This is a genomic window from Candidatus Nitrosotalea sinensis (assembly GCF_900143675.1).
Classification (GTDB): Archaea; Thermoproteota; Nitrososphaeria; order Nitrososphaerales; family Nitrosopumilaceae; genus Nitrosotalea; species Nitrosotalea sinensis.
The window spans coordinates 113,409-224,797 of sequence record NZ_FRFC01000004.1 but is presented as its reverse complement, the minus strand read 5'-3'; the positions used below and the strand labels follow the sequence as shown (position 1 = coordinate 224,797).

Annotated in this window: 139 protein-coding genes, 3 tRNA genes and 1 pseudogene (2 of these 143 cut by a window edge); 70 read left to right on the top strand and 73 right to left on the bottom strand. The window is 36.8% G+C overall.

From position 1 onward, the window contains the following. From NSIN_RS07190 to NSIN_RS07155, 8 genes are all read left to right on the top strand, one after another. Positions 1 to 696, top strand: partial view of a 30S ribosomal protein S4e gene (locus NSIN_RS07190; RefSeq protein ID WP_101010515.1) — the 3' portion only. Its footprint begins 21 nt before the window's first position; 696 of the gene's 717 nt are visible here — the last part of the coding sequence; its start codon lies beyond the left edge, outside the window; its stop codon occupies positions 694 to 696. A 5-nt stretch (positions 697 to 701) separates the two neighbouring features. Next, the gene (locus NSIN_RS07185; RefSeq protein ID WP_101010611.1) at positions 702 to 1,226 is read left to right on the top strand and encodes a 50S ribosomal protein L5; all 525 of its coding nucleotides are present in this window, start codon (positions 702 to 704) and stop codon (positions 1,224 to 1,226) included. Position 1,227: 1 nt separating this feature from the next. Continuing rightward, positions 1,228 to 1,404, top strand: coding sequence for a 30S ribosomal protein S14 (locus tag NSIN_RS07180; protein WP_101010514.1), 177 nt, complete (start codon positions 1,228 to 1,230; stop codon positions 1,402 to 1,404). Between the two features lie 5 nt (positions 1,405 to 1,409). Beyond that, complete coding sequence (locus tag NSIN_RS07175; protein WP_101010513.1) at positions 1,410 to 1,802, top strand: 30S ribosomal protein S8; 393 nt, start codon at positions 1,410 to 1,412, stop codon at positions 1,800 to 1,802. Beyond that, positions 1,792 to 2,349: a 50S ribosomal protein L6 gene (locus tag NSIN_RS07170; protein WP_101010512.1), complete on the top strand. Its 558-nt coding sequence runs from the start codon at positions 1,792 to 1,794 to the stop codon at positions 2,347 to 2,349. The genes NSIN_RS07175 and NSIN_RS07170 overlap by 11 nt, the downstream gene beginning before the upstream one ends. A gap of 44 nt (positions 2,350 to 2,393) precedes the next feature. Further along, positions 2,394 to 2,467: transfer RNA gene (locus NSIN_RS07165), tRNA-Asn, on the top strand. Positions 2,468 to 2,659: 192 nt separating this feature from the next. Further along, positions 2,660 to 2,920, top strand: coding sequence for a hypothetical protein (locus NSIN_RS07160; protein WP_101010511.1), 261 nt, complete (start codon positions 2,660 to 2,662; stop codon positions 2,918 to 2,920). Positions 2,921 to 2,957: 37 nt separating this feature from the next. Next, positions 2,958 to 3,281 (top strand): hypothetical protein, encoded by a 324-nt coding sequence (locus tag NSIN_RS07155; RefSeq protein ID WP_245871939.1) that lies wholly within the window; start codon positions 2,958 to 2,960, stop codon positions 3,279 to 3,281. Between the two features lie 702 nt (positions 3,282 to 3,983). On the opposite strand, the gene NSIN_RS07150 is transcribed toward NSIN_RS07155, so the two are convergent. After that, on the bottom strand, positions 3,984 to 4,280 hold the full coding sequence (locus tag NSIN_RS07150) for a hypothetical protein (RefSeq protein WP_101010509.1): 297 nt from the start codon (positions 4,278 to 4,280) through the stop codon (positions 3,984 to 3,986). A gap of 209 nt (positions 4,281 to 4,489) precedes the next feature. Between NSIN_RS07150 and NSIN_RS07145 the strand changes: the two genes are divergently transcribed. Next, the gene (locus NSIN_RS07145) at positions 4,490 to 5,083 is read left to right on the top strand and encodes a hypothetical protein (protein ID WP_133124111.1); all 594 of its coding nucleotides are present in this window, start codon (positions 4,490 to 4,492) and stop codon (positions 5,081 to 5,083) included. Between the two features lie 22 nt (positions 5,084 to 5,105). Here NSIN_RS07145 and NSIN_RS07140 read toward each other — a convergent pair whose 3' ends face one another. Continuing rightward, positions 5,106 to 5,345: a hypothetical protein gene (locus NSIN_RS07140; RefSeq protein WP_133124110.1), complete on the bottom strand. Its 240-nt coding sequence runs from the start codon at positions 5,343 to 5,345 to the stop codon at positions 5,106 to 5,108. A gap of 176 nt (positions 5,346 to 5,521) precedes the next feature. On the opposite strand from NSIN_RS07140, the gene NSIN_RS07135 reads away from it, so the two are divergent. Continuing rightward, positions 5,522 to 5,863: a hypothetical protein gene (locus NSIN_RS07135; protein ID WP_101010506.1), complete on the top strand. Its 342-nt coding sequence runs from the start codon at positions 5,522 to 5,524 to the stop codon at positions 5,861 to 5,863. On the opposite strand, the gene NSIN_RS07130 is transcribed toward NSIN_RS07135, so the two are convergent. From NSIN_RS07130 to bioA, 6 genes are all read right to left on the bottom strand, one after another. Next, positions 5,856 to 6,494: a Snf7 family protein gene (locus NSIN_RS07130; protein ID WP_101010505.1), complete on the bottom strand. Its 639-nt coding sequence runs from the start codon at positions 6,492 to 6,494 to the stop codon at positions 5,856 to 5,858. The genes NSIN_RS07135 and NSIN_RS07130 overlap by 8 nt on opposite strands. A 142-nt stretch (positions 6,495 to 6,636) precedes the next feature. Then, entirely contained in the window at positions 6,637 to 7,776 is a 1,140-nt protein-coding gene (locus NSIN_RS07125) for a redoxin domain-containing protein (RefSeq protein ID WP_101010504.1), read from the bottom strand. A gap of 4 nt (positions 7,777 to 7,780) precedes the next feature. Then, positions 7,781 to 8,512, bottom strand: coding sequence for a cytochrome c biogenesis CcdA family protein (locus NSIN_RS07120; RefSeq protein WP_101010503.1), 732 nt, complete (start codon positions 8,510 to 8,512; stop codon positions 7,781 to 7,783). Between the two features lie 60 nt (positions 8,513 to 8,572). Beyond that, entirely contained in the window at positions 8,573 to 9,700 is a 1,128-nt protein-coding gene (locus NSIN_RS07115; protein WP_101010502.1) for an aminotransferase class I/II-fold pyridoxal phosphate-dependent enzyme, read from the bottom strand. After that, positions 9,690 to 10,670, bottom strand: coding sequence for a biotin synthase BioB (gene bioB, locus NSIN_RS07110; RefSeq protein WP_101010501.1), 981 nt, complete (start codon positions 10,668 to 10,670; stop codon positions 9,690 to 9,692). Before bioB ends, NSIN_RS07115 begins: the two co-directional genes overlap by 11 nt. Positions 10,671 to 10,818: 148 nt before the next feature. After that, on the bottom strand, positions 10,819 to 12,129 hold the full coding sequence (bioA, locus tag NSIN_RS07105; RefSeq protein ID WP_101010500.1) for an adenosylmethionine--8-amino-7-oxononanoate transaminase: 1,311 nt from the start codon (positions 12,127 to 12,129) through the stop codon (positions 10,819 to 10,821). 68 nt (positions 12,130 to 12,197) lie between these two features. On the opposite strand from bioA, the gene bioD reads away from it, so the two are divergent. Further along, positions 12,198 to 12,890, top strand: coding sequence for a dethiobiotin synthase (bioD, locus tag NSIN_RS07100; RefSeq protein WP_101010499.1), 693 nt, complete (start codon positions 12,198 to 12,200; stop codon positions 12,888 to 12,890). On the opposite strand, the gene NSIN_RS07095 is transcribed toward bioD, so the two are convergent. Next, a complete protein-coding gene (locus NSIN_RS07095; protein ID WP_133124109.1) occupies positions 12,880 to 13,437 on the bottom strand; it encodes a hypothetical protein in 558 nt (185 codons plus the stop codon). The genes bioD and NSIN_RS07095 overlap by 11 nt on opposite strands. A gap of 93 nt (positions 13,438 to 13,530) precedes the next feature. Between NSIN_RS07095 and NSIN_RS07090 the strand changes: the two genes are divergently transcribed. Then, complete coding sequence (locus tag NSIN_RS07090; protein WP_101010497.1) at positions 13,531 to 14,808, top strand: adenylate/guanylate cyclase domain-containing protein; 1,278 nt, start codon at positions 13,531 to 13,533, stop codon at positions 14,806 to 14,808. A 3-nt stretch (positions 14,809 to 14,811) separates the two neighbouring features. On the opposite strand, the gene purE is transcribed toward NSIN_RS07090, so the two are convergent. Further along, positions 14,812 to 15,342, bottom strand: coding sequence for a 5-(carboxyamino)imidazole ribonucleotide mutase (gene purE / locus NSIN_RS07085; protein WP_101010610.1), 531 nt, complete (start codon positions 15,340 to 15,342; stop codon positions 14,812 to 14,814). A 141-nt stretch (positions 15,343 to 15,483) separates the two neighbouring features. Between purE and NSIN_RS07080 the strand changes: the two genes are divergently transcribed. After that, positions 15,484 to 16,044: a hypothetical protein gene (locus tag NSIN_RS07080; protein WP_101010496.1), complete on the top strand. Its 561-nt coding sequence runs from the start codon at positions 15,484 to 15,486 to the stop codon at positions 16,042 to 16,044. 176 nt (positions 16,045 to 16,220) lie between these two features. Then, positions 16,221 to 16,955: an RAD55 family ATPase gene (locus NSIN_RS07075; protein WP_101010495.1), complete on the top strand. Its 735-nt coding sequence runs from the start codon at positions 16,221 to 16,223 to the stop codon at positions 16,953 to 16,955. 2 nt (positions 16,956 to 16,957) lie between these two features. Here the strand turns inward: NSIN_RS07075 and NSIN_RS07070 are convergent, their stop codons facing one another. The 6 genes from NSIN_RS07070 to NSIN_RS07045 form a co-directional block, all read right to left on the bottom strand. Next, positions 16,958 to 17,812 carry a TrmB family transcriptional regulator gene (locus NSIN_RS07070; RefSeq protein ID WP_101010494.1) on the bottom strand — a complete coding sequence of 285 codons (855 nt, stop codon included), beginning with the start codon at positions 17,810 to 17,812 and terminating at the stop codon, positions 16,958 to 16,960. Positions 17,813 to 17,984: 172 nt separating this feature from the next. Beyond that, on the bottom strand, positions 17,985 to 18,506 hold the full coding sequence (locus tag NSIN_RS07065) for a hypothetical protein (RefSeq protein WP_101010493.1): 522 nt from the start codon (positions 18,504 to 18,506) through the stop codon (positions 17,985 to 17,987). A 2-nt stretch (positions 18,507 to 18,508) separates the two neighbouring features. Next, positions 18,509 to 18,997, bottom strand: coding sequence for a hypothetical protein (locus tag NSIN_RS07060; protein ID WP_101010492.1), 489 nt, complete (start codon positions 18,995 to 18,997; stop codon positions 18,509 to 18,511). Between the two features lie 170 nt (positions 18,998 to 19,167). Then, positions 19,168 to 20,499 carry a hypothetical protein gene (locus NSIN_RS07055; RefSeq protein WP_133124108.1) on the bottom strand — a complete coding sequence of 444 codons (1,332 nt, stop codon included), beginning with the start codon at positions 20,497 to 20,499 and terminating at the stop codon, positions 19,168 to 19,170. Continuing rightward, positions 20,496 to 20,978 carry a hypothetical protein gene (locus NSIN_RS07050; protein WP_101010490.1) on the bottom strand — a complete coding sequence of 161 codons (483 nt, stop codon included), beginning with the start codon at positions 20,976 to 20,978 and terminating at the stop codon, positions 20,496 to 20,498. Before NSIN_RS07050 ends, NSIN_RS07055 begins: the two co-directional genes overlap by 4 nt. Positions 20,979 to 21,038: 60 nt before the next feature. Next, positions 21,039 to 21,569 (bottom strand): hypothetical protein, encoded by a 531-nt coding sequence (locus NSIN_RS07045; protein ID WP_133124107.1) that lies wholly within the window; start codon positions 21,567 to 21,569, stop codon positions 21,039 to 21,041. A 76-nt stretch (positions 21,570 to 21,645) separates the two neighbouring features. Here NSIN_RS07045 and NSIN_RS07040 point away from each other — a divergent pair, with 76 nt between their 5' ends. From NSIN_RS07040 to NSIN_RS07015, 6 genes are all read left to right on the top strand, one after another. Continuing rightward, entirely contained in the window at positions 21,646 to 22,650 is a 1,005-nt protein-coding gene (locus NSIN_RS07040; protein ID WP_101010488.1) for an AAA family ATPase, read from the top strand. After that, entirely contained in the window at positions 22,647 to 24,203 is a 1,557-nt protein-coding gene (locus tag NSIN_RS07035) for a vWA domain-containing protein (protein ID WP_101010487.1), read from the top strand. Before NSIN_RS07040 ends, NSIN_RS07035 begins: the two co-directional genes overlap by 4 nt. 57 nt (positions 24,204 to 24,260) lie before the next feature. Continuing rightward, positions 24,261 to 24,908, top strand: a complete 648-nt coding sequence (locus tag NSIN_RS07030) for a hypothetical protein (protein WP_245871938.1) — start codon at positions 24,261 to 24,263, stop codon at positions 24,906 to 24,908. Positions 24,909 to 24,958: 50 nt separating this feature from the next. Next, entirely contained in the window at positions 24,959 to 26,503 is a 1,545-nt protein-coding gene (locus NSIN_RS07025; protein ID WP_101010485.1) for a type II/IV secretion system ATPase subunit, read from the top strand. Between the two features lie 4 nt (positions 26,504 to 26,507). Then, positions 26,508 to 27,980, top strand: a complete 1,473-nt coding sequence (locus NSIN_RS07020) for a type II secretion system F family protein (RefSeq protein WP_101010484.1) — start codon at positions 26,508 to 26,510, stop codon at positions 27,978 to 27,980. 62 nt (positions 27,981 to 28,042) lie between these two features. Further along, on the top strand, positions 28,043 to 30,439 hold the full coding sequence (locus NSIN_RS07015) for a hypothetical protein (RefSeq protein ID WP_101010483.1): 2,397 nt from the start codon (positions 28,043 to 28,045) through the stop codon (positions 30,437 to 30,439). Here the strand turns inward: NSIN_RS07015 and NSIN_RS07010 are convergent. After that, positions 30,436 to 30,684 carry a hypothetical protein gene (locus NSIN_RS07010; protein WP_101010482.1) on the bottom strand — a complete coding sequence of 83 codons (249 nt, stop codon included), beginning with the start codon at positions 30,682 to 30,684 and terminating at the stop codon, positions 30,436 to 30,438. The two genes, NSIN_RS07015 and NSIN_RS07010, sit on opposite strands and share 4 nt — an antisense overlap. Positions 30,685 to 30,772: 88 nt before the next feature. Between NSIN_RS07010 and NSIN_RS07005 the strand changes: the two genes are divergently transcribed. Continuing rightward, complete coding sequence (locus tag NSIN_RS07005) at positions 30,773 to 31,468, top strand: A24 family peptidase C-terminal domain-containing protein (RefSeq protein WP_101010481.1); 696 nt, start codon at positions 30,773 to 30,775, stop codon at positions 31,466 to 31,468. An 18-nt stretch (positions 31,469 to 31,486) separates the two neighbouring features. Here NSIN_RS07005 and NSIN_RS07000 read toward each other — a convergent pair whose 3' ends face one another. Beyond that, positions 31,487 to 31,711, bottom strand: a complete 225-nt coding sequence (locus NSIN_RS07000; RefSeq protein WP_133124106.1) for a hypothetical protein — start codon at positions 31,709 to 31,711, stop codon at positions 31,487 to 31,489. Between the two features lie 108 nt (positions 31,712 to 31,819). Beyond that, positions 31,820 to 32,680, bottom strand: coding sequence for a TrmB family transcriptional regulator (locus NSIN_RS06995; protein WP_165775280.1), 861 nt, complete (start codon positions 32,678 to 32,680; stop codon positions 31,820 to 31,822). Positions 32,681 to 32,978: 298 nt separating this feature from the next. On the opposite strand from NSIN_RS06995, the gene NSIN_RS06990 reads away from it, so the two are divergent. Then, complete coding sequence (locus NSIN_RS06990; protein ID WP_101010478.1) at positions 32,979 to 33,590, top strand: transcriptional regulator; 612 nt, start codon at positions 32,979 to 32,981, stop codon at positions 33,588 to 33,590. A 71-nt stretch (positions 33,591 to 33,661) separates the two neighbouring features. Here NSIN_RS06990 and NSIN_RS06985 read toward each other — a convergent pair whose 3' ends face one another. Then, positions 33,662 to 34,804 carry a 5-(carboxyamino)imidazole ribonucleotide synthase gene (locus tag NSIN_RS06985; RefSeq protein ID WP_177346298.1) on the bottom strand — a complete coding sequence of 381 codons (1,143 nt, stop codon included), beginning with the start codon at positions 34,802 to 34,804 and terminating at the stop codon, positions 33,662 to 33,664. 152 nt (positions 34,805 to 34,956) lie between these two features. Here NSIN_RS06985 and NSIN_RS06980 point away from each other — a divergent pair, with 152 nt between their 5' ends. From NSIN_RS06980 to NSIN_RS06960, 5 genes are all read left to right on the top strand, one after another. Then, positions 34,957 to 35,334 carry a hypothetical protein gene (locus tag NSIN_RS06980; RefSeq protein ID WP_133124105.1) on the top strand — a complete coding sequence of 126 codons (378 nt, stop codon included), beginning with the start codon at positions 34,957 to 34,959 and terminating at the stop codon, positions 35,332 to 35,334. A gap of 248 nt (positions 35,335 to 35,582) precedes the next feature. Further along, positions 35,583 to 36,272, top strand: coding sequence for a nucleotidyltransferase family protein (locus NSIN_RS06975; RefSeq protein WP_101010475.1), 690 nt, complete (start codon positions 35,583 to 35,585; stop codon positions 36,270 to 36,272). Between the two features lie 5 nt (positions 36,273 to 36,277). Beyond that, positions 36,278 to 37,249, top strand: a complete 972-nt coding sequence (locus NSIN_RS06970; RefSeq protein WP_101010474.1) for an LLM class flavin-dependent oxidoreductase — start codon at positions 36,278 to 36,280, stop codon at positions 37,247 to 37,249. After that, a complete protein-coding gene (locus tag NSIN_RS06965) occupies positions 37,246 to 38,355 on the top strand; it encodes a thiolase family protein (RefSeq protein ID WP_101010473.1) in 1,110 nt (369 codons plus the stop codon). Before NSIN_RS06970 ends, NSIN_RS06965 begins: the two co-directional genes overlap by 4 nt. Then, positions 38,352 to 38,675, top strand: coding sequence for a hypothetical protein (locus tag NSIN_RS06960; protein WP_101010472.1), 324 nt, complete (start codon positions 38,352 to 38,354; stop codon positions 38,673 to 38,675). The genes NSIN_RS06965 and NSIN_RS06960 overlap by 4 nt, the downstream gene beginning before the upstream one ends. Positions 38,676 to 38,682: 7 nt before the next feature. Here NSIN_RS06960 and NSIN_RS06955 read toward each other — a convergent pair whose 3' ends face one another. Then, complete coding sequence (locus NSIN_RS06955) at positions 38,683 to 39,018, bottom strand: hypothetical protein (RefSeq protein ID WP_101010470.1); 336 nt, start codon at positions 39,016 to 39,018, stop codon at positions 38,683 to 38,685. Positions 39,019 to 39,166: 148 nt separating this feature from the next. Between NSIN_RS06955 and NSIN_RS06950 the strand changes: the two genes are divergently transcribed. Both NSIN_RS06950 and NSIN_RS06945 read left to right on the top strand, forming a co-directional pair. Continuing rightward, complete coding sequence (locus tag NSIN_RS06950; RefSeq protein ID WP_133124104.1) at positions 39,167 to 39,718, top strand: resolvase; 552 nt, start codon at positions 39,167 to 39,169, stop codon at positions 39,716 to 39,718. A gap of 51 nt (positions 39,719 to 39,769) precedes the next feature. Continuing rightward, on the top strand, positions 39,770 to 40,129 hold the full coding sequence (locus NSIN_RS06945) for a hypothetical protein (RefSeq protein WP_101010468.1): 360 nt from the start codon (positions 39,770 to 39,772) through the stop codon (positions 40,127 to 40,129). On the opposite strand, the gene NSIN_RS06940 is transcribed toward NSIN_RS06945, so the two are convergent. Beyond that, positions 40,126 to 41,013: a flavin reductase family protein gene (locus NSIN_RS06940; protein ID WP_165775279.1), complete on the bottom strand. Its 888-nt coding sequence runs from the start codon at positions 41,011 to 41,013 to the stop codon at positions 40,126 to 40,128. The two genes, NSIN_RS06945 and NSIN_RS06940, sit on opposite strands and share 4 nt — an antisense overlap. A 75-nt stretch (positions 41,014 to 41,088) precedes the next feature. On the opposite strand from NSIN_RS06940, the gene NSIN_RS06935 reads away from it, so the two are divergent. Both NSIN_RS06935 and NSIN_RS06930 read left to right on the top strand, forming a co-directional pair. Continuing rightward, positions 41,089 to 41,433, top strand: a complete 345-nt coding sequence (locus NSIN_RS06935; RefSeq protein WP_101010608.1) for a hypothetical protein — start codon at positions 41,089 to 41,091, stop codon at positions 41,431 to 41,433. A gap of 258 nt (positions 41,434 to 41,691) precedes the next feature. Then, positions 41,692 to 43,023, top strand: coding sequence for a threonine synthase (locus tag NSIN_RS06930; RefSeq protein WP_101010464.1), 1,332 nt, complete (start codon positions 41,692 to 41,694; stop codon positions 43,021 to 43,023). On the opposite strand, the gene NSIN_RS06925 is transcribed toward NSIN_RS06930, so the two are convergent. Beyond that, positions 43,020 to 44,279 (bottom strand): hemolysin family protein, encoded by a 1,260-nt coding sequence (locus NSIN_RS06925; RefSeq protein WP_101010462.1) that lies wholly within the window; start codon positions 44,277 to 44,279, stop codon positions 43,020 to 43,022. The genes NSIN_RS06930 and NSIN_RS06925 overlap by 4 nt on opposite strands. Before the next feature lie 171 nt (positions 44,280 to 44,450). Beyond that, complete coding sequence (locus NSIN_RS06920) at positions 44,451 to 45,500, bottom strand: type II glyceraldehyde-3-phosphate dehydrogenase (protein WP_101010460.1); 1,050 nt, start codon at positions 45,498 to 45,500, stop codon at positions 44,451 to 44,453. An 81-nt stretch (positions 45,501 to 45,581) separates the two neighbouring features. On the opposite strand from NSIN_RS06920, the gene NSIN_RS06915 reads away from it, so the two are divergent. The 5 genes from NSIN_RS06915 (at position 45,582) to NSIN_RS06900 (ending at position 48,674) form a co-directional block, all read left to right on the top strand. Beyond that, positions 45,582 to 46,295 (top strand): DsbA family protein, encoded by a 714-nt coding sequence (locus NSIN_RS06915; protein WP_177346295.1) that lies wholly within the window; start codon positions 45,582 to 45,584, stop codon positions 46,293 to 46,295. Positions 46,296 to 46,398: 103 nt separating this feature from the next. Further along, a complete protein-coding gene (locus NSIN_RS06910) occupies positions 46,399 to 47,793 on the top strand; it encodes a hydroxymethylglutaryl-CoA synthase family protein (protein WP_101010606.1) in 1,395 nt (464 codons plus the stop codon). A gap of 70 nt (positions 47,794 to 47,863) precedes the next feature. Then, the gene (locus NSIN_RS09695) at positions 47,864 to 47,986 is read left to right on the top strand and encodes a hypothetical protein (protein ID WP_281259598.1); all 123 of its coding nucleotides are present in this window, start codon (positions 47,864 to 47,866) and stop codon (positions 47,984 to 47,986) included. A gap of 75 nt (positions 47,987 to 48,061) precedes the next feature. Next, positions 48,062 to 48,472, top strand: coding sequence for a hypothetical protein (locus NSIN_RS06905; RefSeq protein WP_101010458.1), 411 nt, complete (start codon positions 48,062 to 48,064; stop codon positions 48,470 to 48,472). Position 48,473: 1 nt separating this feature from the next. Next, positions 48,474 to 48,674 (top strand): C2H2-type zinc finger protein, encoded by a 201-nt coding sequence (locus NSIN_RS06900; protein WP_101010456.1) that lies wholly within the window; start codon positions 48,474 to 48,476, stop codon positions 48,672 to 48,674. Here the strand turns inward: NSIN_RS06900 and NSIN_RS06895 are convergent. Genes NSIN_RS06895 through tuf form a run of 3 tightly spaced genes read right to left on the bottom strand, consistent with a single transcriptional unit; the run spans position 48,671 to position 50,506 of the window. After that, positions 48,671 to 48,865 carry an RNA polymerase Rbp10 gene (locus NSIN_RS06895; RefSeq protein ID WP_101010453.1) on the bottom strand — a complete coding sequence of 65 codons (195 nt, stop codon included), beginning with the start codon at positions 48,863 to 48,865 and terminating at the stop codon, positions 48,671 to 48,673. The two genes, NSIN_RS06900 and NSIN_RS06895, sit on opposite strands and share 4 nt — an antisense overlap. Before the next feature lie 13 nt (positions 48,866 to 48,878). After that, positions 48,879 to 49,187 carry a 30S ribosomal protein S10 gene (rpsJ, locus tag NSIN_RS06890; protein WP_101010450.1) on the bottom strand — a complete coding sequence of 103 codons (309 nt, stop codon included), beginning with the start codon at positions 49,185 to 49,187 and terminating at the stop codon, positions 48,879 to 48,881. An 8-nt stretch (positions 49,188 to 49,195) separates the two neighbouring features. Next, positions 49,196 to 50,506, bottom strand: a complete 1,311-nt coding sequence (tuf, locus tag NSIN_RS06885) for a translation elongation factor EF-1 subunit alpha (protein WP_101010448.1) — start codon at positions 50,504 to 50,506, stop codon at positions 49,196 to 49,198. A 144-nt stretch (positions 50,507 to 50,650) separates the two neighbouring features. Here tuf and fbp point away from each other — a divergent pair. Further along, positions 50,651 to 51,778: pseudogene (gene fbp / locus NSIN_RS06880) on the top strand (fructose-1,6-bisphosphate aldolase/phosphatase); the annotation flags it as partial. 630 nt (positions 51,779 to 52,408) lie between these two features. Then, positions 52,409 to 52,927 carry a TIGR00725 family protein gene (locus NSIN_RS06875; RefSeq protein ID WP_101010444.1) on the top strand — a complete coding sequence of 173 codons (519 nt, stop codon included), beginning with the start codon at positions 52,409 to 52,411 and terminating at the stop codon, positions 52,925 to 52,927. Here the strand turns inward: NSIN_RS06875 and NSIN_RS06870 are convergent. Then, entirely contained in the window at positions 52,920 to 54,056 is a 1,137-nt protein-coding gene (locus NSIN_RS06870) for a 3-hydroxyacyl-CoA dehydrogenase family protein (protein WP_101010442.1), read from the bottom strand. The two genes, NSIN_RS06875 and NSIN_RS06870, sit on opposite strands and share 8 nt — an antisense overlap. A 269-nt stretch (positions 54,057 to 54,325) precedes the next feature. Next, positions 54,326 to 54,580: a hypothetical protein gene (locus tag NSIN_RS06865; RefSeq protein ID WP_101010440.1), complete on the bottom strand. Its 255-nt coding sequence runs from the start codon at positions 54,578 to 54,580 to the stop codon at positions 54,326 to 54,328. A gap of 71 nt (positions 54,581 to 54,651) precedes the next feature. Between NSIN_RS06865 and NSIN_RS09520 the strand changes: the two genes are divergently transcribed. Further along, positions 54,652 to 54,819: a hypothetical protein gene (locus tag NSIN_RS09520; RefSeq protein WP_165775278.1), complete on the top strand. Its 168-nt coding sequence runs from the start codon at positions 54,652 to 54,654 to the stop codon at positions 54,817 to 54,819. 9 nt (positions 54,820 to 54,828) lie between these two features. On the opposite strand, the gene NSIN_RS06860 is transcribed toward NSIN_RS09520, so the two are convergent. After that, entirely contained in the window at positions 54,829 to 55,236 is a 408-nt protein-coding gene (locus NSIN_RS06860) for an EVE domain-containing protein (RefSeq protein WP_101010438.1), read from the bottom strand. A 213-nt stretch (positions 55,237 to 55,449) separates the two neighbouring features. Then, positions 55,450 to 55,605, bottom strand: coding sequence for a hypothetical protein (locus tag NSIN_RS09515; protein ID WP_165775277.1), 156 nt, complete (start codon positions 55,603 to 55,605; stop codon positions 55,450 to 55,452). A 165-nt stretch (positions 55,606 to 55,770) separates the two neighbouring features. On the opposite strand from NSIN_RS09515, the gene NSIN_RS06855 reads away from it, so the two are divergent. Beyond that, complete coding sequence (locus NSIN_RS06855; protein WP_101010437.1) at positions 55,771 to 56,430, top strand: hypothetical protein; 660 nt, start codon at positions 55,771 to 55,773, stop codon at positions 56,428 to 56,430. A 200-nt stretch (positions 56,431 to 56,630) separates the two neighbouring features. Here NSIN_RS06855 and NSIN_RS06850 read toward each other — a convergent pair whose 3' ends face one another. From NSIN_RS06850 to NSIN_RS06840, 4 genes are all read right to left on the bottom strand, one after another. Further along, positions 56,631 to 56,891 carry a hypothetical protein gene (locus tag NSIN_RS06850; RefSeq protein ID WP_101010435.1) on the bottom strand — a complete coding sequence of 87 codons (261 nt, stop codon included), beginning with the start codon at positions 56,889 to 56,891 and terminating at the stop codon, positions 56,631 to 56,633. A gap of 22 nt (positions 56,892 to 56,913) precedes the next feature. Further along, positions 56,914 to 57,042 (bottom strand): hypothetical protein, encoded by a 129-nt coding sequence (locus NSIN_RS09690; protein ID WP_281259597.1) that lies wholly within the window; start codon positions 57,040 to 57,042, stop codon positions 56,914 to 56,916. Then, on the bottom strand, positions 57,032 to 57,427 hold the full coding sequence (locus tag NSIN_RS06845) for a hypothetical protein (protein ID WP_101010433.1): 396 nt from the start codon (positions 57,425 to 57,427) through the stop codon (positions 57,032 to 57,034). Before NSIN_RS06845 ends, NSIN_RS09690 begins: the two co-directional genes overlap by 11 nt. Before the next feature lie 70 nt (positions 57,428 to 57,497). Then, the gene (locus tag NSIN_RS06840; protein WP_101010431.1) at positions 57,498 to 57,749 is read right to left on the bottom strand and encodes an Lrp/AsnC ligand binding domain-containing protein; all 252 of its coding nucleotides are present in this window, start codon (positions 57,747 to 57,749) and stop codon (positions 57,498 to 57,500) included. Between the two features lie 116 nt (positions 57,750 to 57,865). On the opposite strand from NSIN_RS06840, the gene NSIN_RS06835 reads away from it, so the two are divergent. After that, the gene (locus NSIN_RS06835) at positions 57,866 to 58,105 is read left to right on the top strand and encodes a hypothetical protein (RefSeq protein ID WP_101010429.1); all 240 of its coding nucleotides are present in this window, start codon (positions 57,866 to 57,868) and stop codon (positions 58,103 to 58,105) included. Further along, positions 58,102 to 58,323, top strand: coding sequence for a hypothetical protein (locus tag NSIN_RS06830; RefSeq protein ID WP_101010427.1), 222 nt, complete (start codon positions 58,102 to 58,104; stop codon positions 58,321 to 58,323). The genes NSIN_RS06835 and NSIN_RS06830 overlap by 4 nt, the downstream gene beginning before the upstream one ends. A 6-nt stretch (positions 58,324 to 58,329) precedes the next feature. Here NSIN_RS06830 and NSIN_RS06825 read toward each other — a convergent pair whose 3' ends face one another. Together NSIN_RS06825 and NSIN_RS06820 are read right to left on the bottom strand one after the other, a co-directional pair. Further along, positions 58,330 to 59,103, bottom strand: a complete 774-nt coding sequence (locus NSIN_RS06825) for a hypothetical protein (protein ID WP_101010425.1) — start codon at positions 59,101 to 59,103, stop codon at positions 58,330 to 58,332. 54 nt (positions 59,104 to 59,157) lie between these two features. Continuing rightward, complete coding sequence (locus NSIN_RS06820; RefSeq protein ID WP_101010423.1) at positions 59,158 to 60,672, bottom strand: DEAD/DEAH box helicase; 1,515 nt, start codon at positions 60,670 to 60,672, stop codon at positions 59,158 to 59,160. Positions 60,673 to 60,792: 120 nt separating this feature from the next. On the opposite strand from NSIN_RS06820, the gene NSIN_RS06815 reads away from it, so the two are divergent. Next, on the top strand, positions 60,793 to 61,329 hold the full coding sequence (locus NSIN_RS06815; protein WP_101010421.1) for a deoxycytidylate deaminase: 537 nt from the start codon (positions 60,793 to 60,795) through the stop codon (positions 61,327 to 61,329). A gap of 5 nt (positions 61,330 to 61,334) precedes the next feature. Beyond that, on the top strand, positions 61,335 to 63,887 hold the full coding sequence (locus NSIN_RS06810; protein WP_101010420.1) for a DNA-directed DNA polymerase I: 2,553 nt from the start codon (positions 61,335 to 61,337) through the stop codon (positions 63,885 to 63,887). 382 nt (positions 63,888 to 64,269) lie between these two features. Here NSIN_RS06810 and NSIN_RS06805 read toward each other — a convergent pair whose 3' ends face one another. Continuing rightward, entirely contained in the window at positions 64,270 to 64,647 is a 378-nt protein-coding gene (locus NSIN_RS06805; RefSeq protein ID WP_101010605.1) for a winged helix-turn-helix transcriptional regulator, read from the bottom strand. Between the two features lie 64 nt (positions 64,648 to 64,711). On the opposite strand from NSIN_RS06805, the gene arsM reads away from it, so the two are divergent. From arsM to NSIN_RS06775, 6 genes are read left to right on the top strand one after another with little or no spacing between them, the layout of a single operon-like run. Next, a complete protein-coding gene (gene arsM / locus NSIN_RS06800) occupies positions 64,712 to 65,467 on the top strand; it encodes an arsenite methyltransferase (protein WP_245871937.1) in 756 nt (251 codons plus the stop codon). A 4-nt stretch (positions 65,468 to 65,471) separates the two neighbouring features. Then, a complete protein-coding gene (locus NSIN_RS06795) occupies positions 65,472 to 65,900 on the top strand; it encodes an arsenate reductase ArsC (protein WP_245871936.1) in 429 nt (142 codons plus the stop codon). Then, positions 65,875 to 66,579, top strand: coding sequence for an MIP/aquaporin family protein (locus tag NSIN_RS06790; protein ID WP_320410676.1), 705 nt, complete (start codon positions 65,875 to 65,877; stop codon positions 66,577 to 66,579). The genes NSIN_RS06795 and NSIN_RS06790 overlap by 26 nt, the downstream gene beginning before the upstream one ends. A gap of 52 nt (positions 66,580 to 66,631) precedes the next feature. Then, positions 66,632 to 69,307: a S8 family serine peptidase gene (locus NSIN_RS06785; RefSeq protein WP_133124103.1), complete on the top strand. Its 2,676-nt coding sequence runs from the start codon at positions 66,632 to 66,634 to the stop codon at positions 69,305 to 69,307. Positions 69,308 to 69,365: 58 nt separating this feature from the next. Continuing rightward, positions 69,366 to 70,238, top strand: a complete 873-nt coding sequence (gene speB / locus NSIN_RS06780) for an agmatinase (protein ID WP_101010602.1) — start codon at positions 69,366 to 69,368, stop codon at positions 70,236 to 70,238. A 29-nt stretch (positions 70,239 to 70,267) separates the two neighbouring features. Continuing rightward, the gene (locus tag NSIN_RS06775) at positions 70,268 to 70,498 is read left to right on the top strand and encodes a tetratricopeptide repeat protein (protein ID WP_101010415.1); all 231 of its coding nucleotides are present in this window, start codon (positions 70,268 to 70,270) and stop codon (positions 70,496 to 70,498) included. 6 nt (positions 70,499 to 70,504) lie between these two features. On the opposite strand, the gene NSIN_RS06770 is transcribed toward NSIN_RS06775, so the two are convergent. The 12 genes from NSIN_RS06770 to NSIN_RS06720 form a co-directional block, all read right to left on the bottom strand. Continuing rightward, entirely contained in the window at positions 70,505 to 72,355 is a 1,851-nt protein-coding gene (locus NSIN_RS06770) for a threonine--tRNA ligase (protein ID WP_101010413.1), read from the bottom strand. A gap of 93 nt (positions 72,356 to 72,448) precedes the next feature. Further along, entirely contained in the window at positions 72,449 to 72,580 is a 132-nt protein-coding gene (locus NSIN_RS09685) for a hypothetical protein (RefSeq protein WP_281259596.1), read from the bottom strand. 48 nt (positions 72,581 to 72,628) lie between these two features. After that, entirely contained in the window at positions 72,629 to 72,874 is a 246-nt protein-coding gene (locus NSIN_RS06765) for a hypothetical protein (RefSeq protein ID WP_101010411.1), read from the bottom strand. Between the two features lie 77 nt (positions 72,875 to 72,951). Then, positions 72,952 to 73,152, bottom strand: coding sequence for a hypothetical protein (locus NSIN_RS06760; RefSeq protein ID WP_101010409.1), 201 nt, complete (start codon positions 73,150 to 73,152; stop codon positions 72,952 to 72,954). A gap of 115 nt (positions 73,153 to 73,267) precedes the next feature. Further along, a complete protein-coding gene (locus tag NSIN_RS06755; protein WP_101010407.1) occupies positions 73,268 to 73,687 on the bottom strand; it encodes a universal stress protein in 420 nt (139 codons plus the stop codon). 149 nt (positions 73,688 to 73,836) lie between these two features. After that, a complete protein-coding gene (locus tag NSIN_RS06750; protein ID WP_133124102.1) occupies positions 73,837 to 74,583 on the bottom strand; it encodes a hypothetical protein in 747 nt (248 codons plus the stop codon). A 248-nt stretch (positions 74,584 to 74,831) separates the two neighbouring features. Then, positions 74,832 to 75,290 (bottom strand): hypothetical protein, encoded by a 459-nt coding sequence (locus NSIN_RS06745; protein WP_101010403.1) that lies wholly within the window; start codon positions 75,288 to 75,290, stop codon positions 74,832 to 74,834. 86 nt (positions 75,291 to 75,376) lie between these two features. After that, a complete protein-coding gene (locus NSIN_RS06740) occupies positions 75,377 to 76,120 on the bottom strand; it encodes a hypothetical protein (protein WP_101010401.1) in 744 nt (247 codons plus the stop codon). A 251-nt stretch (positions 76,121 to 76,371) separates the two neighbouring features. Next, the gene (locus NSIN_RS06735) at positions 76,372 to 76,899 is read right to left on the bottom strand and encodes a hypothetical protein (protein WP_101010399.1); all 528 of its coding nucleotides are present in this window, start codon (positions 76,897 to 76,899) and stop codon (positions 76,372 to 76,374) included. Between the two features lie 298 nt (positions 76,900 to 77,197). Beyond that, a tRNA-Val gene (locus tag NSIN_RS06730) sits at positions 77,198 to 77,272 on the bottom strand. Between the two features lie 55 nt (positions 77,273 to 77,327). Further along, complete coding sequence (locus NSIN_RS06725; protein WP_101010397.1) at positions 77,328 to 77,807, bottom strand: zinc ribbon domain-containing protein; 480 nt, start codon at positions 77,805 to 77,807, stop codon at positions 77,328 to 77,330. Between the two features lie 176 nt (positions 77,808 to 77,983). Beyond that, positions 77,984 to 78,421: a phosphoribosyltransferase gene (locus NSIN_RS06720; RefSeq protein ID WP_101010395.1), complete on the bottom strand. Its 438-nt coding sequence runs from the start codon at positions 78,419 to 78,421 to the stop codon at positions 77,984 to 77,986. 132 nt (positions 78,422 to 78,553) lie between these two features. Here NSIN_RS06720 and NSIN_RS06715 point away from each other — a divergent pair, with 132 nt between their 5' ends. Beyond that, a complete protein-coding gene (locus NSIN_RS06715; protein ID WP_165775276.1) occupies positions 78,554 to 79,801 on the top strand; it encodes an Nramp family divalent metal transporter in 1,248 nt (415 codons plus the stop codon). A gap of 8 nt (positions 79,802 to 79,809) precedes the next feature. Here the strand turns inward: NSIN_RS06715 and ilvA are convergent, their stop codons facing one another. Both ilvA and NSIN_RS06705 read right to left on the bottom strand, forming a co-directional pair. Continuing rightward, positions 79,810 to 81,018 carry a threonine ammonia-lyase gene (gene ilvA / locus NSIN_RS06710; RefSeq protein WP_101010601.1) on the bottom strand — a complete coding sequence of 403 codons (1,209 nt, stop codon included), beginning with the start codon at positions 81,016 to 81,018 and terminating at the stop codon, positions 79,810 to 79,812. Positions 81,019 to 81,324: 306 nt separating this feature from the next. Further along, the gene (locus tag NSIN_RS06705) at positions 81,325 to 82,161 is read right to left on the bottom strand and encodes a hypothetical protein (protein WP_101010391.1); all 837 of its coding nucleotides are present in this window, start codon (positions 82,159 to 82,161) and stop codon (positions 81,325 to 81,327) included. A 222-nt stretch (positions 82,162 to 82,383) separates the two neighbouring features. Here NSIN_RS06705 and NSIN_RS06700 point away from each other — a divergent pair, with 222 nt between their 5' ends. From NSIN_RS06700 to NSIN_RS06690, 3 genes are all read left to right on the top strand, one after another. Further along, the gene (locus NSIN_RS06700) at positions 82,384 to 83,175 is read left to right on the top strand and encodes an adenylate/guanylate cyclase domain-containing protein (RefSeq protein ID WP_101010389.1); all 792 of its coding nucleotides are present in this window, start codon (positions 82,384 to 82,386) and stop codon (positions 83,173 to 83,175) included. Positions 83,176 to 83,488: 313 nt separating this feature from the next. Then, positions 83,489 to 83,833 carry a hypothetical protein gene (locus NSIN_RS06695; protein WP_133124101.1) on the top strand — a complete coding sequence of 115 codons (345 nt, stop codon included), beginning with the start codon at positions 83,489 to 83,491 and terminating at the stop codon, positions 83,831 to 83,833. Positions 83,834 to 83,872: 39 nt separating this feature from the next. Continuing rightward, on the top strand, positions 83,873 to 84,265 hold the full coding sequence (locus NSIN_RS06690; protein ID WP_394340813.1) for a hypothetical protein: 393 nt from the start codon (positions 83,873 to 83,875) through the stop codon (positions 84,263 to 84,265). On the opposite strand, the gene NSIN_RS06685 is transcribed toward NSIN_RS06690, so the two are convergent. From NSIN_RS06685 to NSIN_RS06665, 5 genes are all read right to left on the bottom strand, one after another. After that, entirely contained in the window at positions 84,262 to 84,672 is a 411-nt protein-coding gene (locus NSIN_RS06685; RefSeq protein ID WP_101010383.1) for a VOC family protein, read from the bottom strand. The two genes, NSIN_RS06690 and NSIN_RS06685, sit on opposite strands and share 4 nt — an antisense overlap. Positions 84,673 to 84,713: 41 nt before the next feature. After that, entirely contained in the window at positions 84,714 to 84,932 is a 219-nt protein-coding gene (locus NSIN_RS06680; protein ID WP_101010381.1) for an Lrp/AsnC ligand binding domain-containing protein, read from the bottom strand. After that, positions 84,917 to 85,165 carry a hypothetical protein gene (locus tag NSIN_RS06675; protein WP_101010379.1) on the bottom strand — a complete coding sequence of 83 codons (249 nt, stop codon included), beginning with the start codon at positions 85,163 to 85,165 and terminating at the stop codon, positions 84,917 to 84,919. The genes NSIN_RS06680 and NSIN_RS06675 overlap by 16 nt, the downstream gene beginning before the upstream one ends. A gap of 48 nt (positions 85,166 to 85,213) precedes the next feature. After that, entirely contained in the window at positions 85,214 to 85,444 is a 231-nt protein-coding gene (locus NSIN_RS06670) for a hypothetical protein (RefSeq protein WP_101010377.1), read from the bottom strand. 124 nt (positions 85,445 to 85,568) lie between these two features. Continuing rightward, positions 85,569 to 85,916: a hypothetical protein gene (locus tag NSIN_RS06665; protein WP_101010375.1), complete on the bottom strand. Its 348-nt coding sequence runs from the start codon at positions 85,914 to 85,916 to the stop codon at positions 85,569 to 85,571. Between the two features lie 104 nt (positions 85,917 to 86,020). Between NSIN_RS06665 and NSIN_RS06660 the strand changes: the two genes are divergently transcribed. Beyond that, positions 86,021 to 86,386, top strand: a complete 366-nt coding sequence (locus NSIN_RS06660; RefSeq protein ID WP_101010373.1) for a hypothetical protein — start codon at positions 86,021 to 86,023, stop codon at positions 86,384 to 86,386. Between the two features lie 69 nt (positions 86,387 to 86,455). Here the strand turns inward: NSIN_RS06660 and NSIN_RS06655 are convergent. Both NSIN_RS06655 and NSIN_RS06650 read right to left on the bottom strand, forming a co-directional pair. Beyond that, a tRNA-Phe gene (locus tag NSIN_RS06655) sits at positions 86,456 to 86,529 on the bottom strand. 43 nt (positions 86,530 to 86,572) lie between these two features. After that, positions 86,573 to 87,109: a cob(I)yrinic acid a,c-diamide adenosyltransferase gene (locus tag NSIN_RS06650; RefSeq protein WP_101010372.1), complete on the bottom strand. Its 537-nt coding sequence runs from the start codon at positions 87,107 to 87,109 to the stop codon at positions 86,573 to 86,575. Positions 87,110 to 87,203: 94 nt separating this feature from the next. On the opposite strand from NSIN_RS06650, the gene NSIN_RS06645 reads away from it, so the two are divergent. The 4 genes from NSIN_RS06645 (at position 87,204) to NSIN_RS06630 (ending at position 91,345) form a co-directional block, all read left to right on the top strand. Next, the gene (locus tag NSIN_RS06645; protein ID WP_101010370.1) at positions 87,204 to 87,734 is read left to right on the top strand and encodes an HD domain-containing protein; all 531 of its coding nucleotides are present in this window, start codon (positions 87,204 to 87,206) and stop codon (positions 87,732 to 87,734) included. Positions 87,735 to 87,755: 21 nt separating this feature from the next. Beyond that, positions 87,756 to 88,103 (top strand): hypothetical protein, encoded by a 348-nt coding sequence (locus NSIN_RS06640; RefSeq protein ID WP_245871934.1) that lies wholly within the window; start codon positions 87,756 to 87,758, stop codon positions 88,101 to 88,103. Between the two features lie 74 nt (positions 88,104 to 88,177). After that, positions 88,178 to 89,407: an ornithine cyclodeaminase gene (locus tag NSIN_RS06635; RefSeq protein ID WP_101010368.1), complete on the top strand. Its 1,230-nt coding sequence runs from the start codon at positions 88,178 to 88,180 to the stop codon at positions 89,405 to 89,407. Positions 89,408 to 89,491: 84 nt separating this feature from the next. Then, the gene (locus tag NSIN_RS06630) at positions 89,492 to 91,345 is read left to right on the top strand and encodes a heavy metal translocating P-type ATPase (RefSeq protein WP_101010367.1); all 1,854 of its coding nucleotides are present in this window, start codon (positions 89,492 to 89,494) and stop codon (positions 91,343 to 91,345) included. Positions 91,346 to 91,349: 4 nt separating this feature from the next. On the opposite strand, the gene NSIN_RS06625 is transcribed toward NSIN_RS06630, so the two are convergent. After that, positions 91,350 to 91,994: a phosphoribosyltransferase gene (locus tag NSIN_RS06625; RefSeq protein ID WP_101010365.1), complete on the bottom strand. Its 645-nt coding sequence runs from the start codon at positions 91,992 to 91,994 to the stop codon at positions 91,350 to 91,352. Between the two features lie 149 nt (positions 91,995 to 92,143). Between NSIN_RS06625 and NSIN_RS06620 the strand changes: the two genes are divergently transcribed. Next, positions 92,144 to 92,530, top strand: coding sequence for a universal stress protein (locus NSIN_RS06620; protein ID WP_165775275.1), 387 nt, complete (start codon positions 92,144 to 92,146; stop codon positions 92,528 to 92,530). 76 nt (positions 92,531 to 92,606) lie between these two features. On the opposite strand, the gene NSIN_RS06610 is transcribed toward NSIN_RS06620, so the two are convergent. Then, positions 92,607 to 93,500, bottom strand: coding sequence for a DMT family transporter (locus NSIN_RS06610; protein WP_101010361.1), 894 nt, complete (start codon positions 93,498 to 93,500; stop codon positions 92,607 to 92,609). 171 nt (positions 93,501 to 93,671) lie between these two features. Here NSIN_RS06610 and NSIN_RS06605 point away from each other — a divergent pair, with 171 nt between their 5' ends. Then, positions 93,672 to 94,439: an SDR family NAD(P)-dependent oxidoreductase gene (locus tag NSIN_RS06605; RefSeq protein ID WP_101010360.1), complete on the top strand. Its 768-nt coding sequence runs from the start codon at positions 93,672 to 93,674 to the stop codon at positions 94,437 to 94,439. Positions 94,440 to 94,464: 25 nt separating this feature from the next. Here NSIN_RS06605 and NSIN_RS06600 read toward each other — a convergent pair whose 3' ends face one another. Further along, the gene (locus tag NSIN_RS06600) at positions 94,465 to 94,842 is read right to left on the bottom strand and encodes a hypothetical protein (protein ID WP_133124100.1); all 378 of its coding nucleotides are present in this window, start codon (positions 94,840 to 94,842) and stop codon (positions 94,465 to 94,467) included. Between the two features lie 434 nt (positions 94,843 to 95,276). Between NSIN_RS06600 and NSIN_RS06595 the strand changes: the two genes are divergently transcribed. The 3 genes from NSIN_RS06595 to htpX all read left to right on the top strand — a co-directional run bounded on the left by NSIN_RS06595 (position 95,277) and on the right by htpX (position 98,064). Next, positions 95,277 to 95,801 (top strand): hypothetical protein, encoded by a 525-nt coding sequence (locus NSIN_RS06595; protein WP_101010354.1) that lies wholly within the window; start codon positions 95,277 to 95,279, stop codon positions 95,799 to 95,801. Between the two features lie 90 nt (positions 95,802 to 95,891). Continuing rightward, entirely contained in the window at positions 95,892 to 97,061 is a 1,170-nt protein-coding gene (locus NSIN_RS06590; protein ID WP_101010352.1) for a CBS domain-containing protein, read from the top strand. Between the two features lie 94 nt (positions 97,062 to 97,155). Next, positions 97,156 to 98,064, top strand: coding sequence for a zinc metalloprotease HtpX (gene htpX, locus NSIN_RS06585; protein ID WP_101010350.1), 909 nt, complete (start codon positions 97,156 to 97,158; stop codon positions 98,062 to 98,064). A gap of 13 nt (positions 98,065 to 98,077) precedes the next feature. Here the strand turns inward: htpX and thsB are convergent, their stop codons facing one another. After that, complete coding sequence (gene thsB, locus NSIN_RS06580) at positions 98,078 to 99,715, bottom strand: thermosome subunit beta (RefSeq protein ID WP_101010348.1); 1,638 nt, start codon at positions 99,713 to 99,715, stop codon at positions 98,078 to 98,080. Positions 99,716 to 99,779: 64 nt separating this feature from the next. On the opposite strand from thsB, the gene NSIN_RS06575 reads away from it, so the two are divergent. After that, a complete protein-coding gene (locus tag NSIN_RS06575) occupies positions 99,780 to 100,568 on the top strand; it encodes a proteasome assembly chaperone family protein (RefSeq protein ID WP_101010345.1) in 789 nt (262 codons plus the stop codon). 6 nt (positions 100,569 to 100,574) lie between these two features. Continuing rightward, positions 100,575 to 100,964: an Hsp20/alpha crystallin family protein gene (locus tag NSIN_RS06570; protein ID WP_165775274.1), complete on the top strand. Its 390-nt coding sequence runs from the start codon at positions 100,575 to 100,577 to the stop codon at positions 100,962 to 100,964. Between the two features lie 160 nt (positions 100,965 to 101,124). On the opposite strand, the gene NSIN_RS06565 is transcribed toward NSIN_RS06570, so the two are convergent. The 5 genes from NSIN_RS06565 to NSIN_RS06545 all read right to left on the bottom strand — a co-directional run bounded on the left by NSIN_RS06565 (position 101,125) and on the right by NSIN_RS06545 (position 102,846). Continuing rightward, positions 101,125 to 101,568: a universal stress protein gene (locus NSIN_RS06565; RefSeq protein WP_101010341.1), complete on the bottom strand. Its 444-nt coding sequence runs from the start codon at positions 101,566 to 101,568 to the stop codon at positions 101,125 to 101,127. Further along, positions 101,569 to 101,835, bottom strand: coding sequence for a hypothetical protein (locus NSIN_RS06560; RefSeq protein WP_245871933.1), 267 nt, complete (start codon positions 101,833 to 101,835; stop codon positions 101,569 to 101,571). Positions 101,836 to 101,838: 3 nt separating this feature from the next. Further along, positions 101,839 to 102,045, bottom strand: a complete 207-nt coding sequence (locus tag NSIN_RS06555) for a hypothetical protein (RefSeq protein WP_101010338.1) — start codon at positions 102,043 to 102,045, stop codon at positions 101,839 to 101,841. 89 nt (positions 102,046 to 102,134) lie between these two features. Further along, positions 102,135 to 102,464 carry a P-II family nitrogen regulator gene (locus tag NSIN_RS06550; RefSeq protein WP_101010336.1) on the bottom strand — a complete coding sequence of 110 codons (330 nt, stop codon included), beginning with the start codon at positions 102,462 to 102,464 and terminating at the stop codon, positions 102,135 to 102,137. A 52-nt stretch (positions 102,465 to 102,516) separates the two neighbouring features. Further along, positions 102,517 to 102,846 carry a P-II family nitrogen regulator gene (locus NSIN_RS06545; protein WP_101010335.1) on the bottom strand — a complete coding sequence of 110 codons (330 nt, stop codon included), beginning with the start codon at positions 102,844 to 102,846 and terminating at the stop codon, positions 102,517 to 102,519. A gap of 113 nt (positions 102,847 to 102,959) precedes the next feature. Here NSIN_RS06545 and NSIN_RS06540 point away from each other — a divergent pair, with 113 nt between their 5' ends. Continuing rightward, positions 102,960 to 104,210, top strand: coding sequence for an ammonium transporter (locus NSIN_RS06540; protein ID WP_101010599.1), 1,251 nt, complete (start codon positions 102,960 to 102,962; stop codon positions 104,208 to 104,210). Positions 104,211 to 104,275: 65 nt separating this feature from the next. Next, positions 104,276 to 104,752 carry a pyridoxamine 5'-phosphate oxidase family protein gene (locus tag NSIN_RS06535; RefSeq protein ID WP_101010333.1) on the top strand — a complete coding sequence of 159 codons (477 nt, stop codon included), beginning with the start codon at positions 104,276 to 104,278 and terminating at the stop codon, positions 104,750 to 104,752. Here the strand turns inward: NSIN_RS06535 and gatB are convergent. From gatB to NSIN_RS06510, 5 genes are all read right to left on the bottom strand, one after another. Next, on the bottom strand, positions 104,741 to 106,138 hold the full coding sequence (gene gatB / locus NSIN_RS06530) for an Asp-tRNA(Asn)/Glu-tRNA(Gln) amidotransferase subunit GatB (RefSeq protein ID WP_101010332.1): 1,398 nt from the start codon (positions 106,136 to 106,138) through the stop codon (positions 104,741 to 104,743). The genes NSIN_RS06535 and gatB overlap by 12 nt on opposite strands. Beyond that, positions 106,135 to 107,586, bottom strand: coding sequence for an Asp-tRNA(Asn)/Glu-tRNA(Gln) amidotransferase subunit GatA (gene gatA, locus NSIN_RS06525; RefSeq protein ID WP_101010330.1), 1,452 nt, complete (start codon positions 107,584 to 107,586; stop codon positions 106,135 to 106,137). The genes gatB and gatA overlap by 4 nt, the downstream gene beginning before the upstream one ends. Further along, complete coding sequence (locus NSIN_RS06520; RefSeq protein ID WP_133124099.1) at positions 107,587 to 107,853, bottom strand: hypothetical protein; 267 nt, start codon at positions 107,851 to 107,853, stop codon at positions 107,587 to 107,589. Positions 107,854 to 107,864: 11 nt separating this feature from the next. Continuing rightward, positions 107,865 to 109,175, bottom strand: a complete 1,311-nt coding sequence (gene aspS / locus NSIN_RS06515) for an aspartate--tRNA(Asn) ligase (protein WP_101010598.1) — start codon at positions 109,173 to 109,175, stop codon at positions 107,865 to 107,867. Between the two features lie 142 nt (positions 109,176 to 109,317). Continuing rightward, positions 109,318 to 109,863: an HNH endonuclease gene (locus NSIN_RS06510; protein ID WP_101010327.1), complete on the bottom strand. Its 546-nt coding sequence runs from the start codon at positions 109,861 to 109,863 to the stop codon at positions 109,318 to 109,320. Between the two features lie 184 nt (positions 109,864 to 110,047). Here NSIN_RS06510 and NSIN_RS06505 point away from each other — a divergent pair, with 184 nt between their 5' ends. Continuing rightward, positions 110,048 to 110,875, top strand: a complete 828-nt coding sequence (locus NSIN_RS06505; protein WP_101010325.1) for a hypothetical protein — start codon at positions 110,048 to 110,050, stop codon at positions 110,873 to 110,875. Positions 110,876 to 110,917: 42 nt separating this feature from the next. Continuing rightward, a protein-coding gene (gene rlmN, locus NSIN_RS06500) for a 23S rRNA (adenine(2503)-C(2))-methyltransferase RlmN (RefSeq protein WP_101010323.1) crosses the window boundary here: on the top strand, positions 110,918 to 111,389 show its beginning. The gene runs 611 nt beyond the window's last position; the window shows 472 of its 1,083 coding nt (coding positions 1-472); the start codon lies at positions 110,918 to 110,920; its stop codon lies off the right edge, out of view.

Genomic DNA, 111,389 nt, shown 5'->3' with positions numbered 1-111,389 from the left:
AAAAAACTAAAAAGACAAATGGCTCCACTCTTCTGGGGCATTACAAGAAAAGACAAGAGATTTGTTGTTACTGTCAAACCCGGTGGTCATAAAAAAGATATTTCCATTCCAACTGCAGTGTTTATACGTGATACTCTAAAACTTGCAACTTCTCTGAGAGAAGCAAAATCTGTGATATATGGAGGGAAAGTAAAAGTTGATGGAGTGGTAAGAAGCTCACTTCACCACGGTATTGGCTTGATGGATGTTGTAGAATTGGAAGGAGTATCTGATGTCTATAGGCTTGTACCAAAAGATTTGACTGTTCTAAAACCAATTAAAATTGACTCTTCAGAAAAGACAAAAAAACTACTCAAAGTAACTAGAAAAGTGACAATCAAAGATAAAAAAACTCAACTCGGATTTCATGATGGAAGAACACTTGTTACAGATACTAAAGTAAATGTTGGAGATACATGCGTGGTTGAAGTTCCAAAAACCAAAATACTAAATGTGATAACTCTTGAAAAAGGTGTTCAAGTTATGATAACAAGTGGAGTAAATGCAGGACGTATGGGTAAAATTGTTGAACTAAAGCCTGGAACATTTGTTCTTCCAAAAAGAGCAGATGTTGATTTGGGTGATAGACAAATCGAGATTCCGGCAGACCTAGTAATGGCAGTAGGAAAAGACAAACCTGTCATACAAATCCAGTGATAGATATGGCTAAACAACAAACTGAATCTCCAATGAAAAAGATTTCAATTTCCAAAGTAGTTCTAAACATGGGTGTAGGAAAATCCGGTGAACCACTTGAAAAGGCTAAACGTGCATTAAAACATATTTCTGGTCAACAACCATCACCACGATACGCAAGAGCAACACAACGTGATTGGGGTGTACACAAGGGTGAACCAATCGGTGTTGCAGTGACTGTAAGAAATGAACCTGCAATTCAATTGATTAAGAGATTGTTTGCAGCAAAAGGAAATCAAGTAAAAGGTTCATCATTTGATGACTTTGGAAATCTCTCTTTTGGCATAAGAGAACATATTGATATTCCAGGAGTAAAGTATGATCCACAAGACGGTATCTTGGGATTAGATATTGCTATTTCATTGACAAGACCGGGCTTCAGTATTAGAGTAAGAAGTAAACACAAGGCAAGTATTGGACGCACTCATGTTATAACAGCAGAAGAAGCAAAAGCATTTCTAACCCGTGAGTTTGGAATTCAAGTGGTATAGTATGAAGAATCGTGATTACAAAATAACTGGAAGGACAGAACACAAGTTCGGAAAAGGTTCTAGATGGTGTAAAAGATGTGGCGATTATAATGCAGTAATTCAAAAATATGATCTTGATCTTTGCAGAAGATGCTTTAGAGAAGTTGCCAATTCTTTAGGATTTAGGAAATTCAAGTGATAGATATGCCGACAACTAATATTCTAGCAAACATGTTTGTAACTTTGTACAACACAGAAGCAAGACGAAAGGGAGACTGTGTAGTTCTGCCAACTTCAAAGCTTGCAACCGATGTTCTAAAAACATTGCAAAATCATAGCTATATCGGTGAATTTGAACACGTAGATGACAAGAAAGGTGGAAAGTTCAAGATACAGTTATTGGCTAAAATTACAAAATGTGGAGCAATTACACCTAGATTCAAAGTGAAAAAGGACGGATATGCAAAATGGGAACAACAATATCTACCATCATACTCACGTGGTATGCTGATTGTAACAACAAATCAAGGAGTAATGTCTCATCATGAGGCAATAAAAAAAGGCTTGGGAGGGCTATTGATAGGATTTGTCTACTAAAGAAGTTGAGCTGCATCAGGTTACAATTCCAATTCCAGATTCTGTCAAGGCATCTGTAACTCATAAAATCTTGCATGTTCAAGGACCACTTGGAAAAACAAGAAAAGCATTCAAGAAAATACCTGTAGATTTGCAAATAGAAGGCAAAAATGTTGTATTGAAGTCTGTTGGTGTTCGTAAAAGAGATTATGCAATATTCAAGACTGCGGAATCTATCATCAATACTTTATTCAAAGGAGTCCAAACTGGATATACCTTCAAGATGAAAGTAGTTTATGCACACTTTCCAATCACCGTGAAAATAAAAGATGGATATATCCATGTAGAAAACTTCCAAGGCGAACGTGCTGCTAGGACATCGAAAATATTTGGTGAAACCAAAGTAGTTTCAAAAGGAGATGACATCATAATCACTGGACCCGTACTTACTGATGTTTCACAAACTGCTGGAAGCTTACAACAAAACACCAAAGTCAAAAATAAAGATCATAGAGTTTTCCTTGATGGTGTTTATCTTTTCGAGAAGCTCGACAAGATCGAAAAATAGTCTCAGCAAAGAATAAATCCGCTTATCCTACGAACAAGTCTATTGCCGCCCTAGCTCAGCGTGGTAGAGCAGCTGGCTGTTAACCAGCGGGTCGCCAGTTCAAGTCTGGCGGGCGGCGCTTTAATGTTTCTAAATTCGAATTCTGAAATATTGTTTTTTGTCATGGTTCATCTTGCGCAACATGTTGATGCTGTATATTTCTAAATTCGAGTTGTGAAATATTATAATGCGATCACGTTTTAGTTTATTCTATTAGACAATATGGATCTAATACGGATCATATCATGATGATACATGCAGGAGGTCCACATTGGCCAGAACAAGACGCGCAAATAGATATTGCGTGGATTGTGGGGGTAGATTAGTTTACTATCCTCGCCTTTCAAATCCTAAAGCTCCCAATGAATACAGGGTTCTGGTTTATGCATGTCCCGACTGCACTAAAGATTTTGATAAACCAAAAATGTTTTCAATAAAAAGAAATGTGGTAGATGAGCCAATAGAAACTGTGGAAATAGAAATTGTTCAAGCGCGTGAGAAAATCCCTGAGATGATAAAAACTGTAAATTGACAAAAATATTAAGTACATCTTTTCACACGAAAAAATCATGAGAGTGTTTTACACTCAAAAACTTGATGACATTTTAGGAAGAATTGAATTATCTGACTGGAGGCAAAGATTGCAAAAACCACTTGGTCTAATAGAACATACCTTGTCTGACAACTGGAAATCTTGTGCATTGGGAGAAAGAATGAGAAGAGAGGGAAAAGATATTGATAAAGTAAAAGACCTAACTCCGGAGGCAGTAAAATTGGGATTTGCTTTTGCAACTGCTGTGAAAAAAAGAGACAGTAATGAAGCGCTTGAGATACTTGAGCAAATAGAAAAACTTCCTACCATATGGCGTCATCCTGAAGAATCTCTAGTTTAATTTTTAGTAAATTCTTGTTTTTCTGACCTAGTTTTTAGCTAAATACCCTCCAGTTTTAGGGCTAATCTGTACTCAAAACCCCTGAAATTCTAGACTTTTCCTACCACGTTGCGCTCATTTTTTGTCAACGTATTCTAAAATTTAAAAAATGAACGCCAAAATAGGTCAAAAAAAGGGGGTTTAACTTTTATTCATGCTACAAAAGAATATGGGGACTCTTGTGGGGAGATGGGGGTGGTTTGACTGTTGGCTTTCATATGTACGCACAAGTGTTACACCCCCCCTAAAATCAGGCATTTTTGAAAAAATCATGTCATTCCTAGTGGTAGGAAAATAACAGGGGGTTTAGCCTTCAGGCATGAATCTAAAAAACCGTTATTTTTAGTCAAATTGGTTGTCAAAAGGATATTTTTGGGCGGAAAATTTGATCTCAAATCTATTATTGGAAAATTACATCACGTGATTATTTTTTCTGAATTATCTTGCCAAATGTGGTAACTAGTAAACCTGGTAGTCATGTTGGAAATGATTCTAGTTGTGAAACTATGACCGAATTAATATCATCGTGAGAGAATCACAAAAACCCTCACGATTCTAGGCCTGGTCAGTTATGGGTAGCCATTTAGTGAAGTGCTCTGATGACATCTTAAGTCTCCAGTGGAATTTTGTGGATATTTTAGCTTGGTTTTTTTAAACTCTACACTAGACATGTACAGTATGGTCATGTCTATAATTGCATGATGGACACTGAAATATCTGATGCATGTCTCCCTTGATGTCTTTTTCTATCTTAGAAATCAATTTATCCATGGCGAGTCCGTTTCTTGGACAGTCATAACTTGGGCATGGCATATCATAGTCTAATATGTGATCAAGACAAAAATACCCTAGTTTTGACGAATAGATGCCTTCTTTACCGCACTTAGTTTTCTCACATTTTCTTTCCTTATGAAAAAAACCCTTTGGAACTCTGTTTGCCCGTATGTCTAATTCCACCATTTCTTTCTAATTTTATCATCATGATGTGTTATTTGTTTTTATTACAAACAAGTGAATATTAGCTTCCGTTTTGCCTCTAAAATATGAGGCTAGGACTTGTAATTACCGGCATCTTTATTGTCATGTTTTCCATTTTCTCGTATTATCTTGCACCTCATTTTATTACGTCTTCCGTACATTCTTTTGTTAATTCTGTGTCTGGGGGAAATGTGAATACTGTATCACTTTTGCACCAGATGGGGTACCCATCATTGCATGAAGTTATGCCTATTTTTCAATATTCTTTAATAGGACTTACAGTTGTAGGGATGGGAATAATGGCATTTGGCATGGTGGCAAAAAAGATTCCAAAGTCTATATCTGTAAAACTTGTTACAGAAAAGTCTGAAGATCTACAACTGGATGTAAAACCGCCCATCTCTAAAAAAGAACCCCTTTCTGATACTTCAAAGGACAAGGCAACAGAAGTGGGGGCTGTAAGTGAAGTGCTTACTAAGCTAGAGACTGAACTAAAGGAAATGAAATTGGGATATGAAAATCATAGGCAGCATCTAGAGTCTGAAAAAACTAAACTTGAACAAAAAGAAAGAGAAAAGATGGCCAAAATTATATCCACTGGAGAAGTTATGATAAGAGAGATCACTCCTGACAAATTTAATGATAGAGTATTGTATTATGTCAACTTGAAAAATAAAGAAACTGGCAAGCTAGTTGATTTATCGTTACTTGCAGAAAAATTCAAGACAATGAAAAAGACAATGGATGCTGATGATGAATTATTTTCTACCTCTCCTGGGTTTTAGATATAGGATTTAGATATTGTATTTATGTACTCGGTTTATCTGATTGAGATTGTAACACCTTTTCAGCAAGACTCAATTTTGCCTCCATGATTCCGAGAAGAGCTATATTAATTCGTGCCAGGTGTTCATCTATGCTCTCTGAATCATTTTTTAAATTCCTTAACTTGATTGCTTCCACTTCAAGCGCAATATCTGAAATGTATTGTGTGAACATGTCTGAAAAAGTGGGTGATTTTGAATTAAGCGTGATCTTTTGTTCCATGTAATCTGTATTCGCTCCATGTATAAAATATTCATCTTCCAAAAAATGGTAATAACTAATTATGTTAATCTCTTAATGATGGGAATTGTAAAATTTATTCTCCAAAAAAAGAAAATGATGTATATTTCACGCGTTTATCAATATGCTAATTAAGAGCAATATTTCAAAATTCGAATATGGAAAGATATGAAATTAACTTGGCTGTTACAAAAAAACCCACTGATATAGAAATACAAAAAATTCAAGAGTTTTTTATCGAAATGCCTCTTTCTGAGATCCTATCTGGTTTAAATTTTGCACATAGGAGATGGACCGCAAAGGATGCAGGAGTACTCAAAGTAGGTAGAAAGAGCATAATACGCAAAGAAATTCACTCTGTTACTGCAGAACAAGCTCAGTGGAGATTAAAAAACTGGAAAATGATGATCGCAAACTATAGGAAAATGGGTTATAGTTACCCCACCATATCTAGGATAAAAAAACACTTTGTAGAATTGAGTAAAAAACGCTCTAGATAGGTTCTGGAGCCTTTGCTGTGGAACCAAGTGTTGGAGGAAGATCAGGCAGACTTTGTCTTACATGACCTTCTAGTATGGATTGTGCTTCTTCTAATATCTGGTTTGTCTCAGAGTTTGTAGTATCTAACGTGAATGTGTTATCACCACTAACTGATGCACCTGACATGATTTCTCCCAATATGTTTGACAAATCTGTCATGGAAGAATCTGCTGCAGGCATCAATCCGCTAAGGCCTGTTCCAAGTCCCTTGATTATGGACATACATGGACTTAGAGTTACCACCACATCTCCAAGCTCGGATATTGTGTTCAATCTGAGTTGAATCTGTTCCATGGCAAGTTTTGCACCTGTGACCATCCTGTTCATTTTTCTAATCTCATTCAATTCTATTGCATATGCATTAGAATATGCACCGTTGTGCGATCTTACTGCTTCAACAACTTTTTTGAATATGAAATCATCTTTTTCCTTGAGTTTTTTTGAGATAGAATCTAGTTTTATTATCTGTAATTGTAATTTTTTCTGAGCCTCATCGATCTTTGGTTTCAATGGGGCGTCTGGTTTTACCTTGTCCATTACTTTTTGAGAAATACTTTCTTTTTGCACGTTCCACTTGTTTGTAAAGTTCATTTGTTACTGCGCATGATTCACAATGATGCTTTAAACACTCATGTTCTCACTTGATGTGTAACTACAGTTACAGCCTACTGAAGTTACACTCGCAATTGGCTTTAATATTTCTAAATTCGAATTTAGAAATATACTATATTGATCAACCAAAGGTAAATGTGTATATTTGAAAACCAGGATGTCCTATTATTGTAAGAGTGTGTGATCCTGCCTGCTGTGAGGATACAATGTTGTACAATCTGTTCTCCGAGATTGTAACTAGTCCATTTTTGGTGTCTTGACCTTGGTCACTATTTGTGATTGTTTTGCCATCTAGCAAAATTTGGATTTGATTGCCAATTCCTGATGCTACTATGTGGACGTCTTTGGCAGAATATGGCAGTACTATTTTTCCATTATCTGATACAAGCTTCATGCTGTCGTGAAGATTCTGCCATTGGCCGTCCAAGTAAAAGTGATCTTTTTGTAATTCAGAAGGCATGGTATATCTGACTATTTTTTCTGGTTGAAATCCTTCTGGATTTCCAAAATAGTTTCTCCCATCTGCAAAATCATATCCGAAATAAAGCTCAGGGGTCTGATATAGTGAAAATGCATGCTCTTGTAAATTTACCAAGCCCTGATCTGCGGTGATGTTTAGTCCAAGTCTGTGTGCTCGCTGATCAAGCAATTGTTGTATGACTTGTTCTGTTTGATCGTACTCTCCTTCTCCAAAGTTTGTATGTCGTATGTGTCCCATGTCATCTGTTATGTATTCTGCTGGCCAATATCTGTTTGAAAATGCATCCCATGTTCTGTGATCACTATCTAATACTATCGGATATGTCAAATTGTATTTTTGTACTGCCATTTTTACATTGTTAGGATCTTTTTCAAATTCAAATTCTGGAGAGTGTACTCCTATTATCAATAATCCTTTGTCTGCATATTTGTCATTCCATGCTTTAAGATATGGAAACGTTCTGATGCAGTTTATGCAACTATATGTCCAGAAATCATACAATATCACTTTGTCTTTCATTTTTGTTTGTAATTCTTCTGGAGTTGTATTTATGTAACTTGCAATTCCTGTTAGACCTGGAGCAAGTGGATAATTGTTTTCATCTTGGTATGACGATGTGTTTGAAATATGGTTTGTTCCAAGTTTTGTACCGTTTATAATTGAAAAATTTCCAGCATTTTGAGTTGTTTTATCTAATGATGTCAAAAATGCTTCTACACCTACTATCAGGGCAACTATGATTACCGCACCAATTGCTGCGGTTTTAATCTCTTTTTTCATATTTTCATCCTAATAACAGATTGTTTAGTAGTGGAAAGCTTGCAATTGCAGCAAGTTGATTAGTGTACACTAGAATACCTAATGTGATGATAAGAGATCCCATTATGACTGTATAGTATCTGAGATGTCGACTCATTGATCTTATGAATCGGGTGAATCTGGAAAAAAACACTCCCATTATGATAAATGGAATTCCTAATCCAAGTGAATAGCTAAGAAGTAATAAAAATGCATGACTGGGGGTTGTAGCAGCAAGAGTCAAAATACTGCCAAGTATTGGTCCTATACATGGTGTCCAGCCAGTTGCAAATGCAAGACCAAATACAAACGAGAGTGGATAACTTGATTTTGTTCTATTTGGTATGATCTTTTTTTCAAAATTAAGTTTTGATATTTTGGAAGATAATAACATGAACACTCCGAATGCTGCTATGATGATGCCCCCAATGTGATTAAAATTTGTAAAAAGTGTACCTGCAGTTGTTACAAGTACGCTGTTTAAAACTACTCCTAGTATAGAAAATACAATCGTAAACCCTGCTACAAAAAATAATGTGTTCATTATTATGTTGAGTCTGTTTACTGAAATGTTTACAGTGCCATTGTTTTTCTGAAGTTCTGTTATAGTGCTTCCTGAAATATATGCCAGAAATGCTGGAATCATTGGTAAAATGCATGGTGCAAGAAACGAACCCAATCCTGCTACTGCTGCAATGCCTATGCTAAGTTCTACCATTGCATTACAAGTGTTGTTTTTTTATTAATACCTTGTTCCAAATCTCTTCCAAATCAACACTTAGATAACTTGAAATTTTTTTCCTGCCTTTTCTAACGTGTCTAATGATTGCAATATCATGTCTTTTGTGAGCCAATCTGTTATGGATATTCTTATTCTGGCTTCTCCCTGACTTACGGTTGGATATCTTATAGGGTGAGCAAATATTCTGTTTTCTCTTAAATATTTGGCAAATTCCAAGGTTTTTTTCTCATCTTTTGTTATTATCGGTATGATGTGACTCTGTGATTCTATGTTGTATCCTATGGATTTCAAACCTGAAGTAAACAACCTTGTTTTTTCCCATAATCCAAGTCTATTTTTTTCTCTGTTTGTCTGAATTCTTTTTAGTGCAAGGTCTGCCAAAAAACCAGGCAATGCTGATGTGTAAATAAACGATCTTGATGTGTTTATTGCAAGTTCGATTATTTCCTTGTTTGCTGCAATATATCCTCCAAATGCGCCCAATGCTTTGCTTAAACTACTTATGTAGACATCAACGTTTTTTGTAACTCTGAACTGATCTGCAGAACCTTTTCCATCTCTACCTACTACGAAATCTCCATGTGCATCATCTAGTAATAAAAATGCATTATTTTCTCTACATATTTTTGCGATATCATCAAGTTTTGCAAAATCACCGTTCATTGAAAATATGCCCTCTGTTATTACGAATTTGTGCTTGGCCTTGTTCTTTAATTTTTTTTCCAAATCTGTGATATTGTTATGCTCATAGATTGTTTTCTTTGCAGGTGATAATCTACATGCGTCAATTATGCTTGCATGGTTTAGCTCATCACTTACTATTAGATCATTTTTTTGAGCCAGTGCAGGAATTATCCCGAGATTTGCCATGTATCCTGTTGGAAATACCAGCGCTGCCTCTTTTGACTTGTGATGTGCTAGAACATTTTCTAATTTCTTAAATGATATATCATTTCCTGCAATTAATCTTGAACTTGATTGTATTTGAGATACAACTGGTTTGAAACCTAGTCCTAGATAATCATTGGATGATAAATTGATATGCTTTCTTCCGTTGATTGTGATATAAGGTCCCGCAACCTTGTTGTACACAAGTGTACGATACAAGTTGTTCTCTTTGATATTCTTTAATTTTTCTTTGATAAAACTAGTTTTAGGCTTCAAGGCCTATTTTTGATATCATCTGAAAGTCATCAGGTGGTGAGTTTCCCCCAATAGTGAGATATCCTCCAGTGATAATACCATTTGCGCCTCCAAGTAGTGCTCTTTCTTGATCATTTGAAAGGTAGACTTCTCGTCCTCCAGCTATTTTCAATATTGTTTTTGGCATCAAGAATCTAAAGACAGCAATTGTTCTAAGTATCTCAGATATTGATAATCTTGTTTGTAATTCAAGTGGGGTTCCCTGCTGTGGTACCAGTACATTTATTGGGCATTCTTCTGGACTGAGCCCTGCAAGATCTAATCCAAGCTCCAGTCTTTGCATTCTTGTCTCTCCCATTCCTATTATGCCACCACAACACAATTCTAAACCTGCATTTTTAACAATAAGATTAGTTTCCATTCTATCATCGTATGTATGTGTAGTACATATTTGAGAAAAGAAACTTCTTGGAGCTTCTAGATTGTGGTTGTACCTCTTTACTCCAAGTTTTTTTAATTTCAATGCCATGTCTTGAGTAATAAACCCGAGAGAACAATTGACTTCAATTCCGACCTCCTTGTTGATCTTGTCTATTATTGAAGAAATTTGCTCAAAATCTTTTTCTGTTGGTCCACGCCATGCGCAAACAAGACAAAAGCTTTTCACTCCGTCATTTTTTGAAAGCATTGCATTTTGGACTATTGTCTCTGGCGGTAACAATTTGTATGTATCAATATCTGTTTTGTAAAATGCGGACTGTGAACAAAATGAACAATCTTCTTGACATTTGCCTTTTTTTGCATTTATCAAAGATTCTACATCTACCACATTGCCACATAGTTTTCGTGTGATCTCATTAGCCGCATCAGATAAAATTTGTAAATATTCTTCTGGCGTGTTGATTAATCTGTCCGATTCTTCTTTTGAGATTTTTTGCCCTGACAGAACCTTTTCTTTACATGCTGTTATGAATTCGATCTCACTAGACATTGACATACTTGGCTTTTAATCCATTAATTAAGATTCTTTTAATTGTAAACCTGATACTCTGTGATGGTTTACCATGTATGGTTTGAATATTTTTAAACAATAAGTACTTGAACGAGAAAATGTTTGGCAAATTGTCTTGATATTGAACTTATGCTAAATGTGTAACATTCTTGATTGTTTTGATGATTCCTCTCATCATGTAATCTAACTCTTGTTCTGATATTGCAAGCGGTGGCACTATCATGATTATGTTTCCTAATGTTCTTTGATAAATTCCGTGTTTTTTTGCCTCTGTAAAGATTTTCTGTGGTATTTTTTTATCTGGAGATATAGGGGTTTTTTTACTCTTGTCTGTTACTAGTTCTATTCCCATCATCATTCCCTTATGTCGTACATCTCCGACTAGTTTCAAGCCTGAAATCGTGTCTATGTATGACTGCATTTGAGCTGCGCGCTTTTTAATTTTGTAGATTAAATTGTATTTTTTGTATAATGAAATATTTGATAATGCTGTTGCACATGCTAAAGGATTACCAGTAAAAGTATGTCCATGGAAGAAATGTTTCATATCTTTATATTCTCCGAGAAAGGAATCATAGACTTTTTTATTTGCGAGTGTAGCTGCAAGCGGCAGGTATCCTCCTGATAACATTTTTCCATATGATACAATGTCTGGAATACTCTGTTGTGCCTGATATTCGATCATTGAACCTAGTCTTCCAAATCCTGTTGCAATTTCATCAAGTATGAATAGGACATCGTGTTTTTTGCATAGTTTGCTTACTTTTTTCTGAAAATCTTTGGGGTATACTACAACACCGCCTGCTAGCTGCGCACCACTTTCCATCACAAAAGCTGCAATATCGCTGTTTTTCACAAATATTTTCTCAATTGAATCTATGCAATGTTCCTGAAAGTCTTCATAAGAGTATCCTTTTGGCATTCTGTATCTATTTGGTGATGGAGTTCGTAGAACTGGAAATAACACTGATTTGAATTTTGAGAAAAATAAAGGCACATATCCTAATGACATTGTTCCTATGGTGTCTCCATGGTATCCATTCTCAAGTGATACAAACTTGGTCTTTTTTTTGTCGATGTTGTGCCAATATTGTAACGCCATTTTCGCAGAAATCTCCATCGCAGTAGAACCGTCATCAGAATAGAATACTTTGTGCATCTGGGGTGCAAGCGTTATCAATTCTCTTGCAAGTGATTCTGCCTTGTCATTTGTTAAATTAAACAGTGATGAGTGCTGTAATGTTTTTGTTTGTTTTATCATTGCCTTTGTCAGTTCTTTATTTGAGTGTCCCCATACATTGCACCACATGCTTGCTACGCTGTCCATGAGTGAATTCCCATCTGTGTCGTAGAGCCACATTCCTTTGCCTTTTGATATTACATCGAATTTCTTCCAGTCTCCCATCTGTGTGTATGGATGCCAGACAAAACTACGCATGAGATATCTCACGTGGTCGTATTAATAATGATAAGTTAATTATTAAACAACATTGCTGATTGTATTCTATGAAATCCTACTTTGTAACTGGTACTGACACAGGTGTAGGAAAAACCTTCTTTACCGCTGCACTTGCCTCATGTTTGCAAAAGCGTGGTATCAACGTGGGTGTAATGAAACCTGTCGCAACAGGGATTTCTTCAAAGACTGGGTTTCGGTCAACAGATGTTTCCATTTTGCATAGTGCGGCAAAAGTAAATGATTTGGAAAATGAAATAAATCCGATTTTTATGCCGCTCCCAGTATCTCCCTATGATGCAAGCAAGATACTACATCTGTCATTTGACAAAAAAGTAATTTTTGAACAATTTACAAAATTACAAAAACGACACGATATGATGCTTGTAGAAGGAATTGGTGGAATAATGACTCCTCTTACTCGGGATTATTTTGTGTCTGACTTGATAAAAGAGATTGGTCTTGAAACAATTATTGTCACTAGATCCACTCTGGGTACATTGAATCATACTATGATGACCGTCAATACGTGTCGTAATCATGGAGTCTCAATCAAAGGCATAGTTGTAAATAATTATGATGAAAAAGGTGGTCCTGAAGAAAAAAATTCACCTCTTACGATTCATGAAATAACTGGAGTTGATATTTTGGGAGTTTTACCATTTGTGAAAGATTGTGATAGTTATGAAACAGTAATGCCATACATTGAAAAAAATATTGATTTACAATCTCTTATATCTTGAAAATTTTTAATTTGGATTGCTTTTTGTTTGATGTAAAACTTTTCAAATCATCAATTATGTTTGTAAATGTCATCGAGTCCTGTACTGTATATGTCTTAATTCCAAGGTTCATGTCTTTTTCAAGTACAAACCATATGTTGTCTTGGTTTGGTTGAATTTTTTTTATGTTATCAATTTGCATATTTATCTCTCTCATGTCGTTTGTTTTTGGGAATGATATTATGACAACCTCTTGTGGTGAAGTTCCTAATGTTATGGTATCTGGGACTGCAACATCTATGTCAATTCCTTGGAATGTTGTTTTTCGTTTGCTTGGAATCATGGTTACAGTAAGCAAGTAATGCAGTAACCCTTCGGCAACTGTAACAAGTGTATCTTGTTTTATCTCGTGTTTGCTCTTGATAATGGATATGCATTGTTCAAAAATGCTCTTTATGATGCCAGCACTATGACCTTGTGCTATTTCAGAGAGTATCTTTTGTTCTTCATGCTCTGAAATTACTGTGTATAAAATCTCGCTTAATTCCAATATCTCAATCCTTGACATGTCGTAAATTAAAGTATCACTGTGGATAACAACATACGATAATTAAAAAACTAGTTTAAATGGGTATATGTGATAAATAGTTCTGACTAAGAAATGATACGAATAGAGGCAGAACTACCGCGAAATGATTTGACTGCTGTTACAGATGCGCTTGATATGCTTGGGATTAATGTTAATATTGTAAAAGTAAAGAGTCGTGGAGCTACGGTAGGTTCTGAAGTACATGCTGCCAAAGGTACTGGAATGTATAGATCTGAATTTAGAGATAAATTCATACTGCAAACAACAGTGTCAGACAATTCTGAACATGATGTCATAGAAGTAATTCGTTCAAATTCAAACACTGGAAAAATCTCAATATTTCCAATTTCTCGTATAATTGATATTAGTTCTGGTGTAGAAAATGAACAAGGATTAGCTCTTAGTGAATATGATAGTGTCATATTAATTGCAGCAAATAAACAAAAAACAACATTTCCATTTGGACTTACAACTAGCAAAGTAAAGCTTGAGCCTCAAGCAATAGAGGGTGAAAAAGGATACTATGACGTAATTGAGAAAAAATTTGTTCCACTTGAAAATCTTGAAGCTGTAGTATCTCAGGTAAAACCTGTGGAAAAATTCCAGATTCTTACTGCTGATGATGAATTTGTAATTCAAAGCTTGACTAGGATTCAACGAAACTTTTCTTTGTATAAAAGGAAACAAAGTGACTCCTATTCTCAAGCATTTCTCAAGTATATTTCTAGCAGATTTTTGAGCCTGTGGCCAGAAAATGAAATCAATACTGCTGTTTTATATGTGGATATAGTAGGCTCTACGAAAATAGCCACATCTCTTAGTTCTGAAGAGCTATCAGGTCTTATCAAGGTTTTTTCTGAGGAAATGTCTGTGGTCATATCAAAACATGCTGGTTTTGTTTTAAAATATACTGGAGATGCAGTAATTGCATTTTTCCCAGAATTGAAAGATTTTGGAAACATGGCGGAAAATGCAATACGCTGCGCACGCTCTATGAATATGCTGATAACACATTCTCTAAATCCAATGTTTGCAAGCTTTGGTTTGCCAAAGATAAGCATACGAATTGGAATTGATGTGGGTAAAAACAGAATTGTTGTTCTTGGTTCTGAGCCTGACTTGATAGGCCATAGCATAACAATTGCATCAAAAATCTTACCTCTTGCGCAACCAAACCAGATGACAATAGGCGAAGAGGCATACAAGATGTTGTCTCCTGACATGACATCACAATTTATCAAAATAGATCCACAAGATAAAAGATGGAACTATAACCACCCGACTACTGGAAAAGTATATCCGATATATTTCTCAATTCCAGTAATGCAAATATCTAGTAGAGGAAACTAGTTTCTATTTTTTCTTGCCTGCAAATCTGGCCAGGCCTATCTTTCTCATTTCATCTGATTCTTTGATTACTGAATTGTATTGGGTTTCTTTGTGTTTTTTTAACTTGCTTCTTAGTTCTGGGAATTCGTTTGCAAGAATCTTTACTGCGTATAATCCTGCATTTGCGGCCTTGTTTACTCCGACTGTTACAACTGGAGATCCAGTTGGCATCTCTGATATTGATAACAGAGCATCTAGTCCTCCAAATGCTGAAAACTTGAACTTGTCGGAATTTGCCTTGTCATTATAAACCATTATTGGCACGCCTATGACTGGAATTACAGTATGGGATGCTATCATTCCTGGTAGATGCGCTGAACCTCCTGCTCCTGCAATTATGACCTTGAATCCTTCCTTTTCAGCATGTTTTGCATAATCTGATAATCTTGTTGGTGTTCTATGTGCAGAAACTATCTGATCCTCATGGGCTACACCAAATTCATCTAATATTGTAGCAGCAGAATGCATTATCTTGCTGTCAGAACTTGATCCCATTATTATTCCAACAAGCGCTTTTTTCAACTATCTATTTGATGCAATCCAATTAATAATTAAACTCAACGTTTTATTGGGCGTTTGTATGATATTGAATTCCAGTCTCTTAAATTATATCTAAGATGAATTACACTTGAAGTCGTGCAAAAATCTCCACTAGAAGTACGACGGGCGTTTGGCATTCTGTTTGTAGGTGTAGCAATATCTGTAGGAACCGCATCGATCCTCAGTGAGATCTCATTTGAGCACAAAGAGCCAATCTTTTATTATGCAATAATTTGGTTCGGAAGTTTTGCGATAACATTTGGAATAATAATTGGAAAATTCAGGTCTATGCTCTCTTCCATCCGTGGAAGAATGAAAAACAGTGTAACATGGCCTCCTGCAGTCAAGGCAATAAATGGACTATGCTGGGCCGCACCTTTTGCAATGATAGGAGTACTTCCACATTATTACCAGTATCTGATATTGTTTGGAATAGGACTAGGAAATACTTCCACATTTTTCTTTATGAAAAAATTTAGTAATCTTGTAAATCTGGAACAAATCATAGTAGGTGCAGTGTCTCTTGCAGCACTACCTCTGGCAGTAATAATTGATACATCACTAATTTCTAATCAAACAACAGCTGTGATAACTTCTAGAATTATGATAGCAATAGCTTATGGTGCGGGTGGCATATTTGCACTTGTTAAAAAATAAGTTACCTTAAACTGGGTATCATCTACTCTTTTCTCACATTGATGTATATTTTCTCTATCTTGTGGTGGGTTGCTTTGACAGTTTATCTTTGTCTGGTTTGATTTCTTCCACTTTGGAATTCTGTCATATTGAAAACTTCACTAGTCTTTAAATATATTTTTTGAGAATTTTTTCTTATGGGTGAGTCTATTAAGGTCAAAACTGGAATTTCAGGATTTGACTCTGTTATATCGGGAGGATTTAGACAAGGACAGACTATAGTAGTTTCTGGTTCTATTGGAAGCGGTAAAACAACTTTTGGAATACAATTTCTCTATTCCGGGGCAAAAGACTTTGAAGAGCCAGGTATTTTTGTTACACTATCACAAAGCCCATCTGAAATTAAAAACGATTTCAAATCTTTTGGGTGGGATGTCCAGAAATTAATAGAGGAAGGAAAGATGATAATAATTGACGCAAGGCCTTTTAAGAAAGAAGAGGGTTTTATTGCATTTGATGAATCGCTTTATCGTGGAGAACAAATGCCTTTCATGCATTTGACCCAACTTATCTTGAGTAGCATCAAAAGAATAGGTGCAAAAAGACTTGTTCTTGATTCTCTCTCTGTTCTTGAAATGCAATATACTGATGACTTTTACATAAGACAAGGACTACAGGGAATGATATATGCACTTGAGGGCCAAAATTGCACCTCGATATTACTATCACAATCTGAATTGCCTGATAAGGTACATGTAGAGTGGTATATCGCATCTGGCTTGATAATGCTTTATCGTGTAAGAAAAGGAGATGCGATGGAACGATCAATCCAAGTAGTCAAACTACAGGGAATGAAACATAGTGAACAGGTATTTCCGATGAAGCTAAACGAACTTGGATTGCAGATAATGCATCCTAGAATATCTACGTGATACTATAGATGTATTTTGTTTGATTTTGTCCAAAGTGTATCAAAAAGAAGTTTCATGGAATAAATCAGGGCTTCGGAATCTGTCCACACTGCTGACATTTGTTCTGATGTATTGTTTGATTTTTTCATGAAAAACACCATTTCGTTGCTATCTTTTATGAGAAAACATAGATTCTGACGTATATCTGATGGCATCATTCGAACTTTAGATCTATCAATATCGTCAAAAATGTATTTCATCTTTTCAGATATTGATGTCAAAAGTTTCATGTCTGTCTTTTTCTTGTCAATCTCTTCAAAAAAATCTGAACGATAAAATCTTAGAAAGTCTTTTTCTGCTCCAATTACAAGAAACTCATCTTCAGCAGTCTCTATCATCTTTTTTATCTTACTGTTTGTCTGGTTGTCACTCTGTAACATTTGAAATTTATCGTCCTTGGTCTCTAATGTTTCATTGTATTCTGGAATTGATTTCCATATTTTCATAATCTCTGTTTCTTGTTTTTCTAGCACATTGATGCGCTCTTTTTCTGCATTGACAAGCACCCATATTGCCTTGTTTAATGGTTCTGCAGAAAAACGTATAGGATTTTGGAATGTAGCAGATACTAGTCCTTTATTTTGTAATACTGTCAATAGATGATATGTCTCAGTCCTTGGTAATTTGAGTGCCTTACATACTTCTGGGGCTGTTCTGGAACCATATTTTCCAAGATATGTGTACACCTTACTTTGATTAGATGTAAGACCAAACTTGGCAAGCTCATCTTTTAGCTTGTCAAATGCCATCTTGTGTTCGTACATGGCAGAACCTGCATCCGAGTCAAAAATTGACTGTTGTAATTCTTCGTTGTTCATCCTCACACACAGATCCGGTATATTGAAGTGGTTTGATTTATTGATCGTTGGTTTGCTGATCTTGATCGATTTTGGATCTTATTTGACTTAATAAATATGAAATTTACATAGATACTATGATATTTATGTGATATATTATAATCATTTTTGCTTATAATGATATATTTTGATTTCAATGGTAAATCTCCACTGGCATACTCGCGATCGATTTGTATGAAAATCTAGTCTTGGATTGTCGTGGTTTTATGAATGCAATCTGCAGATTCAAGTCCTGAGTTAAGAAAATAATGCAACCTAGATCCTTTTTTACTCCTTTTTCAATCATGTCGTCAACAGTAGTTTTGATCTTTTCGAGTTTCTCTATCCTTGCTTTGATCTCCTCCAAGGCCTTGAAATAAATCTCTAATTCTCCTTTTGTACCAATTCCGTCATATATTGAGATGTTGTTAAAATCATACCAGTTTGTTTTTTGATCTTTTTTCTTGATTGGTTTTTTCTTTTTTGGGTCTGTTGGGCCATCAAGTTTTTCTTTTAGTTCTGCCATTTCTGCAGAGTCACTTGCAGTATTTTCAGAGCGTAATTTCTCACCTATTGCCTCTGAATACTCGGATGATTTTTTCTTATGTGCTTGTAAATCGTTTTCAATGAATGACTGTAATTCAGAAATTGTACGTAAATATTTGACTTCTCTCATTTTTAAATTCCATCCACTTGTAATGCGGTGTCTGTTACAATCATATCTTCTACGTTAGAACCAGGTAATCGTTTTAGTCTCTTTGTAGCTTCGCGCATAAATGAAACCTTTTGACTCTTTAGAATTCTATCTGATCTTGCCATGTTTATGATGTTAGGAATGATAAACTTTAATATGTTTGATATTTCATCTAGGTTTAACTGGTCTAATCTCTTTTGCTCTGATTTGAAATTAGGTTTTATTATGAGCAAATCTAGTGATGGCATCAGTATTATTCTTATATCCTGTGGCAAGTTTAGAATCTGTGGGTCTACATCAATAGAAAATCCAAGATAATTTGTTATTACTTTGAGCGAGTTGTACAACTCATCTGTAATGTTGGTTTTTTCCTTGTCTAACTCGTATATCTGGATGGCCTCTTCTACTAGGTCATCCATTGCCTTTACTGCAGAAGCTAGGTCGTCTGGACTGGCATTGTCAGGAGCAGACATGTAAAAAATTTGTCTTTTTGTATAAATAAGATGTGTATGTAATTTAATATTACACAAAATGTCTAGTTGCTAAATTTGACATAAAATATCTCAAAAGATGTTCTATTTTTAACCTATTGAGACAATATGTTGTTTGTCAAAAAATGGGATTGTTTGTATGTGATCCTCTACTAGGTGCCAATCCATGCCAGGTATGGTAAACTTTGAGAATACTGTGATCCGCTATTAGTTTGACTGTCTGAATATTTCCCGTATAGAAGCATGACTGTAAAATAAGTATCTGCCTGATTAAGATGTTGAGTTGGTTTACCATTGCCTCCTTGAAGTGCACCAGCACCAAAGTATAATACCGCTGTTCTTCCAGCAGGAATTTTTGTACAAAAATCATTTTGACCCCCACAAGTATATTGTTTAAGTGGGAAGGAAGGTGCTTGACTTGTACCACTAGTACCATTTACAAGCCAAAATGAGTTAGTATTTGAACTACTAGTTCCTCTGTAGAAAACCTGCGAATTTGCTGATACGTAGAAATCACTAGTTGCATTGTTATTTGTTACATTCACTGCGAATACGGTGTGTGGGCTACTGGGAAAACTCCATCCTGTTTGCCACGCGCCAGCGTAAGGTGCAGCATCTTGGGTCCATCGGAAAGAAGTATAATCTAAGGTAAGTATTCCTGTATTTTTAGCCAACAAAGTTTGGGTGAATGTTATCACTGTTATAGTTACTTTTGCAGATACACTCTGTCTAGTATAGCCATTTTGAAGTGGCGGCGATGCCGTGAAAGTACATGACTGAGAATCGGATCCTGTCTTTACTATTACATCCCATTTGAATATCGCTGTGCTACCAGGGGGTAAAGTATCATATTTAGTAGGAACTACATTGCCTAGAGAACATGTAGCAAAACCTGCCGTCTGAATTGGTGTATTTGGAATTATATTAGTCAGTGTGTTTGATCCATTATTCGTTATTACCATAACAAGTGTTGAATTAAAGCCAACATCTACATTGCTTGGAATTGATAGTAATTGAATATTCAATGGAGCTGTATTAGGTGAATTCATTGTAAATTGCTGTGTGTTTCCTCTCGATGTTACCAATTTTACATTGTATGAATTTGCAGAATTGATGGTAACTGGTATGTTTTGTCCTATGTTTTTCAACATTCCGCCTGGAACAACAAAATTATTTATTGGCGTATAGCTGTTAATCCAATCAGTTGTAGTTGTATTTTGAATCCATATTTTTGTAAATGTAATTGGAAGACTTCCACTGTTTGAGACTGTTATATTGAATTTGTTATTTGGAACTGTCACACTAGAAATCTGGAATTTTTCTTTATCAAAATCTGTTAACTGCTGATTTTTCATTAAAGATGACTGGTTATATTTGTCCAAAGTATTCATACTGTATGTTACATAAGTTATCGTTGTAGTCAATGCAATTATTGCAAATACTGTGCCAACTACCGTGCTTAAACCTCTACGAGTTTTCATCATGGTGCCGCCTGTGTTGTATATGTGGAACCTCTTGCAGTTGTAACAGTGATGGTATTCACACTTCCCTTGTTCCAAGTACCTGTTGCAAGTTGTGCTGATACTGTGTATGACTTTTGAGATAGTATGTTTGTTGGGAGGCTAGAACTAGAACTGTAATACTGTGTTATCAGAGTATTGTTTACCTGAATTTGAGTTATCTTTAGGCTTGTAGCACCTGTGTTGGTCAATGTAACATTGATTACCTTTTTTGCATTATTGCCCGAACAATTAGTACAAAATGCAATATTTTCTATTGACAAGTTTTCATTAATTTTGTTTGTATTGTTTGCTGCCGCATTGGATAGGGATATTTCGTATGCCTTGAGATTTCCATTTGACCAGGTTACTACAGCACTTCCCAAAACTGCTACTGCACTAAGCATTATGCCAGCTGTGACTATAGTACTCAGACCTCTATGCGATGATCTTACTTTTCTCATTGCCTCTTGTTTTGTTCATCAAAAATAGATATTATCGGTGTGTATGTCTTTTTTACATACTTACATTTGCTGTTCAATGACTTGTTCTTTGAGTGTAGATTCAGTCTCTATCTGTTCTTCAATGGTATTTTCATTATCCGATAATTCGACTGTTTTTACATCTGCTGATTTCGGGATTTGATCTGATGCAGTCTTAGTTGATGATGGTTGTGCTGTCATTTGTGCTAATTTATATGCAGGACATGGTATATGCATACTTTTTGATGTAATAAACAACAATGGAAAGATTTCCTGATATATCAAACCTAGAACTATAGGTATGTTTTGCTCATCAGGGCCAAGTTGTGCAGATATGGCAGACTGGTCTCCATAAAGTGTTGTCAATCCTTCTACTTGTATCTTTGAGTTTGTAGGGTTTGACAAAAAGACAAGCTTGTATTTTAGGACTACCTCTGAATCTCTGCTTTCTACCTCATCAAGAGATGCCTCTATGTTATATTTTGAAAATGAATTGTCGTTTTTTAGTTTTGAAAATGATGTCGAAGTGATTTCTATCTTAGGATTCAATGCTTGTAAGAAAATATTATGCAACTTAACCGCCTGCATGTAGTATCATGATACACATTACATGCTTAAGTAATACATGAGGCACATTGAATCCAAGAATATGGAAAATTCTATAGGTCAGAGAACAAAAGAAGTCACTACTTCAAAGATAAATAATGACAACTTTACTCTAAACATTCATGTTTCCAAATTAAAAAGAACTACACATGCCTTGTCAAAAAACTATGATATCAAAAAATATCTTACACCAGAAGCATTTTCATTTTCACCTGAAATTTCTGAACTCATACCAAAAGATACGCCTCCATATCTTGACAACGGAGAAAAATATGTCGAAAGAATTGCTCGTGCCCTGGCATTTTTCAAACAATGTGCATTAATTGGACCTAGCGGAACAGGAAAGACACACATTGTATATCTTGTTGCAGAGCTTGCAGGTCTTCCACTCTGGGAAATAAATTGTGGTTTGCAGACCTCTGTGTTTGATCTTTTTGGTAGATATGTGGGATTGGGAAAAGAGAACTGGATAGACGGATTGATAACTTCTTGGTCAAGATATGGGGGAATATTGTATCTGGATGAAGCTAACATGATGAAACAAGATATTGCAACAAGGCTCAATCCTATCTTGGATCAAAGAGGTCACATGGTATTAACAGAAAAAGACAATGAAATAATTCAGAGGCACAAGGATGCCTTTTTGATAATTAGCATGAATCCAGTATCTTCTGAATTTGCAGGTACAAAGCCAATCAATGCTGCAATGAGGCGAAGAATGAGTGTGTGGTTGAATTTTGACTATATGAGTGTGGGTCCAAAAATTGATGATAAAGAAATCGATTTGCTAATGAAAAAAACTAGTAATCTAAGCAGGCAAGATGCCGAAATATTGGTCAAAGTTGGAGCAGAATTACGCAAGCAATACAAAACAGGTGATCTTCCTTATGGGCCATCAATCGGCGACCTACTAAACTGGGCAATGTTGATCTCAGATGGTACTGCACTAATTGATGCAGCAGAAGAAACCATAATCTCACTTACCAGCGATGATGTCGAGATTCAGGATGTGGTAAGAAAAATAGTTCGAAAAATAGCTGGAATATGATAAAAGACAAGGTACCAAGTTTTTTAGAATATGTGGAGAATATCTTTCACACCTTTTCACAAACTAAACCAGGTGATATTGACATTACATTCTCAAAAAAAACTCAATTTCCAATAATGAAGTTTGGTTCTAAACTAAAACTTGTCATACCTCTGCCACAAAAATATGATAACAAATATCTGTTTGAAGGAATGATGTTTGATAACAATCACAATGGTAGGAAAAATCTTTGGTGCGTATTTTTTGCAACGCTTTATCATCTTGCTTCACATGTATGTGTATCAAAATATTCTGTATATGATCAGTGGGTCAAACACAAGACAAAAGATGTGTGTTTTCAAGTAATTGATTTTATCGAAGACGTATCAGTAGACCGATACATATCTCACACTAACCCTGAAATATTTGAGAATATGAAAATGATCCATCTTAAATTTGTACAAAAAATTCAAGAAGGCTTGTACGAGTCTGATAAAAATTTGAAAATATCAAGTCTTGATAGGGAGAAAAAAATTGAAAATATACGAACAAATTTGATGAATACACAAAGTAGCGTTATTTCTATTGCGGATTTGTTATATAAAAACAGAGATTTGTTGCCTAGATACACTCCTCCATATTGTGAATGTCGTGGTTTGAAATCTTTGTTCAAACCCGAACAAAAAAGCCCTGATTTTGAACCGTTTGGAGTGTTTAATGAAAATATTGAACATCTTGATATGTTGTGGTTGGCTGATGAACAACTAAAATCAAAACTACTCAAAACATATGGAAAATATCTGAAAGATCTCAATTTCGATTCTATCGTGATTCCGCCAGGGAATTTTCATAATTACATTCAACTAAAAGAAAAAGCATCACCTCTATTGAAAAGAATTCGTCAACAACTGCGCATGGTAGCAAATCTTGTGGATGAACCACGAATTGATCAAATTGGATATTTGAACATGCAAATGGCAATTCAAGCAATAGCCTCAGAAGGACAGACTACGGATATCTTTGAACGTGATGAAATCAAAAGAGTTGAGGAGGCATGGGCAATTCTAATAGACAAAAGTGCCAGCATGAGCCTGAGATTTGATCAAGTTAAGGAATTTACAATATGCGTATCAGAATCTGCAAATGATCTTGCAGGAAAATCTGATGCATGGGCACTGTTTAGTTTTGATAATAATTTTCAAATCTTGAAAGATTTTAAAGAAAAATATGATCATGAGGTACAGGCACGCATAGGTTCACTTGAAAACAATGGTCTGTCTTTACTACCTGATGCACTGGAGCTAACACGTAGAATTCTGGTAAATGACCCTAGAGAAAGAAAATATATTTTTGTCATAACTGATGGCCATTCTTCTGGATATGAAAGAATAAATCAACATTTGACTAAAATTACAAAAAAACTAGATGTTTCTGGCATATCACTTATTGCAATTGGGGTCTCAAAATCTACTTCAAAACGATTTCGCAACAGTGTACGTGGTTCTTCTGATCTAAAACAACTTGTGGCCAAATTCATTACTGCCTACAAGACTGTCTCTTCTGATGATATGTAATTTGACAATACATACTAGATCAGATAACCCACATAGTCATTTTTGGTAATAATGAATATGTTCTCTAAACCAAAGAACAGAAAGGCAATCAGTGCCGTACTCACGACATTGATCATCTTGGTCGCATCAGTTGTTCTTGGAACAGGTGTTGTACTGTATGGTACTTCTCTTTTCCAAACAGGTGCCCAATCTGCGGGTGTTGCTACTCAGGGTGTTCATGTATGGGTGGACTCTTCAAGCAGCCCAGGAAGTACATATGTGTATGGTGCTGCAGAAGTCAGAAACAGTGGTGACAAGATTTTGTCAGTAGACCAGATTAATGTAAGAGGTAATCAGGTGCCATTTGCAAGCTGGTATTACGACAATAACTCAACAAGAGTAACTACTACAAACTTCCAATCCCAACTACAATATCCTGGTACAAATAGTACCGGCTATTTGAAGAATCTTTCAACTGGAGGTTCTGGTACATGTAGCGGTACTGGCGTGATCACCATCAATGAGTTTGCACCAAATAGTGGTTCAAATATGTGTCTGTCAAAAGCAACTGGTCCAATATCATTGAAACCAGGTGATAGAGCAATAGTGTACTTCCAAGTACCATCTGGCATACTGAGTACTGTAGATGCAGGTTCACAAAGCAGTGTAGCAGTATATGCTGGCAATGTAGGTGCACCGCAATCGGTAACTGTAGAGTCTAAATAGGAGGCTAAAAATGCCCCTCTTTTCTTCTTTTTATTTTTGGTGAATAAAAAATGAAAGATAAATCAAAAACAAAAGAAATTGAAGGTTTTCTTGCAAGTAACCTTGTTGATGAGGGACAAAATCAAATCCCGCAAGGATTTGAGCTTGTAAAAAAATATCCACTGGATCCACCATTTAGCTATGCAAATATCTTGTATAATGTAGAGAAATCATCATATCTTTATTTCATCGATGAACTAAAACTTAACTATGAAGAAAAGGCAATCTTTGAAAAGTTGTACCGATTAATTGAAGAAAGTCTTGAATCTCCATCAAAAACAAAAAGTGACCAAAATTTTGAAGACTATCTTAATGTAATTTTGAAAGAAAATGAAAAACTATTCTTAAACCATTCCAGTACAAGCATGGAAAAAGTCAAGTATTATCTAAAGCGTGATGTGCTTGGATTTGGACTAATTGATCCGCTAATGCATGATGTTAGCATAGAAGATATTAGTTGCAGTGGAACTGAAAAACCCATATTTGTATGGCATCGAAACTATGACAGCATTCCTACTAACATCAGATACCCCTCAAATGAAAACCTAAATTCTTTTGTATCAAGAATTGTATTTCGAGCAGGAAAACACATCAGCTCTGCTTTTCCAATCTCTGACTTGGCACTGCAAGGAAACCATAGAATTTCAGTTCTTTATCAAAAAGAAGTAACACCAAAAGGAACAAGTTTTACAATAAGAAAGTTCAAAGAAGACCCGTACACTGTAATTGATTTAATAAAATTTGGCACAATAAACATGTCAATTGCAGCATATCTTTGGATGCTTGTTGAATCCAAAATGTCATTTATCATAATTGGTTCAACAGGTAGCGGTAAGACTACAGTACTTAATGCAATCACTGGTCTTGTTCATCCTGATTACAAAATTTTCTCAGTTGAAGATGTTGCTGAAATCAACATAAATCATGAAAACTGGTTTACGCTGGTCTCAAGAAGCGGCTTTGGTCTTAGCGGTGAAGGTGAAATAGGCATGTATGATCTCATAAAAGCCGGTGTAAGACACAGACCTGACTATATCATTGTAGGAGAAATTAGAGGCTCTGAGGCTTATGTCATGTTCCAGGCCATGGCAACAGGTCACGGTGGTTTGTGTACTATGCATGCAGATGGACTAGAGTCTGCTACAAAAAGATTACAACAAAAACCAATGGATATTCCTCCTGCATACATTTCATTAATGAACTGTGCAGTTGTAATCAAACGAGTCAAGGAAAGCTCTACCGGACAAAGTAGTAGACGTGCAATTGCCGTATCTGAGATAATTTCTGCAAGCTCATCACACGCAGCATTTTCTTGGAATCCTAAGACTGATAATTTTGATGATGATCTAAAAGATAGTGTTTTATTCAAAAGAATAGCTGATGCAACAGGGCGTGATCTAAACGAATTACTTGTAGAACACCAAAAGCGAATTAAAATTCTAAAATGGATGCTTGAAAACGATATTCGAAACTACAAAAAAGTAGCCGAAGTTGTAGGTAAATATTATAGAGACCCTGAATCGCTAATGCAAAAAATGGAGATGGGAGGTATATGACTGGATGCTCTCGCTGAAAAAACTTGATCAGGCTGATTATGAAAAAAAACAGAACAAAAAGATAGAACGCGAACTTCCATACTTTATTACAATAATGTCACTTCTTGCATCAAGCGGGTTTGGACCATATACCATTTTACAAAAAATCAAAGACATTAATCTTCTTCCTGTCATTCAAACAGAAACAATCAAAATTTTAAAAAAAATCGATATGCTTGGAGTGGATCCACTAACGGCACTAAGCCAGGCAAAAGACAAGCCATCTTCTAGAGCATTAGGCGAATTCCTAAATGGATATGTGTCTGCTATTCAAAGTGGAGGTAATGTAGTCAATTATCTCAAGAGCAAAATGTCAAGCTCATATGATAGACTAGAAAATCTTGAAAAACAATCTGTTGAAAAGCTTAGTGGTGTAGTCCATGGTTGGTTAACTATGCAGATAGTCATATTGGCAGTATTCATTTTAGTAGCTGCTATAGGCTCAAACCCGCTTACTAGTTCAGGTGACCAGACACAATCTGATCCTCCCTATTTGTTGTTAATCTTCTCTCCAATAATATCAATTGCATTCATGAAGATTGTACAAAAGATGAATACCTCAAATATTCCAGAAATCGAATTAAAAAAATTATTAAAGTTTTGTCTGCCGCCTTTTATTGTTGTAATAGTATTGATTGCAAGTAATGTTCTTTCAAACTTTCATGCAAATGCATACATTCTAGGTATCGCACTTGTAATTGCTTCATTATGGCCTGCATTAAAATTCCAAAAGATCTACACTATAAACATTCATGCAGAATCTGCAACTCCACAAATTTTACGAGACATTACAGAGGCACGAAAAGCCGGAATGGGTCCTGAGAAATGCATCATACATGCATGCAAAAGAAAGGACTTCAAATCATTTAACATTGTGGCAAACACAATAGCAAACAAACTGGAATGGGGAATTCCAATGTCTAATATCTTTGAGACATTACAAAAAGAGATGAAAAATTTCCAAGTTCTTGTTAGTTTCAGAATTTTATTTGAAATAATTTCCTCAGGTGGGGGAAATGTAAATACACTTGATTCACTAGCTGATGCAAGTGAAAAAATTCACAACATTGCAAAAAACAAGCGTGACATGTTACAACCATATGTTATCGTTGGATTCATGCTAATAGTAATTACGGGATTCACAACATTGCTTACAATAGATTCTTTTGCAGAGATAAACCAGGGAAAAGATGTTGTTCACACAAATAACGCACAACAAAATACTGCACCTAATTCACTGCTTGAGGTAGTCTCTATTGCAGTTGTAGCACAAGCATGGCTTGCAGGTCTTTTTATTGGCAAGATAACAAAAGGTGCGTATTCTGGTGGCTTTATGTTCTCATTGTTACTCACTGTAATCACAATGGCCTCAATTGGGATGATTCAGCTTCATGTTATCAACATAGGTTCAATCCTCAAACCTGCATCATCCACATGAGAGTATGTCACTAAAAAAGTCATACCGTCTCTTATATTGTATCTAGAGCCAGATCTGCTGATTTGAGATATCTGCTGATACTTATTCTATCTATTGCATTGGTATTTCCCATATGCGTCTATGCTGATACGCCTGAACTTGGAGTGACCCTATTACCTGGCAAAATCATGGAAGATACTCAAGGCATTATAGAGGTTTATTCTAAAACCGATGGCATCTCAATTGACAAACTAGTTGCTACATCATCAGACCCATCCATAATTCAAATTGCAGAAATTACTTCTGCTGATGGACACATGATGTCTAAAATAAAAATAAATGCAATAAAACCGGGTGATGCAAAAATTGCACTTGCCGCACCAGGATTTTCATCAACCGAATTTGATCTTACTGTATTTAAAAACTCTAATGTTGTTACAAATCTTCTTATCAAAACTACTCCATCAACATTTGCTACAAACGGTCCTGTGCATGGATATGTAGCAGTTGAAAGTGTTAACAGCGATGGTATTCCAACTCCTGTAGCATCAGACATGCCAGTATCGATAACTACATCTGACAGCAAGATTGTAAACCCGGTTGATTCTCAAATTATAATCAAAAGCGGCCAATATTATGCAACAGGACAATTCATTATAGATGGCCCAGGCTCTGCTCTGATATATGCATCCTCGCCTTCAATGCAAGAAGTATCAACCCAAGTCACAGTAAAAAATGTAAATTCACAAAACACCATTCAGGCTTATGTATATCCAAGTAAAATAAGTGCATACAAGTCTGCAACAGCCTATGTTATCACTCAATTACATGATTCATCTGGAAATCCAATAGTTGCAACAAGTGATATTCCTGTAACTGTTCAAGTTACAAATGCCACTGGTATAGGAACTATTAACACTAGTAAACAAAGTCCGTTATTCCAAGTAAATGAACAAATGGTAATAAAACAAGGCTCATACTGGGCATACATTCCAATTGAAGTATCTGCTGGGACTACAGGTAAATTTAATGTCACTATATCTGCAAAGGGAAATCTAGTGTCCGCTCCTGCAGAAATTACTACAAATGCTACCAACATAATGCTTGATACAAAATCTGCAAGGCTAGATGCTTTGCCAATTCTTGCTACTGGACAAAAGGAATTGATAGGAGTTGTTCATCTTGAAGATACTTTTGGTAACGTGTTACTTGCAAAAACAGATCTACCAGTGCGTATTGATTCATCTGATCCTTCTGTAGTGTCTATATCTAATGTACAAATGAATCGAGGCTCTCAATCTGCTCTGGTATTTGGCCAAGTTGGAACAGTTGTTAATCCAGTCACACTCAATGTTGTAACTGATAATCCTCAATCGGTAGTACCTACAGTTACAAGTACTGTCACTAGTAGTGACATGTTAAATGCCCAGCCACTATTGCCCAAAGTGCTTACACATAGTGCGTTTCCCCTCGCATTTTTTATGACAAAAAGTGACTCACTAGATACACCTCCTAATGATTTTGATATATCTGTCTCTCCTGTGGATTCTATCTTGACTGACAAACTATCCATGATTACAACCCAGCCTGTGTTGGTATCTAGTGCTACGTTGAACAAGGATGGTCTACAAATATTTTCAGTTACAACTCCTACATATTCCACAACTTTTAGCACAGAAGGAATCTCTATGAATGCAAAATCCATATCAATGGTTTATCCAGATAAACTAACTGCAGGATTGAAGAGTACTATATCGATTGAACTTCTTGATGGACAACAAATACCAACATTTGCAAACCATGACATTGATGTTAAATTTGTTTCAAGTAATCAATCTGTTATTCAATTTCCAGATAGTGTGAAAATCAATACTGGTTCGTATTTTACAACCTTTGATGTTGAAGCAAAAAGTGATGGCCAGTCTGAAATTGCAATGCTTGCTGATGAAATTCCATTGTCTAAATTCACAATAAATGCTGTGAGTGTCGTACCTGATGTAAATATTGCATCTGCTGATTTTGCAGAATCTAACGTGCCACTCTCTGCAGAAATTACTGCCTCATACAAACAACTTCCACTAAAAGGTCTAGCAGTAGACTGGAAAGTAGATGGGGCAAAAATCACAAACATGAATTCTGTAACTGATGATGAGGGCAAAGCAAAAATTACAATGGAAGCCAATACTCCTGGAAAAATCCATATTGATGCATCAGTGCTGGGTGGCGAATATCAAACCACACATGTTGTTAAAGATGTCACTGTGAATGCACCGCTTACAACAAGTGATCCACAACCTACACAAAATAATGTTTCATTATTTGGAATTAATCCTATATTTTTAATTATCCCTGTAATTGCAGGTGTAGGAATATTGATCTTTAAGAAAAAGGAAATGTTTGAAAGTATTTCCAAAAAAATAAACCTACAAGAAAGATTTGGTGATCTAAAAGAAAGAATGACAGAAAGAGGTCAGAATTAAAATTTGGAAGCCAATCTTATGGATGCCATATGCGTTAAAAATGCATTACCTACTTTTTCATTGCGTACTAACATAAACAATGAAAAAAACCCCTCAAAAAACGTGGCTGCATTTTGTAATGGAGTCTGGTGTATGACTTGAAACATGGTCAGAACCACAACAGTCACACATGCAATCAATACTATGGAATAGTATGGAACGTACCTCTTGGTTTCTGGGTTGTGCCATGCATAAAAGAGTCTCATAAAAAACCCATTGGATTTCTACAATATAAGACTGATCTACTCCTTTTGGAAACTAAAAGTGGTACATTTCCCATTTGAGTGAAATGTGATGTTTGACGGTCTCTCTGTTGTAAATATAGTCCGAATGATTGCAGCCTTTACCATGCTTGGATTGGCGTCTTTTCTTGATCTGAAAAAACGTGAAATTAATGACATGTTATGGATTGCTTTTTCAGGAGTGTCTATTCTTCTGGTGGTATTTAGCCCCGATATTTTGTTTTCTCTCAAAGTTGTAGGGATGTCTCTGATCATTGCTCCTGTTGCTCTTTTGTTGTGGAGACTTGGAATGTTTGGGGGTGCGGATGCTCTTTGTCTTGTCGTACTTGCAAGTCTAGCTCCGATGTTTACTATCACAACAGCTCAGCTCACTCCGTTTACTATCCTTACAAATGCTGCCATATTGTCAGTTGCCTCACTTTTTGTAAATTTGTCTAGAAATATTATTTCTATTACAAGAAAAGAAAACATCTTCAAAGACATTGATGAAACTAGGATGAAAAAAATACTTGCCATTTTTATTGGATATAAAGCAAAAAATCCAAAACATAGTTTCTCATTAGAGACTGTGATTGATGGGAAAAAACACCTTGATTTTTCCTTGAAACATGTTGAACATATGTCATTTTGTAATGAAAAAGAGACATGGGTTACTCCTGGAATGCCGTATATACTTTACATCGCTGCTGGATTTATAATCCAAGTTTTTTATGGAGATATAATTTTTAATTTGTTGAAATTGTTTTGAAGTTTATTTGAATTCTTGTTAATTCTGCATATCTTGTGATTTTTTTCCAAGAGCCAGTCTTGCATCAACTATTCCTAATAATGCCCGACTAATTCTATCTATATGTTCATTTATACTCTGTATATCGTTTTGCATTTTTTTTGAGTTTATAGCTTCTACTTCAAGTGCAATGTCTGAAACATAGCTCACAAATACCTCTGAGAATTTAGAATCTTTTTCACCAAATGCTAGTTTATGTTTCACAATATTTTTTATGCTTTTTGCTATAAAAACACCATCTGCCAAAAATGGAAATTAAATTACATCCAGACGTATGATGGAATGCGAAAATACTTTGTTTACACACAAAATTTATTCATTTTTGAAATGTTTTGAATTTGACCATACGTATGTGAATAACAACTTTAATGTATACACCATTGAAGACGAATCAGTCCACATGGCCAAAACATTCTGTGATACCTCATTTGTATTTTTCATAAACAATATGGATTCTTTCTCATCTATTATGATGAAGCACAAATCTTCTTTAATCTTCATAGGTGTTTTTTTGACCTTACTCATAAGGTTGCCTTCAAAAATATATGATGTCTTTTCAGATGATGATGAAATAATTTGTACCTCCGATTTGGAATTTTCTATGATTTCAAGATATCCAGCATGATAAAACTTCATGAAATCTTTTTCTGATGCTAATACCTGGATAGTTTCTTTTGATCCTGAAAGCATTTCTTTTATTTTTCCAGTCATTTGGTTTGTGCCTTGTAACATCTGAAACTTTCCGTCCTTGACTTCTTCATTGTTTGTCTTGAATCTTGGTAATGCATTCCACATGTCGATTAATTTTTTTTCCTGCGTTTCTAGATTCTTGACCCTCTCTTTTTCTGCATTTATCAGGGTGGTTATTGCCTTGTCCATGGGAAGAGACGTGAATCTTATTGGATGTTGAAAAGCAGCAGATATGATTCCCTTGTTCTGCAAATTGGTTAGTAAATGATATGTTTCTGTTCTTGGAATCTTTAATGCCTTGCTTACCTGAGTAGCTGTACTGGAGCCGTATTTTTCCAAGTACAAAAATACTTTGGACTGATTAGGCGTTAATCCGAATTTTGATAGTTCGTTTCTAATCTTATCAAATAGAACTTCATGACTAGATAGTGATATATCAGATTGCATGCTTGTAGGTAGTATCTTTGATGCATCTATTGTCATATTACAAGTCATATCTATAGATCGGTTTTAGCCTCCTGTGTGTATCGAAATATTACACCTTAATTTCTTCAGACAGTAATGCGGTATCGTATTTAGCTGATAAAAGTACATTATCATATGTGTCACTTAGTGTATTTTTCAATATGTGTTAGGTTATTTTATTTTCAGTATCAGTTCTGATTGTAATGATTAGTTGGACATGTTTTTCATTTTGAAAAATTGTAGATCGCTAACAGCAACTATGTTACATCATGATACATACGCTCTAATTTATCAGGCATGAATGCACGATATTTTAATGTCAGGCCTAGATACACTCATTGCAAAGTCTTTAGAATTGGTAGTTAGGGATAATTTGGGTCAGATCACATTTGAACGAATAGAAAAGAGACTGTTTGAAAAATATGTCATATCTTTCTCTCAGGCAGTTGAGGATTTTGAAAAACTAGATACTGTTCTTAGAGAGTTTTTTGGAGGTGATGCTGATGGAGTAGAAAAGAATCTTTTGGACAAGATTGTTGCAATGAGGGAACAAAAAAATCATGTAAAACAGTGGATGACCTTGGAAGACGCTAGATTGATGAGAATGATGCTAAAATCATTGGGAGATGAAGATAAAAAAAATATCATTAATACAGTTATGGGTGAATCAAAAACAATTTCAGATATCTTAGAAATAAGCAATATCCCGCAAACTTCGGGTTATAGAAAAATAAACTCACTAATTCGAGATGGGGTGTTGCTCCCACATGACCATGTGAACACCTCTGATGGAAAGAAGGTTACAAAGTATAAGGCGATATTTGAAAATGTTAGAATTTCGGTAGAAAAGAACAAAATCGTCATGAAAATATTGCCCACAAGAGAATCAATTGATAAGAGCAGAATTATGCAAATCATGTGTTCATAGATGTCATATTCTCTTTCAACAATGCATATGATGGAAGAAAGATGATAAAAACAAATGAAATAATATTTATCTCAAGTTAAGAATTTTACTGATTTTTTAATTTCTATAGCTTTTTCAAAAACAAAATCAATTCCTTTGTCTTGCTCATCAACTACATTGAAATGTCCTAGTTTTCTCTGTGGCTTGGCTTCATCTTTGTTGTACATCTTGAGGTAAACTCCGTTTGTTTGTTCAAGTGTAATTGGTTTGTATCTTCCAAAGAAATCCTTTGGTCCCAGTATGTTGCACATCACTGTGGCATGTTTTAGCTTTGTACTTCCCAGAGGCAATCCAAGTATTGCTCTTAGATGCTGTTCAAACTGCGATGTTTCACTTGATTGTAATGTGTGGTGTCCTGAATTGTGTACTCTTGGAGCAATTTCATTTATCAATACTTTTTCATCTTTTGTCACAAACATTTCTATTCCAAACACTCCTGCACCGTGTAATACATCCATGGTTTTTTTTGCAATCCTGTCTGCCTCTGATGCAATTTTGTTGTCTACACGTGCAGGTGCGATTGTGAATTCTAATATGTTTTCTCTATGGATGTTCTCAACTAGAGGATACGTTGCAATTTCACCATGGATATTTCGTGCAGCAATCACTGATACTTCCATTTTAAAATCTACAAATTTCTCAATCATTGTTTGTCTCCCAGCAAACTTGTTGTATGCTTCTTCTATCTGGGATGAATCATTTATCTTGAAATTCCCTCTGCCATCATAGGCGTCACGTCTTGCTTTTAGTAATACTGGATATTGGAAAATTACGGTTTTTTTCCTCAGATCATCAAGCGATTCTATGACATCAAAGTCTGCCACTGGTATGTTATTTTGTCTCAAGAATTTTTTTTGCAGATATTTGTCTTGTATTACTCTTAGTGTGCTGGGAGATGGATTTATTGCAACTTCTCCATGCAATGATTCTAACACCTCACTATCTCCTGATTCTATTTCATAAGTTATGACATCTGACTGAAGTGCTAGTTCAACTATAGCATTTTTGTCTTTAAAATCTGCTACAATTTGTTTTGCTCCTGATCTTGAGGCAGGACAATTCTCAGTTGGATCAAGAACCGTTACATCTGATATGTACTCTGGCATAGTTTTTGCTGCTTCTGTAAGCATCATTCCAAGTTGACCCCCACCAATTATTCCTAGACTCTTTGTCAACCACATGCCTTGAACATGGTTTTAAAAATAGTTAACTACTTGCATGCCGTCTAGATCTAAAATCTAAGTATTAGCATTCTGTATTTTCAAACTGTTCGCAGATCTTTTTGTAACTCTCATAAGTTTATTAGATGTACTGGCCAAGCTTAGATGTGAAAACAAAGATAGCAGTTGTAATGTCTGTTATATCTATAATCATGCTCTGTATTTACGGTCTTGACGTAATTGCAGCAAATGGTGGAAAGAACGGCTTTCTTCCAATGGATGTATCTGTAAGAGGTTCTGTCTTTGGGATAATCCCTTCTGCTTTACTAATTATCTCGTTTTTCATCACACGAAAAGAGCCTTCAAAGAAATTAGGGATATTGATAATAATTGGAGGTGCATTGATAATTGCCGGAACTGGAATTATACTTGCATTACAAGGTGCTCAATCTCAGGATGCAAGAGCGGTAAGAGAATTTGGAGCAGTTCTTGGAATTGGTGTCATAATTACTATATTGGGAATACTAAAAATTCGTAAATCCTAAATTTTGATATCTTTTGGAAATATTCAAAGAGACGGATTGAGATATTAAAAAACATGATAAAATGTGCTAAATGCGGTAATGATGTGAACAAAGTATATGATTGTGAACACACCAAAGATGAAGATTATTGCGTAGAGTGTTATACTGAATTACATTACTACATGACAGAGAAAAATTCTAATTCAGAACAACAATGACCTGTTCCAGTTTTCCAAATCTTTTAATTAAAATCTACTAATCGTAACTTTGTGCAAGCATTACTTCTTTCTGGAGGGTTTGGCAAACGACTCAAACCACTCACTGATTATCTTCCAAAACCAATGATTCCTATCTGTAATTATCCTATAATAGAGTGGCAGATACGATACTTCAAAAAATTTGGGATAAACGATATCATAGTATGTGTGGGTTATCGATCAGATCAAGTGATCAAATATCTTGATGGGAAAAATTTTGGTGTCACCATTACATATTCTGTAGAAAACAGGCCGCTAGGCACTGCCGGTGCTATAAAAAAGGCCGCCAAACACATTGACTCTGATAGCTTTTTTGTAGCAAATGGAGATGTTCTGACAAATCTTGATCTTGGCAAATTAAAAACACATGACAACTCCATCGCAGTAATACCTCTTAGAACATCGTTTGGAATAGTTCATCTTGATAATTCAAAAGTCGAAAGATTTGAAGAAAAACCTGAGATGTCTAACTATTGGATGAATGCTGGAATATATAATTTGAATAAAGATGTACTCAAACATGTACCTTCTGTAGGAAATCTTGAAAGTACGACATTTCCGATTCTTGCCAAAAAAGAGAAATTGAACGCAATACAATATGGTAATGTGTTTTGGAAATCAATTGATTCTTACAAAGATATGGAAGAGTGTGAATCTCTCATAAAATCTACACAATATGAAAAATTTATTGCTTCAAAGTGATATGTATGAGACTTGGATTTAGTCTAGGCTCACTTTTGTCCATTGAAGAAATATCTCACTGTGCTAAAATATTGAATAATCACACGGTTGATTCCATATGGGTTCCTGAAACTTGGGGAATGGATTGCTGTTCTGTTTTATCGAATGTCTCAAATATTGCAAAAAAACCAAAATTAGGCTCTTCTATCATTAACATTTACTCTCGAAGTCCTGCATTGATTGCCATGTCTGCTGTAACACTTGATACTGTATCAAATGGAAGGTTCATACTTGGACTTGGTACTAGTAGCAAACCGATTGTTCAAGAATGGCATGGTTTAAAATTTGATAATCCGGTTCAACGCATGAAAGAATATGTCGATATTATTCGCCTTGCGGTATCTGGGAATAGAGTGTCATATGATGGTCAAATATTTCACTTGAAAAACTTTAGTTTGTTAATAAAATCTCCTAGAACAACAATTCCAATCTATCTTGCAGCTATAAATAAAAAAATGGTAGACCTGACTTGGGATATTGCAGATGGTGTGATTTTTTATTTACGACCACTTCACGAATTGAAAACAACAATATCTCAAATGCAATCAAGACGTAAAATTGATGTTACTTGCCAAGTTATAACATGTGTATCTGATGATGCTGAAAAAGCAATACTACGTGCCAAACAAACAATTTCATTCTATGTCTCTGTAGGGAAGATATATCGAGAATTTTTGGAATCCAATGGATTTCATAATGAAACTAAATCTATATTTGAAGAATATGAAAAAAATGGTCTAAAAGATACTCATTATTCTGTAACTGATGATATGGTAAATTCGTTGTCTGCTTGTGGAACTCCTGACGATGTAAGAAAACAGATATCAAAATTTGTGGACGCAGGAGTAAATCTGCCTATCTTACAATTTAACCCTGTGGGCAACGTGCAGGATTCGTTTGAATTACTTGTAAAAACACTTCGTAGTGAGATGATATGAGAAAAGTAGCAATAGTTGCAACAGGTATTACAAAATTTGACAAGAGTGAAAGACCACTTGATATGATTATGCTCTCAGCAGTCAAGAAAATGTTTGAGAGTGGGAAAAATCTTGAACAACATGACATTGATGCAGTTCTTGCCTCTACAAATGCGAACAGGAATTATATTGCAAACATAATATCTGAATTGTCAGGAATTAAACCAAAAATATCTCATTCTGTTGAGAGTTTATGTAATTCTGGAACAAATTCTCTAGTGTCAGCATATGCATATGTTTCATCAGGGCTTGCAGATGTTGTTCTTGTAGTGGGCGCTGACAAGGCAAATAATCCTGGTCTTGTTCTAAATTGGGACATGTCAAGAGGAGAATACACTCATCCAATATTCTGGTCATCCATGTTTACAAGTGCGCACATGAGAAAATATGGAACAAGTTTGGAAGATCTTGCATACGTGTCAGTAAAAAACCATGACAATGCGCTTTCTAACCCTGATGCCTTTTTTGATAAATCATTTTCCTTTGATGATGTAATGAAATCCAAAAATCTTACAGAGAATGTCCGATTGCTTGACTGTTCAATGCCATGTGATGGTGCTGCTGCAATACTTGTATGTTCTGAAGAAAAGGCAAGAAAAATCACTGACACACCAGTATGGATTTCTGGAATTGGACAACAGACAACCTCTGCAAGCTTTACAAAAAATAATGATCTTTCTTCAATGGAATCTACAAGACATGCAGTAACTCAGGCATACAACATGTCTGGAAAAACTGCTGATGATGTTGATGTAGTTGAGCTTCATGATGCATTTAGTATATGTGAAATCATTGGATTAGAAGAAATGGGATTTTGTAAAAAAGGAGAGGGTTCAAAACTTGTTCGTTCTCTATATGATACATGTGATAAAAAAATAAACCCAAGGGGAGGCTTACTTGGAGCTGGACATCCTCTTGGTGCTACAGGAATAGCACAAGTTGTTGAAGTGTGTCGCCAGCTAGGAGGAAGTGCAGGTAAAAGACAAGTACCTGCTGCAAAGACTGGTCTTGTTCACAATATGTCGGCAGGTGCAACATCATCTACAGTTTTGGTGTTAGAATCATGACTAGATTTGAAGATGAATTGTCTCGCAATAACTTTGTGTGCAGCAAATGCATGAAATGCATTCATTGGGTATGGCCTCCGAGTGAATTTTGTAATAAATGTCTAGGCAATGTTGAATGGTTACATGTCCCAAGTAATGCAACTCTTGTAGAGTTTTCAAGAAAAGGCGATGCTTACTTTTGTATTGCAGAATTTGAAAATAGCATAAGGGTTATTGGAACAATATCTGAGCCTATATCTGATCTGATTCCAGGTCAAATGTTGATCTTGGAATACTGTACTTATGACAAAACGCCAAAATTTGTTTTCAAGATTTCATGAGATACTCTCATGGAAAATCAAGGTTTGATTTCTCTAGTTCCAGTATGGGAATGTAAAGTGACATTCCATCTGTACCAATTTTATCTACAAAGGTGTAATCTCCTGTCAGTCTCTTTAATTCTATGAATTTTTTTGATGGGGGCCCATTGCTGATTAAGTAATGTATGACATTGCCACCCATTGTACCAGTTTGTATGAATATTATGTTTTGATTGTTGTGTTTGAGGTGGTAAATCAAGGGTACTGCGCCCAATACTGACTGTGATGAATACAAAATGACTTTAAGAAGATCTGAATATTCTCTGTATTTGAGATATGTGGTCTGACTGTCAATTGATGACATGCTCTGTCTGTTTGTATCATGACATATTAATGCTGAGGATGAAAACTCACTTTTGTAATTCTTTGATGTACAAAAGTAGGCACCAAGGTGTTAGTATAATTACCACCTAGTCTATATCTCTAAATTTCTGTTAATCAAATAAGACAAAATGGTACTTGCAGAATATCCAGAACTTGACAAGAAAGTACCAGTGCGTAACAAAAACCGCAAAACAGTCAATCAGCGCATTGCAAGAACTCGAAGGCAACGTGGGTACCATTGGGAAGATACTCTTGTGAAGAGATTTAATGCAGTTGAAGGTTGGAAGGCATTTCGATTGGGATCACCTAGTGTAGGGTTGCCAGACATACTAGCTGTTAGCACGAAAGAAAATGTCATCTACACAATAGAGGCAAAATCCGGCACAAACACCACCTTGAGAGTTCCATTTGATCAGATACAACGATGCCTGAAATGGATACATACCTTTGAACTATATCAGACAAGAAAAATGGTGGTAGCATTCAAGTTTTCATCAAAGAAAAGAATAGGAACTGGAAAATATGAACACCGAGAACTAAGGGAATACTTTAAGATCTGGGATGAAAAATATCCTGTCACTGATTTTATCTGTACTTATGATGGAGATACATATGCCATGACTGAAGGGAAAAGGCTGCCGTTAAATTTAGAATCATGTGTAATGCCTTTTATTAAATGAAAAAAGACAGGACCGAATACTTCTTTAATGTGATGCATTAAATACCAAATAATGAGTTTTGAGGACTTTGTTGATGAACGTATCTTGGTGAGCAGGGATGCTCTTGGTACAAAGGAGATAAAACTAAAGTTACTTGAAGTTGAAGATGATACTTCGGATCATATATGGAGATTTGGGGTGCGAGTTAAAGTAAAAAAAATCTTGATTACAATAAAACACATCAATACTCAACAGATTGAAGAGGGCGAATGTGACCTCGGGGAAATTGAAAAAGAGATGAAAGAAAAAAGGCATTATAGCTCTACAAATAGATGGCTTCCGACAACTGATATCAAAAATGGCTATATTGTAAACTCTAGGCATGCTTCATTGCTTGCAGATGCTGTAGCCCTTGATTATATTACAATCTAAAGTATACTCAAGATTGGATCCAAACTAACAGATTTCAATGAATGCTCTTTCTCTGACTTGATTTTTCCATTGTATAATATCATGTTGATTCTCTGAAAATTTTTTTCGTATTTTAAGACTAGCCTTTTCATGATTGGTTCCGAGTCTAATTTTAAATCTAATTTTATGTTCTTTAGGAATCTCTCAAGATGTCTGACATGATTTTTTCCAGGGGATGGAATGCATAATGGTATTGTTTGTATGGAACTATTTGGTTGTTTTATTACTAGAATTTTATTTTTTGATTTTACTGTGATACCGATGCATTTTAACACAAATCTTTTTTGTGCAAGGTTACTGAAAAATTCAAAAGTTTCTTTGTCTACTAGTATTTCTTCTCGTTGAGGTTCTATTGCAGGACCTATCTGAAAATATCTATTTCTATGGTATATCAATGGACTCTGGGATTCATCATGTTGCATGCGTACTACTTTTCCTACCAGCATAACATGATCCCCTATTTTTTCTTTTTTGACAAGAATGCATTCTGCGTTTATTGTACATCCTGATATTGATGGGGCATTGATCTTTTTTGATTTTATAATATTGAAGAGATTTTTGATTTGCATCTTGTCTATCTCAGATCCCGAATATCCTCCTGCTACACTTACTTGAGATGTCTGTTTTTCTGATGCCACATTTACTCCAAATTCTTTGGTTTTTTCTATATTCTTGAGAGTCTGTGATCCTTTGTGAATGAATGCCGCAATCAAAATTGGATTGTATGAAATCTGCATGACCCATTCTGCTGCCATGACATTTGATCCATGTGGGCCTTGTGATGTGATCATGGATATTCCCGTAGTAAAATATCGTTCTGCTTTACCTGGAAGTTTTCTTGTCATCATTACTCCTTGATTGCCCTACTACATGTTCTTTTTTACAGAAAACTTTATGAAAGCATGATGGCGAATGCATGCATGATAAGCCAGGAAATTACCATAAATGGTAAGAAATACCGTTTAACATTGACCGATCAGGTACTTTCCGATGTCAGGAGATTAAAGGCATTATACAATGCTGCATACGAAGATCCTGAAAGCTTTGATGAGGTAAGCTCTGCCATATCTAATACTATAACACAAATTGCCACAGCTGTGGAACCTGCTGTTTCTGACAGTGATCTTGATGGTCTAATACAGGCAGTCATGAAGGCAGTAGATGAAAAGAGCAAAGAAACTGAAGAGGCAAAAGCCAAACATCTAGAAGACAAGGCAAAAGCTGCGAAAAAACCAACCGAGAAACCTAAAAAATCAAAAAAATAATCTTGCATCAAAACCAACATATTGGTTAAATGGGATGTATTCTCAGAAGAAATTATGCAATCACACTGTGAATGTGGCATTTGTGGCCATGTATCTGAAGAAGAATGCGTATCAAAAGAATGCAAGTGTTGTATTAATTTTCATATGCGTTCCGGACCAAAAAAATAGTCTACTTTAGGTGTGGTAAATTTTTACTCTAGTTTCTGAACGGAAGTTTCTAACTCTAGATTTAAATACAAACCCACTAAATTTTGCATAATGCAGTCTCAGGCATATCTAAAATGTATAGACCCAACATGTGGTTTGGAGTATCCTGTAACTGATACTAGAATTGAATGTGAAAAGGGTCATTTGTTAGATGTCAAGTATGCTTCAGCTCCTCCAGTATCTCTAAAAGAAGTCTTTTACAAAAGACGTAATCACTCCAACAATATCTTCAATGAAAGTGGAGTGTGGCGTTTTAGAGAACTGTTGAATTTCTGTCAGATAGATACTGAAAATATTGATCAATGTTCCAAATATCTTGTTTCATTAGATGGTGCAGAAGGAAGATTGTCAAAACCATATCACATGTCCCGTGTATCGAAATATGTAGGACTACAAAATCTGTGGCTGCAACCTGAAGGGTATAATCCAAGCGGTTCTTTCAAAGATAACGGCATGACAACAGCTGTGACTCATGCAAAACTTGTCAAGATTAAAAAAATAATATGCGCATCAACAGGTAACACTTCTGCTTCTGCTGCAATGTATGCTGCAAATGAAAATATGGATTGTGATGTATACATACCTGCAGGAGAAGTGGCTCCTGGAAAATTAAGCCAGGCATTTCAGTTTGGTGCTCAAGTAGTAGAGATTAAAGGAAATTTTGATGATGCCTTGTCTGCTTCATTAAAACAAGCAGGACAGATAGGAGGATACACTGTAAACTCTGTAAACCCGTTTAGAATTGAAGGACAAAAAACAATTGTATTTAGAGTACTCGAATATCTTGATTGGAATCCTCCTGACTGGATTGTATATCCTGGAGGCGCACTTGGTAATACTTCAAGTTGCGGTAAGGCATTGATGGAGCTATATGAATGGGGATGGATTAAAAAAATTCCAAGACTTGCAATTGTAAATTCTGAGGGTGCAAACACTTTGTACAATCTGTATAATGGAAAATTTGAAAATACAGAGTTACGCTGGAATAAAGGAAAACCCGATACTGGTCTTGTGTCACGATACTATGATCACATGGATAAGAACAACCTACGACCGAAGACAAAGGCTACTGCAATCCAAATTGCAAAACCTGCAAACATACTCAAAGGATTACGAGCACTTGATTTCACAAATGGAATTGTAACCCAAGTATCTGATTCTGAGATGCTTGATGGCATGGCACTTGTTGGCCTAAATGGATTTGATTGTGAAATGGCATCAGGTGCAGTACCTGCAGGAGTAAAAAAACTAATTGAGCAAGGAATCATCAAAAAAGATGAATCCGTTGTAGGAATACTTACAGGACGACAAAAAGATTCTAGCATACCTGTGGATTACCATAAAAATCCGCAAAACCAGTTTGCGATACCGCCACGCTCTTAATCTGAACTTGGAAGTTTTTCTATCTTGATTTTAGTTGCTTGATTGTTTGCAGTATCTTCGACTGTCATTTTTATTGATTCCATTACCACTCTGTCTCCCTTTCTTGGTATGTCCTTTAGTTTGTCATGAAAAAGACCATTTAGTGTAGAGTAGTCGTCTCCTTGTGGAATATCTGACTTGAGAACTTCGTTTACTGTGTCTATCTCAACATCGCCACTTGCAAGCATGGTGTTCTTGTCTAGCATCTTAAAGTTGAGCTCCTCCATGTCAGTTTCATCCATTATTTCACCAACAATTTCTTCTAACAGATCTTCCAAAGTGACACATCCTTCAACTCCTCCAAATTCATCAACAACAATTGCCATGTGGGTTTGTCTACCTTGCATTTCTTTGAGCAGCTTACTGATTCTTTGTTCCTGAGAAACAAAGATTGGTTTTCTCCCAAGAGATTCTAGAGTGATTATCTTTTCATCCCTTTCTAAATTTTTGAGCAAGTCTCTTACATTTAGTATTCCAACAATTTGATCTGGTGTGTCCTTGTATAGCGGAATTCTAGAATATCCGCTTTTGCTTATCAGTGGCATTGCGTCAAAAAGAATCATCTTTGCAGGAAGCATGAACATCTTTGTTCTCGGAGTCATTACTGCTCTTATTACAATATCATCAAACTTTAGTGCCCCATGAACAAGTTCACGCTCGTGTTTTTTTAATGCCTTGTCTTCAAGACCTTGTTCTATTACATTATAGATTTCTTGTTCTGTTACTGGGGGAGGATGGTATGGACTTTTTAGCATCCACAGTATTGCATGTGTTATTTTTTCAAACACTATGACAAATGGGTAGAATATGTAGCTAAAAGTTAGTGTTACACCGCTTATCCAAAGTGATACTTTGACGGGATTGGCATTACAATATGATTTTGGGGCATTCTCGCCAAAGACCAAAAGTATGAAGGTCATGATGCCTATAGATATTGCAAGTCCGTTGTTACCAAGTAGGCCAAGCGCAATTTCAGTAGCAAGTGCAGAAGAGCCTACGTTTGCTAGTGCTGTTCCAAGATTTATTGTTGCAAGCATTCTGTTTGGATTTGATTTTAGCTTTGCAAGGGATGCCGAGCCTCTTACCTTGTCTTTTACCAACTGGTTGACCTTTGCCTTGTTTGTTCCAATAAGAGCTACTTCTGCCCCACTAAAAAGGGCAGACAGTGAAACCAAAAGTGCCAGCAGAATTATCTTGAAGATCATCACTACATCCATGATTTCAACTACCTCTGGATTTGCAGATGTGTGTTTTTCTCAAGTTATATGCTCTGGCCTGTAAACAGTCTAATTGAATTTCAAACAAATTGTTATGTATGGTATTTTCATCTTGTCTCTTTTATAAGTTCACTTGGAGGATTTTTTGATAAGAATTGGCTTAGGCGGGCATTATTTCTTTGCAAAGTGCTCCTGCAATAGTTTCTTTTTCTCTTCCATGTGGAACAATTCTTCGGTATGTTTGAAGGCGTCTTCTCTTTTTCTGTTAAACAGCATTGCTTGCATCAACAGGTGATTTTCTGGTACCACAATTCCTGTTTGGTCGTCTGAATATGTCATCTTTACAATGTCGTCTTGGACTTCGGTCATGTCTGCATGAATGTGAATCATGTTTGTGTCCTTGAAATTGAATTTAATTGATTCTGCATAATCTCGAATATCTTTTGTACCTTTGACATTGTACAGTGTTGCAACACCGTATTCGTTTTTGTACAAATCAATTATCTCTTGAGAACTTGGTGCGGGACCATCAAAGCGTATGTCCATCAAGTGTACGTGCATCTGTCTTGTAGGCACCTTGAATGCCCTGATGAATAATGGAGTGTCTGCACCCATGTAGCTTTTGACATCTTCATTGTGATGTGGCCTTCTGGTCCATTCTATGGAGTCTTTTACTTGTGCCTTTGAATCCTCAAGGTCTGCCCATCTTCTTAGCAATGTAGCATCAAATCGCTTTAGTCTCTTTCCGTATTTCTCCTTGAGAGGCTGGAGTATTCTTCCCATACCTGTCACATTGCAACTTCCTTGCATGACGTATTTTGCACCAAAGGCCTTTTCATAGTTCACACGAGAATTGAATATCAAACTTGCAACTGATTCATCACCGCCAATCTTTTCACCGCCTTGGAATATTGCACTTACATTTTTTGGTTCATAGTATGATTTTTTATTTTGATATCCTACTCCTCCTGGTGCTGCATCTATCACAAGATCACATTTGGAAAGAGCATCTTCTATTGTACCAGATATCTTGTAATTTTTAAAAGCATCAACCTTTGCTTTTGGGACATAGACATGAAAACCTCGTGATATTGCGTCACTAACTTTCTCATCGGGGGAGTATTTGCCTACACCTAAAACTTCGATATCTCTGTCATCTGCAATAAATTGAGTTATTCTGCTACCGATTGAACCATAACCGTTAACGAAAACCTTCTTCATAATTTTTCTGACTGTAAATCCTATTTATTTGGATTGCCATCAAAACAAGGACTAAATAATCTTGTACGACAAGATTGATCCTTGAAGATTCACCTGCCCTCTGTAGGTATAGGAGTGGGCGCCGTAATTGGCATTGCGTTTGTAGTTCTGCTCTTAGGGCACGCATTTGAGAAACCCTCAACACAGATTCCTGGAACTTCATTTACTGTGACACCTGCACAAGGCAACATGACACAGGCTTCAGTTAATTTTCTTGTAGATAACACATCTCCAATACTTGGCTCAAAAGATGCACCTATAACCATGATAGAGTTTGGAGACTACCAGTGTTTTTACTGTAACAAATTCTATCATACCATTGAACCTGATATAGTGAAAAATTACATCAACACAGGCAAGGTACGCATGGTCTTCAAAGACTTTGTAATTATTGGACAAGATTCTGTAAATGCGGCACATGCGGCACACTGTGCTCAGGAGCAGGGCAAGTTTTGGGAGTATCATGATGCTTTGTATGATAACTGGGCAGGTGAGAACACTGGCTGGGCGTCATCTAATAACTTGACATCATTTGCAACAAAGGTGGGTCTTAATGGCACACAATTCTCAAATTGTATGTCTCAATCTAGATATCTGCCTATGATACAGGGAAGCATGTCTGATGCAAAGGGCCTTGGCCTTACAGGAACACCTGACTTTTTCATAGTAGCTCCGGATCATTCCATTACTAAAATAGTTGGAGCACAACCATACGAGGTTTTTGATAATCTATTCAAATCTAAGCTAAATTCATGAAAGATTTTACACATATTTTCATAATAGAATAAAAATTATCAATCTTTGAGATCAATATCAATTCTCATAATCCTTATATCTGTAATTGGAAGCTGAAAAGCTATTGGCCGCAGGTATTGACGATATTGCAATCTACATCCCAAAACTGTTTGTAGATGCAAGAGATTTTGCTCAAGCCAGGGGAATGGACCCTGACAAGCTACAGCGAGGGCTAGGTGTATCAAAGATGGCAATAGTGGATACTAATCAAGACCCAGCGTGTATGGCAGCAAATGCATGCCTTAGGATAATGGAACGCAACAAACTTTCTCCAAAAGATGTAGGAAGACTCTATGTTGCAACTGAATCATCACTTGATGAATCAAAGGCCATGAATTCCTATGTGATTGGAATGCTCGAGCAGGTCTATGGTGCAGATTCTTTTGGTCACTGTGGTGGAATTGAATGCAAATTTGCATGTGTGAGCGGTTCTTACGCATTATATGATAACACTAATTGGATTAGGGCAGGTGAAGCAGAAGGCAAGTATGCAATTGTCGTAGTCTCTGACATTGCAAAATACGACCTAGGTTCTAGTGGTGAATACACCCAAGGGGCAGGTGCAGTTGCAATGCTTCTAAATGATACTCCTAGATTAATGACATTTGATCCTAAAGTAACTTCTACTTCAATCAAGAATGAATATGATTTCTACCGACCATTTGGAAAAGAGACACCGATAGTAAATGGCCAGTACTCTAACTTGCTTTACATGATTCAGGTCAAAAAGGCACTGATGGCATACAAGGAAAAAGCAATCTCAACTGGAATCATCAAACTAAGGGAAGGTGAGACAATTTTGGATTATATTGATTTTATCAACATGCATCTTCCATACAGCAACATGGGCAAAAAGGCATTGACATATCTTTTACGACATGAATGGCGAAGTCTTCCAAGATGGAAAGGAATTGTAGACAAGATGGGAATGCAAGAACCGATTCCTAAAGACCCGCGAGGTACAATTGAATCAATACTTGCAGACGAGGAATTTATGCAAAAAGATCACGAGTTTACAAAACGATTCACAATGACTGAAGAATTCCAGGAAGCATATGATTCCAAACTTGCAAGCTCACTTATTGCATCAAGCATGGTCGGCAACCTTTACACTGCATCACTTTACATGGGCTTTAGAAGCTGCCTTGAATTTGAGTTCCAGAAAGGCACAGACCTTGAAGCAAAAAGGTTTGGATTTGGCTCATATGGGAGTGGAAGCAGCGCCATGGTCTTTAGTGGTGTAATCATGCCTACATACAAGGAAATTGTAAAGAACATGAACCTTGAAGCAGAGATTGGTAACAGACGTAAAGTCTCACTTGAAGAATATGAGCAGATACATGAAAGCAAGCTAAGCCCGACACAGAACATCCTTGAGGGCAAGAAAGAATTCGTACTCATAGGTGTTGGAAGTAGCCCCGAATTGAGGGGCCAGCGTAAATACATCTTTAAAGAATAAGCATAATCGATCTAGTCGATCAAAGTAAATCAACAAAAAGGATATAAAATCAAAAAGACTTTTCAAATTCATGAAAGACCGTTCAATGCCAGTCTGTTTTACAGCTGAGCAGTATGCAATTATTGAAACAATTGCAAAACAAAAAGGCATGCTAAACGCAGGCCAGCTTCTCGAAGAAGCACTAGAACAATAAAAGAGAACACTGTTCTCAAATCCTTTTCCTTTATGATAACTATTTAACGGATCTACCATATCTGGATATCATATCATGAAACTCTTTGGAAATAAGACTGTGATATGCAAAATGTGTAACAAAGAGACTAGTCACAAGAACAAGCCAAAAAGTGAGTGGAATGTGGAAGGACCACTTTGTGGAGATTGTTATGTGATTCAGATGAAAAAGTTTTATGAACAGAGTCTGAGGCAAAAATGTGTCACATGTGGCATTGAAAAAGATGTTCCTGACTTGTGGGAGCCAAGATACCAATGGGACATGACTGGATTATTGTGCAAATCTTGTTTTGATAAAAAAGATATTGAATACAAAAACAGGAGAGAAAATTGCAGTGTTTGTGGAAAAAAACTTGGTATGATACGATACAATCCGAAGACGAAATGGGTTCTTGATGGACAATTGTGTAGAGAATGTTGGGATTCACACAAGGCAAAGTTGGGATAGATTGAATATATTCAAGAAATTCAAGTGCGATGTATGCGGTGCAAAATTTAGACAGCAAGAATATCTAATGCAACATCAGCAACTATACCATAGTGAAAAAGCATATGACTGTAAAATGTGCAATCAAAATTTCCAGAGCATGGAAGCAATGAGAACGCATATGCAAAGATTCCACACTTATCGTGGAAAAAGAGACGTCTAGAATGCTTTGATTGTCTTTACTACTGGTGGTCTTACCTTGGTAAATACTCTAAAACCACAGATGCATTTTATTTCAGGCAATCTTGTTAATTCTGATTGTGAGACTTGTGTACCGCAACGCATGCATGAATAAAATACGCTAAAGCTTGTTGGTTTTTCATCAGCTGGAATTTCTTGTGTTGGTTCTGACATGTTCTTTTTTTCCTTATTTGAGAGTCAACTCAATGTAAACGTCATTTGGAATTTTGATTCTCATGAGTTGTCTTATTGCTCTATCGTCTGCGCCAAGATCAATTACTCTTCGGTGGATTCTCATCTCCCATTTTTCATAAGTATTTGTACCTTGACCGCATGGAGACTTTCTTGTAACTACGTTAAGTGTTTTTACTGGTAAGGGTGTTGGACCTTTTACTTTGACTCCTGTCTTTTCTCCGATTCCTTTAATTTCAGTACAGACCCCGTCAAGTCTTTGAAGACTTGTACTTGTTAATTTGATTCGGGCTGTCTGGGTCATTCAGGTCCCTATTTTGTGTATTTCTCAGTAATCTCTTTTACGATACCAGCTGCAATTGTTGCACCCATATCTCTGAGTGCAAATCTTCCCATTTCTGGAAAGTCTTGGAAGGTCTCGATTGGCAATGGTCTTACTGGCTTGATTCTTACAATTGCAGAATCACCTGCCTTTAAGAACTTTGGATCTTTTTCCTCGATTGCACCTGATTGTGGATTTATCTTTGCTTCAAATGCTACTATGGTGGCAGCGACTTGAGCTGTGTGTGCATGCATGACTGGTGTGTATCCAGGTGCGATTGCTGTTGGATGGTGAATAACTATGATTTGTGCACGGAATTCTTTTGCTACGTTTGGTGGTGAGTCGGGTGTTCCGATTACATCTCCTCTCTTGATGTCTTTCTTCTCTATGCCTCTGAGGTTGAATCCTATGTTGTCGCCTGGTTCTGCAGATGGCATCTCAGTGTGGTGAGTCTCGATTGACTTGATTTCACCAGTTGCACCTGATGGCATAACAACTATCTTTTGACCTGGTTTGGCAACTCCTGTTTCGACACGTCCTACTGGGACTGTACCGACACCGGTGATTGTGTAAACATCTTGAATTGGAATTCTAAGTGGCTTACCTGTTGGCTTGTCTGGTAGTTTAAAGTCGTCAAATGCTTCAAACAGTGTCTTTCCTGTCCACCATTTCATGTTCTCTGACTTCTTTACCAAGTTGTCACCCTTCCAGCCTGATACTGGAATGATTGCAACATTTTCAAGCTTGTAACCTACTGATTTTAATAATTTCTCAGCCTTTTCTTTTGCAACTTTGTATGCTGCTTCAGAATAGTTGCTGTCATCCATTTTGTTGATTGCAACTACTAATTGGCCTACACCCAATGTTCTGAGCAAGAAAGCGTGTTCTCTCGCTTGTCCACCTGGTGCGGTTGCTGTATCTGTTTCACCTTCTTTTGCAGACAAGACCAAGACTGCACAGTCTGCTTCAGAAGCTCCTGTGATCATGTTCTTGATAAAGTCTCTGTGACCTGGTGCATCAATTAATGTGAAGAAGTACTTTGGAGATTCAAACTTTTGAAATGCTAAGTCAATTGTGATACCTCTTTCTCTTTCGTCTTTGATATTGTCCATAACCCATGCATATTTGAAAGTATCACCTTTTCCGGTCTTCTCGGATTCGGCTGCATGTGCTGCGATTGTTCTTTCATCTACAAGTCCCAAGTCCATTAAAAAGTGACCCATGGTTGTAGATTTTCCATTATCGATATGTCCTACGACAATCATATTCAAGTGAGGTTTTCTTGCTGCTGCGCTACTCATGAAGGATGTTACTTGAGAAGGGCTTTATTAGCATTTTCATTTTTTGATTTTTTTTCGACCAAAAATTGAATTATTTTCTGACTCGATCATCTAGATCAATTTTTTTCACATGGTATAAATCGAACTATTTCATCACAAGGGTTAATGAAAATTACAGTAACAGTGATCAAAGCTGATGTAGGTGGAATCGGCGGACACACAAGACCAAGTGATGGTCTACTAAATGCTGTTAGAAATCTTGTGAAGCCCCAAGTAAGAAAAGATGGTAAAGGACTCTTGATTGACTCCTATATCGGATATTGTGGAGATGATATTCACATTGTCATGACTCATACCAAAGGTATCAACAATTCTCAAATTCATGGATTAGCATGGCGCGCATTTGAAGCTGCAACACGTGTTGCAAAGAATGAAGGTCTTTATGGTGCAGGACAAGACTTGCTTAAAGATTCATTTTCTGGAAACGTAAAAGGTATGGGACCTGGCGTTGCAGAGATGACTTTTGACGAAAGACCAAATGAAGCATTTACAATTTATGCTGCAGACAAAACAGAGCCTGGTGCATTTAACTATCCTTTCTACAGAATGTTTGTAGATACCTTGTCAAACACCGGATTGATTGTAAACCAAAACTTGGCAAAAGGTGTTAGAATAACAGTAATGGATGTCGAAAAAGGCAAAGTCGCCACACTGAACATGTGGGAAGACAAACCGACATTGGAAGCAGCATTGATGTATCCTGGAAGATATGTCATATCGACAGTAACAACCAAGGACAACCAGCCAATCTTGGCTGCATCAACTGACAGGTTACACAATATTGCTGGAACCTATGTTGGAAAAGATGATCCTATATGCATAGTAAGAACTCAAAAGGACTTTCCTGCAACAGAAGAAGCAGGAAGTGCATTTAACAATCCACATCTTGTGGCAGGAAACACAAGAGGAAGTCACCACATGCCACTAATGCCTGTGAAGATAAACTCTCCTGCAAGCATCAACTATGCAATTCCAATTGTATCGGCACTTGTATTTTCAATGCATGATGGAATACTGACAGGTCCTGTTGACGGATTTGCATCTGCAGACTGGGACTATATCAGAAACATTGCAATGAAAAGAGCAATTGCAATTAGAAGCCAAGGCTTTGTGCATCCTGCAACACTGGTTCCAGATGAGCTAGAATATGCTGTTGGATATCGTGCAAGAATGAGTGTGCTTTGGAGCAAGATGAGACCGATTCCGGGATCAAAACCCAATGCACCAAAACAGGGTCAACGACCAGGACAAAAGCCACAAGGTAACAGACCTCAACAGGGTCAAAGACCAGGTCAGAGACCGGGACAACGTCCACAACAAGGTAACAGACCTCAACAAGGTCAAAAGCCACAGGGTCAGAGACCTCCTCAACAAAGACCACAGCAGGGTCAGCGACCTCAACAAGGTCAACGACCAGGACAAAAGCCACAAGGTAACAGACCTCAACAGGGTCAAAGACCAGGTCAGAGACCACAAGGCAATAGACCACAGGGAAATAAACCACAACAAGGTCAGAGACCGGGACAACGTCCACAACAAGGTAACAGACCTCAACAAGGTCAAAAGCCACAGGGTCAGAGACCTCCTCAACAACAAAAGCCTCAACAGCAACAAAAACCACAACAACCAAAACCACAGACAGCTCCTACAAAATCAGAGTCAAAGGAAGTCAAGGTAAAAAAACCGCGTGCACCACGAAAGAAAAAAACTGATGTAGTGGTAAAACCTGCAGATACTACAACAACTCAGCCAAGCACGACAACCACGACCCCGAAAACAGAAACTAGTACATAAAACTACTAGTTTTTCTTTCTTCGTTTTTTAAAATATAATTTTTATTAGCTTTATTTTTTATTTTGTTGATTGGCAAAAAAAATCCAAATTCTAATTGTAGGACACAATGAGAATGGTTACACCCATGAGGTTGGTAAGATTGCATATGAGACAGGTGCCGAAGTTGCCAAGTCTGGTGCTGTTTTGATAACTGGGGGACTCAAAGGAGTTATGGAGGCAGCATCACAGGGGGCAAAAGATGCAGGCGGAATAACCGTTGGGATAATACCGCAAAATGAAGCCTCTTTTGCAAATCCATATTGTGATATTGTAATTCCAAGTGGAGTTGGTCTCGCAAGGGATTTTCTAAATGCATTGGCAGGTGATGGTGTAATTGTAATTGGCGGAGGATCCGGAACTTTATCTGAGACATGTGCTGCATACATGTACAAAAAACCCATTGTTGCAATAAAAAATACTGGAGGAATTGCCGACAAGTTTGCAGACCAATACATTGATCATAGAAAAAATGTTTTGATAATTGGCGTGTCTACTCCAAAGGAAGCAGTACAAACAATACTTGAAAAAATTAAATCAAACACTACATGAGTGAGACCAAGTACGGGTCTGGCTCATAGAATTTGTTATTCTTTGCCAATTTCTCAAGCTCCGCTACAATGTTTTTCATACCGAATTGTTTTGCAGTTTCAAACAATGGTTTTTTGAGTCCCATTCCAAGTAAGAGTGCCTTTTCTATTTCTTGAGGGTCACTTGCTTGGTTTGTGATAAGCCAAGCTGCATTGTTTAGAATATTCCCCAGTAATTGGATTGGGTTGAATTTCTTGGCAATTTCTTCGCTGAGGTTGATTCTCTCATATTGTTCACCTGAATACTTGTAAAACCCTTCTCCACTTTTCTGCCCTAGTTTCTTTTCATCGTATAGTTTCTCAATTAATGGGTGTGGGTTGATTACTTTTTTGTCTCGTGAATGCATCTCAACTGTAGCCTTGTGAATTACATCCATGCCAGTAAAGTCTGCAAGTTCAAAAATTCCCATTGGGAAATGAAGTATAAATTTGACTGCCGAGTCAATCTCTTCTTTTGTAGCTCCTGTGCGGTCCATTGCATATGCTGCCTCATGCACCAATGGGATAAACAATCTGTTTACTATGAATCCAGGTACGTCTCTTTTGCATACTACTGGTTCTTTTGATACTGATTTTACAAAATTTATTGTATCATCTACCAGTTCTTTTTTTGTCTTTTGTCCCGGGATGACCTCAACTAGTTTCATGAGTTGTGGCGGATTAAAGAAATGTATGCCAATAAATCTCTCAGGTCTTGATGTAGTGTTTGCAATCTCTGTTATTGGAAGTGTACTTGTGTTTGATGCAAAGACTGTCTTTTGCGGTACGACCTTGTCAACTTCAGCATAGACTTTTTTCTTCAGGTCCATTATTTCAGGTACTACTTCTATCATCAAATCGCAGTCCTTCAATGCTTCACCTAGATCAACTATGGGCGTAATTCTTGAAAAAATTTCTTTTCCTTGCTCTTCTGTTAGTTTTTGTTTTGATACCATCTTGTCTAAAGACCACTTGATTTTTTCCATTGCTTTATCAAGGAATTGTTTTTCAATGTCACGCAATACCACATGGTATCCTGACATTGCAGAAACTTGGGCAATTCCATGGCCCATTATTCCTGAACCTAGAACTGTAATGTTTTTGATTGTCATCTTTACTGCTCTGAGATTCCGCCTATTTGTAAGTTTTTAGCATCTGATTGTTTTTTATTTAATTGTTTAATCATTTAACTGGCTTTGATGTTCGCTTGAATGTTTCAGTTAATTGTCCATTTTTATACGTCAATTGTCCATTTGTTGGACAAGTCCATGCACAAAACCTGTCAATATGGGATATGATTTTCTTATACCTTGTTTGGTATGGTGCAATCTCTATGATAAACTAATCTCTGTATATGTGATTAAAAGATCTAAATGATATCTTAGAGATTGTCCACTATGCTCTTGATGTGCTCTGGCATGTCAGGGAGCTCGCCAACATGGCTGACATTATTTTGCAACACGTCTGGTCCTATTCTTCGTACTCTTTGGGTTGCAATTAGTGTTGCAATGCCTCTGTCAATCTCTTTTTGAACTAGAACGGTCTTTAGTTTTTCAATCAGTGTATTCTCATCTTCATATTTAGCAATTGCATGTTGTAATAGTACAAGTTTGTCATCATTTGATAGATCTATCATGTTAATACCTCATTTTCTCTTGATAAAAAATCTTTAGTCATACAAAAATAATAGCTAAAACTAGAAAAAATATGGTAGGTCCACAGGACGGAGGATTTGGTTTTGATGGTGCTCCAAAATATTCCGATCTTGAAAACAAAAATTCCATATGTGTCCAATGTCAGGCAGGACAGCACAGTAAATGTCTTGCAAAAAATGACATCGATAAGACATGTGATTGTGAAATATGTCTTGTATGATGATGCTGCTTAACTATTTGATTTTTTGATTATATCATCCCAGAGTGGTTTTGGAACAGGCATTGCAGAAAGTCTGGAATTTTTTACTAGCTCCCAATTTTTGAATTTAGAATCATTTTTTATTTCATCAAGTGTAACTGGACGTTTTAGCCTTTTGACAAACTTGACGTCAAACACGATGAACCTTTTTTCAATCTCTTTCGGATTTGGATATGGGTCTGTTGTTATCTCTACAATTCCAACTGCTTGTCTTTCATCTCCTGTGTGGTAAAATATTGCTTGGTCTCCTTTCTTTGCAGCACGCATGTGCTTTAGGGCCAGATTGTTGTGGACTCCGTCCCAGACAGTTTTCTTTTCTTTTTCTAGGCTATCTAGATTATATCCAGTAGGTTCTTGTTTTAAAAGCCAATAGTTCATACTGTTTGTAATATTTTTAATTTTATAGATTTTTCCAAACTTGGAATTTTGGAAATTGTTTTTGTACTAGGTTATATGAAATAAGACTCATGGCAGAAAAGTGTCAGTGTCATGATTGTAATTGCATGTCACAACTTTATGCTGCTGATAAGGATGGAAGATACATTTGTTCCTCGTGCAGGCTTGGAAAGCATCTGCATAAAGACTAGTCTTTCACACAAGGTCGTCTATGGATTCGCCATCTCTTGCGTATCCAAAAGTTATTCCGTCATCATAGATGCTAAGAGGGACATGGTTGTTTGATTCTGTTTTCCTATACTTTCCTAATTGTCGTTTTCTTGAAAGAATTTGTATTATCTGTTTTATCACAGACAAATATTGTGGTTCTAGAATAAAACCACTTCGATACAAAGATCCGTAAACGCTTTTTTATACTACATGCCATACGATCTAAAACCGATTTGGTGTGGTTTGAATTCTTCAAGTTCTCACAGCTATCCTCTTAAACCCCGACCTTGATTTGTAGAGTAGATTTTGGATATAGAAAAATTTACAGACGATATTTACACAGTAGCTGAAAAACTTGCAAGCGGTCAATCTTCTGAAGTAAAATCCAAGATAAATTTTGTAAGGGAGCGATTGATAGAACTATACAAAAAAAATCTTGTCAAGATAAATCACTCGGTACTTGAGATAATCTGTGCCTCTAATTTGATATCTCATGGATATACCGTTGACATTGAAAAGCAACTCTCAAGCATACTTGTATGTGATGTCTTTGCAACAAAAGGTGATGGTACATTTATCCTGGAAATTGAGACAGGATTTACACCTCCTGATCATGCACTTGATACTATCGATTATTATGTGGCAAGAATAGCGAGCAAGATAGCTCGATATAGTAAACATTGTTCCAAGTTTGCAATGGCAACACCTGTTGTTGGCATCCTGCCTATTCCAAAAATCTTCTTGAAACCTCCAAAGGATAGAAAACCAGAAGAAGTTGCAAAAATAAAGTCGCTTGTAGACCGGTTTTACAAAAATCCGCCAATTGAGGAAGAAGATATTCTAAACGCTCACTTGCATTCGATATATCTGATTAATATTGACAAGGGATTTGCAAAGCAACTAGACCCGTATACGTATCTTGAACTTACTGGCAAACTGCAAGATGCAAGTGAACTTGATTTGTGAGAGAAAATTTCATTAAGAGAATCATGAGTGTATCTTGTATTGTTCAAGAAAACGCGCTGTCCTATATGTAGAAAACCGTTTGCTGAACACTCGGGATTACAAGAACAAATTTGTCGTGTCATAATGGTACGAGAGTTTTCCGGAAATTGTCCTGGGTTTGATGTGGAAAATTGGCCCGGCACTGATTCAAAATAAGGCCTTTAGAGATAATCTCTTGTTGAAACAATCTTGTTTACCTGACGAACTATTCTCCGGAAAAATGAATTGTTCTCATCTCCTTCCAATGCTAGTCTTCCATTTTTGTAATAATGGATTGCTGCCCTTCCTTCTATTGATATTATCTCAAATGAATCATACATGGATTCATGAAATGATGGATACTGTGACACCATGTGGTCTTCTTGCAGTCCTCTTTTTACTCTGACGTATGTATCTGGTGGGACTGCAATGTATTGTACCAAATTTTTTATACTCGCTTTAAAATTATTTTGCAAGAGATTTGCGTCTTTCTTCCGTACATAATTTCATCTGTTCTGGACTGTGCTCTTTGACAGGTTTGGCGCACATGGCACATGTGGGAATTGATATTATTGGCTTTCTTTCAAACTTCATAAAACTCAAGATCCTGCTCACTTGGCGCTATCACCAATAAATTGTTTCTATTTAATGACTGGTCTAGTTGTATGATGGACCTTAGAATCAAACCTGATATTCCTATGTGAGAGGTTAGAAATGCTACTGCTTCTTCCAATGCATTTACTCCTCTGTATCCTTCGTCGTATGTCATCTCTATTGTTCCCTTGTCTGTTTCCACAAGCACTGTTATCAAGGAATAAGGGCCAATATTCTCAGTTCTGTGTTGTATGTATAGATTCAAACAAATATTTTTGACAATATGACCTCGCTCAAAAAACTTACCATTTGACAGCAAAACAACTGTTTTGTCAGGTGCTCTGTTTATCCTATGTGGGTCTGAGACCTCTATTATCCTGTCCATGATATAATATTGTACTCAACATAGATAATCTTGGCGTTTTTGTTAAAATAAAGGAAAAATATACTGGAGATTATTCGTTGTCTACTGTTCCGCCTTGACCGTAAAGGACGGGTATTGAAACGGTGCCTGTGACATGTGGAACACTTCGCAGTTTGCCTATGGTGGAATCAACCTTTGTTACATCACTTGATTGGACCTTTACAAATATGTCATACTTGCCCATTATTCCGTTTACTTCGACCACATTTGGAAGTTTTTTTATTTCTTGGATTACTTCCTTTTCATTTCCTGGTATGCATGTTGCAAGAACGTATGTAATCATACAAGCTAGGCAAAACTTGATGTTAAATAACTTTTTGATTATTGTGTTATCCTTACACTAATTTGTTACATTATTTGGACATAGCCAAGTATCAGGAGCAAATTACCGTATAGTGTATGAAATTCAAGGATGATTCTACTAGTGATTTGATAAAAATATCTGAAAATATTCATGATGAAATAACAAAAGATGTCTTGAATGTGTTTGGTGTTGACTTGGCATGTGAAGAACTTGTTCATCATGACAGGACCAAACCTGTTTGGACCCAGAAAATTCGAGATAACAAATCTCTAAAAAAAGAATTGGATTCTTTCTTGGAAATGGTCAGAAATAACTTGGTTACTTGCCTGAGATGATGTTGTTTGAAAAAGAACATCCTGACGCAATTTCAGAAAATTACTCACATGATTCTATATCTTATGATCTAGAATTTCTTTGGATATGTGAATCTCATCTGGATAAATTTCAAAAAGACAACTATCTTGCAAAAAAAGAGATTGAAAATTATAGGAATGAGATCTCTGATATGCGGGACAAGATACGTGAAATTGCATCTAGGGCAAACCTGTCCTAATATTTTTCAAAAACGTGTCTTGGTAATTCTTGAGAAAACTATTACAGATGATATTGATGCCAGTATTACAAGTCCTGCCAGGGGACCAAACTCTGGAATAACTATTGTTCCTGTAAATTCAATTTCTTTAGAGTTGGCAGGAATGGTACAATCAAGTATTCTCATAGTGTCTGTCTCACTCTGAGGACATAGTGTTTGTTTACCGTCTATTTTTACAATGATATTTCCTCCTGGTGTATCAATGACTTGTTTTGGAATTTGGTACTGTTGATATGTTGAACTTCCTGTAATGTCTGATGTATCCATAAATATGTTGATTGTCTTATCAACTGTGGATACTGAGACATCTCCATATTTTATTGGATTTGTACTGTTTGTTCTAATCTTTATTTCACTGTCATAGATTGGAATAGTAGTGAGAACTCCGGCATTTAAAACAAAGTGCAATTGGTTTGATGATGTTCCGTATTTTACATTCACTGTATACGTACCACCAAGAGAATCATCATTTATCACAAAATCGTGAACAAAGAGATTATTCAATAGTTTGACCTGTCCTACATCATAGACATTTCCCATTGGATTTCTTACTATGATGGTGACAGGATTGTTGTCAATTATTTGGGACACAGAACCGCTGATTGTAACCTTGTCTCCTGGTTGATAGGAATCTTTGTTTGTAGATACTGCAAGTCCTGAAGAGCTATCAGCATAGATTGGAACTAAGAGTGATGGTAAAATAATACAAAGTAACAGAAGGGCATTCCTTGCGGTTTTCATCAAAAGTTTGTGAGATTTTAATGATATTTAACTTGTGATTTGTATGTGGCTTGTCTAGAAAAATGAATCAAGGCCTGTCTTGTTCTTTATCTTTGGAGTCTCTTGTTGCTCTAGGAATCTGTTCATTTTTTCTCCCATGTTTTTTGCTGCAGTGACTTTGCGTTTTCCTATCCAGTAATAGGTTTCATCAGTGGTGTCTTTTGCAATTAAAACTACGAGTTTTCCGTAATCTTTTCTTCCAGTTCTACCCTTTCGCTGTATGTAACGAATAGAGCTTGGGACATTATCAAAAAAGACCACTAGGTTGACTTCAGATATGTCTAATCCTTCTTCTCCTACTCTTGTTGCAATTAGAACCTTGTATTGATCATCTCGGAATTTTTGTATTGTTTCTATCTGTTTTTTTTGCTTGAGTCCTGTCTCGCCAGCTTTTCCTATTAAAAACCCAGAAGGGATTCCCATCTCATTTAGTTTCTGATGTATTATATCTACAGAGTCCCTATAGCTTGTAAAAACAAGTGCCTTTCCAGATATTCCTTGTAAGACATCTCTTAGTTTGTCGATCTTGGAGTGTTCAATTCCTTTTTGCTGTGCCTGTTGTGCAAGTCTTACTGCCTTGCCAAAATTCAAGTCATTTTCAAACAAGTCTCTAATTCCGGCACCTTTCTTCTCTTGAGTTCTCTCACAGAATCGCAGAAAAGATGTCACTCCATGTGATTCAAAGACATTTAGTGCATGAATAAGACGTATTGCAGTAAAGAGTGGTTTGGCAGCACGACGATTTTGTCGTATTACAAAGTCTCTGACCCGTAGTAGCTCTGACATGGATCTGCCTCCTGAAAGATTCAGACCAAGTCGCTTAAGTTCCGTGTACCTAGAATCAATTGCAGCTTTGATCAATGATTGAATCTCTTTCATCTCCGGTGGAAGCTCTACTGTTATCCATTGTGTATCTGTCTGCTGTACATACGGGCTTACATCTGGACTTTCTTCTGTTCTCTGGGCAATACTTGCAATTTTTAATATCTTGACCATTTCCTCTGCTTTTTGTTTTTCACTTGGAAGGGTTGCAGTCATTCCAATTATTCGCACATCCATATCTGCAAAACGTTCTGCAATTCCTGAGTAAGCATAATCTCCAACTGTTCTATGTGCTTCATCAAAGATGACTAGAGAAAATTGTTCAGGGGATACAATCTGTCTATCTAGATCATTTTTTACAATCTCAGGTGTTGCACAGATTATGCTGTTTATCCAAAGTTTTTTTCTCTTGGCAAGTAGATCTTCTCCAGTGACAAGAGCAATATCGTCTATCAACAAGTTGTTTTTCAAAAATTCATAATGTTGATGTGCCAAGACTCTGGTGGGAGCCAAGAACAAGACTCCTCCTTTTCCACGTGATACAAACTCGGCAATCACATGTAATGCTACTGTGGTTTTTCCAAGTCCTGTTGGTAATACTATTAGGCAATTTTCTGCAATTGCTTGCTTGGCAAGATTATGTTGGTAATCTCTGTGCTCTATGGTTGACTTTTTGATGTACCTGTGTTCTACGAAATTATCGCTCAATTAATTTACAATTTACAACATCTTGGTAAAAAGCTTGTTTAGGATCAATAGCTATGCTGTACTCGATTGTGTTTTGACTAGATTTGTAATCTTATATTGGAGGGTTGGACCAGTTCCTATATGGACAAGGCATTTGACCGACCTACTTGGGATGAATACTTCATGCTCCAGGCAGAACTTGCAAAATTGCGTTCTAACTGTATCACAAGACAAGTTGGAGCAGTAATTGTTCGAAATAACAGGCAAATTGCTACCGGGTATAATGGAACACCTCCTGGAGTAAAAAACTGCTTTGAGGGCGGCTGCAAGAGATGCCAAATGAGAATGGAGGGAAAAATAGCATCAGGTGAAGGTCTTGATAGATGTCTGTGCAATCATGCTGAAGCAAATGCAATAATGCATTGTGCTATCTTGGGAGTTGGGTCTGGCACAAAGGACTCTACTCTATATACCACATTTATCACGTGCTTGGAATGTAGCAAGATGGCAATCACAATAGGGATAAAAAAAATAGTATGCCTTGGAAACTATCCTGAAACTGATTATGATTTGTTACGTCAAGCAGGGCTTGAAATTGTAATTCTTGACAAAAAGCGAATAAACCGCTGGATACAGGTTCTACTTGAAGAACCAAATTCCAACTTGACACCAAAGTGATGTGAATGTCAAACGCAGTAGAAGAAGTAACTACAACAATGCCTCCTGCACTTCTTGTGTCAGCAGCATATGATGGAATGAAAAAATCGGCAGTTCTCAAATTCTATGAGCCAAAATCACAAACATTGAAACTATGGATGGACAACACTGGACACAAGCCGTACTGTTATTCGAAATTAAATCCTGAAGAGTTGAAGTTCTTGTCCGATAGAACTGATGTACTAAAACTTGAGGGTGTCAAAAGACAAGATTTGCTAAAAGACCGTATTATTGACATGACAAAAATTGTTGTAACTGATCCTCTGGCAATTGGTGGAACTCAGACTGACAAGAGTATAAGAAACATTATGGATACTTGGGAGTCTGATATCAAGTATTATGAAAATTATCTGTATGACAATTCTCTGATAGTCGGCAGATACTATACCATCGAGGATGGAAAACTCAAAGAATTCTCATATCAGATACCTGATGAGGTACAGCTTGCACTAAAGGGACTATTATTTGACAAGGTTACAAATATTGGAATAATTGATACCAAAGAATTTCAAAATCATATCAGCGATTGGGCAAATCTACTCAACCAACCTGTTCCAAACATTCGTAGAATTACATTTGATATTGAGGTAGAGTCTGAGACAGGCAGGATTCCTGATCCAAAAGTTGCAGATAAGAAAATCACTGCAATAGGATTTTGTGGAAGTGATGATTTCAAGTCAGTCTTTGTTCTAAAAAGAGCCGGCAGGCAGATGGGTACAAGTGAATTACCTGCTGATGTAAAGGTAGTCTTCTACGAGGAAGACAAGGAAGTAGATATGATAAGAGATGCATTCAAGGTTTTAGAAAATTATCCATTTGTAATTACATTCAACGGGGATGAGTTTGATATGCCGTTTATGTATAACAGAGGCGAACGTCTTGGAATTCCTCTAAAAGATATTCCACTTATTATGATGAGGGATTCTGCCACTCTAAAAAAAGGCGTACATATTGATTTGTACAGAACTTTCTCAAATCGTTCATTTCAGATATATGCATTCTCGCACAAGTATTCTGACTTTTCATTAAACAGCATATGTGAGGGACTTATTGAAGAATCTAAAACTGAATATGATGGGGAATTGGAAGATCTATCATTTTACGAACTTGCAAACTATTGTTTTAATGACGCTAGGATCACGCAGAAACTGACAAGTTTCAACAATGATCTTCTAATGAATTTGCTTGTTGTAATTACAAGAATTGGTCGCATGCCAATTGATGATATCTCAAGAATGGGAGTGTCACAATGGATTCGTAGTCTGTTTTATTTTGAACATAGAAAACATAACTATTTGATTCCAAGGCGAGAAGAACTTGATCAAAAATCTGGCGCTGCATCAACTGAGGCAGTAATAAAAGACAAGAAATATCGAGGAGGGTTGGTTGTAGAGCCGACTGAAGGAATTCACTTTAACGTATCTGTAATGGATTTTGCAAGTCTATATCCCAGCATAATCAAAGTACGAAACCTCTCATACGAGACAGTACGTTGCATACATGACGAGTGCAAAAATAACTTAATTCCAGGTACTCCTCACTGGGTATGTGCCAAAAAAAATGGTCTTACTGCAATATTGATTGGCTCTCTACGGGACTTGAGAGTGAACTATTACAAAAGCCTCTCAAAAAACCCCAGTCTTTCTTCTGATCAAAAGCAGCTCTATACTGTAGTAAGCCAAGCGCTCAAGGTCATCTTGAATGCAAGCTATGGTGTAATGGGTGCTGAGATATTTCCATTATACTGTCTTCCAGTAGCAGAGGCAACAACTGCTGTTGGTAGATATACGATTGTGGAAACTATTGAAAAATGCAAATCTTTTGGAATTGATGTACTATATGGGGATACTGACTCTCTCTTCCTCAAGGCACCCTCAAGAGATCAAGTACAGAAAGTTGTCGAATGGGCAAAGACAGAATTTGGTGTTGACCTTGATCTTGACAAGGAATATCGTTATGTCGTATTTAGCACAAGAAAGAAAAATTATCTTGGTGTGCAAAAGGATGGCAAAGTAGATGTCAAGGGACTAACTGGAAAAAAATCACACACTCCGCCATTTATTAAAAATCTCTTTTATGAAATACTAGAGATATTATCAAAAGTACAAAATGAGCAAGAGTTTGTCCAGTCAAAAACAAAGATTGGCGATATGATCTCAAGTTATGCCAAGAAATTAAAATCAAAGCAAATTCCGCTCACCGATCTTGCATTTCATGTGATGATTAGTAAATCGCCGTCAGAATATGTCAAGACTATTCCTCAACATATCAGGGCTGCTAAATTGCTTGAACAGATAAGAGAGATAAAAAAAGGCGATATCATAGCATATGTCAAAATAATAAACAAACCTGGGGTCAAACCGGTGGAACTTGCAAGACCTGATGAAGTGGATACTTCAAAATATGTGGAATTTATGGAAAGCACATTTGATCAGATTCTGTCGTCCATGGACCTTGATTTTGCAAGCCTGATTGGAGAACCAAAACAGACGGGATTGGACCAGTTCTTCTGGAAATAGAACTCCTTGCCTAGAATGTTGATTATGACTGTATTTTTATGATCGCTTTTTTTGTTAATTCTGCCTTTTTTGCTATTAAAAATAAAAAATTGGTCAAATATTTACACATGTGTGTCAAGTCTGTGAGTGCTATAATTTATAAAGAAAGTTATAGAAATTACAACTATGCGAAGAGATTCATGTAGAAACTGTGGTGTTACTATGGAAGAATTCCAACGTTGCACCGTATGTAGCATGGTAAACCAGTTCGTGTGCTCACTGTGCAGGAAATCTAGCGACGAGCAGGTTCATGTCAAGTGTAATCAGATCGCAAAACAGGTATTATACAACTAGAGATGCGGCGCTTGCCCGTCTAGACATGTTGAAGAATGTTTTAAACTCTTTATTTTCTAGACCATTTTTTCATCCATTGTAGCAAGTCAATTATGGATTCTACAAGATCCTGCCCCTTACTAGTCAGCTTGTATTCGACTCTTGGCGGAATTTCATTATATGCTAGTCGCTCTAGAACTCCATTTTTTTCAAGCTCCTTTAGTCTTGTTGTAAGTGTCTTACTGCTTATTCCTTTCAAGGATTGTTTGAATTGTTTGTATCTTACAGGTTTGGTTGTACAGCATAAAGGAATCAGGATCTCAAGTGTACCTCTTTTTGTAATTATTTTTCTAAGCTTTGAAGTTTCTGACATTAAAGAAATAACGTCATAGCCTTCAAAATTACAATTTTCTTTTGCCATTGGAAGAGATTTTCTTTTAGTTTCCATTTTTACACTAACTGTAATAGTTTCTCCTTGACAACTTAAATGGTTTACTAGATAAACCATAATGATGGATATAATCAAGGACAAAGTAAAGGAAAGATATGGAAAGATCGCTTTAACTGGTAATTCTGATTGTTGCTGCATGCCTGGAGGTTGTACTACAGGTGATGCTCCGATTGATGCTGCCAAATTAATCGGATATTCTCAAGAAGATCTAAAGTCGATACCCGGAGAATCTGTATTGGGTGTTGGATGTGGTGCCCCAATAAAATTTGCTGATCTTAAGGAGGGCGAAATGGTAGTAGATTTAGGATCTGGTGCGGGAATTGATGTGTTTCTTTCTGCAAACAAGGTATCTCACTCTGGCAAGGTAATTGGCATAGACATGACTGGCGAAATGATTGAAAAAGCAAGACAAAATGCAGCCAATGGAAAATATACTAATGTTGAATTCAGAAAAGGAGATGTTGAAAATGGCATTCCAATTGATGACAATGTTGTTGATGTTGTAACAAGTAATTGTGTGATTAATCTTGTAACTGATAAGACAAATGCATTCAAGGAAGTTTACAGGATACTAAGAGATGGGGGTAGGATGGTTATTTCTGATCTAATAACAGATACGGAATTAAGTGGTGATCAGGTAAATCATGAGCAATGGTGTAGCTGTATAGATGGTGCACTTACACGGGAGCATTATATTGAATGCATCAAAAAGGCAGGGTTTCACAATATCAGTGTCCTAGATGAGAGAGTGTACATGGAGGGCGAAAGGGTCAATGGACGAAAAATTACAAGCCTGGTCATCAAGGCAATAAAGTGATACCATGAAATTCCTTGGAAAACAACAAAACTTGAAAAAGATTCTCTTTGTATGTGTTGAGAATGCAGGCAGAAGTCAGATGGCCGAAGGTTTTTTTAGAAAATATGCACCAAGGGGATGGGCTCCAATTAGCGCAGGGTCTAGGCCTACCCCACAAATCAATCCTCTTGCAGTTCAAGCCATGAAAGAAGTTGGGATAGATATCAGCAATCAAAAACCAAAAGAATTATCAGAAGAATTGATTCGTGATTCATGGTTGAACATAAGCATGGGATGTATTGACAAAACAGAATGTCCTGCCATCTTTGTTGGCAAGTTTGAAGACTGGGGTATTGAAGATCCAAAAGGCAAACCTCTAGAAAAAGTTCGAGAGATTAGAAACAAGATAGAAGAAAAGGTATTAGAACTTGTTACAAAAATTGAATCTAATTAACAGATTAACTTCCAACCAAAAGAGGTTTTTTGCAGAATTGCTAGGCACATTTGTGATTGTAGTATTTGCAACAGGCTCTGTTGTGTTAGATGTAAGATATGCTGGAAAGTTCGGATTGTGGTTTGTAGCTCTTGCTCCTGCAGTAGCAGTTGCTTTAATGGTGTATTTGTTTGCCAAGATATCCATGGCGCACTTTAATCCTGCAGTAACAGTTGGGTTTTTAATCACTAGGCATACTCCTAGACATCTTTTTCCATTATATCTTGGAGCTGAAATAATTGGGGCCATATTGGGAAGCTTGTTTGTAAAATATATCATAGGCGCAGATGCAAATCTTGGTGCTAATGCACCTGATTATCATTATCCAATACCTCTGATCATCGGAGTTGAAGTTTTGGCTACTGCATTGTTAATGTCTATGATTCTATTAGTTGTACACAAAAAGGGATTTCGAGGATTTGGAAGTATTATGATTGGCTGCATGGTAGGTCTTGACATTTTCTTTTTGGCATTTGTTTCCGGCGCATCGATGAATCCAGCAAGATCTCTGGCACCTGCGTTGGTATCAGGATATGTAAATGATCTATGGTTGTATTGGACAGCAACTTTTGTTGGGTCGAGCATAGCTGCAGTCAGTTATAGATTCCTTACTCATAATATTGGACATACTGGCAAATAAAATATCACATTTGTTTATATCTTATATTTTTCAAAATCAGATTTGATTTTTTATGGACTATTTATTAGATAGACGATGCGATATTCTGACCGTGCTTTATCGAAAGTTTGTAGGTCTTTTGTTTGCAGTATTGTTTCTTTTCCCAACTGTGTTGATGACAAGTCATGTATCTGCTTTATCTTCTAGTGATTCTACGACATATCAAACTTATCAGAATACATCATATGGATTTTCTATACAGTATCCCTCTGATTGGCATATTGTAGAACATGTAAGTTCCCAGTATGCTATAAAATCAGATCTTCTATATCCTGACAGTAATCTACAAATTAATGCAGGCATATTGCAAGGAAATAATCCGTACAATGGAAAATCATCCGCAGACATTTTAGGACAAATTAAAAATACGATGCAAGCTGGATGCACTAACGCAAATCTTCAAAATCGCGGATTTACATGTTCCAATTCTCAATTCTTTCCAAATGTGACTAACTATAGAGGGACAACAGCATATGGGGTTACAATGACTTGGGACAAGACATCTTCCAGTGGTCAATCTCTACCATGGATCTCCACTTGGATGTTGATACCGCATTCAAATGATGTGTGGGTACTAATCATCGAAGGCTCTCAGGCTGAATTGATTCAAAATTCACAAATTGTGTCAGCGATATCTGATTCTTTTGACATTGCAGATGTGAAACAGATGCCACCGGCAATCTCAAATGTTGCAAACACTTCGACTGCCCATATTCCAACCTGGATCAAAAATATTGCCAAATTGTGGTCAAACAGTTCTATTGGAGATAGTGATTTTGTAAATTCTATACAATATCTTATACAATCCGGAATAATCTCAATATCATCAACTCATGCAAACCCTAATTCGCAAAAGACAATTCCTTCCTGGGTGAAAAACAATGCCAAGTATTGGTCTGAGGGACAGATTGGAGATTCTGATTTTCTAAACGGAATTAAATACATGGTAGAAAACGGAATAATATCTGCACCAATATCATCACAACAGAATATGACGGGGATATTGAGTGGTGCTACCGCATTTCCAACAAATGGTACAGCCCCTCAAATGATAGAATATACTGACAAGGATGGGGTTACCTTGACTGTTCAAGCTATTCCTAATCAAGTTTTACTATATGTTTATGCCAATTCCAATGATGATGATATCTCTAGTCTTGTCGCAGATAATTCTGGAAAAATCTTGTCATCTATTCCTTTGACTGGCTATTATCTTGTTCAAGTCAATGATGTAAAAAATTTCATTTCAAGTGCATTGCAAAAATCGTTTGTAATAGATGCACATCCTAACTTTATCTTGTCTACTAATTTGTTCGGAGCAACATCTCCTACGATAATTAACTCTATATCAGATCCTGCTAAAAATCCAAACCCTAACGCACACGTAATTATGGCAATAATTGACGATTTTAGAGGAGGATGTAACGGATATGTAGCACTTCCTCATGGCTGTCAAGTGATAAATGAGATACAGTCAAAAAATTCAGATATTTCAATACTTGCACTACAGGTTCCACCCACGACTGTAAAAGATGAAAAAGGGAATGTACAAGAGGTCTTTACCAGTAATGACATAAACTGGAATATTATGAGAGCAGTAGCTACAGCACAAGAAAATAACCAAAAACTTGTCATCAATTTATCAATGTCTCAAGGCCTCAGGGATGCAAATGGACAGGTTGTTGATCAAGCAGATGAAAAATATTATAATTCAATTAACACACGTCTTGAATCTCTTGCAAATCTTGATTGGGTTCAAAAAAATAATGTATTGTTTTACCAATCTGCTGGAAACGATAACGTAGATTTATCAAATGCAGTGCAAAAACTAGAAACAAAATCAGATCAAAGTGCCTTGTACAAAAATATCTTTACTCTAGTTGGACAAACAGACCCTTCTACTAATCAACCTAAAAAATATACAAATGACAATACCTTGGGTTCTAATTATGGTACTGGGATAATTTATGATTCATCAACTGCATCATGCTGTCCCCTTGGTACATCATTTACAGCACCTAATTTAGCTGTAGGTGCTGCTGCAATTTGGGCAAATAATCCGAATTTGTCTCAATCTGATATACATAGTGCAATTGTAGACTCGGCAAAGCAAAATAGCAAAAATGGCAATCCAACTTTTGATCCTCAAAATGCTTACAATGTTGCAAACAAATGTCTTCCAGTCTGCGGACAAATTGATTATGGTACTGGATCAAATTGGAGTCTCAACCCTGCAAATATTGCAGTAAATGTAGCTCAAAATCAAAACTCTAGACCAGCTTTAACATCAGTTCTGACTTCACAGGTAAACGTCACCGGAAAGTGGGGTGGATATTTCACAATGCATGATACCACTTCAGATGGTTGCACTTTCAATGGACAATGGCAGGCAGACTTTGTTCAAACAGGTAATAATTTGAAAGGAGTGTTGAGTATTACTTCTGCAAGTTCTCCGGATTATCCGTCAAACGACTTTTGTACTTGGAATGCACCTGATTTTCCCTTTGCAGGTACAATAAGTGGTACACTATTCCAAGTAACAGGTCCTAATAGTTTTACAGCCCAAGGCTCATTTACAAGTGACTCTATCAGAATTACAAAATTCACTGAGTGTAGTGATGAAAGTTGTGCAACTGGAACAATGGGTGGAACGCCAATACAGATTCAAAAATTCTGGTCAAAGAATTAAGTGCTAAATCATAATCAATGAAATATTATTATATCACGATAAAATGAGCGATACACAAATGAGTTTTCTTGATCTATACATGAATAGAAACCCGTTGATTACTAGTCCAAGTGAAGACGGCGAAGTATCTGCAATAGTTTATGGAATTCCTTTTGATTCTACTCACTCTTTTAGACCTGGAACAAGATTTGGCCCTGACGCAGTAAGACAAGCCTTTAACAATATCGAAATATTCTCTACGAGATTCAATGTTGATCTAGAAAGTGTCAACATAGAAGACCTTGGAAATACCTACCATACCGTAGTTGCAACAGAGGTGCTTGACATGATTGGAAAGATTACAGGTGAGCTTGCAGCAAGAGACAGGCAAATGATAATCCTGGGCGGAGAACATTTGATAACATATGGCACATACATGGCATTTCCAAAAGAGACTGGCTACATTGTGTTTGATGCTCATTATGACTTGAGAGACTCCTACGCTGATATCAAACTAAGCCATGCTGCATATCTGCGAAGAATTGTTGAGAAGAGGGGGGCAGAAAATATTGTTCATGTAGGTGCAAGGTCATTTGTAAAAGAGGAACTTGCATTTAAAACAGAACACAAGATAAACACAGTAACAGACAAGGACATACGAGAAGGAAGAGGTCCAAAAATGGTAAAAGATTTCATGTCAACTTTTGATAAAATATACGTAAGCATAGACCTAGATGTGCTTGACCCAGCATTTGCGCCTGGTGTAGGAAATCCAGAGGCCATGGGCATAACATCGCGAGAATTATTTGATATGATATATGCATTAGAAGGTAACACCATTCGTTGCATGGATATTGTAGAATTATGCCCTCTTTATGATAACGGTGCAACAGCATCTATTGCTGCAAAACTCATGTCTGAAGTAATTGCGATGAATATCTCCCGTAAGTAACTTAAGGCAGAAACTCCATTATATCATTAATGAAGAAAGATATTGAATCACTTGTCCTAAAAATATCACAACTTATAGAAAACGGCGATTTTGATCAAGCACTTGTCGATACTGAGAAGGCACTTGTTGAAAATAAGAACAATCCAGACTTGTTAAACAAAAAAGGAGTTGTACTTCGTGCACTTGGCAGGTATGATGAAGCGTTAGAGTGTTTCAATAAATCATTGCAAATTGATCCAAGAGACTTGGACGCATCATAATTTTTGCTAGACCATGATTTGTGGTCTTTTTGACAAACTTCGGCCCATGTTTATTCTCATGAACGGCTTGCCTTTTGTTTCTTCTTTGATGCTTGCAATGAAATCATCTATTGAAAGATTTTGAGAATCTTTTGATTTTCTGTCTCGTATGGATAAGGTAGTAGAGTTTACTTCTTTTTCACCTATTACTATTATGTATCTTATCCATTCAGTCTCTGCATCTCTGATGCTTTTTCCTACACTTTCATTTCTATCATCAATGTCTGCTCGAATGTTGTTTTCGGTAAGCTTGTCTGCAAGTTTTTCACAATGGTCTAGAAATTCAGGTTTAACAGGAATTAATCGCACTTGAGTAGGGGCAAGCCACAGTGGAAATATTGGTTTTCGTCCTTCTCTTTGGTCCTTGGCGGCTTTTTCAAGTAAGGTGTACATGACTCTCTCAATTGCACCACTTGGGGAATTGTGCAAGATTATTGGATTTTGAGGCTTGTTTGCATCATCCATGAAATCAATTTTATATCTATGACCATTTTCTACGTCAATTTGATCAGTAGATAATGCGGAAGCTTTTCCAAGGTTGTCTACATAGTTAAACTCCCATTTAAGTACAAAGTAAAAGAATCTCTCTTTCCACATTTCGACAAGAACTGGTTTTCCAAGCTTTGATACCAATTCTTGAATCAGTGGTTTATTTTCATTGTAAAATTCTTCAGTAAATCTGATTGCCATTTCGTAATCATCGTTTTCAATGCCCAGGCCTTTTAGCACATCTCTTGATAAATCAAATCTTTTTCTAAATTCCTCTTTTGCTTGATTCATGTCCTTGCACATGGCATGGCAATCTGGCATGGTAAATGCACGCAATCTTCGAAGACCTACTAGTTCTCCTGATTGCTCTCGTCTGAAACTATACCTTGTAAGCTCATATAGTTTTAGGGGTAGGTTCTTGTAAGATAGCTGGAAATCTTTTGCCATGAGGAATTGTCCAAAACATGCAGCAAACCTCAAGAAAAGATGTTTTCCTTCTGAATCAATACTGTATTGTCTGGCAGGGAATCTATGGAAATAACTTTCCATACTTGGATGATGTGAGTCATACATAATTGGAGTCTCGACCTCGAATCCTCCGTATTCCATCACTTTGTCCGTAACATATCGCTCTATGAGTGACTTCATCAGTCTTCCATTTGGATAAAATCGCATATTTCCTGCATCTGATGCTGGTTCATAATCTGCAATTGCCAATTTTTTCATTAACTTTACATGAGGCGGCGGTTCGTCTACTGATCTTTTCTTTGCTGCTTCGTATTTTGCTAAAACTTCAAGGTTTTGATGTTTTGCAAAATTGAATTTTTCAATGTCATGAAGCTGTCCATCTGGTGTAAGTATATGCCAATAAGATTTGATCTTGGATTCTGCTTTTAGTGCATTTGATGATGATTCTTTTTCTTCTCCAGCTGTAATTGTTTTCGAGTTTTCAGCAAGAGGGTGTCCTTTTACTTGAATCTTGTATGATTTTGTCCATCCAAACGGTGCTCTGTGGACCTCAAGTCCAGTAGCATTTTTCTCCATTTCTTGTAATACCAACAATGCAGTTGTAGGAGAAGCAAGTTTTGAGCTTAGATGGGCATAAGGATACAACAATAATTTGGAGCAGCCTATTTTTTTCATGGATTCAGAAATCTCATTTATTGCTTTTTTTGCAACTTCGACATTATCTGATTCTTCTACTGCCACAAATGCAACCACAATTTCCTCCAGGCGTTTTGATTGAGGATCAAGGTCTTCTGCAGACCTAATTTCCTTTTTTACTGGAGTGTACTCGACATAGTCACAATGTAATTGCAGTATTCTCATGTTCTGCTTTTGTTCTGGTTGTTGAATTAAACTTTATGCCATAAAAATTGAATGTGAAGATATTGTAATTATAAAACTTTGAAAAACAGATGTTTACCGTCGCTTCATTTTTTCAAGTTTAGTTGTTATCCTGACTATTTTTTCAATTATTTCGTTGTTGCTACCTTTTCCAGATAGGAATTTTATCAGCCAATCTATCTCTTCATTGTTCAGTAGGTTTTCCATGCCTTTGTCTGTTTTTTGGTGTCAATAAGTATTTTCATCATCTAGTGATCATACGGCCTTTATGATCACATCATCTCGATTGTATAGTATTTTTTCATGCGTGATGGTAATTGTACAATTTTGCTTGAATTTCATTTCTTTTTTGTTCCCTACAGAATCTTTGAAAATTATGGTAGGCTCTTTGGTTGGATCTATGGAGTACTGTGTTCCCTGTTTGGTTTTTTTGATCTCTTGACATCCTTTCATGTCAATTAACAGAGAACAAGCAATGGAATTTGATTCTGAAATAGACATTTAGTAATTTTTGTGATTGGCAATTATAAAAATGGTTGCGTCACATGCATTAGGATGTAAATCATCGTCAAACACAATTAGGCGTCTTTGTTTTTACTTGATTTGTCTGAATCTTTTTCTTCGTCATCATATGAATACAGAGAGTCATCTCGTACATATGTTCCAGCATCTCTGAATTTGCTGGGTGTAGTTTCTTTTTTGCTGTACCATCGTCTAAAAATAATGGCAGCAGGGCCTCCAATTATGCTCAATAATAATGGGTAAATCCATCCATCCATTATGTGATCATCTTATGTTTTGATAGATGTAGAGTGAATAAAAATCAGCCTAATTTTCTCCAAGTTTGAGAATGTCCATGATTTCTTAACTATATATGATTCAAAATATTTCAAATCACTTTATCAGCATTACTGCAACCTTGGACTTGTGCATTACATAACTTGAAACACTACCAAGAAAGATCTTCTTAAGAGTGCTCAAGCCTCTGGCACCTATTACAATGACATCTATGTTGTGTGTATTGGAATACTCTACTATGGAATATCCTGGATCTCCTGTTAGTATTCTACTGTAAAATGGAACTGCATTTTTAACTGCAAGACTCTTTGCGAAAAGTATGAATTCCGGGGGAATGTCTTCTTCAAGTTTTTTTTGCTTGAGTTCTTTTTTGTGTGACGTGTGTACTACATGGATGACGGTGAGTGATGCTTCATGTTCTTTTGCAAGATGTATTCCAGTTTTTAAACCACGTATAGAATTTTTTGAACCGTCCAATGGTACCAAGATCTTTTTGATTTTTTGTCTCTCAGACATTACTTATCTCATGTAGGAGAAGTATTACTGGTTTGCTATTGTTTTAGTGGTGGATCGGGCCGAGTATGGGTCTGTGGAGTACATTTTTCGGTTCCATTATGTTTCATTGTTTTATACCTACTCTTTAAGTTGGCTTAAAAATCGCTTGATTAATTCCCTGCAGGATGAATTTGGAGACTAGTAGTCCATCCACGTTCTGCTAATACGATTGCAGTAGAGATTGTGACACAGGCAGGCTTGTCATCCTCGTGTTTTGTTATAAGAATAAAGTCTTTTTTACATTTTACATCTGATGATTTTACTCCAGACTTGATTTGTTTTAGAGGACTCTCCGGTAATTGACCTAATTGATTCACTAGATGGTCATTGTTACTGTTATTGCTATTTGAATTAGCATGTATAATTTTATGAATCATGTTAGAATATCCTATGATATTCATTTTGGGGGTGGACTGGGAAAAATTTGGGCAACTATATTTTGCAGTAAAAAATTCGTTAAAAATTACAGGACTGACTTCAGAGTCATTGAATCCTACTACCAGAGGCAAAAGTCCACACCAATATAAGGAAATAGCATAAACACCTTTGGTATCATCTTTTGCTGCTATTACATATGTAACTCCAACATTACTTTTGTTAGCAACAAGTAAACTTGGGACTGCATTTATACTCAAGCCGTTAGCAAAAGAATTAGGATAAGTCAAACCTGTAAGTATTTGTGGTCTCAGAGTATGGGTTTCGTTATTCAGTACTGGAAATGTGAAATTTACATAGATTTTGGCAGTTGAATTTTGTTTCATGAAAAGTACAGAGCCGCTATCTGCATATGATCCTGGTATGCATACAAGAATAATTGATGATAATACCATAATTATGTAAAAATATGGTCTACTCATATGTTATATGTACTGGATATCTACTTTAAAAATTTGGTGTAGATTTGTTCTAATCATCCAATTTAATACATTTTTTTACATCTAATTTCTCAAATGAGGGGTTTGATTTTCCGTTTATTTTTTTATATAAATTTAATTACATAGAAAATGATCAAATAACAATAAAAATTTACCATATGGAAATCCTGTTATTTTTATCTATCTAATAACAAAAAAGTAAAATTATAAAAATATGTGGTAGGTACTTACTATGTACCAAGACTATTTCTGTAGGTTTCTGTAAACGAGCTACTACTTTCTGCGCCATTGCTTATGTTTGGAGGGTTGGAACCATTCAAATTCATTTTATCTTCATTATACCATCCATTCACACCAAAGGATGAATCAATGGACTGAGTTCCACCATTATAATACATTGTAGTGCTACTAAATGTATCAGAGGTAAACGAAGGTAAAGTTGACATTGAACTCGTAGGACATGGATTTGCATTTGTATTGCACAGTCTCTCATCTATGAATGTACCATAATAAGGAGTAGAGGTTGTGAAAAAGCTCTGACCAGTAACAGTACATAGCTGAACCGGATTGGATGTGTTATCGGTTATCGATATGTCATATGAAGTGTTACTTCCACCATATGTATTTTCACCATATGTATTTTCACCATATACATCAGATGTGATAGAATCGCTGGGATTTATTGTCAATCCAGTACATTGTGTTAAACCTCCAGGGGAAGTAGTCAGAAATTCATACCAGAGATAATACGAATATTGATACCCTCCATTATAGGTTATATCCTCATCTGCTCCGGCTTGAGCCAGATTATTACTTCCTCCAAGGCTGTCTTCGATGCCGTCCCAGATAGTAGATCACAGGGCTGATATCCCAGATTTGTTTTGCAAGCATTAGTAGGATTTGACGGATAGGTAATACTAGGTAACGTGAATGTTGTAGTTGCTTCATACACCGGATATTTGGTTGTAGGACTACTCATGGCGTATGGTTCATAACCAGCCCAATTGTATGAATTAGTAGACGTTGAAGCACGCGATACTACTTGCTCTGTTACACTAATTATTTTTGTTAATGCTGGATCCTCTGTTACAACTATATTTTTCATTGAACCTTTAGTGTCATTGAAGGAATATACTATATTGGTAGTTTTCCATGTCAGATTACAACTCGTCTTGTCAAGAGACCATGTATTGAATATGCTATTGAATCTGTAACCGTGCCCTTGTATTTTTGTTTTAAAGTTATTAGAGTTCTCTGCCATCAATTTTGCTTTAGAGTTATCTAAAGAAGTAGCTTTGTCGTGTATTTCTTTTTTTGATATTGAACTACATGAGCCAGAAGGTAACTGACTTTGTGCATTAACACTAGGCAGTACAGTCATAGGAGATAAGAGCATCAATCCAATTATCACAGCACCTAAGATTATTGTTGCGGTTTTTATTTTATTTTGTTGTATTTTCATTTTATTTTCTCCTTTTGCTTTTTGTTTGTATGAAGTGACTTCGTCTTCATACCACACGATTTACTAGTCATGTCATGTATTTTACATGACATATCGTGGTTATGGTAAAGCATGTACGGTATACCAAAAAACTAGTTAATAAAATGGTAGGATTATTCTAGCTCAAAGTAGCTCATTATGATATCACGTATCTAACAATGTAATGATACCACCTACTAATTGTAAATAGAAAATGTTTGTTCTAGTTTTCCAACAATCGTCGCAATAATTTGATAATTAAAATAATATACAACAATCATTTTAACAAATTAACTAGAAAAAGAAAACGTAATCATTCTTTGAGTTGCTTGGATCTTCACAGGCACACGTAGTATTGTCTCACAAAATGATTTGACAAACTCTTTCATAAATACAGAATATTTCTCGTTAATGTCATGTTGGACAGAATATGAGTGAGTAGAACCATGAATCTCATGCTCGAATTTAAAGAATCTTCCAAACCAGACATCTAAGAACTTTATGGCAGTAGCCTTGGTCATATCGTGGTATAAAGACTGGACATATTCTATTGCATGGTTTGACCCCAATTTGTCTGCCTTTTTGGCTAGAATATTTTCATCTGCACTATCAAATACATTGCGAAGTATATCTAGTGGAACTGGGATGCATGCAAGTTTTTCAAAATTTTTCTTAAAAAAGTAGTCTTTTGTTACTTGATTTAATAGAGAATTTATTGATACACTTTTCTTTCTTGCTTCAGATTCCAATTCAAGATAAACTTCATTATCTATTCTAAATGAATACGGAATTGTTTTGTTGTTCTCTTTTGTAAGCAAGAATTCTTTACACCATATAATATCCCGGACATTCCTATTTAAGTGATCCTTATGATTGCTCTATAACACACATGTGCTCATAGAAAACATTTATGTCAAATATTAGCCAAATAGTTTATCAATTATATCATACAACCCGAAATAGTTACCGATGGAGAATAAGTATACTTACATTGCGAAATGAGACCTAAGATAGAATTCCAAGGGCAAGATGAAAGATCGTATTATGCACACAAGCGAGCTTGTAGATATGTTGCTTGATATGTATGAGAAGAAATTAAGAATTAAATAAAGAGAATGGATCGGGCCGGATTTGAACCAGCGACCCCCGCAGTGTGAGTGCGATATCCTAACCAGGCTAGACTACCGATCCGAATTTTCTTTCTAATATGGGATTATTTAGTTCTTGAATTATCTTCCTCGGTTTTTTACACTTTGTTGCCACAAGAGGTACAAAATTTTGCAGTGCTAGACAGTGTTTTTCCACATGAAACGCATTTCTTGTCTGTACTTGTTATGATCTGAGTCATTTCATCTCTTCCTGGAAGGCTTTTTGCATTGATAAATGATGCAATAGAATTTTGAGGCCCTGAGACTGGTTGACCCATGGTATTTCCAGATATCATACCCGGCACAGATTGTCTTCTGTGTGATGGATTGTTCATTCTGTTTAGTGCTTTTTTAATCTCAAACATGGCCTTTAGACCGAGAAATTCTAGGGCAGAATATTTGAATACTGCATCAATCATTGCGTTGTAATACTCTCTCTCAGAAATTCTACCTTCCTTGTATGCCTGCATCATCTCGGTAAATGTCTGAATATAAGGATCATATCCACGAAAGATGTATTGTAACTTGTCAAACATCAGGGCTAATGTATCAACATCATCTCCGCCAAAAGCAGACATGATATCTAGTGGATTTGGTCCATTACTTAATTTTTCTAGTGACTGTGCTGCTTAAAGCAGTTTCCACAAAACTCTTGTCCACATTTAGGACATGATATCAATTCTCCAGGTCTGTATCCTACAAAACATTTTGAGCATGCAAATGGATTCATGATGTTCTATTTGTCTTCTGGTACTTAATCTTTAGTCAAGTGAGCTCTTTCAAATTCAATCTTATCCCATGGGAAAACAACATATTCACATCCGCGTGTTTTCTTCCCATATACTAAATTTTCTGGATATGTGATGCCTTTTCTAGCAACAAGTGTTGCATACAAAAATTTTTTTGGGTGTTCTACTCTGGGAAATATTTTCCTAAATGTATTACCTGAATCATAAATGTCGTCAACAAACAAAGTCTTCTTGAAGATTTTCTTTCCATCTACTTGAATTACCTTTATGTTGAAATAATCAGCAACAAGTCTTGCAGGAACTAGTCCTCCACGCGATACTGTTGCAATTTTGTCAAACTCAAAACCTGTTTTTTCTATTTTTTTTACCAGTAATGATACGTGTTGTTCTATCTCTTTCCAAGTTAGGTAAGAGCTTCCCTTCCAGTCATTCTTTGTTGTCAATTGGACTTGGTTTATTTTGTATATTATTAATTATTTTGAAAAAATCCATAATTTAGATTGCACTAAATAATTTAGCCATAGCTAACTTTTATATGAAGAATAAACCATCATGTAAACTACCGCACAATGTCCTTGCCTAGTTCTAGATTCTCAAACCTTGTTCATTCCCTTAAAAGATTCATAGCGTATTCTGGACCTGCATTGATTGTCAGTATTGCGTACATTGATCCTGGGAATTATGGAACTGATCTTCAGGGAGGTTCAGCCTTTGGATATTCATTATTGTGGGTAGTGTGGCTCTCTAGCGCCATGGCAATGCTGGTTCAGTATCTATCGGGAAAGTTAGGAATTGCTACAGGCAAAAGTCTTGCTGAATTATTGCGAGAAAAATTAGGGAAAAAAATGTTTGTCATACCATATTGGTTGAGTACAGAAATAATGGCTGCTGCCACGGACTTGGCAGAATACCTTGGTACTGTAATTGCATTAAATCTCTTATTTGGAGTTCCAATGATTTATGCTGCAATATTTGGCGCAGTTGATGTAATTCTAATACTTGCACTCACATACAAAAAGTTCAGGGTTTTAGAACAAATCTTCTTGCTCTTTGTGTCTATCATTAGTTTTGGATACATCTACGAACTGTCTGTGGCACCTCCAAGTATAGAAGAGATACTCAGTGGCTCACTTTTGCCACACTTTGCTAATCCGAATGCATTGTTTGTATCAGTTGGAATAATTGGCGCCACTGTGATGCCACACGTTGTATTCTTACATTCTTTTTTGACAAAAGAAAAAGCAAACAACAAAACGGCTGAAGAAAAGAAAAGAATGCGCAGATTTCATCTTGCAGAAACCATATTTTTGCTCACCATTGCTGCGCTTGTAAATGCTGCAATATTGTTGATGGCCGCAGTAGCCTTTTATCCACATAATTCTCAAATTCAATCAATCTCGGAGGCATACAAGACTCTTGTACCGCTATTTGGAATATCTGCAGGAGTGGTATTTCTCATTACTTTACTCTCATCAGGTATTGCATCATCTGTTGCAGGAACATTGTCAGGTCAAATAATAATGGAAGGATTTCTAGGAAAAAAAATAAACGTCTGGTTACGAAGAATCATAACACGATTCATCAACGTAGTGCCTACAAGTCTAGCCATACTTTTTGGATTTGACCCGTTGCACATATTGGTGTATAGCCAGTTCATCTTAAGCATGTTAATCCCACTTGCAGTAATACCTGTCGTAATTTTGACTATGAATAAAAAAATAATGGGTGAATTTGCAAATAGAAAAATAACTACAATAGTATCCTGTATTTTTGTTGGAATAATCTTGTCATTTAACGTCCTATCACTTGTAGGCAGACAGTAAAACCATTTCTATGTGACTACCTTGAATTGGATGTTTTTCTTTTTAAGAAAACCAATCAATTGTTCCGCATGTTTTTGATCTTGAGTTTCAAGGCTCAATGTTACTCCTGCTGTTCCTGCAGGTATACTTGAGCTAAGTCTATCATGAATTACATCGACAATGTTTACGCTAAGTGAAGATATTTGGTCTACTACTTCTCTTAATGCCCCTGGTTTGTCAGTCAGGAGGACAAATATCTTTACCATTCTGCCCATCTCTGTGAGGCCTTTTGATACAATTTGTCCTAACAAGTACATGTCAATGTTTCCTCCAGATAGGATTGGAACCACCTTCTTTCCCTTTGCAGGTTTTTTGTCAAGAAGATATGCTAACGCAACTGCTCCTGCGGGTTCTACGACCATCTTTGATCTTTCCATCAAAAGAAACATTGCTTTTACGATTGTAGAATCGTCAACTAGCACAATATCGTCGATTAGTTCATTAATTATCTTAAATGTGGATTGACCAGGTGTTTTTACTGATATTCCATCTGCAATAGTTCTGTGTCCTGATACTGATTGCAATCTTCCTGCATCAAATGATTTTTTCATTGCTGGAAAACCAGTAGATTGTACTCCTACTACCTTTACCTTGGGTTTTTTGGTCTTGACTGCTTTTAAAATTCCTGCTGCAAGACCTCCGCCACCAATAGGAACATAAATTTCATCAACATCTGGAAGGTCTTCCATGATTTCAAGTCCTATTACTCCTTGAGCCGCAATTACTGTCTCATCATCAAATGCGTGAACTATTGTAGCACCAGTCTTTTGTGCAAGTTCTGCTGCTTTTGCTGAAGATTCGTCATAGACTGATCCTTCCAATATCACATTTGCTCCATAGGATCTTGTGGCAGAGACTTTGGCAGGAGAAGCATTGACAGGCATTACAATTGTACATGAAATTTTTTCCAAGGCTGATGCGTATGCAACTCCTTGAGCATGATTTCCTGCAGAAGCTGTAATGACCCCTTTTCGTTTTTCTTCTTTTGACAAACTCGCAATCTTTGCATAAGCTCCACGTACCTTAAACGAGCCAGTTTTTTGTAGACATTCTGATTTTAGATATATCTTTGAGCCTGTCATCATGCTAAATGAGTGTGAACTCTCAAGAGGAGTCCTACGGATAACATTGCGTTGAATTTTTTGTGATTTTAGTATGTCATCAAAAGTTACATTCATCAGATTTTTCATCCCGTCTTAGTATATTTGGGTTATTGATTGTGTTGAACCCAAAAAACAATCTATAATTTATAGAATTTATTGATATTCTAATGAGAAAATATGAAATTAATGCATTATTTACCAAAGTTTTAAGGGATCAAGAAAGGCCTAAATAATATTCTGAGAAAATTAGAGATCTAAGTCAAGAGTGTCATAACGTCTTTCTGTGGTGTCTACTCCCCAAACTGTGACACCATGAAAAATGGCCTTGACCTCTTGACTAATTGTATTATTTTGTAAAATCACTTTAATATAAACAATTTTTTAATTTTTTAAAATTTTTATGATATTATCCAAATGTGAAAGTAAATTTGTCTTTGTTTGCTCTGCAATTCTTGTCAGATTGATATTTCCCTCACGTATGTTGTTTTTTAGATATTCCAAATTGAAATTGCACAGACATCCTTCTTCGGCAGCGATCATTTTATTTTCATCAATTAAGACTGGCGTGGTGTGATATATCTCAATTAACATATTATCTAACTCTTTGAATAGTCTGTCTCTGTTTGATACGAGCCGGGTATGTTCTTGGTGTGAGACCTCTATTGATTTTACAATCTCCTGAGTCATGTCTTCTCGATTGAACAAAACTTCGAATAGTTTTTGTTCATCAAGGTCGGCATATCCTTCTTTTTGTAATTTTTCCTGTATTATCTTGTCATTTTCAGGTCCTACCTTGACCTGTAAATTAGATATCATGTCTGAAATATCTGCTAGTTCCTTTTGTATTTCTATTACCTTGTGATCAAGTTTGTAAAATAACAACGCATGGTACTGCAATGACATGTGTGCTGAAAGAAGATAGTTTCCTTCTTTTATCTCAAATTTAATAAATATGCGTCTAAGATCTTTTTCTACTGTAGATGATACCCCTTGGTTGTCCCAATCAGGTACACTTTTTAGAAGATTAGCAAAGAATTGTCGTATCAAAGCCGGATCAAATGACTCTTGATCTGTAACTGTTCCATCTCCGAGCATCACTTTTATGGATGCCTTTTTTGTCAAAGCGGTAACGTGTTCAAGAAATAAGGTACGAACAAGTTCTGCCTTTTCGCTCAACAATTTTACAAAAGGTTCTGGATTGCTTGATGGTATCTGCACATCAATTTTGTAGAATTTGCCACATAAAATCGGTATGCACTTTATATACTATTTACGCACAAATTTACCATGAGAAGGCAAAAAACCTCAAAATCATCGTTTAAGAAGATTATATGTTGGAACTGTAACGTGGAGATAATCCAATACTTTGATATAAAATACAAGGGAGAAAGAGGAGTATGTCCTGTGTGCGGAGCCAATTTCCCACTGGAATGATTCAAAATGAGCAATGAGAAAGAATCCAAGCCAGATGAAAAGACTACTATGAACATAGTTGACATGATGTTAGGAGGCGGTAAATCTGGCATTCTTGACACTGAAACTCTCATAAAAGAAACTCAGAAACGAGTATGGAGTTCGCTCAAAAAAGGATACGAGTATGATTATTCAGTAGATGAATCAGATTCATTTCTTCGAAAGCACGTTGCTCAAAAAATCCACATGCTTGTGATGTTTGTAGATCTTGTAGGCTCTACTGACATGGCATTACTTTTACCACCAGAGAAACTCGGAATTATAATCAGTTCATTTTCACAAGAGATGCGATCAGTGATACGTCATCATGGCGGTTATGTTCTCAAATATGTTGGAGATGCAGTAATTGGATATTTCATTGCAGAAGAAAGTCCTCTTGTGGTCTCAGATAGTGCGGTAAATTGTGCACGAACCATGATTGATGTCATAGAAAGAGGAATAAATCCAATACTGAGTGAGTATGATTATCCAGAACTTCGTGTAAAGATAGGCATGGATTTTGGAGAAAATGTAATTGTTCGATATGGCTCTGACCAAATAAAATCACATGTAGACATATTAGGTCCAGCTGTAAGTATCGCAGCAAAAATAACTGCACTTGCAAAACCCAATCAAATTTTAATTGGAGAAGACATTTATGAAAAACTTCATCCTTCACTAAAGAATCTCTTTGAACTTATGAGCTGGAATGATCATGTTTGGTCATATCAAGACAAGAAGACAGGTAAAGCGTACAGAGTTTACGCAATGCATACTTAGATTGTGAATTTACCAGGACATTCTACATGTTCATAATGATGATCTGTAAATTTTTGGTCAACAATATACATTACAATTTTGTATAAATCATTAGAATCTATATTTTTTTTACACTTTATACAATGCATTGATATTGTTTTTGACATTAAATTAAAGTCGATCCGGGCATTCTATAAGGATCGGAGATCGATAGAATTTGATAAAAAATGACTAGTACTTGACATGTCTCTATATCTAATGCCTGATTTTGTGAGTAAACATGAAATAGAGGAATGGGAAAAATTTCATTATGTGGCCTTATGATTTGAGAAGAATGATGGAAGTCTTTGGACAACCAATGGATATGATGAATTCTCCTTTTGCATTTCCAAGATTACCACCACGTGTAAACATACCATCAGGCCTATCAAGTGCAGGAAACGTGAAAAACCGCATAGTAAAAGATGCAGATATGATGACACAAAAACTTGCAGAGCATAACATAATGTTTCAGAGATATGCAGCAGGTCTTTTCAACATGACACCAAACATGTTCATGCCTGGGCATCCTATGCATTCAAGGATGCATGCAATTGATATGCTCAGCGAAGAAAATGAAAGGCTGAAAAGAGAAAATCTTACACTAAAAGCAGACCTTGGAAAAGAAAAGAAAAAGTAACTTCCAACTTTTATAAAGTAATGTGTTTTAATTATGACTGTGAACAAGACTCCAAATCAAAAATGGAACGAAAAGATTGCAAAGCATAGAAACCAATGTCAGAAAATAATGGAGTTATCAAAATCAATTAGGTATGTTGGATTGATAAATGAATATGGAAGAACTTTAACAGGTATAATAAGACCAGGCCTTTCTACATTTCTATCAAACGAACCTGCAAGAAATGAATTCTTTCTTGTTTCAACAATGCTTACTATGAGAAACAAGACAAGTTCTGCAATTGGAGATATGGACAGTGCGGTACTAAGACATGACAAAGTTACAGTTATCATATTTCAGAGAAAAGAAGGGATTTACTATATCTCAATTAACAAATCTGTAACACCAGATGCTGTAAACGAAATTATTGGAAAAATTAAAAAAATTATTTAGAGTGGGGCAAACCCATGAAAACCACGAGCTTGTTTTGCACCATCATCAAATGATGGCTCAAATAAGGAAATCATGTACTTGTCAGGATCTAATACTATGCAATTCTTTCCTGCCTTGTGAGATTCTACCTCTCTGTAAACAGTTACATTTTTTGACTTGAGTTCTTTTACAGCTGAATCCATGTCTCCGACTATCAGTCCTATTACAATCCCGTTCTCAATTGAAGTTCCTGTGTTGATTTGTTTACTGGCAGGATGGAGTATTACTGTGGCTCCCTCTTTTGCCAATTCTACCCAATTTCCATGTTTGTTTTTGATTGGCAGTCCAATTACTTCATGGTAAAACTTTGTGGATTTCTCAAGGTCTGAGACTGCAAGAATTACGCTCCCAAGATGTCTTATATTCATACACACAATATGCACTAGGAGCGTTAAAAGAGTGATGGTGATTACACTACTTGAACAAGAGTTTCAGTACGTTCTACACCTTTTATGCTCTGTATCTCAGTTGTAACATCTTTTATTTCTGACAAGTCTTTGACATCTATCAGGGCTACTGCATCAAATTGGCCACTTACTGCAAAGGAGCTATACACTGACTTGACCATTCTGAGTCTCGCGGCTATGAGTTTTTTTGGAGATTTTACCAGTACTACGGCTTTGACCAACCCATATCCACCTCCACTTCAATCAGAGTTTCTGTAGAAACAATCTCTTTTATCTTTTTAAAATCAATCACAATGTTGTTTATTTCATCAATTGTACCTTGTAACACTACGGCAATATCTGCTCTTCCTGTTACAACCATTATCTCTTTGACTATTTTTCTTGCTTTTTTGAGCGAAGATATTACAGGATCAACCTTTCCTGGCTTGACAGTAATTAAACAAAGGGCTCTCATAGAGCCAATATGGCATGATCACGGATAAGTCTTTTTGATCTGAAAAAACTAATCGTCACTTGCTTCTTGTGAACGTGCCTCTTCCAAGTATGCTTTTCTTGCTTCAAGCTCTGCTTCTTTATCAAGACCTGTGTCATCCTCTACAACAATTATTCCATCATCTTCTTGAATAATGTCTTCTTTGAGTTTTGTTTTCTCTTTTGGCTTGGCCTTGGTCTCCTTCTTTGGAGCCTCTTTTTTTGCAGGCTTTTTAGTCTCTTTTTTCTTATCCTTTGTCATAAGACGATTATCCAACAAGTAGTATCATCCTTTTAAACTTGTCTTATTATTGCAATAATGATCATTTGAGACATAAATAATGAAAAAAAGACGATTTTCGTACTAGTTAAATCGATTTGAACTGCTAGAGTGTTTTTATCTTTTCAATTATTGCGTGATGGTCAGATGTTGGTTCAGTTGACAGAATAAGTATTCCATCTTTTTGAAATATTGTCAACAGTTTTACTTTTCCTTTTGATTCTACAATCCAATCCGTATTTCCAAGCTTATCAGTAAACATCTTGTCCATCATTGCTTTGACTGAAACCTGATGGTGTGCTAATGCTGCCAGATCTTTGTCAAGCAAAGGAATTACCCCATCTTTTCTTGCAGTTGATACTAGTTCACCATTGACTATCTTGCCTGCAAATCTAATCTTTGGGTCAAGTGCCAATACTTTTTTTGCATAATTTGCAACCTCAGTTGAACTCATTTTGAATTACATTCATCTTAATGAGGCTATACTATATAAGATATTTTCAATCACGAAGCATCAGGATTAATTTTATTAATTGTATCATTTGATTTTAAATCAAATTGGAAAAAAATCAAAAATTTCTTGTATCCGTATTGTGTGCAATTAGTATAGTAGGAGCTTTTGGAATTCCCCTAGGAGATCCAAAATTTATAATACAAGCATTTTCGCTGGAATTTTCATTTATAGCGCTAGCAGCAATTTCATTTAAAAAATTCCGTTATGCATACATTCCAAACTTCATAATAGCACTAGTTGTAATTATTGGAAATACCGTCTCTCCAAAACACCTTGAAATAATGTCTACTTTTCATCCTTTTTACAACGCAATTGTGTTAATAGTTGGAGGATACATATTACAAGGATTGTTACTTGTTTCAAATGCGAGGTCATTACAAGAATACAAAAAAACCCGCGTTACACAATGATTCACGCTGCAATTTTTCACGTTTTTTAATAATTTGTGCACTCTTTTGAGGTATTTTTGAACTAGAAGGTGCCGCCGGCAAGACTTGAACATGCGACAGCTCGGTCTTCAGCCGAGTGCTCTCCCGGGCTGAGCTACGGCGGCACATCACAATCTCCAATTTTCGGGGAATTAAAGTGTGTCTTTCTTATTTCTTCCAAGCAATATCTGAAATTTCTTTTCTTTTATTTACGGTTCTAGCTAGTACGAAAAGAAGATCTGATAATCGATTCATGTAAACTAGACAATTGTTATTGATTTTCTCGTTTTCTGCCAAACTTACAATATTTGTTTCTGCTCTCCTGCATATTGCACGTGCAAGATGAATATGTGCTGCAACAGAGTCTCCCCCTGGAAGTATGAAATAAGTTATGGGAGATAATTTTTCTTCTAATCTATCAATTTCCTTTTCTAAAAACAATATTATTTCAGAAGTTATTCTATTTGATTTATTTTCCAGATTCGGATTTGCAAGATCAGCCCCTACTACAAAAAGATCATTTTGTATTTGCACTAGCAAATCCTGAATATCTTTTTCAGGACCTGTTGACAGAATTATACCGATTGATGCATTAAGCTCATCAACGGTTCCATATGATAAAATTCTAGGGCTTGATTTTTTTACACGTTTGTTTCCTATCAATCCAGTAGTACCATCATCGCCTGTTTTTGTGTATATTTTCATGTTATTACATATTGTAATTGTCATTTTAATCTTGTTTGAAATATTTTCAAGATAATACCGTCAAAGATTAAAACAGGCAAGATATTACACCATAATGTTGTTTGATTTTTTTTATCTTGTTGCTGAGCTCAAAAAAGTGCCTCGTAGCGGGTGGAAAAACAAGGTTGGAATAGAACATCCCGAATCTGTTGCAGATCACTCATATGGCACAGCTGTGATGGCAATGGTCTTGTCCGATTTACATAATTTCGATACTGAGAAAATTATCAAAATGGCGTTATTACATGACTTGGCAGAATCAATTACTGGCGATTTCATGCCGGGAGAAATATCAAAAGAAAATAAAAAAACAGTAGAAGATGACGCGATGAAAGAAATTCTCTCAAAAATTCCACGCGATGTCGCAAACCAATATTCAGAATTATGGAAAGAATATTCAGAATTACAAACAAAAGAATCTGTGTTGTTGCATGATGTAGATAAACTAGAAATGGCAATACAAGCTGTCAAATATTCCTCAGAGGGTTTTTCTAACGAAAAATTGCGTACATTTTTAGAATCGGCTAAAAATGAAATAAAATCTAAAGAAATTCACGACATATTAGATACGATATCATATAAATAACAAGAAACAGTTTTTTTGTATATGCAATATTTTGTTGCCCTGAAGATGGGAGAAAAGCGAGTCAAAGAAGCTCGTGAGTACCTAAACAAATTATGTAATGATCAAGCCATGCCAGCCTTAGCACTCCGGGACAATAAAACAAACATTTGGGAACCAGTAGGACAAGATAATCTTTATGCAGTCTTGAGTGATGCGGGAGGGTATGTTTTATCTGAGACCACCGGATTTATGGTCGTAATATGTGATAAAAACGGAATATCAAAAGCTCTGGTTCGAGGTCTTGATACTGAAAGAAAGGATGCAATTGTATCAAGACTAAAGGCAGACAATGTTCCGGAACATGTCGGTGATGTAGTACTCCCAGTATGAGAAATCACATTTTGTAAATACAAAATACGAGTCAACATCAAGGTTAAATTAGTACAGACATCACATTTTAGGAAATGACAAAAAAGTTTTCTCATGAGATAGAGGTTAGAGGTCATCTCATTGATTCCATGATACTTACTAAAATTTTTGATGTCATAATGGATCTTAAAGGAGAGTTTCAAGTACAAGAGTTCAAAGTTGGAAAACAGAAAAAAGATGAAAGTTATGCAAAACTTGCCATCCAGGGAAACTCGCAAGAACATCTGGACAAAATATTGGAAGCAGTATATCGTGAAGGGGCTACCTCAAAGATTCAGCAAGAAATTTCACTCAAACCTGCAGCAAAGAACATGGTTATGCCTGATGATTTTTACAGTACTACCAACAATCATACCGAGATCTTCTACAAAGGCAAGTGGATACGAGTAGAAAACATGATGATGGACAAGTGCATCGTTGTAAAAAACAATCGTGCATTTTGTACACCAATACGTGATATCAAAAAAGGAGACATGATAATAATTGGCGAAAAGGGAATTCGTGTAACTCCTCCAGAAAGACCAAGAGAAGGAGTAAATCTATTCCAGTTCATGAGTAGTGGAAGCTCAAGTGAAAGACCAACACAACACATTGCAAGAAAAGTTGCAGAAGATATTTACAAGATAAAAAAACAAGGTGGGAAGATTGTACTTGTTGGAGGCCCTGCAATTGTACACACTGGAGCATCGGATTCTGTTGCATCATTGATAAAAGCAGGGTACATCAATGCAATTCTTGCAGGAAATGCACTAGCAGTTCATGACATTGAATATTCTACACTTGGTACATCACTTGGAATGAATGTCCAGGATGGGACACTTGCAGTGCGAGGACATCGAAATCACATGCAAGCAATAAACTCAGTTTTCAAAGCAGGATCAATTCTCAACATGGTCAAAAACAAGACATTGACCAAAGGCATAATGTATGAATGTGTAAAAAATAAAGTTCCGTTTGTATTGGCAGGTTCACTTCGAGATGATGGACCATTACCTGATGTTATTACAGACATGACAGTGGCTCAACGCAGGTACAAGGAGATTGTAAAAGATGCAAAACTTGTCATTATGGTTTCCACAATGCTTCATTCAATTGCAACTGGAAATATGCTTCCAGCAGATGTCAAAGTAATTGTAGTGGACATTAGCCAGCCAACTGTTACAAAACTTATGGACAGGGGTACATGGCAAGCATTAGGAATAGTTACAGATGTGGGTGCATTCCTGCCTCTTGTCACACAAGAGATTCAAAAATTAGCAAAATAGTATTAGAATACTTTGTAAACCCGTTGTTATCACGCATGGTACCAATAGAGTAGTTTTAATTTTTGAATCTCTTTAAAGTTACAAATGACAATTAGTAAATTTCAGAAAGTAACTTGGTTCACAAGGCATTATCCTGTCCCAGTCTTATCCTTAATTGGACTTGTGGTAGGAATAGTTCTGTATGTAATACATGACGACCAGTATGGAAAAATTGCGTGGATGATAACATTGATTGGGGGTGGAATCCCTGTTATCTGGCAGACAATACGGGAGATTTTACACAAACATTTTGTTTCAGACATAGTAGCAATGCTTGCAATCATTGTATCAGTTATACTCAACGATGCTTTTCCCGGAGTCATAATTGTCTTGATGCAATCAGGCGGCAAGGCATTGGAAGATTATGCGTATAGAAGAGCATCATCCTCACTTGACAATTTATTATCTCGAGCCCCAAGGGTTGCACATAAGAAAATTGATCACACCATAAAAGAGATTCCCGTGTCTGAGATAAACACAGGAGATCTTTTGGTAATCAAACCTGGAGATTTGATTCCAGTAGACGGAGAGATAACAAGCAAGCATGCTAGAATTGATGAATCTTCGCTTACTGGTGAACCACTACCAAAAACAAAATTAAATGGAGATCCTGTGTTTAGTGGAACAATAAACATCGGAGATGCATTTGACATCAGGGCAACAAGAAAAAGTGAGGAAAGTCAATATTCAAAAATTGTAGAACTTGTAAAAAAAGCCCAGCAGGAAAAAGCCCCGATTCAAAGACTTGCAGACAAGTATGCAGTATGGTTTACCCCACTTACGCTTGCAATAAGTGGAATAGGATGGCTTGTCACAAATAATTTTGAGACAATATTGTCTGTTCTTGTTGTGGCAACACCATGTTCTCTCATCTTTGCCACCCCTGTTGCAGTAATCAGTGGAATAAACAGAGCTGCAAAATCAGGAATTATAATAAAAACAGGTGCTGCAATAGAGCAAGCTGCTAGAACTCAGGTTGCAGTCTTTGATAAAACTGGAACTATCACTCATGGCACGCCTGTAGTTGAAAAAATAATATCTTTTGATGGAATTTCAAGCGAAGATATCCTCTTAAAGACCGCAAGTCTTGAACAACTCTCTTCTCATCCAATAGCTTCCATGATTGTCCAAAAGGGAAAAGAAAAATTTCAAAAACTGCTAGAGCCAGAGAGTTTTCGAGAAATAGCAGGAGCAGGAGTAGAAGGAAGAATTGGTTCAGATTACATCCTGGTTGGAGCTCCCAGCATATTTGAAAATACAGGAATAGATATTTTGAGTAATGGGGTACTGACAGATACTGTAAAACCAGAAGGACGCATGGTTGCATTTGTAGCAATAAATGGAAAGTTGTCGGGTGCAATAGTATTTGGAGATGAGATACGACCTGATGCAAAATCCATGATAAAAAAACTTGAATCAATTGGAATCAAAAAAACAATCTTGTTGACAGGTGATGCTACAAGTAATGCCAAAAACATTTCAGAACAAGCAGGGATTTCTCATTATGAAGCAGAATTAGTACCTGAAGAGAAGGTGATTGCAATAAAGAAACTACGTCAAGAGTTTGAAAATGTAACTATGGTTGGAGATGGAATTAATGATGCACCGGCACTGGCTGCATCAACAGTTGGAATAGCAATGGGAGCAAAAGGAACTGCAATATCTGCAGAGGCGGCAGACATAGTTTTGCTTGTAGACAAGGTTTCCAAAGTTGTAGATGTGATAGAAATAGGAAAAAGGACTATTTCTGTTGCAAAACAAAGTATCATAGTTGGTCTTGGATGCAGTTTCTTGTTCATGGGTATTGCCATGTTTGGTCATCTTCCACCTGCAATAGGCGCAATGATACAAGAAGCACTAGATGTCAGCGTCATCTTGAATGCATTACGAGCAAGATGATTTTTCATTTCATGTTTTTGTGATGCCCATAGCTACGCATTATCTCAACAACTTGACTATCCTCTACTTGATCAAACGAATCATAAAACTCTCCCACTGCACCAAATATTACCGGCTCATGTAGTACTACAACTTCTGCTACTTGACGTAATTTTTCAACAGTATCCCTAGGCCCAACAGGTATAGCAATTATGATTCTTTTTGGATTTTGCTTTTTTATCCATCCAAGTGTTGCAAATACTGTGGCACCTGTTGCAATACCATCATCTACAACTACGACAGTTTTGTTTTTTAGATCATAGTCAAGCCTTCCTCGAAATTTTGTCAACCTTCTTTTGATTTCTTGGAGTTGTTCCGCAATTTGCTCATCAATGTAATCCTGCGTAACTCCTAGTGAATTTATCAGATCAGAGTTTGGAAAAAAACTCCCATCATGCATGACTGCACCTATAGCAAGCTCTGGATTGTATGGTGATCCAATTTTTCGTGATACTACAATATCCAATTGCAATCCAAACGTCTTTGCGATTACATCCCCCGTTACAACACCTCCTCTAGGAACTGCCAAGATTACAGGATCTTCGTTTTGTATCCCTTCCAGATTCTTTGCAAGTCGTTGTGCCGCATCTACTCTATCTCTGAATTTCATTTTGATCCACTAACATTCAAGTATAAAATATTTGAAGCATCACTCAGATTATCAGACATGGTAATTGTCTATCGTAAAACAAATATCTAGATTATCATCTGTGACAATCAATCATAAAATTTAATTTTGAAAGTTGTCAAACTATGATGATGAATAGAAAATACAAGAATATCTTGGTGCCATATGATGGTTCCAAACATTCTCAGAAAGCATTAGGGATGGCAGTGGACATTGGAAGTATGTTTGGCTCCACATTATATGTGGTAAATGTGGCAGATTTGAGTACTGTGAGTCCTCCTGGTTGGAATCTCTCACAGGGAACCAGAAAAACTATTTCCCAGATAACAAAATCTGTAAAAAATACATCAGAACTGCAATTAAAAAAGATACATGAAAAATATCGAGATTCAGGAGTATCTATGAAAGAATTTGTTTTAGAGGGAAATACTGTTGACAAATTATTGAAATTTGCACAAGATAAAGAAATCGACTTTATAATAATTGGAAGCAGGGCCTATCTGGAATCTCAAAAATAATGACACTGGGAAGTACAAGTAGAAAGATTTCAGAGATGGCAAAATGTCCTGTAACGATTGTGCATTAGTACAAAGATCATGGCGGAGTTAGACTGGTATCTGCTTGCCCTTTTCTGTTTATGAGATAAATTCCAACAATCATGACACAGATTGCAGATATCTGAAATTCACTTATCTTTTCATGCAAAAATAAAATTGCAAAAATCAATCCAAATACTGATGATGTTGCAAAGATCACTATTGTTTTGACAACTCCTATTATGTGAAGTGATTTCAAAAATAAGAACAATGATAATGCAAATCCAACTATTCCTAACAAGAGTATGAATGGTATGTCACCTGAAGGAATCAAGATAGGAATATTTGCAGCAAATACAATAATGAGTAAAATTAGACCACCTATGCCTGACTTGAATTGGGCTATCTTCAATACATCAACTTTTTTTGTAATTATTTTGCTGACATTGTTATCAATTGCCCAAAAAAGAGACGAGCCAATGACCATCAAACTTCCAATATCCAGATTTATAATGCCTGTTAATTCCGGAGTACTTGTAACGACTGTCGCTCCTACAGTTACCATTGCAAGTCCAATGTAACCAACACGGTTGATTTTTTCTTTGAAAAACAATATTGCAATTATTACTGTAAATACAATCTCAACATTTGATAAAACAGCAGTATTTGATGCAGATGTAAGGCGAAGCCCACTAAAAAACAAAAGCGGCGCAATTACTGCCCCTGCCATGGCAATTAGTATTATTTTCAAGAGATCCTTTCTTTGAAGGGTTGTTTTCTTGGTAACAGTGGCAGGTGTAAGTGCTATTGCTGAGACAAGATATACTATGCAGGTCAGGACAAGAGGATTCATGGCATCCAAGGTAGGCTTTGCAAGAGTAGTTACCGAACCAAAACACAGTGCAGAAAGCACTGCTGCAAAATATCCAAAACCACGCGATTTGAAATTCAATATTGCAAATCAAGACAATTTGTTATGAAAGTGTTATGAAGGATCATATCCTTGCAGTACAAGATAGTGTCTACAACCTGGATGTATTTTTAACTTGTATGCATATTTCCCAGCCACGATAAGAACCTGAGAACTTAATTATTCATATAGTATGGTATTGAATATACTTCCATGAAACTAAAAGACAAAATTGCAATTGTCACAGGTGCATCAAGTGACATCGGATTGGAAATATCAAAAAAGTTTGTGGAAGAAGGTGCAAACGTAGTATTACTTGGGAGAGACCTACCCAAGTTAGAAAAAGCCAGGAAAACTATCAAAGATTATGCTACAAAAACAGTTGCACTTGCGTGTGACATAACAAAAGAACCGCAAGTTATTCAAACGGTAAATCAGATAATGGATCATTATGGAAGAATAGACATTCTAGTAAACAATGCAGGAATAATTACAGACCCAATACATTTTCACGAAATGACTGACGATGATTGCAATTTATTGGTAGACACCAACTTGTTTGGTACATTCAGAATCACAAAGTCAGTTCTAGTGAAAATGCTTGAAAACAAAAATGGTGGTTCAATAATTAACATTGGCTCAATATCTGCAGAAAGAGCAATACCGAAGGTGCATCTGACAGTATATTGCACCACAAAAGCAGCCATAAACATGTTCACGAAGGGCTTGGCAGTAGAATATGCACGAAGAAACATCAGATGCAATTGTGTCAATCCGGGAATAGTAAATGCAGGAATGATAAAATCATACCTAGACTATCCTGAGGCAAGAAAAGTATTGGAAGATAGACAACCTTTGAATAAAATTGGGGAACCGACAGATGTAGCAAACGCTGTGACGTATCTGGCATCTGATGACGCCAAGTGGATTTCAGGTGTGATACTCAACGTAGACGGCGGAAAATCAGCTTCAGAAGGATAGTTTTTTCTAAAAAACTTCTGGAAATTTATTCTATTCTCTTGTATATTGCCTTGAAATCTTCTGCAAGTCTATATGCAATGTTTTCAAGATGAGTTACTTCAGTCATGTTGGTCTTGCCAAGACCAATTTGTCTCATCATGGTATTACATTTGTGTACCTGCATATGATCAGCACTATTGTCTTTGCTTGACCATGCTTTGAAACAATCGCTAAAATCAAGACAGAAATTTAGTATGATTAATTCCCATCCTTTGTTTGATGTAGGATATCCTATCCCATTAGCCAATTCGCGAAATTCGTTACTCTTGTCAGTAAATAGCATCTTTAGAGATTTTTCTGCCTTTTTTGAATCATAGTTATCAAGTGCATTTGAGCCTTGCATGTTAAGCCATCTGGGAACCATTCTATTTTAAGCTCACCTTTACCAAATGTCGCTGTCAGTGTAGCACACTACAATGTGACAAGCAAAATAAAGAAAAGAACAATATCAAAAAAGATAATCCCAAAAAATACGACGTCGGAGAAAAACAGAAAAAACAGTGAGAGATTCACATGGCAACTTTCATGTATCCATCAAGAATGTGAGAAGATTGCAAAATGTCATTTCAACATTGTGTCAGAAATCTTGTATGATAACCAGGATCAGTCTTAAATAATTTGTACACGTATTGTATATTGGACGGAAACGCGGGGTATTGACCCAACGTGACGTACAGAGGTATGGCAGGTAAAAACACGTTTCCGTCTCTTCTAGTTTAATCAGTGTGGAAAAAATCTCAGATGGGATCAATGTTATGAATCGAGAATCTTAAATAATCACAAATCAAGTCCTAGGTGTTGCAAATCAGATCACTTGTATTATTACTAGTCATAGGTGCCATGTTTACGTCATATCCAGCATTTGGTCAGACAAGTCCTATAACAGTACAAACAGACAAGTCGTCATATGCAGATGGTGATACCATGATAATTTCAGGAAAGGTAACCGACCAATTGAATATACCAATATCAATAGTGATAAAAAATGGACAGACACCTGTTTACATTGCACAAGCAGATGTTGATCCTAGCACATACTCGTATTCAGTTCAAGCTGTTGCAGGTGGAAACTTGTGGAAAAGTGCTGGAACATATGAGATTGATGTCACCTACGGAGGACCTGATAAAACAGCAAAGACAACATTCCAATATACTGGTACAACACAAACTATCCCTCCAACAAACAATGCTACATCTTCTCAAGGCCAAACAGTTCCTGCAATCCCGGAGTTTGGCCCACTTGCTGCTATGATATTTGCAATATCAATTATGGCCACCCTGATATTTTATGTAAAAGCAGGCCATTCTTTTAGGATCCAATAACAATATAATCAAGTAATTATCACGAACAAAAACCAAGTGGTTTGTTTTTATACGCCATCATTCTGTCACAATTGAGGACAAGATAACAAAATGAGCTCACCCCAAGTAATATACCAACATCTCAAAGATGTAAGAGAATTAAAAGTAGCAAAAATAATGAAAAAGCCAACAATCCTTGATTCATCTTTTGTAGCATCAAAGACAATCGGAGTGCTGGTAAATTCTGATTCTTATGACGCATTTTGTATGGAAGGAAAAGACGTCTTGACAATTAGTGCACGAGAACTATTAGGCGTCAAAGACATTGAAAGTACAAAGATAAGATCATTACTACGAAAGATTCAGCCACTTTCTAAAAATGATACGATAGAAAAAGCAGCTGCGATATTGTCTCATTATAGAATGCGTTCTGTCCCAGTAGTTGAAAGAGATGAAATTGTTGGCATAGTAAATGGCAAAGACATTGTAGAATTATTACACAAGCAGGATTTGAAATGGATATCAGCAAATACAATACTTACTGCAGACCCAATCACGGCAAACAGCAGTGATTCTATTGCAACTGCACGAAAGATAATGACAACAAAAAGAATTGATCATTTACCAATAGTAAAAAATGGCAAAGTTACCCAAGTCTTGACATCAATGCATTTATTGCAAGTGATAAAACCTGGCGAAAGACTCGGTTCAGGACTCCGAGGTTTGAATCTAAAAAAGAAATACCAGACACAGATTGGAAATATCGGCAGCACACGAATTCCAAACTTGAATACCAATGCTCCACTTAGTTCAGTCATAGAATCAATGCTCAAAAATGACACATCATGTTGTTTGTTGTCATTGTGGGGGAATATACATGGAATAATAACATACAAGGACATCATCAACATACTAGAGTCCAAGATACCAAGTGAAGTTCCACTTTACATAGTAGGACTGCCAGAAGATTATGACAGCTCTGAGATTGTCAAAACAAAGTTTGACAAGATAATTCGAAATCTCTCAAAGGTCTATCCAGAAGTAGAACAAGCAAAAGCATCAATCAAGACAATTCACAATCCTTCAACTAACAGACCACATTACCAAGTAGCAGTCAGAATAGCAAGCCCATACAGGACTTACAACTATACAGAAAGTGGATGGGATCTCTCAAAGATTTTCGACGCAATTGGAAGCAAAGTGGTAAGAAACCTATCCCAGAGAAGCAAGAAACGCTGGAAGACTACTATTAGAAAAGTAGACAAGAAAGATATCTTCTAGACCTTCATATCTTTTGATTTGAAAAAATCTTATCGTAAGATCTAATTGGATCTTCTCAAGTTTTAAATTAAGAATCAGCATATAGTATCAGAGAATGCAACGCGACCTTCAGCTAACTTTGAGAATGGCAATTAGCTTTTTTGCTCTAACTATCATCTATTTGGCATTTTTGAGTTTTATTTCCATGTATTTCGGGCTAGGCATAGTTCCAATTTCAATAATTGCAGGATTGATGATTGGTGCACAATGGTTCTTCTCTGACAGATTGGTACTATGGAGTACTGGAACCAAGATTGTGTCAAAAGAAGAGTATCCAATATTGCATCAAATAATTGAAGATCTGGCACAAAAGGCAAAGATTCCAAAGCCAAGAGTAGGTGTCATGACAAGTGACGTACCAAACGCATTTGCCACAGGCAAGGGTCCAAAAAGTTCCGTAGTGGTTGCAAGTACAGGAATAATGAAGATACTGACAAAAGATGAGCTAGAGGGTGTGTTGTCGCATGAATTGACGCATATTAGAAACCGAGATGTAACAATCATAACTTTGGCCAGCCTATTTTCAACAATAGCATGGTATCTTATGCAATCTTCCATGTTTAGCTCCATGTGGGGAGGCTATGGATATGGTGGAAGGCAGCAACAAAATGGAAATATGTTTATCGTACTAATTGTAGCTGGAATTGTTTGGTTCCTGAGTTTTCTCATCATACGAGCCATCTCTCGATACAGAGAATTTGCGGCAGACCGTGGAGGTGCATACTTGACAGGAAAACCAATGAATCTATCCCGCGCATTAATGAAGATAAGCGGAGAAATAAAGACTGCTCCAGTACAACAACTTCAAAAAGTAGAGGGAATGAATGCGTTTTTCATCATACCTGCAGTATCAGGTCAGAGCATAGCACAACTTTTCTCTACACATCCACCAGTTACGGAACGTGTAAAGCGTTTGATGAGAATAGAACAAGAGTTGCGCAACTCTGACAATCTTGGAATTTAGTTTAGAAAAACAATTACCCCATTTCTGGACCTTGAGGCATGCCAGGCGGTGTTGATGGTCCTTTTGATGATGCTACGACATTGTCAATTCGCAGTATCATGTTGGCAGTCTCTGTTGCAGATTTTATGACTTGTTCTTTTACTTTGGAAGGCTCGATAATCTGTAATTTTTCAATATTTCCTACTTGCCCGTTTATTGTATCAATTCCGGCCCATTTTTCACCAGAGTTTTGTCTTGAGCGCAATTGAGTTATTGCATCAATTGGATTCATGCCTGCATTTCTTGCAAGTGCCAAGGGTATTGATTCTAGTGCCTCTGCAAATTTTTCTACTGCAAGCTGTTCCCTACCGGACAAGGTCTGAGCCCAAAGTCTGAGATTGTGTGAAACAAATGCCTCAGGTGAGCCCCCTCCATACACAATAAGCGGTTTTTCAATTACGTCTTTTACAACCATCAATGCGTCATGCAACGACCTATCTACCTCATCGATTACCCTCTGAGATCCTCCCCGTATCAATAATGTGACAGCTTTTGGATTCTTGCATCCTTCAATGAACACCCAGTTGTCATTTTCAATTGTTTTTTCTTCAACTGTTGCAGATTCGCCCAAATCTTTCCCAGTCAAATCATTTACGCTGCCTACTATTCTTCCGCCTGTTGCTTTTGCAAGCTTGGACATGTCGCTTTCTTTTATTCTCCTTACTGCAAGTATGCCAGCCTTTGACAGGTGGTGCTGAGCAATATCATCAATTCCTTTTTGACAGAGAAGTACATTTGCCCCGGATGATTTTATTTTCTCCACCATTCCTCGAAGAATGCTATCTTCTTCTTCCATGAAGGACTTGATTTGATCAGGACTTGAGATGTTTATCTTGGCTTCAAATTCTGTCTTTTCAATTTCAAGTGGTGCAGTAACTAGGGCAATTCTTGCATTCTCAATTTTTCTTGGCATTCCGCTGTGCACAATTTCCTTGTCTAAAACTATACCTGATATCAGGGTGCTATCAAGTACAGAACCTCCGGTCTTTTTTTCAATTTTTATGTTGTTCAAATCAACATTGTTCCCAGATGCTTTCTGTGTGACAACTGACAAGGCTGCATCTACTACAAGTTTTGCAAGATCTGCTGCTTCTACTGATATCAATTTGGTCTGCATTGTAGTTATTGCAATTTTTTCAAGAATGTCCCTGTTTTTTGGTTCGACTTTTTGTGAAATCTCTCCAAGCAGTGAGATTGCCCTCATAGCGGCTTTTTTGTAACCGTCTGCAATTATTACCGGATGAATGTCATTATCGATAAGACTTTCTGCCTTTTCAAGCAGCGCTCCTGCCAAGACTACGGCAGATGTTGTGCCGTCTCCAACCTCGCTGTCAGTTGCTTTGGCAACCTCTACCATCATCTTTGCTGCAGGATGCTGGACATCAATCTCTTTTAGGATAGTTGCGCCATCATTTGTTATTGTAATATCTCCAACAGAATCTACTAGCATTTTATCCATCCCGCGTGGGCCCAGGCTTGTACTAACAATCTCTGCAATTAGTTTTGCAGCTGCGATGTTGCTTCGCTGTGCATCTCTTCCGCGGGCTTGCTTTGAGCCCTCTTTTAGCACTATAACCGGGATGCCTTCAGAGGTTGTTTGGACTGATGCCATAATAGAACCATGATATTTTTTAATTTTATAACATGATGGAGATTTCCAACAATGATAATCATTAATGGTAAAGCAGGCATGTTATTTTTATACGTCAAATACAATAAACAACAAGGAAATGCAGAGCTCCAAGATGAAAAAAACAGAATTGGTAAAAACTCCCAGAGTGTTGCTTCTTGGCTTGCCAGGACCTGGGCTGATAGGTACAATGTCAATCACATATGTCATTCATACATTAAAGATGGAATTGATAGGTGAGATACAGGACAGTCCGGCATCCATAATCTTTGTAGACAATGGACAAATGGTAGGTCCTGTACGGATATATCAAAAAGAGAACATTTATGCAATTTTGTCAGACATTCCAATAGATTATGAAAATGCAATAGAGTTTACAGAATCTGTTGTGGATTTTTCAAAAAAGAACCGCATTGATTTGATTGTGTTCTTGTCTGGGATTCATGTTCCAGACAGAGATGTTATGCATTTGAAAACATATGGCTTGGTAACACATGAAAGCCTTGAGAAATTATTGTACGATAATTCCATACCAAAGTTTCTCTCAGGTGTGATAAGTGGCCCTGATGCTACCATTCTGTCATATTTGAGAAGCTCTGCAATACCCACAATTACATTTCATACCGAGTGCAACTATTTCTTTCCAGATCCTGATGCTGCAATGCAGACAATCAAGACTGTTTCCCAAATAATAAAAAAAGAGATAAACCTTGACGAGTTTAAAAAACAAATTGACTATCTGAGATTGCAAAACAGGCAACTCATGGAGGATACATTGAATGTATTACAAGCGCAAAAAGAGCCATCAACTGTTCCCCCGCAGATATACAAGTGATATATGATGAGTGATTTTGGAAAATTCATTGAAAAACAGATGGGCTCGTTTTTTGATGATACAGTCTTTAATGATTTTATCCACAAGGAATTGATTCCCTTGTCTCATCTAAAGGAGAGACATTCCAGTTGGATACTTGACATGGACTTGCCCATGGTGGACAAGAAGAACATAGAGATAACACATTCTGAGGACAGTATTACAATCAAGGCTAAACTGACAAAGACATTTTGTGTTTCAAGAGGAAACACTGTAACAGAGTTTGATTATTTCAAAAAGACCGTCAAGATTCCAGGCGGAGTGGACGCAAAACAAATCTCGGCATCATTTAAGAACGGCATTCTGAGAATCATGATGCCAAAACGAGTCCAGGGCAAGAAGATACCGATAAAATAATTTATTTTGTTTTGTGATTTCCGAGAGTGCAAAATATGCACAATGAATAGTATTTGCTCCAAATGTCACGGGTGCATCCACATTTGCAGTCACATTCTCGAAGCTTCAAGATGTCATCATAGGTTTATCTTCAAAGGAACTGGTATTTGTACGATTTGTACTAGTGCACTATGGTAACAGGGCAGGTGGCGTGCTCTGCAACATGTCTTGCGGTGCTTCCAAATCTCTTCAAGGATGCAATCCCTGTCATCCTCCTGCTTCCCATGATTATAAGATCAACCTTTGATTTTTTTGCTTCTTGTAGGATTGCATTTGAAATGTCATCATGGACAATCTTGTATGTCGCCTTGGAGCCATCCTGTCTGCATTTTTCTGTGACAGACTGCATCTCTTTTTCACCCTTGTCCTTTAGGGTTTTTACAACTTTTTGGTAATTTGTAGAAGCAACTCCTGAAAACAATGAATCGCTGATTGGATAATAATCTGGAACTACAAGCAAGAGATCCAGGCTTGCGTTAAAGTTTCTTGAAATATCTTTTGCTAATTCCAGTGCTTTTTTTGAAAGTGGCGAGCCGTCATACGGAACCAGGATATTTTTTAACAATCAAAACATCTCCTTTATTTTTTTCCTGTATTGTTCAACTAATTTGCCAAACTCTGCAAAATCTTCCTCAGACGGGCTCTGCATACGCATTGCATACTGGGACACAAATACGGTCAATGTGTTTCCCACCATCATGTTGAATATCAATTCTGAAAAATCTTTGACATTGGGAAATGCAACTTTTAGAAATGGAAGATATGTCCTTGTCTGGCCGGTCATTAGTTCCATGTTTTTCTCAACTGCTGTTTTTATGTCTGCAGGTATCACCACCTAGTTCACCAGGGCTATCTTGTGCTGGTCAAATGTATAATGGTGTGAGCACAAAAATACCATCTTTCCGTCAATGCTTCTAGCAGTAATTGAGATTCCGTTTAATTCTTTTTTGCAGACATGACATACAAGCGGCCTGACGTCTGATCTGACAAGTTTTTTCCCGTGTGGAATATACACATCTTGGATGATGAAACTATCTGCCATGTATCAAAGATCGACTCCAACATTATTAAAGTAATGGACAAATTCTCAAAAATGGTTTTTGTATAATACTGCGCGATCTGAAAATTTGACTAGATCGCTTGTTCATTCTCTGCGCCAGTTGCAATATCTACTGCGCGAGACAATTTGTACATGAATATTTTTCCGATTTTTGTATGACTGCGGATTATGTTCACTGTCTCGTTTTCATCCTTGTCTTCCACAATTACGGTAACGATGAACTTGTCTGTAAATTCTGGGATGAATGTCTCGGTGCCCTTTGCTGCATGTAGTGCGGGACCTACAGTCTTGCCTCTTCCCCTTACCTTCATGACTGTAATTCCACCAACGTGTATTTTCTTTAAAGCATCGCTTATTGCGCGAATGTCATTTTGTGGAACGATTGCATCTATCCTAATCATGCTGTACGAACCAGTCTACAGATTTGGGCCTAAATAATATTTTCTGCAAAATCTAGATTGCTTGCTCATCTTTCTTTGGTGTTTGGATGTCGTACGCTTCTGAGATTTGTGTGACAAATATTTTTCCAAATTTTGAAGATGAGCGAATTGCTGCAATGACCTCGTCTTTTTTCTCATCTGCAACTATTACATCAAGGATGAATCTTTCTCCAAATTCTGGAGTAAATACCTCTGTTCCTTTTGATGCATGTATCTCATGGGCCACGGTCTTTCCTCTACCCCAGCCCTTGTATGCGGTGATTCCGCCTACAGACAATTTTTTTAGCGCGTCGCTGATTGATTTTATTTCATTTTCTGGAAGTATTACTTCAATCTTTAGCAAGATGCAAGAGAATAAAATGCGAGATTAAAAAATCTTGTGGCAATTTTATAGATCGATCAAAAGATGTTGAAAAACAAATTTTTTTATACTACGTCTTTTCTATGATAGAAATCTTGCCAATTGATACAGGTGATACAGCCTGGATGCTTATTGCTTCCAGTCTTGTGTTGTTGATGATTCCCGCTTTAGGGTTGTTCGAAGCAGGATTATTACGTAGAAAAAACACTGTATCAATTTTCATGCAAATTTTCTTTGGGTTGGCAATTCTCAGTGTAATGTGGTTTACATTTGGATTTAGTTTGTCATTTGGTCCTGATACCGGAATGGGCCTTACTGGAAACATGGATTGGACATTCCTCAAGAATGTACCGTATGATTCAGGTTTGCATTATGCACCGACAATTCCTGGTGTATTGTTTGCAAAATTCCAGATGATGTTCGCTGTGATTACACCGTTACTGTTAACAGGTGCAATTGCAGAGAGAATGAAGTTTAGCGCGTATGTTATATTCATAGTAGCATGGAGTGGTTTGATTTACTATCCTCTTGTCCACTGGATATGGGGTGGTGGCTGGCTTGGTCAGATGGGAGTAGTAGATTTTGCAGGAGGCATAGTCATCCACACTAGTGCTGGAATGGGTGCACTGGCAGCTGCTATTGCACTTGGAAAGAGACTAAACTATGGTCCTTCCATCATGATTCCACATAGCATCCCAATTGCAGTTTTAGGTTCTTCATTATTATGGCTAGGTTGGTTCGGATTTAATGCAGGAAGTGCATTAGCATCTGGAAGCTTGGCAGGAAATACCATAATCAATACCCACATTGCATCATCAATTTCGGCACTAATCTGGGTAGGCTTGTCATGGATGAGAACAGGTAAGCCAAGTGTCATTGCGGCAATCAACGGTGCAATTGCAGGACTTGCAGGAATTACACCGGCATCAGGATATGTCAGTGTAGAGCATGCATTTGTGCTAGGAATCGCGATAGGAATTGGCTCGTACTTGGCAGTATTGTTCTTCAAGGAGCACTTGGAGATAGACGATGCACTAGATGTAAGCTCAGTCCACGGTGTTGCAGGAATAATTGGTTCACTTGGAATAGGAATCTTTGCAAGTTCACTTGTGAACCCAAGCGGTCCAAACGGACTCTTGTTTGGACACCCACAACAATTGCTCATCCAGGCAATAGGAGTAGGCGTTGCAGGTGTCATGGGATTCTTTGGAACATTTGCCATCATGAAGGTACTAGACAAGCTGATAGGAATCAGGGTTTCACCAAAGGTGGAGGAAGCAGGCTTGGACATCGAAGAGCACGCAGAGCGTGCATATTCTGATGAAGATGAATTTGGCAAGATGTAAGGCGTTATTTTCAAAACAGATAACCTCCAGTCTACTTTAATACATCTGTGAAATAATATCAAATCATGATAAAGATTCCAAGCAAGGTCCAGCAATTGTTCAAGAGCCAGAAAGTCATTGTCGTAGGCTCAGTAGACATCAACGGCCTTGCAAACTTGTCCCCTAGAACTTCGTTTTATTTTACAGATACTGCAGTTTACTGGCTTGACTTTTTCAAACACAAGTCGCAAGGAAATTTCAGGTCCATCCCGTGGGTAAGTGTAGGAGTCTTTGACAGAAAAGACTTGATAGGGTACCAGCTTAAAGGCAAGGTCAGCTTTGTCACGGATTCAAAAGAAAAGTCGAGGATAACTGACATCATTGCACGCTCTGCAACAGGAAAGACATCAAGCAAGATATTTGAGAGAATCAGCCAGAACAAGACGCCTGATGTCATCATGTTTACCCCCAAGGCAGTATATTCTCTTGATCCAAAAGAAGAATCAGGAGTTGCAATAGCAATGGACAAGAGCGGAGAGACTGTATCTCTTTTAGGAAGATAATTTCTTTCTCAAGATTTCAAGCGTAGTTGTGGGGTCGGCTTTTCCCTTGGTCTTTCTCATCACTTTGCCTACAAGATAGTTTATTGTGGCAGGGTTTTGTCTTGCTTCTGCTACTGCCTTTTCTTCCTCTTTGAATACCTCGTCGATTATTTTTTCTATAGAACCTACATCACTTACATGTCCCAAGTCCAGACTTGATATCACATCTGCAAGTGATTTTCCGGTCTTTACCATTTCTTGTAGTGCTAGCTTGCCAGAATTTCGTGTTATCTTGTTTGTAGTTATTGCATCTGCAAGATCAGAGATGTGTTGTGGTGATATCTTGAGCTCTAATTTTTTCTCTCTGGTGTCTGCAAATCCCATCAGGTCTGTTGTTATAATATTTGATACTTCTTTGGCATTTTTTTCATTATGAGATTTGTCAAACAGGTCAGAATAGAATCTGTCAGAGGATAATACGTCTGCTACCTGTGCAGGAATTCCATATTTTGTGATGTATCTTTCTCGTTTTGCAACTATACTTTCAGGCATCTGGTCCTTGATTTTATTTACAGTCTGGCTCTTGATGTTTACAATTGGAATATCAGACTCGGGAAGATATCTGTAATCTTGCTCTTCTTCTTTTGACCTTGATGATACTGTGATTCTTCTTGCTTCGTCCCAGTGTCTTGTCTCTGCTGCAACTTCGATTCCCCTTTCAACAAGGCTTTGCTGTCGCGTGATTTCAAAGTGTAATGCTTTTTCAATATCTCTGAATGAGCCTACGTTTTTGATTTCAACTCTATTTCCGTCACCTTCTGAAATGTTGCCGTCAACTCTCATTGCACCCTCAAGGTATGGGTCTCCAACCCCTATATTTTCAACCAAATCTGCCAAGACATTCAAGAATACACGTACCTGTTTGGGTGTCTCAAAGTCTGGCTCTGTTACAATTTCTACAAGAGGGGTTCCCGCCCTGTTGTAATCAACAAGTGTAAGCATTGATTTTCCTTCATAGACTAGCCTTCCAGGGTCTTCTTCTAACTGGATTCTCCTGATTCTGATTTGCTTTCCTTCAATCTCGATTTTTCCGTCAGAGCCGATGCTTGTGGGTCCGTATGCATTGTACTGGGTAATTTGGAAATTCTTTGGCAAGTCAGGATAGAAATAGTTCTTTCTGAAAAATCCAATCTGCTCTGGAATCTTGCACCCCAGGGCAAGTGATATCATTGCTGCTTTTTCAACTGCCTTTTTGTTTAGCATTGGAAGTGAGCCTGGCAATCCGACACATACTGGACAGATGTTGGTGTTTGGTTCAAGGTTTCTATATTCTGCCTTGCATGAGCAGAATAATTTGCTTTCAAGCTTTGTCAGTTGGCAGTGAATCTCTAATCCAATTCGTGTCATAGAGGTACCTCCGGAAGTGTGACTGTTTGTTGTAACGCATATGCTGCTTGGAGAAGTTTTTTTTCTTCAAATGAATTTGCAAACAACTGCATCCCAATTGGAAGGCCTTCTGTTGATATCTCAAATGGTACTGAAATTGCAGGGATTCCTGACAGGTTTGCGGTGATGGTATTGATATCAGTAAGGTACATCTTGAGAGGATCGTCAATTTTTTCTCCGATTTTAAATGGCAGTATAGGCATGGTGGGTGATATTAGAAAATCAACTTGCTTGAATGCATGGTCTAGTTGTGACTTTATCATTGCTCTAACCTTTTGGGCCTTGAGATAGTATTTTCCATAATATCCCGCAGATAACACAAATGCCCCAAGAAGCATTCTTCGTGTCACTTCGGGTCCGAAATTACTTCGCACCTTTGCAACATACGCCTTGAACTCGTATCCTTCAGTTCCAAAATCAAATCCGTATCTTAGGTTGTCATATCTTGCAAGGTTGCTGCTTGCCTCTGCTGATGCTATTGTATAATATGCTGCAACAGAATGCTGTATGGCATCAAGTGATATTGGGATACATTGTGCGCCTAGGCTTTCTAGTTTTGAGATTGCTCTTTTTGTGGCAGACTCGACTTGCTTGTCTACTCCTTGGCCTATCATTTGAGATATTATTCCAATTTTTTTGCCAGATATTCCTGTTTTGATGTCCTTGACATAGTCAACAGGAGGATTGTTTACTGTGGTATCATCATGTGGGTCATGTCCTGATATTATATTTAGTACAAGACCTATATCTTCCACAGTTCTTGCCATTGGACCTACCTGCTCTATGCTGTTAGAGTATGATACCAGTCCATATCTGCTGATTAATCCATATGTTGGCTTTAATCCTACAACAGAGCAGAAACTTGCAGGACTTCTAACAGAGCCTCCAGTGTCAGAGCCAAGTGATGCAAGACATTCTTTGGCACTAACAGCTACTCCGCTTCCGCCTGATGATCCTCCCGGTACATAATCTGTATTCCATGGGTTTTTGCTTGGGCCAAAATAGCTATGCTCTGTTGTCGAGCCCATTGCAAACTCGTCAAGATTTGCCTTGCCAATTATTATGGCATCTTGTGATTTGAGTCTAGATATTACTGTAGCATCATAGGGTGAGACAAAATTTTCAAGAATCTTTGATGCACATGTTGTTTTGAGTCCTGCAGTACAGATGTTATCCTTGATTGCAATTGGCATTCCAAAAAGAATTCCTGTTTTTTCTTTGGCTTTGATTTTTTTGTCAATCTCTTTTGCTTTTGCTAGAGCACCCGTATTGTCTACTGAGATAAATGCGTGAACTTTGCTTTCAACTTGAGATATTCTGTCTAGTGTCTTTGCTACAAATTCTTCTACTGATATAGTGCCATCTTTGGCTTGCGATACAAATTCTGTGGCAGAGATTCCTAGATTCATTTAAACCATTTTTGGTGCGCGGATGAAATTGTTTGGGTCTTTTTTTAGGTGTTCAATCAGAGAATCAGAATATGGAATGTACTTGTCGTCTCGCAATGCATCTGCATCAACCTGTCTTCGCAGGATATCATCAGAGTCAAACTCGACGCTGTCAAGGCTGTCAAAATATTTTATGATTTGCTCTACCTGTTTGATGTGTTTTTCAGGTTCTTTTAGATCTACTTTTACAAGGTCTCCAAGGTGCTCTATCTCTTTTTTTTCTACCATGGTATTTCCCACTATGGTGTCAGTCTGTCCACATCTCGTGGGTAGAATGTTGCGTCACGAATGTTCTCAGTGCCTGTAAGTGCCATCATCAGTCTTTCCAGTCCTATTCCACATCCTGCGTGAGGAGGAACCCCATAATCAAATACTCTCAAGTGATAATCAAATGCATCAAGCTTGAATCCCTTGTTCTTCATCCTCTCTTCAAGTTCGTTTCTTTTTTCAATTCTTGTACTGCCTGATGATAGCTCCAGGTCGCCAAACATCAAGTCAAATGATTCTGATGTCTTGTCATTGTCGCTTTTTGCTTTGACATAAAATGGTTTTGGTGCCAAAGGCCAGTCCTTGATAAAGTAAAATCCTGTGAGGTTTATTTTTTTGAGCTGTGACGGATACAGGTCGTCTCCCCACTTTGTCTTGGCTCCCGCATTTTGCATTTTTTCTACAAGTTCAGTATAGGTGTATTGCGGTATCTTGTCAGGAATTTCAGGTATCTTGTAATCAGTACTTTTCGTCTTCTCACAATATTCTTTTACTGTAGTAATTGATCTTTTGATGATATTTTCAATGTGTCCCATGATATCATTGTAATCTGAGAATGCTTCTTCAAGGTCTATTGAGATTGCCTCTGAGAGATGTCTGTTAGTTCTTGATGCTTCTGCACGAAATATTGGTGCAATCTCAAATACTTTTTCAAATGACAGTGTGAGCTGTTCCTTGTACAACTGGGGGCTTTGTGCAAGAAATGCCTCCTTGTTATAGTAAAATATTGGAAACAAGGCTGCACCTCCTTCTGTTGCAGTTGCAATCATCTTTGGTGTGTTTACTTCAAGGAATTGTTTTTCATATAGATAATCTCGAATTGATTTTAGCACCAGGCTTCGCATCTTGAATACGTGTTGCAGTATGTTTCGTCGAAGGTCTACTGCACGAAGCTCTAGTCTTGTATCAATATTTGGTACTGTTTTTGTCTGCCATGTAAATGGGGCAATTTTTTCAACTTGTGAGAATACCCGTAGCTCTGTAGGTGCAATCTCTACTCCTTTTGGTGCCTTGGGTGATGGTTTTACGGTACCCTTGACTGCAATTGTTGATTGCTCTTTTAGCTTGACTAGAGTTTCTTTGATATCGTCAGGGCAGACTCCTGCTTTTGCAGTAATTTGCATCTGGCCTTGCTTGTCGTTTAACAGTATGAATACTAGGTTTCCATGGTCTCGAACACTTGAGATCCACCCCATGACAGTTACTTGTTTTCCGTCCATGGATGGGTCCAGCTGGTCAGAATATGTTGTTCTGCGCCAGTCTCCAAGTTCTGTGCCTATCATGTTTTCATCAAATGTGACTTGTCTAGTGTTAATTTGTGTTACCATGAGGAGATTTGGTGTATTTGGTAGGTCGATCTTTCTGATAAATGGGTAAAAATGGACATTTTTTGAAAAAATAGGGTTAACTAATTTACAAAGAGGATCAATCTAAATTACGACTTTTAACGTCGTGACAATTCGGACAAAGGGCTTGACAATTATCAGAAGAATTATTGTTTCTATTTCCATCGATGTGATCGAATTGAAAAGAAGCAGAATGTTTTTCACAGTTTGCACATTTTCCTTTCTGCTTTTCCAAAACTTCATCCTTTATCAATTGTGAAAATCCTCTTCTAATGTTGTTAGAGGAACCAAGATTAGGTCTATCAGAAAAGTAATTTCGCGGAACTAGATTATGGCGTATGGCATAATCTTGAATTTGTTCATAGGTTATCTCTTTTTTCTTCATATGATCCCAAATGAAATCTTCGAAATCTCCCCTATCAGGCGGATAATAATTTTGAATTGTCCCTCCTTTCACAGGGTATTCTTCACCGTATTTTCTCCATGGTTTAGGCTCCTTTCCAATAACATTTTGACAGAGTTTCTGCATATCATCCAACTCATACTTTTTCAAGAGAATCTTCACCTTATTCTCAAGTTCTTTTCTGGCTTGTTTTTCCTCTTTGGATGTAAATAATCCTGTCAAATGTTTATCAGAATTATTTTTCTGATACTAAAAAATAAATAATTCCCAACAAATCATAATGTATTCTATAACATAGACAGTACGAATTTTTGTTCGTAATCGAGAGAGATCCTTTTCTACTCCTTGTCGATATATTTGTCTGATTTAGCATCAATTATTTATTGGGAATTATTTGTAAAAATTCTTGAAAAATTTCATTCTATTTCTTCTTGTATTGAGCCTAGTCATATGTAGTACAACCCCTTCTTTTTCCCAAGATTACAACATCCCATCATGGATAAAGAAAAATGCCAAGTTTTGGTCAGAAGGAACAATTCAGGATAATGATTTTACAAAAGGAATTGAATATCTAGTACAACAAGGAGTAATCAAGATCCAATCTATACCCAAAATGCAAGCAACTTCAAAGCACATCCCAAAATGGATAAAAAACAATGCGGAACAATGGGTAAATGGGACCATCAATGATTCAGATTTTGTCAAAGGAATAGAGTATCTAGTACAAACAGGAATCATACAGACAAATGCCACACAAAAATCAGAACAAAATTCTCAAACAGTGACACCTGATATCATTCCAACTACATGTACTGCTCAAGAAGACGGAATTTTACCAGATCCAAATTGTACACCAGGGGCAATCGACCCACGTGTGACACAAGATAACATTGACTCTACAATATGCGTTCCAGGATACACCAAGACTGTAAGACCGCCAGTATCATACACAGAGCCACTAAAACTCAAGATGATGGACGCATATGGATTTACAGACAGTCCAAAAAACTATGAGTTTGATCATCTAATTCCATTAGAGGTAGGAGGAAACCCAACTGATATCAAAAATCTTTGGCCAGAGCCACACAATACAACTCCAAGTTCATTTGACAAGGACAAGTTTGAAAACTATCTACACAAGCAAGTCTGCTCTGGTACAATGGACTTGGCAACTGCACAAAACCAAATAGCGACAAACTGGGAAAAATACTGGCAAGATGCAGGAAGACCATAACTTCACAAGAGTCATATCTGCAAAACCATATCAAAAAGACAAATGCCAAGTTTGTACAGATTATTACCTGAGGAAATTGATGATCTAGTCGCAAACCTAGGACAGCCACGATATCGTGCAGACCAGTTGCTCCATTCCTTGTATCATAATTTTCCAAGAAAAATCTCAGACCTAAAACAGATTCCAACCGCCATGCGAGACGCATTGACATCATTGGGATATACCATAGGTCAAGAAGATGAGATAAGCCAGATTGTAAGTGAGGACGGACATACCACAAAACTTCTACTCAAGTTTGATGATAAAACAATGATTGAGACAGTACTGATGCAATACGACCCAAGACAAGACAAGACACATCCACGATCAACCGTATGTGTGTCAACCCAAGTTGGTTGTCCCATGGGCTGTGTCTTTTGTGCAACAGGTCAGATGGGTTTTGAAAAAAATCTCAAAGCCGAAGAGATTGTCTGCCAAGTACTTCACTTCTCCAGGATTTTACAGAAAAGAAAAG

What these genes read in the sequence shown, in the direction of transcription:
- NSIN_RS06815 (WP_101010421.1), top strand. Translation starts at nt 60,793, where the DNA reads ATGGACAAGGCATTTGACCGACCTACTTGGGATGAATACTTCATGCTC.
- NSIN_RS07065 (WP_101010493.1), bottom strand. Translation starts at nt 18,506, where the DNA reads ATGAGAGAAGTCAAATATTTACGTACAATTTCTGAATTACAGTCATTC.
- NSIN_RS06905 (WP_101010458.1), top strand. Translation starts at nt 48,062, where the DNA reads ATGAAACTCTTTGGAAATAAGACTGTGATATGCAAAATGTGTAACAAA.
- NSIN_RS07070 (WP_101010494.1), bottom strand. Translation starts at nt 17,812, where the DNA reads ATGAACAACGAAGAATTACAACAGTCAATTTTTGACTCGGATGCAGGT.
- NSIN_RS06860 (WP_101010438.1), bottom strand. Translation starts at nt 55,236, where the DNA reads ATGAACTATTGGCTTTTAAAACAAGAACCTACTGGATATAATCTAGAT.
- NSIN_RS06755 (WP_101010407.1), bottom strand. Translation starts at nt 73,687, where the DNA reads ATGTCTGAGAGACAAAAAATCAAAAAGATCTTGGTACCATTGGACGGT.
- NSIN_RS06990 (WP_101010478.1), top strand. Translation starts at nt 32,979, where the DNA reads ATGTCAGGCCTAGATACACTCATTGCAAAGTCTTTAGAATTGGTAGTT.
- NSIN_RS07175 (WP_101010513.1), top strand. Translation starts at nt 1,410, where the DNA reads ATGCCGACAACTAATATTCTAGCAAACATGTTTGTAACTTTGTACAAC.
- NSIN_RS06970 (WP_101010474.1), top strand. Translation starts at nt 36,278, where the DNA reads ATGAGACTTGGATTTAGTCTAGGCTCACTTTTGTCCATTGAAGAAATA.
- NSIN_RS07055 (WP_133124108.1), bottom strand. Translation starts at nt 20,499, where the DNA reads ATGATGAAAACTCGTAGAGGTTTAAGCACGGTAGTTGGCACAGTATTT.
- NSIN_RS07010 (WP_101010482.1), bottom strand. Translation starts at nt 30,684, where the DNA reads ATGAGACTCTTTTATGCATGGCACAACCCAGAAACCAAGAGGTACGTT.
- arsM (WP_245871937.1), top strand. Translation starts at nt 64,712, where the DNA reads ATGGATATAATCAAGGACAAAGTAAAGGAAAGATATGGAAAGATCGCT.
- NSIN_RS06840 (WP_101010431.1), bottom strand. Translation starts at nt 57,749, where the DNA reads ATGATTACATACGTTCTTGCAACATGCATACCAGGAAATGAAAAGGAA.
- NSIN_RS07150 (WP_101010509.1), bottom strand. Translation starts at nt 4,280, where the DNA reads ATGGTGGAATTAGACATACGGGCAAACAGAGTTCCAAAGGGTTTTTTT.
- NSIN_RS06895 (WP_101010453.1), bottom strand. Translation starts at nt 48,865, where the DNA reads ATGTCAGAACCAACACAAGAAATTCCAGCTGATGAAAAACCAACAAGC.
- NSIN_RS06770 (WP_101010413.1), bottom strand. Translation starts at nt 72,355, where the DNA reads ATGAGAATACTGCAATTACATTGTGACTATGTCGAGTACACTCCAGTA.
- NSIN_RS06865 (WP_101010440.1), bottom strand. Translation starts at nt 54,580, where the DNA reads ATGATAGATCTATCAAATGATGACAAACTTGTACTATTACAACATGCA.
- NSIN_RS06635 (WP_101010368.1), top strand. Translation starts at nt 88,178, where the DNA reads ATGACAAAAAAGTTTTCTCATGAGATAGAGGTTAGAGGTCATCTCATT.
- NSIN_RS06575 (WP_101010345.1), top strand. Translation starts at nt 99,780, where the DNA reads ATGGTAAAGCAGGCATGTTATTTTTATACGTCAAATACAATAAACAAC.
- NSIN_RS07155 (WP_245871939.1), top strand. Translation starts at nt 2,958, where the DNA reads ATGAGAGTGTTTTACACTCAAAAACTTGATGACATTTTAGGAAGAATT.
- NSIN_RS07030 (WP_245871938.1), top strand. Translation starts at nt 24,261, where the DNA reads ATGTTCTCTAAACCAAAGAACAGAAAGGCAATCAGTGCCGTACTCACG.
- htpX (WP_101010350.1), top strand. Translation starts at nt 97,156, where the DNA reads ATGCAACGCGACCTTCAGCTAACTTTGAGAATGGCAATTAGCTTTTTT.
- NSIN_RS06845 (WP_101010433.1), bottom strand. Translation starts at nt 57,427, where the DNA reads ATGGACAGGATAATAGAGGTCTCAGACCCACATAGGATAAACAGAGCA.
- NSIN_RS06605 (WP_101010360.1), top strand. Translation starts at nt 93,672, where the DNA reads ATGAAACTAAAAGACAAAATTGCAATTGTCACAGGTGCATCAAGTGAC.
- NSIN_RS06835 (WP_101010429.1), top strand. Translation starts at nt 57,866, where the DNA reads ATGAAATTCAAGGATGATTCTACTAGTGATTTGATAAAAATATCTGAA.
- NSIN_RS07135 (WP_101010506.1), top strand. Translation starts at nt 5,522, where the DNA reads ATGGAAAGATATGAAATTAACTTGGCTGTTACAAAAAAACCCACTGAT.
- NSIN_RS06960 (WP_101010472.1), top strand. Translation starts at nt 38,352, where the DNA reads ATGACTAGATTTGAAGATGAATTGTCTCGCAATAACTTTGTGTGCAGC.
- NSIN_RS06935 (WP_101010608.1), top strand. Translation starts at nt 41,089, where the DNA reads ATGATAAGCCAGGAAATTACCATAAATGGTAAGAAATACCGTTTAACA.
- aspS (WP_101010598.1), bottom strand. Translation starts at nt 109,175, where the DNA reads ATGATAGGCACAGAACTTGGAGACTGGCGCAGAACAACATATTCTGAC.
- NSIN_RS07025 (WP_101010485.1), top strand. Translation starts at nt 24,959, where the DNA reads ATGAAAGATAAATCAAAAACAAAAGAAATTGAAGGTTTTCTTGCAAGT.
- NSIN_RS07060 (WP_101010492.1), bottom strand. Translation starts at nt 18,997, where the DNA reads ATGTCTGCTCCTGACAATGCCAGTCCAGACGACCTAGCTTCTGCAGTA.
- NSIN_RS06555 (WP_101010338.1), bottom strand. Translation starts at nt 102,045, where the DNA reads ATGGCAGATAGTTTCATCATCCAAGATGTGTATATTCCACACGGGAAA.
- purE (WP_101010610.1), bottom strand. Translation starts at nt 15,342, where the DNA reads ATGGGATCAAGTTCTGACAGCAAGATAATGCATTCTGCTGCTACAATA.
- rpsJ (WP_101010450.1), bottom strand. Translation starts at nt 49,187, where the DNA reads ATGACCCAGACAGCCCGAATCAAATTAACAAGTACAAGTCTTCAAAGA.
- NSIN_RS06870 (WP_101010442.1), bottom strand. Translation starts at nt 54,056, where the DNA reads ATGACAATCAAAAACATTACAGTTCTAGGTTCAGGAATAATGGGCCAT.
- NSIN_RS06630 (WP_101010367.1), top strand. Translation starts at nt 89,492, where the DNA reads ATGACAATTAGTAAATTTCAGAAAGTAACTTGGTTCACAAGGCATTAT.
- NSIN_RS06950 (WP_133124104.1), top strand. Translation starts at nt 39,167, where the DNA reads ATGGTACTTGCAGAATATCCAGAACTTGACAAGAAAGTACCAGTGCGT.
- gatA (WP_101010330.1), bottom strand. Translation starts at nt 107,586, where the DNA reads ATGAATCTAGGAATCTCTGCCACAGAATTTGTATCGCAAGCCAAAGAT.
- bioB (WP_101010501.1), bottom strand. Translation starts at nt 10,670, where the DNA reads ATGTCTAGTGAGATCGAATTCATAACAGCATGTAAAGAAAAGGTTCTG.
- NSIN_RS06685 (WP_101010383.1), bottom strand. Translation starts at nt 84,672, where the DNA reads ATGAATATAAGACATCTTGGGAGCGTAATTCTTGCAGTCTCAGACCTT.
- NSIN_RS06675 (WP_101010379.1), bottom strand. Translation starts at nt 85,165, where the DNA reads ATGAGAGCCCTTTGTTTAATTACTGTCAAGCCAGGAAAGGTTGATCCT.
- bioA (WP_101010500.1), bottom strand. Translation starts at nt 12,129, where the DNA reads ATGCGTAGTTTTGTCTGGCATCCATACACACAGATGGGAGACTGGAAG.
- NSIN_RS06765 (WP_101010411.1), bottom strand. Translation starts at nt 72,874, where the DNA reads ATGTCTATTTCAGAATCAAATTCCATTGCTTGTTCTCTGTTAATTGAC.
- NSIN_RS06625 (WP_101010365.1), bottom strand. Translation starts at nt 91,994, where the DNA reads ATGAAATTCAGAGATAGAGTAGATGCGGCACAACGACTTGCAAAGAAT.
- NSIN_RS06940 (WP_165775279.1), bottom strand. Translation starts at nt 41,013, where the DNA reads ATGACAAGAAAACTTCCAGGTAAAGCAGAACGATATTTTACTACGGGA.
- NSIN_RS06640 (WP_245871934.1), top strand. Translation starts at nt 87,756, where the DNA reads ATGCAATATTTTGTTGCCCTGAAGATGGGAGAAAAGCGAGTCAAAGAA.
- NSIN_RS07090 (WP_101010497.1), top strand. Translation starts at nt 13,531, where the DNA reads ATGATACGAATAGAGGCAGAACTACCGCGAAATGATTTGACTGCTGTT.
- gatB (WP_101010332.1), bottom strand. Translation starts at nt 106,138, where the DNA reads ATGACACGAATTGGATTAGAGATTCACTGCCAACTGACAAAGCTTGAA.
- NSIN_RS06670 (WP_101010377.1), bottom strand. Translation starts at nt 85,444, where the DNA reads ATGACAAAGGATAAGAAAAAAGAGACTAAAAAGCCTGCAAAAAAAGAG.
- NSIN_RS06795 (WP_245871936.1), top strand. Translation starts at nt 65,472, where the DNA reads ATGAAATTCCTTGGAAAACAACAAAACTTGAAAAAGATTCTCTTTGTA.
- NSIN_RS06830 (WP_101010427.1), top strand. Translation starts at nt 58,102, where the DNA reads ATGATGTTGTTTGAAAAAGAACATCCTGACGCAATTTCAGAAAATTAC.
- NSIN_RS06920 (WP_101010460.1), bottom strand. Translation starts at nt 45,500, where the DNA reads ATGAAGAAGGTTTTCGTTAACGGTTATGGTTCAATCGGTAGCAGAATA.
- NSIN_RS06825 (WP_101010425.1), bottom strand. Translation starts at nt 59,103, where the DNA reads ATGAAAACCGCAAGGAATGCCCTTCTGTTACTTTGTATTATTTTACCA.
- NSIN_RS07130 (WP_101010505.1), bottom strand. Translation starts at nt 6,494, where the DNA reads ATGAACTTTACAAACAAGTGGAACGTGCAAAAAGAAAGTATTTCTCAA.
- bioD (WP_101010499.1), top strand. Translation starts at nt 12,198, where the DNA reads ATGAAATCCTACTTTGTAACTGGTACTGACACAGGTGTAGGAAAAACC.
- NSIN_RS09520 (WP_165775278.1), top strand. Translation starts at nt 54,652, where the DNA reads ATGGTAGGTCCACAGGACGGAGGATTTGGTTTTGATGGTGCTCCAAAA.
- thsB (WP_101010348.1), bottom strand. Translation starts at nt 99,715, where the DNA reads ATGGCATCAGTCCAAACAACCTCTGAAGGCATCCCGGTTATAGTGCTA.
- NSIN_RS06570 (WP_165775274.1), top strand. Translation starts at nt 100,575, where the DNA reads ATGAGTGATTTTGGAAAATTCATTGAAAAACAGATGGGCTCGTTTTTT.
- NSIN_RS07040 (WP_101010488.1), top strand. Translation starts at nt 21,646, where the DNA reads ATGGAAAATTCTATAGGTCAGAGAACAAAAGAAGTCACTACTTCAAAG.
- NSIN_RS06965 (WP_101010473.1), top strand. Translation starts at nt 37,246, where the DNA reads ATGAGAAAAGTAGCAATAGTTGCAACAGGTATTACAAAATTTGACAAG.
- ilvA (WP_101010601.1), bottom strand. Translation starts at nt 81,018, where the DNA reads ATGAATGTAACTTTTGATGACATACTAAAATCACAAAAAATTCAACGC.
- tuf (WP_101010448.1), bottom strand. Translation starts at nt 50,506, where the DNA reads ATGAGTAGCGCAGCAGCAAGAAAACCTCACTTGAATATGATTGTCGTA.
- NSIN_RS07005 (WP_101010481.1), top strand. Translation starts at nt 30,773, where the DNA reads ATGTTTGACGGTCTCTCTGTTGTAAATATAGTCCGAATGATTGCAGCC.
- NSIN_RS06645 (WP_101010370.1), top strand. Translation starts at nt 87,204, where the DNA reads ATGTTGTTTGATTTTTTTTATCTTGTTGCTGAGCTCAAAAAAGTGCCT.
- NSIN_RS06925 (WP_101010462.1), bottom strand. Translation starts at nt 44,279, where the DNA reads ATGGATGTAGTGATGATCTTCAAGATAATTCTGCTGGCACTTTTGGTT.
- NSIN_RS07095 (WP_133124109.1), bottom strand. Translation starts at nt 13,437, where the DNA reads ATGTCAAGGATTGAGATATTGGAATTAAGCGAGATTTTATACACAGTA.
- NSIN_RS06775 (WP_101010415.1), top strand. Translation starts at nt 70,268, where the DNA reads ATGAAGAAAGATATTGAATCACTTGTCCTAAAAATATCACAACTTATA.
- NSIN_RS06945 (WP_101010468.1), top strand. Translation starts at nt 39,770, where the DNA reads ATGAGTTTTGAGGACTTTGTTGATGAACGTATCTTGGTGAGCAGGGAT.
- NSIN_RS06760 (WP_101010409.1), bottom strand. Translation starts at nt 73,152, where the DNA reads ATGGATGGATGGATTTACCCATTATTATTGAGCATAATTGGAGGCCCT.
- NSIN_RS07125 (WP_101010504.1), bottom strand. Translation starts at nt 7,776, where the DNA reads ATGAAAAAAGAGATTAAAACCGCAGCAATTGGTGCGGTAATCATAGTT.
- NSIN_RS06665 (WP_101010375.1), bottom strand. Translation starts at nt 85,916, where the DNA reads ATGAGTTCAACTGAGGTTGCAAATTATGCAAAAAAAGTATTGGCACTT.
- NSIN_RS06810 (WP_101010420.1), top strand. Translation starts at nt 61,335, where the DNA reads ATGTCAAACGCAGTAGAAGAAGTAACTACAACAATGCCTCCTGCACTT.
- NSIN_RS09695 (WP_281259598.1), top strand. Translation starts at nt 47,864, where the DNA reads ATGAAAGACCGTTCAATGCCAGTCTGTTTTACAGCTGAGCAGTATGCA.
- NSIN_RS06695 (WP_133124101.1), top strand. Translation starts at nt 83,489, where the DNA reads ATGATGGAAGTCTTTGGACAACCAATGGATATGATGAATTCTCCTTTT.
- NSIN_RS09690 (WP_281259597.1), bottom strand. Translation starts at nt 57,042, where the DNA reads ATGAAGTTTGAAAGAAAGCCAATAATATCAATTCCCACATGTGCCATG.
- NSIN_RS06590 (WP_101010352.1), top strand. Translation starts at nt 95,892, where the DNA reads ATGAGCTCACCCCAAGTAATATACCAACATCTCAAAGATGTAAGAGAA.
- NSIN_RS06750 (WP_133124102.1), bottom strand. Translation starts at nt 74,583, where the DNA reads ATGAGTAGACCATATTTTTACATAATTATGGTATTATCATCAATTATT.
- NSIN_RS07020 (WP_101010484.1), top strand. Translation starts at nt 26,508, where the DNA reads ATGCTCTCGCTGAAAAAACTTGATCAGGCTGATTATGAAAAAAAACAG.
- NSIN_RS07140 (WP_133124110.1), bottom strand. Translation starts at nt 5,345, where the DNA reads ATGGAACAAAAGATCACGCTTAATTCAAAATCACCCACTTTTTCAGAC.
- NSIN_RS07050 (WP_101010490.1), bottom strand. Translation starts at nt 20,978, where the DNA reads ATGAGAAAAGTAAGATCATCGCATAGAGGTCTGAGTACTATAGTCACA.
- NSIN_RS06700 (WP_101010389.1), top strand. Translation starts at nt 82,384, where the DNA reads ATGAGCAATGAGAAAGAATCCAAGCCAGATGAAAAGACTACTATGAAC.
- NSIN_RS06650 (WP_101010372.1), bottom strand. Translation starts at nt 87,109, where the DNA reads ATGAAAATATACACAAAAACAGGCGATGATGGTACTACTGGATTGATA.
- NSIN_RS09685 (WP_281259596.1), bottom strand. Translation starts at nt 72,580, where the DNA reads ATGGAAAACCTACTGAACAATGAAGAGATAGATTGGCTGATAAAATTC.
- NSIN_RS07120 (WP_101010503.1), bottom strand. Translation starts at nt 8,512, where the DNA reads ATGGTAGAACTTAGCATAGGCATTGCAGCAGTAGCAGGATTGGGTTCG.
- NSIN_RS06725 (WP_101010397.1), bottom strand. Translation starts at nt 77,807, where the DNA reads ATGTCTGCTTTTGGCGGAGATGATGTTGATACATTAGCCCTGATGTTT.
- NSIN_RS06805 (WP_101010605.1), bottom strand. Translation starts at nt 64,647, where the DNA reads ATGGAAACTAAAAGAAAATCTCTTCCAATGGCAAAAGAAAATTGTAAT.
- NSIN_RS06600 (WP_133124100.1), bottom strand. Translation starts at nt 94,842, where the DNA reads ATGGTTCCCAGATGGCTTAACATGCAAGGCTCAAATGCACTTGATAAC.
- NSIN_RS06550 (WP_101010336.1), bottom strand. Translation starts at nt 102,464, where the DNA reads ATGATTAGGATAGATGCAATCGTTCCACAAAATGACATTCGCGCAATA.
- NSIN_RS06785 (WP_133124103.1), top strand. Translation starts at nt 66,632, where the DNA reads ATGGACTATTTATTAGATAGACGATGCGATATTCTGACCGTGCTTTAT.
- NSIN_RS06995 (WP_165775280.1), bottom strand. Translation starts at nt 32,680, where the DNA reads ATGACAATAGATGCATCAAAGATACTACCTACAAGCATGCAATCTGAT.
- NSIN_RS06520 (WP_133124099.1), bottom strand. Translation starts at nt 107,853, where the DNA reads ATGGTAGAAAAAAAAGAGATAGAGCACCTTGGAGACCTTGTAAAAGTA.
- NSIN_RS07185 (WP_101010611.1), top strand. Translation starts at nt 702, where the DNA reads ATGGCTAAACAACAAACTGAATCTCCAATGAAAAAGATTTCAATTTCC.
- NSIN_RS07075 (WP_101010495.1), top strand. Translation starts at nt 16,221, where the DNA reads ATGGGTGAGTCTATTAAGGTCAAAACTGGAATTTCAGGATTTGACTCT.
- NSIN_RS06955 (WP_101010470.1), bottom strand. Translation starts at nt 39,018, where the DNA reads ATGTCATCAATTGACAGTCAGACCACATATCTCAAATACAGAGAATAT.
- NSIN_RS06535 (WP_101010333.1), top strand. Translation starts at nt 104,276, where the DNA reads ATGATAAAGATTCCAAGCAAGGTCCAGCAATTGTTCAAGAGCCAGAAA.
- NSIN_RS06930 (WP_101010464.1), top strand. Translation starts at nt 41,692, where the DNA reads ATGCAGTCTCAGGCATATCTAAAATGTATAGACCCAACATGTGGTTTG.
- speB (WP_101010602.1), top strand. Translation starts at nt 69,366, where the DNA reads ATGAGTTTTCTTGATCTATACATGAATAGAAACCCGTTGATTACTAGT.
- NSIN_RS06620 (WP_165775275.1), top strand. Translation starts at nt 92,144, where the DNA reads ATGAATAGAAAATACAAGAATATCTTGGTGCCATATGATGGTTCCAAA.
- NSIN_RS07180 (WP_101010514.1), top strand. Translation starts at nt 1,228, where the DNA reads ATGAAGAATCGTGATTACAAAATAACTGGAAGGACAGAACACAAGTTC.
- NSIN_RS07035 (WP_101010487.1), top strand. Translation starts at nt 22,647, where the DNA reads ATGATAAAAGACAAGGTACCAAGTTTTTTAGAATATGTGGAGAATATC.